The sequence below is a fragment of the Alistipes sp. genome, assembly GCF_020026455.1.
Lineage (GTDB): Bacteria > Bacteroidota > Bacteroidia > Bacteroidales > Rikenellaceae > Alistipes.
Genome location: NZ_JAHHQJ010000015.1, coordinates 1 through 82,917, shown reverse-complemented (window position 1 = coordinate 82,917; position 82,917 = coordinate 1). Strand labels below are relative to the sequence as shown.

At 60.3% G+C, this 82,917-nt stretch carries 50 protein-coding genes and 1 tRNA gene; 17 read left to right on the top strand and 34 right to left on the bottom strand.

Features of this window, described 5'->3' with window-relative positions:
- Positions 1–227 precede the first annotated feature (227 nt).
- The 5 genes from QZ460_RS08850 to QZ460_RS08830 form a co-directional block, all read right to left on the bottom strand.
- Positions 228–2,462, bottom strand: a complete 2,235-nt coding sequence (locus tag QZ460_RS08850) for a glycoside hydrolase family 3 C-terminal domain-containing protein (protein WP_290541213.1) — start codon at positions 2,460–2,462, stop codon at positions 228–230.
- A gap of 78 nt (positions 2,463–2,540) precedes the next feature.
- Entirely contained in the window at positions 2,541–4,571 is a 2,031-nt protein-coding gene (locus tag QZ460_RS08845; RefSeq protein WP_290541212.1) for a DUF5125 domain-containing protein, read from the bottom strand.
- A 19-nt stretch (positions 4,572–4,590) separates the two neighbouring features.
- Positions 4,591–6,105 (bottom strand): glycoside hydrolase family 30 beta sandwich domain-containing protein, encoded by a 1,515-nt coding sequence (locus QZ460_RS08840; protein WP_290541211.1) that lies wholly within the window; start codon positions 6,103–6,105, stop codon positions 4,591–4,593.
- A gap of 21 nt (positions 6,106–6,126) precedes the next feature.
- Positions 6,127–7,674: a RagB/SusD family nutrient uptake outer membrane protein gene (locus tag QZ460_RS08835; protein ID WP_290541210.1), complete on the bottom strand. Its 1,548-nt coding sequence runs from the start codon at positions 7,672–7,674 to the stop codon at positions 6,127–6,129.
- A gap of 21 nt (positions 7,675–7,695) precedes the next feature.
- On the bottom strand, positions 7,696–10,683 hold the full coding sequence (locus tag QZ460_RS08830; RefSeq protein WP_290541216.1) for a TonB-dependent receptor: 2,988 nt from the start codon (positions 10,681–10,683) through the stop codon (positions 7,696–7,698).
- Between the two features lie 765 nt (positions 10,684–11,448).
- Here QZ460_RS08830 and QZ460_RS08825 point away from each other — a divergent pair.
- Together QZ460_RS08825 and QZ460_RS08820 are read left to right on the top strand one after the other, a co-directional pair.
- Positions 11,449–13,644 (top strand): DUF4838 domain-containing protein, encoded by a 2,196-nt coding sequence (locus QZ460_RS08825; protein WP_290541209.1) that lies wholly within the window; start codon positions 11,449–11,451, stop codon positions 13,642–13,644.
- A 111-nt stretch (positions 13,645–13,755) separates the two neighbouring features.
- Positions 13,756–15,417: a DUF6377 domain-containing protein gene (locus QZ460_RS08820; RefSeq protein ID WP_290541208.1), complete on the top strand. Its 1,662-nt coding sequence runs from the start codon at positions 13,756–13,758 to the stop codon at positions 15,415–15,417.
- A gap of 814 nt (positions 15,418–16,231) precedes the next feature.
- Here the strand turns inward: QZ460_RS08820 and secG are convergent.
- Genes secG through QZ460_RS08795 form a run of 5 tightly spaced genes read right to left on the bottom strand, consistent with a single transcriptional unit; the run spans position 16,232 to position 19,561 of the window.
- Positions 16,232–16,612 carry a preprotein translocase subunit SecG gene (gene secG / locus QZ460_RS08815; RefSeq protein WP_290541207.1) on the bottom strand — a complete coding sequence of 127 codons (381 nt, stop codon included), beginning with the start codon at positions 16,610–16,612 and terminating at the stop codon, positions 16,232–16,234.
- Positions 16,613–16,618: 6 nt separating this feature from the next.
- Complete coding sequence (locus QZ460_RS08810; RefSeq protein ID WP_290541206.1) at positions 16,619–17,113, bottom strand: hypothetical protein; 495 nt, start codon at positions 17,111–17,113, stop codon at positions 16,619–16,621.
- Between the two features lie 12 nt (positions 17,114–17,125).
- A complete protein-coding gene (locus QZ460_RS08805; protein ID WP_290541205.1) occupies positions 17,126–17,635 on the bottom strand; it encodes an LptE family protein in 510 nt (169 codons plus the stop codon).
- Between the two features lie 3 nt (positions 17,636–17,638).
- Positions 17,639–18,859, bottom strand: coding sequence for a sigma-54 dependent transcriptional regulator (locus QZ460_RS08800; RefSeq protein WP_290541204.1), 1,221 nt, complete (start codon positions 18,857–18,859; stop codon positions 17,639–17,641).
- Positions 18,860–19,561, bottom strand: coding sequence for a hypothetical protein (locus QZ460_RS08795; RefSeq protein WP_290541203.1), 702 nt, complete (start codon positions 19,559–19,561; stop codon positions 18,860–18,862). It lies immediately after the preceding gene.
- Between the two features lie 218 nt (positions 19,562–19,779).
- On the opposite strand from QZ460_RS08795, the gene QZ460_RS08790 reads away from it, so the two are divergent.
- The 4 genes from QZ460_RS08790 (at position 19,780) to QZ460_RS08775 (ending at position 24,818) form a co-directional block, all read left to right on the top strand.
- A complete protein-coding gene (locus QZ460_RS08790) occupies positions 19,780–21,174 on the top strand; it encodes an arginine decarboxylase (RefSeq protein WP_290541202.1) in 1,395 nt (464 codons plus the stop codon).
- Between the two features lie 157 nt (positions 21,175–21,331).
- Complete coding sequence (locus QZ460_RS08785) at positions 21,332–22,795, top strand: acyloxyacyl hydrolase (protein WP_290541201.1); 1,464 nt, start codon at positions 21,332–21,334, stop codon at positions 22,793–22,795.
- A gap of 322 nt (positions 22,796–23,117) precedes the next feature.
- Positions 23,118–23,714 (top strand): ribosome biogenesis GTP-binding protein YihA/YsxC, encoded by a 597-nt coding sequence (gene yihA, locus QZ460_RS08780; RefSeq protein WP_290541200.1) that lies wholly within the window; start codon positions 23,118–23,120, stop codon positions 23,712–23,714.
- A 162-nt stretch (positions 23,715–23,876) separates the two neighbouring features.
- Entirely contained in the window at positions 23,877–24,818 is a 942-nt protein-coding gene (locus tag QZ460_RS08775; protein WP_290541199.1) for a ribose-phosphate pyrophosphokinase, read from the top strand.
- 213 nt (positions 24,819–25,031) lie between these two features.
- Here the strand turns inward: QZ460_RS08775 and QZ460_RS08770 are convergent, their stop codons facing one another.
- The 6 genes from QZ460_RS08770 to QZ460_RS08745 all read right to left on the bottom strand — a co-directional run bounded on the left by QZ460_RS08770 (position 25,032) and on the right by QZ460_RS08745 (position 37,489).
- Complete coding sequence (locus QZ460_RS08770) at positions 25,032–29,063, bottom strand: hybrid sensor histidine kinase/response regulator transcription factor (protein WP_290541198.1); 4,032 nt, start codon at positions 29,061–29,063, stop codon at positions 25,032–25,034.
- Between the two features lie 166 nt (positions 29,064–29,229).
- Complete coding sequence (locus QZ460_RS08765; protein ID WP_290541197.1) at positions 29,230–31,767, bottom strand: DUF4962 domain-containing protein; 2,538 nt, start codon at positions 31,765–31,767, stop codon at positions 29,230–29,232.
- A 2-nt stretch (positions 31,768–31,769) separates the two neighbouring features.
- Positions 31,770–32,705 (bottom strand): ROK family protein, encoded by a 936-nt coding sequence (locus QZ460_RS08760; protein WP_290541196.1) that lies wholly within the window; start codon positions 32,703–32,705, stop codon positions 31,770–31,772.
- A gap of 3 nt (positions 32,706–32,708) precedes the next feature.
- A complete protein-coding gene (locus tag QZ460_RS08755) occupies positions 32,709–34,352 on the bottom strand; it encodes a Tat pathway signal sequence (RefSeq protein ID WP_290541195.1) in 1,644 nt (547 codons plus the stop codon).
- Between the two features lie 22 nt (positions 34,353–34,374).
- Positions 34,375–36,069: a sulfatase gene (locus QZ460_RS08750; protein ID WP_290541194.1), complete on the bottom strand. Its 1,695-nt coding sequence runs from the start codon at positions 36,067–36,069 to the stop codon at positions 34,375–34,377.
- Positions 36,070–36,085: 16 nt separating this feature from the next.
- On the bottom strand, positions 36,086–37,489 hold the full coding sequence (locus tag QZ460_RS08745) for a sulfatase-like hydrolase/transferase (RefSeq protein ID WP_290541193.1): 1,404 nt from the start codon (positions 37,487–37,489) through the stop codon (positions 36,086–36,088).
- A gap of 273 nt (positions 37,490–37,762) precedes the next feature.
- Here QZ460_RS08745 and hepC (QZ460_RS08740) point away from each other — a divergent pair, with 273 nt between their 5' ends.
- The 3 genes from hepC (QZ460_RS08740) to QZ460_RS08730 are packed head-to-tail and all read left to right on the top strand — an operon-like array spanning position 37,763 to position 42,862.
- Positions 37,763–39,700, top strand: a complete 1,938-nt coding sequence (gene hepC / locus QZ460_RS08740) for a heparin-sulfate lyase HepC (protein WP_290541192.1) — start codon at positions 37,763–37,765, stop codon at positions 39,698–39,700.
- 5 nt (positions 39,701–39,705) lie between these two features.
- Positions 39,706–41,709, top strand: coding sequence for a heparinase II/III family protein (locus QZ460_RS08735; RefSeq protein ID WP_290541191.1), 2,004 nt, complete (start codon positions 39,706–39,708; stop codon positions 41,707–41,709).
- A gap of 16 nt (positions 41,710–41,725) precedes the next feature.
- The gene (locus tag QZ460_RS08730) at positions 41,726–42,862 is read left to right on the top strand and encodes a heparin lyase I family protein (RefSeq protein WP_290541215.1); all 1,137 of its coding nucleotides are present in this window, start codon (positions 41,726–41,728) and stop codon (positions 42,860–42,862) included.
- A 383-nt stretch (positions 42,863–43,245) separates the two neighbouring features.
- Here QZ460_RS08730 and QZ460_RS08725 read toward each other — a convergent pair whose 3' ends face one another.
- The 13 genes from QZ460_RS08725 to QZ460_RS08665 form a co-directional block, all read right to left on the bottom strand.
- On the bottom strand, positions 43,246–44,889 hold the full coding sequence (locus QZ460_RS08725) for a RagB/SusD family nutrient uptake outer membrane protein (RefSeq protein WP_290541190.1): 1,644 nt from the start codon (positions 44,887–44,889) through the stop codon (positions 43,246–43,248).
- A gap of 13 nt (positions 44,890–44,902) precedes the next feature.
- Positions 44,903–48,055, bottom strand: coding sequence for a TonB-dependent receptor (locus QZ460_RS08720; RefSeq protein ID WP_290541214.1), 3,153 nt, complete (start codon positions 48,053–48,055; stop codon positions 44,903–44,905).
- A gap of 21 nt (positions 48,056–48,076) precedes the next feature.
- Entirely contained in the window at positions 48,077–50,191 is a 2,115-nt protein-coding gene (locus tag QZ460_RS08715; RefSeq protein WP_290541189.1) for a surface glycan-binding family protein, read from the bottom strand.
- Between the two features lie 20 nt (positions 50,192–50,211).
- The gene (hepC, locus tag QZ460_RS08710; RefSeq protein ID WP_290541188.1) at positions 50,212–53,121 is read right to left on the bottom strand and encodes a heparin-sulfate lyase HepC; all 2,910 of its coding nucleotides are present in this window, start codon (positions 53,119–53,121) and stop codon (positions 50,212–50,214) included.
- Between the two features lie 35 nt (positions 53,122–53,156).
- The gene (locus tag QZ460_RS08705) at positions 53,157–54,353 is read right to left on the bottom strand and encodes a glycoside hydrolase family 88 protein (protein ID WP_290541187.1); all 1,197 of its coding nucleotides are present in this window, start codon (positions 54,351–54,353) and stop codon (positions 53,157–53,159) included.
- A 284-nt stretch (positions 54,354–54,637) separates the two neighbouring features.
- A complete protein-coding gene (locus QZ460_RS08700; protein WP_290541186.1) occupies positions 54,638–55,453 on the bottom strand; it encodes an SDR family oxidoreductase in 816 nt (271 codons plus the stop codon).
- Position 55,454: 1 nt separating this feature from the next.
- Positions 55,455–56,240, bottom strand: a complete 786-nt coding sequence (locus QZ460_RS08695) for an MBL fold metallo-hydrolase (RefSeq protein ID WP_290541185.1) — start codon at positions 56,238–56,240, stop codon at positions 55,455–55,457.
- A gap of 432 nt (positions 56,241–56,672) precedes the next feature.
- Entirely contained in the window at positions 56,673–56,966 is a 294-nt protein-coding gene (locus QZ460_RS08690; protein ID WP_290541184.1) for a PG0541 family transporter-associated protein, read from the bottom strand.
- Between the two features lie 15 nt (positions 56,967–56,981).
- Complete coding sequence (locus QZ460_RS08685; protein WP_290541183.1) at positions 56,982–60,122, bottom strand: efflux RND transporter permease subunit; 3,141 nt, start codon at positions 60,120–60,122, stop codon at positions 56,982–56,984.
- Between the two features lie 15 nt (positions 60,123–60,137).
- On the bottom strand, positions 60,138–61,151 hold the full coding sequence (locus tag QZ460_RS08680; protein WP_290541182.1) for an efflux RND transporter periplasmic adaptor subunit: 1,014 nt from the start codon (positions 61,149–61,151) through the stop codon (positions 60,138–60,140).
- A 21-nt stretch (positions 61,152–61,172) separates the two neighbouring features.
- Complete coding sequence (locus QZ460_RS08675) at positions 61,173–62,519, bottom strand: TolC family protein (RefSeq protein WP_366935006.1); 1,347 nt, start codon at positions 62,517–62,519, stop codon at positions 61,173–61,175.
- An 83-nt stretch (positions 62,520–62,602) separates the two neighbouring features.
- Complete coding sequence (locus QZ460_RS08670) at positions 62,603–63,238, bottom strand: TetR/AcrR family transcriptional regulator (protein WP_290541180.1); 636 nt, start codon at positions 63,236–63,238, stop codon at positions 62,603–62,605.
- A 398-nt stretch (positions 63,239–63,636) separates the two neighbouring features.
- The gene (locus QZ460_RS08665; RefSeq protein ID WP_290541179.1) at positions 63,637–65,136 is read right to left on the bottom strand and encodes a peptide MFS transporter; all 1,500 of its coding nucleotides are present in this window, start codon (positions 65,134–65,136) and stop codon (positions 63,637–63,639) included.
- A 183-nt stretch (positions 65,137–65,319) separates the two neighbouring features.
- On the opposite strand from QZ460_RS08665, the gene QZ460_RS08660 reads away from it, so the two are divergent.
- The 5 genes from QZ460_RS08660 to QZ460_RS08640 all read left to right on the top strand — a co-directional run bounded on the left by QZ460_RS08660 (position 65,320) and on the right by QZ460_RS08640 (position 69,266).
- Complete coding sequence (locus tag QZ460_RS08660; protein WP_290541178.1) at positions 65,320–67,359, top strand: alpha-amylase family glycosyl hydrolase; 2,040 nt, start codon at positions 65,320–65,322, stop codon at positions 67,357–67,359.
- A 150-nt stretch (positions 67,360–67,509) separates the two neighbouring features.
- The gene (locus QZ460_RS08655; RefSeq protein ID WP_290541177.1) at positions 67,510–68,136 is read left to right on the top strand and encodes an RHS repeat-associated core domain-containing protein; all 627 of its coding nucleotides are present in this window, start codon (positions 67,510–67,512) and stop codon (positions 68,134–68,136) included.
- Between the two features lies 1 nt (position 68,137).
- Positions 68,138–68,383, top strand: coding sequence for an AraC family transcriptional regulator (locus QZ460_RS08650; RefSeq protein ID WP_290541176.1), 246 nt, complete (start codon positions 68,138–68,140; stop codon positions 68,381–68,383).
- Positions 68,384–68,459: 76 nt separating this feature from the next.
- A complete protein-coding gene (locus tag QZ460_RS08645) occupies positions 68,460–68,720 on the top strand; it encodes a hypothetical protein (RefSeq protein ID WP_290541175.1) in 261 nt (86 codons plus the stop codon).
- Positions 68,721–68,732: 12 nt separating this feature from the next.
- On the top strand, positions 68,733–69,266 hold the full coding sequence (locus tag QZ460_RS08640) for a methylated-DNA--[protein]-cysteine S-methyltransferase (RefSeq protein WP_290541174.1): 534 nt from the start codon (positions 68,733–68,735) through the stop codon (positions 69,264–69,266).
- A gap of 337 nt (positions 69,267–69,603) precedes the next feature.
- Here QZ460_RS08640 and QZ460_RS08635 read toward each other — a convergent pair whose 3' ends face one another.
- The 3 genes from QZ460_RS08635 to QZ460_RS08625 form a co-directional block, all read right to left on the bottom strand.
- Complete coding sequence (locus QZ460_RS08635; RefSeq protein ID WP_290541173.1) at positions 69,604–71,091, bottom strand: DEAD/DEAH box helicase; 1,488 nt, start codon at positions 71,089–71,091, stop codon at positions 69,604–69,606.
- Between the two features lie 172 nt (positions 71,092–71,263).
- Positions 71,264–72,613 carry a tRNA (N6-isopentenyl adenosine(37)-C2)-methylthiotransferase MiaB gene (gene miaB / locus QZ460_RS08630; protein ID WP_290541172.1) on the bottom strand — a complete coding sequence of 450 codons (1,350 nt, stop codon included), beginning with the start codon at positions 72,611–72,613 and terminating at the stop codon, positions 71,264–71,266.
- Positions 72,614–73,603, bottom strand: a complete 990-nt coding sequence (locus QZ460_RS08625) for a YitT family protein (RefSeq protein WP_290541171.1) — start codon at positions 73,601–73,603, stop codon at positions 72,614–72,616.
- Positions 73,604–73,736: 133 nt separating this feature from the next.
- Between QZ460_RS08625 and plsY the strand changes: the two genes are divergently transcribed.
- From plsY to QZ460_RS08610, 3 genes are all read left to right on the top strand, one after another.
- Positions 73,737–74,426, top strand: coding sequence for a glycerol-3-phosphate 1-O-acyltransferase PlsY (plsY, locus tag QZ460_RS08620; RefSeq protein ID WP_290541170.1), 690 nt, complete (start codon positions 73,737–73,739; stop codon positions 74,424–74,426).
- A 121-nt stretch (positions 74,427–74,547) separates the two neighbouring features.
- Complete coding sequence (locus QZ460_RS08615) at positions 74,548–76,248, top strand: AMP-binding protein (RefSeq protein ID WP_290541169.1); 1,701 nt, start codon at positions 74,548–74,550, stop codon at positions 76,246–76,248.
- 714 nt (positions 76,249–76,962) lie between these two features.
- A tRNA-Leu gene (locus QZ460_RS08610) sits at positions 76,963–77,044 on the top strand.
- Positions 77,045–77,553: 509 nt separating this feature from the next.
- Here the strand turns inward: QZ460_RS08610 and QZ460_RS08605 are convergent.
- Complete coding sequence (locus tag QZ460_RS08605; protein WP_290541168.1) at positions 77,554–79,326, bottom strand: RagB/SusD family nutrient uptake outer membrane protein; 1,773 nt, start codon at positions 79,324–79,326, stop codon at positions 77,554–77,556.
- A 21-nt stretch (positions 79,327–79,347) separates the two neighbouring features.
- Positions 79,348–82,692 (bottom strand): TonB-dependent receptor, encoded by a 3,345-nt coding sequence (locus QZ460_RS08600; RefSeq protein ID WP_290541167.1) that lies wholly within the window; start codon positions 82,690–82,692, stop codon positions 79,348–79,350.
- Between the last annotated feature and the right edge of the window lie 225 nt (positions 82,693–82,917).

Sequence of the window (82,917 nt, the reverse complement as noted above, 5' to 3'; positions counted from 1 at the left end):
GAAAACCTCCGGAAAACCTCCGGAAAACCTCCGGAAAACCTCCGGAAAACCTCCGGAAAACCTCCGAAAAACCTCCGAAAAACCTCCGAAAAACCTCCGAAAAACCTCCGGAACCCCATCGGAAAACCATCGGAGCGGCCCGGACGCATTCCGATCCGACAGACAGACAAACAAACAGTCCGCAACCCTGACAGGTTGCGGACTGTTTGTTTTCGGCTGTGGAAGAATCATTTCAACTCGAAGGCCACCGTGCCGCGAATATCGTCCGACGCAACGCCTACATTGGCCGTGAACATGCCCGGCTCGGCAACCCAGGCCCCCTGTCTGTCGTCGTAGTACTGCAGCATCTCGGGGGTGATTTCGAACATGACGGTCTGCATCTGCCCGGGCTCCAGGGCTATCTTCCGGAACCCCTTCAGCTCCTTCACGGGACGCGGCAGCGACGACTGCTCGTCGCCGATGTACAGCTGCACGATCTCGGCACCCGCACGGTCGCCCGTGTTGGTCACATCGGCCGAAATACGGATCCGTCCGTCCGAGGCGAGCGACGTGCGGTCGGCCCGAATGTTGCCGACCGCGAAGGTCGTATAGCTCAACCCGTGGCCGAAGGCGAACAGCGGCTTGAGATGCTCCTTGTCGTGCCAGCGGTAACCCACGAAGATGCTCTCGTTATAGCGCACCTTGTCCGTGCCCGGGTATTCGCCCAACGCATGCGCGCTGTTGTCCTCCAGGCGCACGGGGAACGTGAAGGGCAGTTTGCCCGAAGGATTCACCGCGCCGAACACCACGTCGGCAAGCGCATTGCCCGCCTCGGAGCCTGCAAACCACGCCTCCAGCACCGCCGGAACGCGGTCGATCCACGGCATCGCCACGGCATTGCCCGAGACGAGCACCACCGCCAGATTGGGGTTGGCTTCGGCCAGCGCCCCGATCACCTTGTCCTGCGCATACGGCAGGCCGTAGTGCAGGCGGTCGTTGCCTTCGCAGTCCTGGTGGTCGCTCTTGTTCAGACCCCCGACGAAGATCACCGCGTCGGCCTTGCGGGCCGCAGCCACGGCGTCGGCAATCAGCTGCGCCTCGGAGCGGCTCTCGGCCAAATCCTGCCCGGTTTTCACTCCGTTGTAGTTACCCGTCACGTCGCCGACATAGCCCCGTTCGTAGATCACCTCGGCTTTGCCCGATGCGGCCGTGCGAAGGCCCTCGAGCGGCGTACATTCGTGCCGCACCTTGAGCGACGAGGAGCCGCCGCCCACGGTCATCATCTTGATCGCATTCTCACCCACGACGGCGACGGTCTTCACGCGCCCGAGGTCGATGGGCAGTACCCCACCCTCGTTTTTGAGCAGCACCATGCCCTCGCCGGCAATGCGCCGCGCAGCGGCCAGATGCTCGGGCGAATTGAGCGACCCGAACGGTTTGCGGGTGTTCATCGCCGTGCGGAAAATCAGCCGCAGCACCCGGCGCGCCTTGTCGTCGAGCGTGTCCGTGGAAGCCTCGCCCCGGCGGAGCAGATCGAGGTAGGGAGCAGCGAGGTAGTAGTTGTCGTAGGCGTTGCTGGCTCCCCAGCTCAGGCCGTCGGTCCACGAGCCGAACTCCATGTCGAGACCGTTGGCGACAGCCTGCTTCGTGTCGTGCGTGCCGCCCCAGTCGGAGACGACCACGCCGTCGAAGCCCCAGTCGCGTTTGAGAATGTCGTTCAGCAGGTAGCGGTTGTGGCAGCAATGCTCGCCCCTGTATTTATTGTAGGCCCCCATGATGGCCCAAGCTCCGCCCTCCTGCACCGCGGCACGGAACGCCGGGAGGTAGATCTCGTTCAGCGCACGGTCGTCGACCTCGACGTCGATGCCGTGGCGGTAGACCTCCTGGTTATTGAGTGCGAAATGTTTGACACAGGCGGCAACGCCGTTCTTCTGCACCTCCTCGACGTAGGGAACGACCATACGTGCGGAGAGGTAGGGATCCTCGCCCATGTACTCGAAATTGCGGCCGTTGAGCGGCGTGCGGTAGATGTTCACGCCCGGGCCCAGCAGGATGTCCTTCTCGCGGTAGCGCGCCTCCTCGCCGATGGATTTGCCATAGAGCGCCGACATCTCGGGATTCCACGTCGCGGCAAGGCTCGTCAGCGCCGGGAAAGCCGTGCAGGAATCGCTCGTCCAGCCGGCCTGATCCCATTCGTCCCACAGGACCTCGGGACGGATGCCGTGGGGGCCGTCGGTGCACCACACCTCGGGAATGCCCAGGCGCGGAACGCCCGCCGACGAGAATTTCGACTGCGCGTGCAGGATGGCGACCTTCTCTTCGAGTGTCATGCGCGAAAGTGCGTCTTCGACCCGCTTTTCGATCGGCTGCGACTCGTCGAGATAGACGGCAACGCCGCTCTGCATCCCCGGCCCGCCGCCGCAGCCAACCGCCGCTAGGACGCACAGCCCGGCGAGACTCTTCAACAGAATTTGATTTTTCATCTTTGGAATGGATTGGTAGTCATTTACAAACGGAGTGCACAGTCGCGAGGCTGCGCACTCCGGATGCGAATTTAACATTTATTTCCTGATCATGGACAAAACGGGTTTGTCTTTTCCCGCCGTCAGGTCGAGCGTCAGCCGGTAGGTCGCGCCCTCCTCGAGGGTGATTCCCGAAGCCATCTCGATGTTGCCGTCCTTGGCGATCGAGAAGAACGACTCAGTACCCGGAGCCAGCGTGAAGCGGCCCAAATCGCCCCAGGAACGGCTCCGGAAGAACTTGCCGCTCCAGCCGCTCACGCGGAAACGCTGCCCGAGGGTCGCGCTGCCCTCCCGCCCCGCCTGGGCCGTCATCGTGTAGATGCCCGGGGCGGACTCGGGCACGCAGATGCCCCGTTCGGGAGACCAGCCGGGCTCGTTGGCCGCCGCGGGCGAACCGATGCCGTAGCCGATGAAATAGACCGCACCGTGGCCGTCGTCGCCCAGCGTGGCAATGTCCGAGCCGTCTGCGTTGAGCACCAGGGCGTCGATCACCCGGGTCGAAAGGTTGACCGTGACGCGGTATTTGCCCGTGACGGGAACCAGTTTGACACTCGTCGCGGAGGCTACCTCGAAGAAGTCGGGGTTGATCCACGCCGGAGTGAAGGCATCGGCGCCGCCCAGCGTCAGCGTCTGGCCCTGCGTCAGGTCGAGGTCCAGCCAGTAGTTGTCCAGATCGAGCCGGGTCATCGGTGTGCCGTTGACGGTGATGTCGGCCGGCGGAAGCGGCTGCTCGCCCACCTTCTCGACGGTCAGCACGGCAGCCTTTTTGCCGCCCGTGATATCCACCGTAAAGCGGTAGATGCCGCCCTGATCGAGCGTCTTGCCCTTCACCAGGCCCAGGTTGCCCGAATCGTTGATCGCCACGATGTCGCTATCGGTCCGGATGTCCTTGCCGCCGAATTCTCCGCCCCAGGTTTTCTGGTGGAAGAACTTGAAGTCGAACGAAGTGGCATTGATCGAGATGCCCGCAACGAGCGTCAGCTGGTACTTCCTGTCGGCAACGCGCGCCAGGCACATGCCTCCCTCCTCGGGGTTCCAGCTGGCGGCGTTTTTCAGCGTCGGCTTGCCGACCTCCATGCCGCCGATGGCCCAGATGGCCCCCGAACCGTCGTCATTGAGCGTGGCAAGCTCCGTGGCCGACTTCATGGCCTCGATACGCAGGTAGCGGTGTCTGAAATTGGCCGTCACCCTGTACATGCCCGTCATCGGCAGGAAGGTCAGCGTCCCGGGATCGGAAGCATCGCCGCGGGCGAAGAAGTCGCGGTCCACATCCCAGTCGGCGAAGTCGGCAATGCCCGTCAGCGTATAGGTCCGGCCCTTGGTCAGCGTGGTGACCAGGCTGTAATTGTCGTTGTCGACCATCGTCATCTCCGTCTCTCCGAAGAGCAGTTTGACGAAAGGCGATCCCTCGAAGGTCAGCAGGTTGAAGCTGACGGTGAACTCCCCGGCATTCGAATGGGCAAAGGGGATGGGCTCGGTGGAATCGGAGACGATGCTGCCGGTCCCGGAGTCGTAGCCGAAGGTCACGACCGAACCCGCAGCGTCGAGCTCAGGTGTCGCGATATAGCCCTGCGGCTTCTGCGGGAACTTGTCCGTCACGGCGTATTCGAAGTCGTCGCCCGCAGGCTCCATGCGGTACTCCTTGCCGTCGAGGAAAAACGTCAGGTAGGCGGGCTTGGGACGCGACACGGCGAGCGGACGGTCGACGATCGTCGTTCCGAAGCGCACGTTCTGACCCACGAAACGCAACGTGGCCTCGCCGTCGGGAATGTTCCTGTAGAAGGGAAGCGTCACCGTTCCGGCATAGGTGCCTGCGCTTTTGGTGCGGATCACCTCCTCGGCGACGATCTCGTCGTCGAAGAACACCTGCGCCTTGAGCGTCGAGAGCGCATAGCGGTCGGCCATCGCCACCTCGAAGTTGACCTTGCCGCCGTAGACGCCCGACGCATCGACCGAAACGAGGGTCATCTCGGGACCGACGTCGGTGGTGAGCAGTTCGGGATCGTCCTTGCACGCCGTCGTCGAGGCCGCGACGAGCAGCGACAGTGCGATGTATTTCAGCGTTTTCATGTTCTGCGAATTTTAAAGGTTAGTTTTCAGCCCCGGCGCCCCAGCGGAACGAGGCGATCGACTTGGCCGGGATGGTGTATTTGAACGAACGGTCGGCACTTTCATACACGGCGACGGTCCGCTCGTCGGCACTTCGGTTCAGTGCCACGAAGGCTTTCGAGCCGTCGGGATTCCGGAAGGCCAGGTAGGTCAGCCCCGATGCCGTATAGCCCGACGCCCCGATGCGCACGGCCCCCGGACGGATGACTTTGGAACACTGGGCCAGGTTGTAATAGTGGCTGTTGTACTTGAGCGTCCTGTAGTCCGATGAGCTGATCTCGATGGCCCCGTAGCAGGTCGTACAGCCTCCGGGACGGTTCGGGGCGCCCTTGTCGTCGAGCATCAGGTTCCACAGCAGGACCCCTTTGCCGTAGCGGCTCAACGTGCCCAGGAAGATCGACTCGAAGTCGTCGATCACACAACTCGCGAAATTGTAGTTCCACGAGCCGATCGAAGCCTCGGTGAAGTAGATCGTCTTGTCGGGAGCCGAGGCGCGGATGTGGTCCAGTTCTCTCACGCTGCCCCCGTAGTTGTGCCAGGCCGAACCGTCAATCCACTGCGCCGCTTCGGCATCGGCATAGATGTTGAGCGGGTAGTCCTGCTGGCCGGCGATGTCATCGTAGTTGTAGTTGTGGTCGTAGCAGAGGATCCGGGTCCCGATACCCGCGGCCTTGAACGCCGGGCCGAGCTTCTTGACGAAGGCCAGCTGGTCCTCCCACGGCATGTAGAGCGACATCGAATTGCCCCTGTTCAGCGGCTCGTTCTGCATCGTGATGGCGTAGATCGGGAATCCGTTCTCCTCCATTTCGCTCACCCACTGCACGAAATACTCGGCGTAATCGTCGTAATAGGCGGGATTCAGACGCCCCCCGGTCCACGAGTCATGGGGCCGCGAGGGATTGAGGACCGAGCCCTTCATCCATTTGGGGCACGACCAGGGCGAACCCAGGATCTTGATGTCGGGATTGATGGCCAGAATCTCCTTCAGGACGGGAAAGATGCCCTGCTTCTCGACGTCGGGAATGGCGAAGAACTCGATACCCTTCCGGTCGCAGCAGGTGTATTCGCCCATCGAGAAGTCGGAGCCGCCGATGTGCACGCGGATAAAGCTGAAACCGGCTCCGGTCTCGGGATCGAAGCACTTCCGGAGGATCGCCGTGCGGTCGTCCTTCGTCATTTTCAGCAGGTTGTAGCACGTGGAGCCGGTGATGGCCGGACCGAAACCGTCGACTATCTGGTAGGTCGTCGAGGGATCGATCGTAACCCGGTAGGGCGACAGCGAGACCTTCGAGTAGCCGAGTCCCTCCTCGGCGAAGAGCCGGCTGCCGTCGGCCGAGGTGACATAGGCGCGGACATCGCCCGTCACGGGCGGAGGAGTCGGCCCGGGGCCGGGCGTCGGCGTGTCGCCGTTGTTCCCGCTCGAACAGCAGACCGCTCCGGCGAGCAGCAAGGGACAGATCAGCAGGTGAAGGTTGTTATTGATCGTGATTTTCATGACGGAATTGCAAGTTTAAGATTAATAGCCCAGGTTTTGTTCGATATTGGTGTTGTCCTCCAGCACCGAGGTCGGCACCGGCATCAGCACGCGGTTTTCGTTCATCGCACGGCGGGGCTGGAAGTAGGAATCGTAGGAGTCCGAACCCTTGAGATTGACGCCGTCGCAGATTTCGAACAGGGTCGAACAATCGTCGCCATAGCGCATCAGGTCGAACCAGCGGAAGCCCTCCATGGCCAGCTCCAGGCGCCGTTCGTGGAGCACGGCAGCACGCATCAGCTCGTCCGAAGCGCGCTGCTCGCGGGTCAGCGGGCCAATCTTGGCGCGGCGGCGGATCTCATCCACGATGTCGGCCGCACCGCCCGGATCGCCCATGTTGGCCAGCGCTTCGGCATGCAGGAGCCGGATCTCGGCCAGACGCATCAGGTAGACCGGCGTCACGTTGGTCGGGAACTTGTGCATGAAAGCATATTCGTCGCTCGGATAGTGGAACGACCAGCCGCATTCGTCGTAGACGACCGTCGCATTCTTGCGCTCGGTGTCACCCTCGGCATCGTAGGCCTTCGTCAGGTTGCGCGACGGCGTGCACCACTTGGCCCACGAGAAACTGTCGCCCGGAACATAGGCGTTGCGGTGGAACATCATCCACAGCCATGAACCCGACGTCTGGCTGGGCCACTGTACCTCGAAAATCGACTCGCCGGTGTTCTTCGCCGCCGTGCCCGCATCGCCCGTGGTGTATCGCCACAGGTCGCTGTAGCCGGGGCAAAGGCTGTAGCCCATGCCTTCGACCGCTTCGCAGGCCGAGACGACCTTCGACCAGTCGCGGAACTCGCGCATGGAGTAGAAACGGGCCATCAGACCGTAGGCGAAGCCCTTGGTGATGCGGAACTTGTTCGAAGCGTCCATGTCGGGGGCGTATTTGCAGGCATAGCCCTCGATGTCCTTGACGATCTGCTCGCCGACGGTCTGCTGCGACACGCGGGCCGGGAAATAGAGCGGATAGACCTCCTCGACATTCTCGGCGTTGATGGCGGGCGGAATCTCGGTCAGCATCGGGATTTCTCCGAAAAGCTGCATCATGTTCATCCAGATATAGGCGCGCCAGCAGAGCGCTTCGGAAAGCCACTCCCGGTACTCCTTTTCGGTCAGCGACGGATCGTTCTCCTTCACCAGATCGATGTTGCAGATGATCTGGTTGGCATAGTCCACGGCGTTCATCGAGTAGTTCCACAGGTTCGAGGCGAATTCGTTGTCGCTGTCGATGTGGTTCGACTCGACGCTGACGACCTTCGTCTCGGCCATGTTGCCGCCGTAGGCATTGTCGGCTCGCACCTCGGCAAGCGTGATCAGCTGATACCAGTAGGTCTGCAGGTCGCCCTTCATGTAGTTGTACATGGCCGCAAGCTGTCCTTCGAGCAGCTCACGGGTGTTGATGGCCGTCTCGCTTTCGCCCGTGCCGGAGGTGTTGTTCTCGGCATACATCGTATCGGGGTATTTCTCAAGGCTGCACGACGTGGTGGCAACCCCCAGCGAGAGACCCGCGGCAATCAAAAATATCTTTTTCATGATCGGTTCTTTTTTCTGCGGTTAGAAAGTTAGATTCAGACCCACGACGACCGTGCGCACGTTGGGATAGGTGCCCCAGTCGATGCCCATTTGCGTGGCGCTTTCCGACTGGCTCACCTCGGGATCGTAACCCGAATAGTTGGTCCAGGTGATGAAGTTCTGGAGCGAAACGTAAGGCTGGATGCGCGAGATGTTGATGCGCTTGAGCTTGGGCGAGGTGATGTCGTAGGACAGGGTGATGTTCTTCACCTTGAGGTAGGAGCCGTCCTCGACCCAGTAGGACGAGTTCTTCACGTTCCAGGCCGGGTTTCCCGAGCGGAATACGTCGGTCCGCTGTCCCGGAATGCGCCAGCGACGCAGCACCGTGGTGGTCTGGTTGTTGGCCGAGGCCATGCCCTCGGTCTCGATGCGCGAGGCGTTGAAGATGTCGTTGCCGTAGGAGCCCGTGATCAGAATGTTCAGATTGAGACCCTTCCACGAGAAGTTGTTGGTCATGCCGAAGGTGAACTTGGGATTGGCGTTGCCGATCCAGGTCTTGTCCAGAGGCGTGATCTCGCCGTCGCCGTTGCAGTCTTCGTAGATCAGGTCGCCCGTCTCGGGATCGACCCCCTTGGAGACATAGCCCCAGAACATCGACAGCGGGCGGCCCGGGGTCATGCGCACCACCTTGTCGTTGGTCGCGTCGGAGGTCGGAGCGTAGTAGTAGACCTGCTTCAGGTCGAGCTTCTCGACCTTGTTGCGGTTGAGCGAGAAATTCAGGTCAGTCGACCAGTTGAAGTCCTTGCGGGCGATGTTGACCGACGAAAGGGTGATCTCGAAGCCCTGGTTCGACATCTCGCCGTCGTTGCGCGTGATGTTGGGATAGGGCGAAGGCAGGGGAACGCTCATCAGCATGTCCCGGGTGTACTTGTAGTAATAGTCCAGCGAAAGGCTCAGCCGGTTGTTCAGCAGGGCGAAATCGAGTCCGACGTTGGTCTGCGAAGAGGTCTCCCACTTGAGGTCCTCGTTCTTGATGTTACGGCGTCCGCCGACTGTCGGCACGGCCTGCGCATTCTCGGTCTGCGTCCAGTCGTAGTAGTTGGTGTGGTACTGCTGCATCCAGCCATACTCCGCCAGACCCGCCTGGTTACCGGTCTGTCCCCAGCCGGCGCGCAACTTCAGGTCGTTGATCCACGACACGTCGCGCAGGAACTTCTCGCCCGAAAGGCGCCATGCGGCCGAGAACGAGGGGAAGTAACCCCAGCGGTGGCCGGGGGCCAGCTTCGAGGAACCGTCGGCACGGAAATTGGCCGTCACGAGGTATCGGCTGTCGAAATTGTAGGACACGCGCGCCAGATAGGACATGATCGACCACTCCGATCGGCCGTAGCTCTGGCCGCGGACCCCGCCGTTGTTACCGCCGTTCAGGTTGGGAATGGCGTTGTTGTTGGTCGCGGAGAAATAGGAGCGCGAACCGCCCAGCGACTCCCACACGGAGGTCGTGGCCGACGTGCCGGCCATCACTTCGAGGCTGTGGCGGTCGAACGACTTGTTCCAGGTGAGGATGTTGTCGTAGATCATGCGCATGTCGTCGGAACGGGAGTCCGAGGCCGTGCCGTGCTGCGTGCGTCCGTAGGAGGTGCGGATCGGATCGAGGAACGTCGACGAATGGACCCAGCGGCGGTCCATCGAAACCGTCGACTTGAAGGTCAGACCCTTGGCCAGGTAGAACGTCAGCCCGCCCGAGAGCAGCAGACGGTCGGTGACATCCCGGTCGTAATCCGTGCGGGCCATGTTCTCGCGCGGCGAGGTGAGGTTGGCTCCGTAAAAATCATTGTAGAACTGTTGGGGGTTCTCCAGATCCCAGATCGGTGCGTAGGTCGGCGTCGTGATGGCCGAAACCACCACGCCGGCGCGGTTGGCGCCCTGACCCGAGATGATCGTTCCCTTGGTGGTGTAGTGCGAGAAGGTCGTCGAGGCGTTGGCCGAAACCCATTTAAAGATCTTCCTGTCGAAGCTGGCCTTCACGTTGTAACGGTCCGAAGAGGTGGTGTTGATAATACCCTTTTCGCGGGTGTAACCTCCGCCGAGGTAATAGGACGAGTTTTCATCGCCGTTGGAGACCGAGAACTGGTAGTTCTGGTTGACGCCCGTCGAGTAGGTTTCGTCGAACCAGTCGGTACGGTCGGTCAGATCGGCCGGAAGCCCCGACACGGCGCCGCTCTCCTCCATCAGGTCGCGGTACTGCCGGGCGTTGAGCACGTCGTAGCTCTCGGTCACCTTCGAAATGCCCACGAAGGTCGAGAACGAAATCTCGGGCCCCCGCTTCCGGGTGCCCTGCTTGGTGGTGATGAGCACCACGCCGTTGGCGGCGCGCGAACCGTAGATGGCGGCCGACGAGGCGTCTTTCAGCACCTGCAGCGACTCGATGTCGTTGGGCGAGAGGTAGGCAATGGCGTAGTTGCCTTCGCCCACGGGGACTCCGTCGACCACATAGAGTGGGTCGTTGCTCGACGAGATGGACGAGGCGCCGCGGACACGGACCACCATGCCCTGTCCGGGCGAACCGTTGGGCTGGATGACCTGCACACCGGCGGCCTTACCCTGGAGGGCCCCCGAGGCCGAGGTGATCGGACGCCGGGTCAGGTCGTCGGTCCTGACGATCGAAACGGCCGTCGTGAGGTCCTTCTGCTTGACCGTGCCGTAACCGATCGCCACCACGGCGTCAAGCGCCACGGCATCTTCGGCGAGTTTCACGTCGATCTTCGTGCGGCCGTTTACGGCGAGCGTCTGCGATACGAACCCGAGCGACTGGAACATCAGACTGGCTGAAGTCCCCTCCCCCCGGAGTCTGAGGGAATAGGAGCCGTCCACGCCCGTCGTCACGCCGTTCGTCGTTCCCTGCTCGATGATCGTGGCTCCGATAACGGGCTGTCCCGACTGGTCGGTGACCGTTCCCGTCACAGTCCGTGCCGACTGGGCGAAAGCCGCCGGTGCAAGGACGGTCAGCATCGCCGCCAGAGCCAGCATCCACCCTCTCCGGCAGTTCGCTTGCAGTTTCTTGCAAAAATGTGCCATAGGAATTTAAGGTTTTTAAGTTAATAATAAGAAATAGGTAAGGTGCGGTTGTTGGAGAAATCAACCCTTCACCGCCTTTTTTTCGGTTAATTAAAAGTAACCATACTCTGTGACATGAAAAAAATTTAAACGTAAAATTATAAACTCAAAACCCGTCGGCAAAATCGCAATTTCATATTATTCAACACATTAACAATTCGCAGTTTGCCAAAAAAAGTAGATTGATCGGAATGGCCGCAACCGCCTGGGATCCCCGGAAGCAGCAAATCGTAAAATATTTTAAATAAATCCGCCGGCCGTCGCAGCGCCCGGCCAGTCGGGAAAACGGGCCGGCGGACGGGCGAGAACGGGCGGCGGATAAGCGAGGGAGGGGGGGGCAGGCAGCAGGTGGATGAGCGTCCCGGAAAATGGACAGAGGAAAACCGGCAGGCGAAAACGAGTGGACGGAGGCCGGACAGAAACGGGCGGCGGATAAGCGAGGGGAGGGAACGAGTGGACGGAGGGCGGACGGACAGAAACGGACGGGCGAAAACGGGCGGACAGGCGGGAAAACAAGCAGTCGCGATTTTCGCCGGAGGCCCCGATTTTCAAATTCCATGACGGCAATTTGCGGTAATTTGCGGCAATTGGGCAGAAATTTCAGAGATTTTTTGTATTTTGCACGAGAAACGGCCCAACGGCCCATAAACTCACGTTTGAACTTTACAACTACTGATCATGAACTTATTTCGACATCTACTTGCTCTTTTGTTGCTTTTCTCCGTCTGGGGAGCCGGGGCACAGACCCCGCTGACCCGCAACGGAAAACCCGAAGCACGCATCGTCGTGGCACAGCAATCGGCCACCGATCTTGCGGCCGCACAGATCCTGCAGCGATTCGTCCGCGAATCGACCGGTGCGACACTGCCCCTGCTGCATGGGGTCGCACCCCGCAAGGGCGACATCCTGATCGGGGCTTCGGACACCGAGGGACTTACCGAGGACGGCTTCCGCCTGCGCACGCAGGACGGGATTCTGCGCATCAGCAGCGGCGGCGACAAGGGTTCGGTTTACGGCGTGATGACGCTGCTGGAGCGGCACCTGGGGCTGGACTACTTCGCCGCCGGGGTCTATGACCTCGACCGGAATCAGAGCGTCACGCTCCCGGCGATGGATTGCGCCGAAAACCCGGCGTTCCGCTATCGTCAGAGCCAGGGTTACGGCATGGCTCAGGACTCCGTATATCGGCTGGCACTGCGTCTTGAGGAGCCGCGCGACATCTTTGCCGGCGGACTGTGGGTGCATACCTTTAACCGGCTGCTCCCCGCATCGACCTACGGCGCGGAGCATCCCGAATACTACTCGTTCATCAACGGCGAACGCCGTCCGGGCCGCGCCAGCCAGTGGTGTCTGACCAACGACGAACTCTTTGAACTGGCGGCGGCGAAGATCGATTCGATCTTCCGGGCCAATCCCGGCATGAAGATCATCTCCGTCAGCCAGAACGACAGCAATTTCACCTACTGCCGCTGCGAGGAGTGCGAAAAGGTCAATGAATATGAGGGCGCCCCCTCGGGCAACTACATCCGCTTTATGAACAAGTTGGCGGAACGCTTCCCCGACAAGGAGTTCTCGACGCTGGCCTACCTCTTCACGATGCAGCCCCCCAAGCACGTGAAGCCGCTGCCCAACGTCAATATCATGCTGTGCGACATCGACTGCAACCGCGAAGTACCCCTCACGGACAATGAGTCGGGCCGCGAATTCATCGAAGCAATGGAGGGTTGGGCCGCCCTGTCGGAGAATATCTTCGTGTGGGATTACGGCATCAACTTCGACAACATGGTCGCCCCGTTCCCCAACTTCCCGATCCTGAAGCCCAACATCGAACTCTTCCGGCGCAACCACGCCACGATGCACTTCTCGCAGATAGGCGGATCGTACGGCGGCGATTTCTCGGAGATGCGCACCTATGTGGTCGCCAAGCTGATGTGGAACCCGGAGCAGGACACCGACGAACTCGTGAGGCGTTTCATGCGCGGCTATTACGGATCGGCCGCCCCCTATCTTTATCAGTACGAGAAACTGCTCGAAGGCGCCCTGCTGGCCAGCGGCCAGCGGCTGTGGATCTACGACTCTCCCGTCTCGCACAAGGACGGCATGCTCAATGCCGCCTGCCGCAAGCGCTACGGGGCGCTGTTCGACAGCGCCGAACAGGCCGTGGCGGACGATTCCGTCCTGCTGCGCCGCGTACGTCTGGCACGCCTGCCTCTGATGTACTCCAACCTCGAAATCGCCCGCACGACGGCCGACAGGGACCTCGACGCCCTGGTGCATGAGCTGGACACGTTCGAGAAATATGTGACCGAATTCGACGTGAAAACGCTCAACGAGCGCAACAACAGTCCGCAGGAATACTGCCGGCTCTACCGCCAACGCTATCTTCCTGCAGCCAATTCCAACCTGGCGCTGGGCGCACGGATCGTCTGGATCGACGCTCCGGCGGAGAAATACCGGGCAGCGGGCGAGAAGACCCTGACCGACGGTCTGTTCGGCGGCGCTTCGTTCGTCGAGAGCTGGACCGGCTGGGAGGGCAAGGACGGTGCCTTTGTCGTCGATCTGGGCCGCGACGTCTCCTTCACGACGGTCGAGACCGACTTCCTGCACCAATTGGGCCAGTGGATTCTGCTGCCCCGCTCGGTGCGCTACTCCGTCTCGTCCGACAACACGGACTGGACCCCGTTCGGGCAGGTGGAGTTCCCCGAGGATCAGTCGGTACCCGTGAAGTTCGTTCCGGCAACCATCACGGCCGAAAAAAACGTGCAGGCCCGCTATGTCAAAGTCGAAATCGAGGGTGTCAAAATCTGCCCTCCATGGCATTACGGCGTAGGCTGCCCCTGCTGGTTCTTCCTCGACGAGGTGACCGTAAAATAGATTAGAGTACACAGGTGCAAGGTTTCGATCCTTGCACCTGTACTGTTCAGACGTGGAACCGTCTGTCCTGTTCCCGAGTTTCGGCGGGAACAAACAGTGAACCCTCCGCACATGAAAAACCTTCTGCCAACCCTACTGCTGCTCGTCACAACACTCGGCGCATCGGCCCAAAACGACCTGAAAAGCGTGCTTTCGCAGCTCGACGCCGCCCTTTCGCACCGGGATTCCTACATCGCCGGACGCGAACAGCGGATCGCGTCGCTGAAAAACATCCTCCGGAAATCGGATTTCTCAAACGCCCAGCGCTACATCTTCAACCAGCAGCTGATCGACGAATACACCCCCTATCAGGCTGATTCGGCCATCGGGTACCTCTACCGCAACATCGCCCTGGCGACGCGCATGAACGATGCCGGGCACCTCAACGAAAGCCGTATCCGGCTGGCCCACCTCTACAGTTCGTCGGGCATCTACCTCGAAGCGGCGAACATGCTGGACATGGTCGACACCACGACCCTCGACCGCCGGCAGCTGGTCGACTACTACATCGCCCGCCACAAACTCAACGACGAACTCCAGCTCTACTCCCGCGACTCGGCACAGGGAGACGAATCATGGCGGCTTACGGAGATCTACGCCCGGCTGATCGTGAACAACACCGAACCGGAGTCGGTCACCCACCTCAACTTCCGGCTCCGGCAGGCGATCGGCGCCCGCGACTACCCCCAGGCCGTGGAGATCTCCGAACGGCTGTGCAACACCCTGCCACCCCTTTCGCGCGAATATGCCGAGGCCTCCTACATGCGTGCCCTCGTGGCGGAACTGATGGGCGACACACCTCTGGCGCAGCTATGGTTCGCACGCTCGGCGATGGCCGACATCCGGCTGGCCATACGCAACAACGCCGCACTGAAAAGCCTCGCCAACACGCTGCTCGACGACGACAACATACAGCGCGCCATGCGCTACATGCGGGTTGTGATCGACGATGCCCGGTTCTTCAATTCGCGGCTCCGCCCGTGGCAGAATGCTCTGGCGCTGCATGTCATCGAAGAGGCCTATCAGGTCCGGCGGCAGCGGATGGATACCATGTACAACATCTTCATCCTTTCGATCGGCAGCTTCATGCTCCTGGCCCTCGGAGGCGTGGTTTTCGTCCTGCGGCAGAACCGCAAGCTGAACCTCGCACGGCTCGAATTGCAGCAGGCCAACAACCGGCTCAACATCTCGAACAAGGACCTGCAGCTCATCAACAAACGGCTGGCAGGCCTGAACAGCCAGATTTCCGAGGCCAACGAAGTGAAGGAGGAGTATATCGGCATCTTCCTGACGATGTGCTCGGAGTACATCGACAAGATCATCGACTCGCGGCGTCACGTCCGCCGCCTGCTGCGCGACGGCCGCATCGACGAACTGCGGAAGGAGTACTCCCCGACCGACGGCGACAGCCGCGAACTGGAGGAGTTTTACCACAACTTCGACACGACGTTCCTGCAGCTCTACCCCACGTTCATCGAGGATTTCAACTCCCTGCTGGAGAAGGATGCGCACAGCGAGCCGAAGAAGGGCGAACTGCTGACGACCGAGCAGCGCATCTTCGCGCTGATCCGGCTGGGCATCAACGACTCGTCGAAAATCGCCGCGTTGCTGCGTTACTCCGTGAGTACGATCTACAACTACCGGTCGAAAATCAAGAGCCACACGCTCGTCTCGCGCAACGATTTCGAGGAGCGGATCAAGACCATCGGGGCTTTCAGCCCGCAGCATCTCTGACCGGCGGCTGTGACTGGGGCTCTGATTGGCGGGGTTAATTCGTTGCTTCGATCGGCGGCTCTGATTGGCGGCTGTGGTTGGGGGCTGTGATCCGTTGCTCTGATCGGGTACTTTGATCGGCGGCTGTGACTGGGGATCTGATCGGCAGGTTTAATTCGTTGCTTCGATCGGCGGATCTGGTTGTCGGCTCTGATTGGCGGCTCTGGTTGGCGGCTCTGATTGGTTCTGCCGGCAGGACCCTTGCCCCCGGAGCATATTAAAACCATCCCCAAAAAGCCACAGGAAGAACGGGCGGACGGGATTGTCCCGAAGTCGGCCAGAAGAGGCTGCAGGGATCATCGCTTCGTTCTCGATTCGGGAGGCAGGCAGTCCCGGGGGTTTGACGGAGGAACGGATCTTCCGGGACTTTACGGCGGAACGGAGCTTCATCGGGAACTTCGATAGCGGAACGGGGCTTCCGAGGCTTTATGGCAGACCAGATCTTCCGGACCTTTACGGCGGAACGGAGCTCCATCGGGGGCTTCGGTGGCAGGGCGTTCCGTCAGCGGAGAATCGGCTCAGCAAAAGGGCCTTCCTTTCCCAGACAAAAAAAGACTGCGGAAAGCATCCACAGTCTTCTTATAACGATGAGTTCTTCACTCTCCCCCGGCATTCCTGCCCGGGACGCGAACCTTATACACGGCGAGTTCTTCAGCCTATCTCCCTACCCTCCCCCGGATATTCCTGCCCGGGATGCGGAACTTACTCGGCCTGAACTCTTCGCCCTCTCTTCGTTCTCTCTCCCCTCCCCGGCATTCCGGCCCGGGTGCGGAGCTTACTCGGCCTGAGCCTCTCCGGCGGCAGGCTGCTCGGGCTGCTCGGCAGCGGGAATCTCGGCCTGAGGCATCGTAACGGCAGCCTCGGACTCGATGACACGCTCTTGCAATGCCTTGGCGTCCTTCGAAATCTCCGAATTGCTGTCGGCAACCAGACCGCGGTCCATGGCCAGCGTAGCCGCAAGGCTCAAAACCACGATGGCAATAGCCATCGACCAGGTGAATTTCTCCAGAAAGTTCGTGGTCTCGCGCACTCCCATCACCTGGTTCGACGCGCCGAAGTTGGCGGCCATGCCGCTCTTGGGGTTCTGCACCAATACCGCAAGGATCACCAGTACGCTCGCAACGAGTATCAGGGCAATGCAAATCGTGTATAACATATTGTCTTAAATTTTAATATTGTTTTCTATTTTGCCAATAAGTTCGGCAAAGTAAACACTTTTTTCGGGATTTAGCAAACTTAATTTGCGATAAATCGCCACGGCCCGGTCACGAAGACCCTGAGCAAGATAGATTTCGGCCAATTCCTCGCTAACCACCTCATCGTCATCGTCCAGTTCGGGGCGCAGGACGACCTCCTCCTCGGACTCGCCCTCGTCGGCAACGATGCGCAGATCCTCCTCCTGCAGGAAGCGGTCGATGATCTCCTCCGAAGAGAGCCGCGTGAGCGCCGCGACATCGACCGAAGCCCGGCGCAGCGAACTCTCGGCCCGCCACGGGGCCATCAACGCCACCCGCGGATCGGATTCGCCCGCAAGCACCTCACGCAGGATATGCACCGGCAAGAACCACGGGAAGCGCGCCGCAAGTTCCCCGGCGCGGGACGCGGAAGGGGTCTCCGCCCAGCCGGGCATCGCAAAATATGTTTTCAGGTCGGACATCGCGCTTCGGAATTACCAGTTGGAGGCCGCAGCCTGGAAAATGTCGGTCACGATCTTGTCGACGATCTGGGGGATCAGATCGCCTTCGACCTCGGTCAGCAGTTTCGTAGAGTCGTAGTCCTCGTAGGCCTGGAAGGTGCGGTTGAACGACATCTTCTCGTCGAGGGCATTGGTGAAGCGCACCTTGACGGTGATCGTCAGTCGGTTGAGCAGCGCGAAGTCGTCGCTCGAAACCGAAGCCGTCGTCGAGGTATAGTTGATGATCTCGCCCTCGAAGGCAAAATCGCCGCCCTCCTCGACCTGCGCCAGACGCGTGCGGCGCGAGAACATGTCGACCAGCGCCTCGGTAAGCGTGGAACTCAGAATCGGCGACACCATCGTGGCGTTGTTGGGGAAGTAGGCCACCGAAAAGGTCTTGGCATCGGGCGGAATCGAGGCCCCCGACAGCGAGTACTTGATGGACACGCCGCAACCCGTCGCGAGTGCGGCACAAAGGGCCAGTATCGTAAGTCTGATTTTCATAAGCTAATTTTCCTCTATACCCAACTCCTTTATCTTGCGGTAGAGTGTGCGTTCCGACATGAAAAGTTCAGCGGCGGCCTCGCGGCGACGGCCGTTGTTGCGGCGCAGTGCGCGGATGATCTGCTCGCGCTGCATGTCGGCCTTGGTCATCTCGCGCGGCGGCTCGTCGGTCACCTCCTCGCTCTCGGCATAGACCGGAGCCTGCGGGTAGGGAGCCACGGAAGGGACATAGCTGCTCTGCGCCGTGGTCGGCAGCAGGGCCTTGACGTCATGGACCTGACCCGCGCACGGCGCCGTGCCCTTCATCAGTTCGGAGATCATCCGCTTGAGGTCATTGATGTCGGCGCGCATGTCGAACAGCACCTTGTAGAGCAGTTCGCGCTCGGTCGACATGCTGTCGTCCATGCGTATCGGCCCGGTGTGCATCGGCGCACCCCCGCCCTGCGGAGGCAGGTATTTGGCCAGCACCTCGGAGGTGATCACCCGCGTCTGCTCGATGGCCGAAATCTGCTCGGCGACGTTCTTCAGCTGGCGGATGTTGCCCCGCCAGTAGTAGTTCCGCAGCATCTCGCGCGCCGCATCGTCGAGCGTCACGGCCGGCATGCGGTACTGTACGGCCACGTCGGCGGCAAACTTGCGGAACAGAAGCGAAATGTCCTCCGGACGTTCGCGCAGCGAGGGCACCGTGATGGGAACCGTCCCCAGACGGTAGTAAAGGTCCTCGCGGAAACGCCCCTGGGCGATGGCCTCCTGGAGGTTCATGTTCGTGGCGGCGACCACGCGGACGTTGGTCTTCTGCACCTTCGACGAACCGACGCGGATATATTCGCCCGTCTGAAGCACGCGCAGCAGCCGCGCCTGGGTCGGATGCGGCAGTTCGGCCACCTCGTCCAGAAAGATCGTACCGCCGTCGGCCTCCTCGAAATAGCCCTTGCGGGCCTCCACAGCACCGGTGAAAGAGCCCTTTTCGTGGCCGAAGAGTTCGGAGTCGATCGTACCCTCGGGAATCGCCGCGCAGTTGACGGCGATATATTTGCTGTGCTTACGCGCCGAATAGGCGTGGATAACCTGCGGGAAAAACTCCTTGCCCACACCGCTCTCGCCCGTAACGAGCACCGTCAAATCGGTAGGGGCCACACGCAGGGCCACCTCCAGCGCCCTGTCCAGAAGCGGGGAGTTGCCAATGATGCCGAAGCGTTGTTTTACGGTGGTGATCTCTGCCATTTATTCGGGTTGTTCGGGTTGGGTCACGGCGGACGGGAGTTCCTCCGTCCGGGGGAGTTCGATGTATTCGTTTTCAGCCTGCCGCTCCCGGGCATCGCGCCAGAATCCGAAGGCGATGGCCGCCACGGCCAGCAGGGCGGCGATCAGTGCGATCCAGATGAACCGGTCGACGCGGCGGCGCGGCGCGCGGTCAACATAGCGGTAGGCGTCGGTATTCTTCGGCGGCTTGCCGTAGCGCAGCCCCCGCACCGAAGGATCGGGATTCATCTTCGCCGAAGTCGACACGTGCGGCTCGGCGAAAGCCGTCTTGACGGCCTCGGCCACCTTCTCGGGTTGCAGCGGCGGCCGTTTCCCGGCGGGGGATTCCGACACGGGGGATTCCGACACGGGGAGCGGCTCGTAGACGAAGGCGATGGTCGCATTGGGACCGGGTTTCATCACCCCGAAGCCCTCCAGGCGGTACTCCGAGCCGTGTTCCACGGCGTGGCGGATCTCAAAAACAAAGCGGTCGATCTCGCCCGCGGCCTCCAGTTCGCCCATCCCCCCGGTGCGGAGAAGCCCCCGCAGCACGCCGTCGTCGCGCTTGAGCAGTTCCGAAAAGACGATGCTCCGGCCCGGCTCCTTGACGATGAACGCTCCGAGTTGGGGTACAACGAGCCGCTTGTGCGACTCCAGATATTGTGTCAGGGTATGAATCAGCACGATTGAAATTCCTTTAAATCCGGCTCAAAATTACCCTTTTTCAGCGGAAAAAACAATATTCCGAAGGGCTTTTTCAAAATAATCGGCCAAAGTGTTGGTTATCCGAAAAATATTCGCCTATTTTGCATCCCGATTTTTTCAAAAATCCGGGCGAGCTACTTTCGCCCGAAATTTGCAAAGTAACCGAGCCGGATTGTAAAAACCTTACCGAACGAGTCATGAAAGACAAGTACATCGACCTGATCGAACAGACGTTCGATTTCCCGCAGGATGAGTTCTCCGTCGAGGACAACGAGCTGAACTTCCACGACATTCCGCTGATGGAACTGATCAAACAGTACGGAACTCCGCTCAAAATCACCTATTTGCCGAAGATCTCCCAGCAGATCAACCGCGCCAAGCGCATGTTCAACGTGGCAATGGCGAAGGTCGACTACAAGGGTTCGTACAACTATTGCTACTGCACCAAGTCGAGCCACTTCTCGTTTGTGCTGGAGGAGGCCATGAAGAACGACATCCATCTGGAAACCTCGTCGGCCTACGACATCCACATCATCAACGCTCTCTACGACGGAGGCATCATCGACAAGGACCGATACATCATCTGTAACGGATTCAAACGCCCGCAGTACGTCGAGAATATCGCCCAGCTGGTCAACGACGGCTTCGCGAACACGATCCCCGTGCTGGACAACAAGGAGGAGTTGGAGCTCTTCGAGGATGCGTTCACCAAGAAGTGCAAGGTCGGCATCCGCATCGCCTGCGAGGAGGAGCCCAAGTTCGACTTCTACACCTCGCGGCTGGGAATACGCTACAACGACATCGTCGATTTCTACAAGGCGAAACTCCGCAACAGCAAGAAATTCCAGCTCAAGATGCTGCACTTCTTCATCAACACCGGCATCAAGGACACGGCCTACTACTGGAACGAACTGTCGAAGTGTATGAACGTCTACTGCGAGCTGAAGGCCATCTGCCCCGAGCTGGACAGCCTCAACATCGGCGGCGGATTCCCGATCAAGAACTCGCTCAACTTCGAATACGACTACGAATACCTCACCGAGGAGATCGTGGCCCAGATCAAGAGCATCTGCCAGCGCAGCGGCGTCGAGGAGCCCAACATCTTCACCGAATTCGGCTCGTTCACCGTGGGCGAAAGCGGCGCGGTGCTCTACTCGATCGTCAACCAGAAGCAGCAGAACGACCGCGAAAACTGGTACATGATCGACTCGTCGTTCATCACGACCCTGCCCGACACGTGGGGCATCAACCAGCGCTACATCATGCTGGCCGTGAACAACTGGGACAAGGAATACCAGCGTGTGCTGCTCGGAGGACTGACCTGCGACAGCGAGGACTTCTACAACTCGGAGTGCCACACCAGCGCCATCTTCCTGCCCAAACTCGAAGCGGGCAACACGCAGTACATCGGATTTTTCCACACGGGAGCCTACCAGGAGTCGCTGGGCGGATTCGGCGGCATACAGCACTGCCTGATCCCCGCTCCCAAGCATGTGATCATCGACCGCGACAAGTCGGACAACGAATACTACACGCGTCTCTTCGCCAAGGAGCAGTCCTACCGGGCAATGATGCGCATCCTCGGATATTGATCGCGGAGCGCACCCGGGGAAGGGCACGCAAGGTTCCGCACAGACAATCCTCCGCCTCACCGGCGGAGGATTTTTTTTGGGGATCGGCGACTCCGCGGCGGCCCACTTTGCGGAAAAATTCGTAACTTTGATGTCAAAACGAAATTTTCAGCCTCACATGGACTACAAACTACGGATCTGGAAAGCAGCGTTTCTCGCGGGAAGCGTGTTTTTCCTTTCCGCCCAGGCCCGGGCAGGAGGAGCGCAGCCCGAAACCTTCCGTGCGGACGAAACGACCGTCTGTGCTCCGGCTCACGAACCGGACGGCGCAACAGATAGCGGCAAGGACCCGGTCGGCGCAACAGATGGCGGTAAGGGCTCGGACGACGCTTACAGAAGAGGTTACCGGGAGGGTTACCGCGCCGGATTCCGGGACGGACAGCAACGCCGGACCTGCCGTCCCGAGCACCGCCATGCCGACGGATCGGTCGTCCCGGCCCGCGACACGACCGCTTCCGGGCGTCGTTTCATCCACCGCCTCGGCGCGGAGTTCCGACCCGAATACATCTTCCCGACCAACCCCTTCGTCGGCGGCAACAACCGCGCCGGACAACCCATCGACCTCTCCCTCTCGGGACACCTCCGCTACTCATTCCAGCTGCGTCCCGGATCGATCCCCGACCGGATTTACGGCGGCGCCTATCAGGGTATCGGAGCCGCCTACTACGACTTCGGCAACCCCGACGAACTCGGCAATCCGATCGCCGTCTACCTGTTCCAGGGCGCGCGCATCGCCCGGATCAGCCCGCGGCTGTCGTTCAACTACGAATGGAATTTCGGCCTTTCGTTCGGCTGGAAACCCTATGACAACGTCAAAAACGCCGAAAACAAGATGATGGGCTCGAAGATGAACGCCTATCTCAACGCCGATTTCTTCCTCGACTGGCGCGTCACGCGCGAGGTGAACCTCACGGCGGGTCTGAGCCTCACACACTTCTCCAACGGCAACACCAAATTCCCCAACGCGGGGCTCAATGCCGGGGGCATGCACGCGGGCCTGACCTACCATTTCGGGAGGAAGTCGGACGAAGTGGTCCCACGGGCAATCTGCCCCGCATTCCCGCGCCATTTCAGCTACGACCTCACGTTTTTCGGCTCGTGGCGGCGCAAAGGCATCGAAGTGAACGGCAGGCAGTATGCCGCGCCGGATGCCTACACGGTTCTGGGATTCAACTTCGCCACGATGTATAACTTCGGCTACAAGTTCCGGGCGGGCGTGTCGCTCGACGGCGTGTACGACGGCAGCGCCAACGTCACCTTCTCCGACCAGATCGTAGAGATAGGCGGCAGCGCCGACCTCACGGTGGAGAAACCCGGCATCGACCGGCAGATGGCACTCGGCCTCTCGGCCCGGGCCGAGTTCGTGATGCCCTATTTCAACATCGGAATCGGTCTGGGAACCAACGTTCTGCACAAGGGAGGCGACCTGAAGGCCTTCTACCAGATGCTCACCCTGAAGGTGGCCGTAACGCGCAGCTCCTACCTCCACATCGGCTACAGTCTCCGCGATTTCCACATGCCCAACTTCCTGATGCTGGGCGTAGGCTACCGGTTCAACAACAAATACCCGCGGCACCGCTGACACCAAAGCCCCCGCCGGGAATTTTTCGAGAATTTTCAGGGATTTGTTCGGGTTCATCAAGAGGTTTCCGGGGTCTTTTTCGGGGCCTCTATCGATCTCTTTCGGGGTCTCTTCCAACCCCTCAAAGCTCTTCGGAATGTTTCGGGGTTTGTCCGGGGATCCTCGATGGTCTTCAGCGCTCCTCAAAGCCCTTCAAAACACCGCGGGGCCGTGCGGCTGCCATTCTGTTCCGGACGGCAACCGGAAGATTTTACGGCCCCGCATGCAATCCGGGTTTGCAACCATCGGGCTTTTTCGTACCTTTGCACAAAACCTGAGACCGATGCAGATCACCAAAGCCGAATTCAAATGCTCGTCCGAGCGCATTTCGCAGGTCCCGAAGGACGACCTGAAAGACATCGCCTTCATCGGGCGCAGCAACGTCGGGAAGTCGTCGCTCATCAACATGCTCACCGCCCGCACCGGGCTGGCCAAGGTGTCGGGGACTCCCGGAAAGACACGCCTGATCAACCACTTCCGCATCAACGATGCCTGGTATCTGGTCGATCTGCCCGGATACGGATATGCCCGCACCTCGAAAATCCAGCGCAGCGAGTTTTCGAAACTGATCACCGACTATGTCATCAAGTGCGAGAAGATGCACTTCCTGTTCGTGCTGGTGGACATCCGACTCGAACCCCAGAAGATCGACCTGCGTTTCATCGAGATGCTGGGCGAAAACGGCATTCCCTTCGGCATCATCTTCACCAAGGCCGACAAGCTCTCGAAGACCCAGCGCGAAAAGAGCGTGGAGCGGTTTCGGACCACACTCGCCGAACAATGGGAGGAACTGCCGCCGATGTTCGTCTCCTCGTCGGAAAGAGGCGCGGGACGCGAGGAGATCCTCGACTTCATCGGCCAATGTCTGCGGCAAAACTGACCCCTAAGGCTGCGCAACACGGCAAGGCGCCCCGGTTCTGCGGAATGAAAACCGGGCCGCAAACGAAAAGGTTAACCGAATGTTGAAAAAACACCCCTCCGCGGGCGTGTTTTTTCACCGTATTGTTCTATCTTTGCAACGTCAAAAAAATCCTCGAAATCTATGGCTATCCACAAAATCAAAATTTTTACCGGTCGCGATTCGGAATATCTGGCCAAAAAGATCGCCGCAAGCTTCGGCACGACGCTCGGACAGTCGGAAGTCCTGCGCTTCAGCGACGGCGAATTCCAGCCCTGCTACAACGAATCGATCCGCGGATGTACGGTATTCATCATCCAATCGACCTTCCCGCCCTCAGACAATCTGATGGAACTGCTGATGATGATCGACGCCGCACGCCGCGCCTCGGCCCATCAGGTCGTGGCCGTAGTGCCCTACTTCGGCTGGGCGCGTCAGGACCGCAAGGACCGTCCCCGGGTGCCGATCGGCGCCAAGCTGGTAGCCAACATGCTGATGGCCGCAGGTGTCGACCGTGTGATGACCATGGACCTGCACGCCGACCAGATCCAGGGATTTTTCGACGTCCCGGTCGATGCCCTCTACGCCAGCGGCATCTTCGTGCCCTACATCAAGAGCCTCAACATCGAGGACCTCTCGATCGCAGCCCCCGACATGGGCGGTGCCAAACGCGCCAACACCTACTCCAAGCTGCTGGGCACGCCGATCATCATTTCGCACAAGGAGCGCGCCAAGGCCAACGTTGTGGGCAAGATGACGGCCATCGGCGATGTCGAAGGCCGCAACGTGCTGATCGTCGATGACATGATCGACACCGCCGGTACGATCTGCATGGCCGCCGACATGCTCATGTCCCGCGGCGCAAAGAGCGTCCGCGCAGCCATCACCCACCCGGTACTCTCCGGTCCGGCCTACGAGCGCATCAACGATAGCGCCCTGGAGGAGGTCATCGTGACGGATACCATTCCGCTCAATCCCAACAAGGACCTGCACAAATTCACGGTGCTGTCCGTGGCTGACCTCTTTGCCGACGTGATCGAACGCGTACACAACTACAAGGAGATCTCCTCGATCTTCTCGAAATAGAAGTTCTCCGACTCCCATCCGAAACCCCCGGGATCTTTTCGCAAGATCCCGGGGGGTTTCCTGTTCGTCTGGGCGGGTCGAGAGAGAGGGGAGGCTGAAGGAGCGGCCGAGAGAGCCACCGAGAACAGCCGAGAACGCGGCTGAAGAAGTAGCTGAAAGCTCAGTTGAGAGCAGCCGAGAACAGCCGAGGTAGCAGCCGAGAGGGAGGGGCTGCTACCCCACCTTCTCGCTGCCCTTGGTGCGGCTGCGGACATACTCCGTGGGCAGGCAGCCGACATGCTTCTTGAAACTCGTGGCGAAATACGACGGGGAGTTGAAACCCACCATCGAACTGATCTCCGAAATCGAGTATTTGCGGTCCAGAAGCAGTTTGCAGGCATAGTTGAAGCGGATCTTGCGGATGAACTTCGTGGCCGACTCGCCCGTGATGGACTTCATCTTCAGGTGGAGGTTCGAACGGCTCATGCAGAGTGCCTTGCTGAAATCGTTCGACGAAAACTCCTCGTTGTCCATGTTCTCCTCGACGATGCGGATGGCCTTCTTGAGGAACTCCCCGTCCATCGAGTTGGAGGTGATCTTGTCGGGGTCGATCTCCGCGTCGTCCGAATAGTAGTGGCGCATCCGGTAGCGGGCTTTCAGCAGGTTCTGGACATTGGCCGCGAGCAGCGAAATCGACAACGGCAGCGGCAGATAGCTGTCAGCCCCGGCCTCGATGCCCGTGATCTGCTCCTCGACACTGCCTTCGGAGGCCAGAATCACCACCGGAATATGGCAGGTGCGGATGTTTTGCTTCACCGCCTGGCAGAGTTTCAGCCCATCGATTCCCGGCAACACGCGGTCGGCGATGATGATGTCGGGTTCCAGCGTCTTGAGCCGTTCGAGGGCGTCGTTGCCATCGGCCGCCACCTCGACGCTGTAAAGGCTCTTGAAATGGTCGGCCACATAGCGTGCCATCTCGGCATTGGACTCGGCCAGGAGAATCGTCCCGCGCGTCTGCTCCGGGGTCTCCCCGGCAGGGGCGAAATCGCCACCCTCGCCCGACCACTCCTCGGGCAGGAATTTCTCGGCATCGCGAATGAACGAACCCCGCACGTCGTGCTCCCCGGCGCGCTTCCCGGCCGGATAGACCTCGATGTCGTCGGGCAGCGTGACGGTGAACTCCGAAAATGCCCCCGGTTCGCTCCGCAGCGTGATCGAGCCCTGGTGCTGCTCGACAATGCGGCGGACGATCGACAGCCCGATGCCCGAACCGGCGTGCGACTCATTGACCTGATAGAACCGTTCGAAGATATGCTCCTGCTGATCCTGCGGAATGCCGATGCCCGTATCGCGGACCGAGAGGCGGAAGCAGCCCTCACCGCGCTGCAGGGCGACGCGGATGACACCGCCGTCGGGCGTGAACTTGAAGGCGTTCGACAGCAGGTTCGTGAGCATCATCTCGAGGAACATCCGGTCGACGGGCAGCGCCATGCCGCGCAGCTCGGAGCTGAGGATATAGTCCATGTCGCGGTTCTGGGCCACCTCCTCGAACATCGAGAAGACCTCGGCGACGATGGCGTCGACATCCTGCACGGCGACCTTCATCTTGAACATCTCCAGCTCGGCCTTGCGGTAGTCCAGCAGCTGGTTGATGATGTGCAGGAGCTTGAGGCTGTTGCGGTAGATGTAGTTCAGGCGCGAGGAGACGTATTTGTCGGCCGTGCCGTGCTCGCGGATCTCCTGCAGGGGCGAGAGGATCAGCGTCAGCGGCGTGCGCAGTTCGTGCGAGAGGTTGATGTAGAAACGTATTTTCTCCTGGCTGAGCCGCCCGATCGACTCCTTCTCCATGCGCTCCAGCCGCAGTTGCATCTTCATCTTCATGCGGCCCAGCAGCGCCGCCACGACGCCCCCGACGCATCCCAGCGCCAGCAACACCCACAGAATCTTCGCCGCAAGGGTCTGCCACCACATCGGCAGCACGCGGATTTCGACCGTCGCAGGCTCGTCGTTCCAGCGTCCGTCGTTGTTCGCCGCGCGGACCTTGAAGAGATAGCGCCCGGGCTTGAGGTTCGAGTAGTTGACCTCGAGGTGCGAGGTCTCGTACCAGCGGGTGTTGAAGCCTTCGAGCTTGTAGGCGAAGGTGTTGCGGCCGCCGGAGAGCGGATTGACCGCCACGAAGCGCACCGTGAAGATGTTGCGCACGGAAGGGAAGGCCGCCGTCGTGACCCGCCCCGCCGAATCGCGTTCGATGCGCACGCGGGAGTCGCCGCCGGCATCGACCACATCCACGCCCGTGATCTGCGGCTCGGGCGCAAAGGGATTGTCCACCAGATCGTGGGGCCGGAACCACGTGATGCCGCCGATGCCGCCGAACCAGAAGATCCCGTCGCGGCTCCGGCAGTAGGAGTAGATGTTGAACTGGTTGTTGGCGATTCCGTCGCGCAGGGTATAGCGGCGGAAGGAGTTTTTCTGCGGATCGAAGCACGCCAGGCCGTCATTGGTCGAGATCCACAGCCGCGCCAGGTCGTCCTCGAGGATTCCGTAGACGAAATCGTTGGGCAGGCCGTCGGCCACGAAGAAACGCGTGAACGAATTGTCCGAGGCGTTGTAGCGGAACAGTCCGTGGCGGGTTCCGACCCAGATATTGCGGTGTGCATCCTCGGTGACACACATCACCGTGACATCCCGGCGGGAGGGGGCGGTTTCGTCCTGCAGCGGCATCAACTCGCAGCTCTTCACCTGCCGCACGTCGGGCTGCCAGAGATAGAGCCCGGCCCCGGTGCCGATCCACACCCGGTTTTTCGAATCGCGGAAGAGCGAGGTGATCTGCAGCGATCCCAGACGGGGCTCATAATCGGCGCAGAGGTGGCGCGAGAAACGCCCCGTGGCGCGATCAAACGACAGCAGTCCGTTGAGCGTGCCGACCCACAGCGAGCCGTCGCCGCCGTCGAGCAGGGCGTAGCAGCTGTTGTTGATCGGGATCGAGGCGTTGACCGAATAGTGGCGCACGCGCCGCGTGGCGACCTCCATGCAGCTCAAGCCCCCGGCATGGGTGCCGATCCACACGCGGCCGCGGCCGTCGGGAAGCACACATTTGACGTTGTTCGACAGCAGGAAACCGCCGGCGGTGTTGAACTCCGAGAAACGGCCCGTGCGGCGGTCATAGAGATTCACGCCATCGTCGTTGGTGCCGATCCAGAGGCTCTCCGAGGCGGGGTCTTCGACGATACAGCTCACCGTATTGTCGCCCAGCGAGTTGCGCGTCGGATCGTGGCGCAATACCCCGAAGCGGCGGGCCAGCGGATGGTAGTAACTCACCCCGCCGTAGTAGGTTCCGAGCCAGACGCCGTGCTGGGCATCGATGAAGATGGAGCGGATCGAGTTGTGGCTCAGCGACCCCGGCTCGGGGGAGTGCACATGGCGTTCGAAGCGGCCGCTCCGGGGATCGCGGATCGAGAGTCCGTCGAAGGTGCCGATCCAGAGACGCCCCTCGGCATCGGTTTTCAGCACCCGGATGTAGTCCGAGACCAGCCCGGGATTCGACGCGGCGTCGTAGCGGGCCGTGACCTGCAGCGCCCCGTCGAGACGGTAGAGGCCGTTGCCGTGGGTGGCGACCCAGTATCCGTCGCCGTCGGCAACGATGCTGGCGATGTCGTAGCGGGCCATCTGCGGCAGGATGCGCACGGCGTTGCCGTAGGTGGACGAGTAGGTGTAGATGCCGTTGGAGGTCCCGACCAGGAATCCGTCGCGCGAGGGGCAGACGGCATGTATGCTGAGGCCCGTGAGATAGGTCCGGATTTCGAGCTCGCGGCTGGCACGGTCGAAGAGCACGATGCCCAGGTCGGTGGCGAGGATCAGGTCGCCGCCGGCCGTGGCGGCAATGTCGGCGACCTGCATGGTGCGCCCCTCGAGGCGGAAGTTTTCGAACGTCTGCGTCGCGGCGTCGTAGCACGACAGGCCCGATGCGGTGCCGATCCAAAGCAGGCCCCCGTCGGCAAAGAGCGCATTGACCGAATTGTCGCCCAGGCTCTGTGCATCGCCCTCGATGTGGCGGAACACCGTGAACGAATAGCCGTCGTAGCAGTTCAACCCGTCCTGCGTACCCATCCAGATACGCCCCATCCCGTCCTGCGCAATGGCCATCACGGTGCTTTGCGACAGACCCTCATTGACCGACAGTGTGCGGAACTCGATGGCGGCGGAGAGCCGGCCGGAAGACAGAAAAAGGAGCGAGGAAAGAAGAAACGTAAGTTTGAGTTTCAGCATAGTACAACAACTTAGCGCATAAAGATACGTCATTATTTTCGGAAAAACCGCAATTCAGGCCGTTTTTCGGGGCCGGAAGCGGGCCTGCAGCGAGTCGGCGGCGGGTCGACAGCGGGTCAGTGGCGGGTCGGCAGCGGCGTCAGCGGCGTCAGCGGCATCAGCGGCATCAGCGCACCGAGGCGGGCACCGTGTCGACCAGTTCGCGGGTCGGTTCGCCCTTGCGCCGCACGACGGTGCTGCCCCCGATCTCCGATGCCGGGGTGTTGTAGAGCACGGCGTTGCCGCGGCGGTCCGTGACGGAGAGCGACGCGGGTTTCGAGGCGTCGAGCTCCGCCGAGACGCTCCATCCGCCGACCGTCACGCGGCCCTTCGCATCGCATTTCAGCGCCAGCGGCTTCCGCCCTTCGGGGGTGATTCGGAAGAAGGCCAGGAAACGCTGCGCACGGCTCTTCGTCGGGGTTGTGAACGAGGCATGCCACTGGTTCACATACTCCAGCACCTTGCCGTCGGCTCCCGTGCGTTTCTTCCAGTTGATTGCCGGGGAGAAGAAGCGATCGGTCAGATTCAGCTCCAAATCACTTGAGGTGAAGAGGTCCATCCGCCCCTCGGCCAGGGTGTTGGAGGCCGCGACGGCATTTTCACCGACCGCCACCATGCGGTTGTGGCTGTGCAGCAGCCATGTCCACGAGACCGGATGGCGGGCTTCGAGTTCATCGTAAACGACGATCACGTCGGGTTTCAGAAAGAGGAAATGACGGCGGAAGCGCGAGACTCCCGGATCGCCGAGGCCGTTTTCGGGCGTGTAGGCCACCTCCGATTTTTCCATGCGGTCGATCCAGAACGGGGTGCGGATGGAGTCGTAGGCATGCGAAGCATCGCCCAGCGTGTAGGTCAGCGCCTCATTGTCGGCGAAACGCGCCAGCCAGCCGTAGCCGTTCTCGCCGATGACCTGCGCCAGTCCATCGGCGAGGATCGTGTTGTGGCCCCGCGAACGGTAGTGCAACAGCGTGTGTTTGTCGTTGAAATTCGAATAGTAACCCGTGCCGCCGAACAACTGGCGCCCGCCGTAGTTGATCGTGAAGCCGTTGTGCGCGGCATGGGCATGTCCCGTCGAGCCGAACGGCAGGGCGAAGAAGGCCGCCATCAGGTCGTCCGAAGCATCGGCCGGATCGGTATGCATCAGCGAGAAGCCCGCATCGGGATAGAAGCGCGAGGTGTTGCGGGCGGGGGCTTTCGCCTCCACGTTGTCCTGCGGCTTGTCGGTCAGGATGCGGTAGAGCGCAAAACCGTGCGAACGGTAGAGGTTCATCGGATCGCTGCCGATGAGCCGGTCGGCATACCACCGCGCCTCGGGGCTCGGAAGCTCACGGGCCAGCGCATCGGCAAAGCCCATGTAGAGTTGCGACGGGGAGGTCATCTTCTCGTAGTCGTCGCCGAAGCCCGTGGCGTAGGAGCCCTTCGGGAAGGAGTAGACCAGAAACGAGGGCAGGTTGCGGTACCACGGCAGGTCGAAGAAATCGGTGCCTGTCAGGCGCGAAAGGACGAACGGCACATAGACGAATGTCACCAGATTGGCCTGCATGTAGCTGCTTCCGTCGTGCCAGCCGCCGTCGTCGCCGCCCAGAATCGGGAAGCGGGCGCACCAGACTTCATAGCAGTAACGGAACCATTTCGCGGCTTCGGGCAGGTCGCCCAGCGTGGCGATCGAAGTGAAGAGAAAGTTGCGGAAGGTGTGCTGCCAGACGTGGTTGTCCATCGAGTGGGTCTCGAAATCCTTGACGTAGTGGTTGTAGAAGTGCTCCCCGCGGACACGGATGGCTTCGAGCACGGCGGTCCGCTCGGAAGGGCTCATTCGCTCGCAGGCCGTGTCGTAGCCCACGGCCAGACCGTACATGATGGCCGAGCGGTTGAAATCCTCCGACGTGGCATCGCTGTCAACGGGCAACGACGCCACGTGAAGGGCATGGCGCACCGCAGCGTCGCGGAACGGCTCCTCGCCCGTGAGCAGGTAGGCGACCGAAAAGTCAACGACGGGCTGCGTAACCACCTCGCCGAATTTGTGGTACATGAAATTGATGAGCGTCTTTTTCCGGAAAGGCGTCATCCCCGTGGTGTCCCGGGGGCGCGTGGGCGCGACGGGCACGAGGTCCATATTCAGATTCCGGCGGGCCCTGAGCACCAGTTCCCGGGCTTCGGGATTGTGCTGGGCCCGGGTGCGGAAGGCATCGACCCCGTCGCGGGAAACATAGAGCCGGTGGTGCGGCATGGCGGAGACCCTGCGCACCAGCTCCTCGCCCGCAGGGGTGGCGAAGCGTCGGCTCGAAGCATCGACCGTGAAGGCATGGACCGCCGACCAGCGCTCCTCACCGCCGGGTTCCGCAACCGACCACTGCCAGTACCAGCGGCCTGCGGCCAGCGGCTCGTGGCAGGCGTAGGCCGCCCATTCGAAAGGCTCCGAGGGACTGACTCCGGCGAAGGTGCTGTCCTGCGACAGCCGCACACGGTAGACCCCGCGTTTCGAATCGCCCGAGGCAGGCCAGAGCAGCGCGGGCGGGTTTTGTGTCACGACACTGCCGTCCGCAGGCTGGGCCCATTCGCGGTAGCGGGGCCGCAGCGACTGTTTGTCGAGCCGGATTTCGGCCGGAAGCTGCGCCGCAGCGTCGAGGAGCGCGAAAAGCATCGCAAAAAGCAGGATTCGCCTCATCGTCACCGCGTTTTATCCAGTGCCAGTCCCGCGGCGCCCATGCATCCGGCACGGTTGCCCAGCGTGGCACCCACCAGTTCGGTATCCCCGCCGCAGACATCCATCGCCTGACGCCGGACCCCTTCGCGCAATTTTTCGAGGTAGAAATCCCCGGCTTCGGAGATGCCGCCCCCGATCACCACGCGCTGCGGGGCAAAGAGGTTGACCATCGAGGCAATGCCGTGTGCGAGGTAGTTCCAGTGCTCCTCCATGGCCTGCACGGCTGCCGGAAGGCCCTCCCGGTAGCAGGAAACCACCTCCCGGCCGTCCACTTCGGCATCGCGGCCGCGGCCGCTCAGGTCGCGGAACCGCCGGACGAGGGCTGAGGTCGAGGCGTAGTGTTCCAGGCACCCCGCCCCACCGCAGGCGCACGCCTCGCCGTCGCATTTGACGCTGATGTGGCCCATCTCCATGCCGCGGTTGCGGTAGCCCCGGTAGAGGCGTCCGTCGATCAGCACGCCGCAGCCGATACCGGTGCCGACGGTGACGAAAACCACATCCGTGGCTCCCTTGGCGGCGCCGAAGAGCGTTTCACCCAGCGCCATCATGTTGGCATCGTTGCTGACGAAGGTCTTCAGCCCCGTGGCGTCCTCAATGCGGTCGGCCAGGGGGATGTTCTCCCATCCGGCGATGTTCTCCGCACCGCCCAGCACCGTGCGTCCGTCGGCCGAGATCACCCCGGGGGTGCCGATGCCGACGCCCTCGATTGTCAGTCCCCGTTCCGAGGCATAGTCCCGACAGGCCCCGATGCCGCTCAGCACCTGGCGCAGTACGACTTCAGGCCCCTCCTGTGCAAAGGCCGGGAGCTGATCGCAGAAGGGCATATCGCCCGAAGAGGCGACCACGGCGTACTTCACCGAAGTGCCGCCGAGGTCTATTCCGATTGCATAACGTTCCATATACTAAGCCCTTTCCACCCAGATCGGCGAGCTCCAGCCCCACTGGCCGTCGCGCTGGCGCACGCGCACATAGTAATAGTCCGTATCGCGCTGGGGCGTGTCGTCGACCATGCTGTGTCCGACGCAGAAGGCCGCCTCGGGCTGTGCGCGTTCGAACTGCACGGCCTCCGAGAGCCAGCCCCGCAGGAAATGGGCCCGGGCACCCTCCAGCAGTTCGGCGATCGAATGTTCGTAGGAATGGCCGTTGAACTCGGCGACGAGCTTCGCCGTGCGGGGCGCCGTCACGTCGAGGATGACGCCCTGCATGGCCGGGGTCATCACGTTGGGATTCTTCGACGAGTACATGTCGAGCACCACGTGCCGGTCGTCGCGCTCGACGACACGGTTGACGCGCGTATGGAATTCGGTCTCACCCGGCTGCGGCGAGGTGAAGGCCGCACCGCGGAAGCAGGTTTGCAGATCGTCGATCGTCCCGCCGGTCAGCCGCAGCTGACCCTGCCAGTGGACATACTCCTCCTCGCGGTTCCAACCGAAATTGACCTTGATTTTCGTGCGGATCACCTCGTTGGAAGGCGCCGCGGCACGGTGCGGGCCGTTCAGCCGCGCAATGCACTGCCCGTTCTTGATCAGGTCCACGTAGTCGATGGCGTTCTGGCCCTCGACATTGAGGTAGATCTCGCGACGGCCGGCACGGATCACATCGCCCGAGACTCCGCCGTTGATCCGGAAATCGATCTTGATCTTGTCGCCCGTGACACCGCAGACATGGCGGCGGCCCATGTGCTCCCAAAGGGCGTCGCGGTCCAGAGCCGGGGCGTAAACCCCGATGCGGCCGTCGCCGTAACTGCCCGGATAGCCGGCATGCTGGTCGGTGGAGCACATCAGGCCGAATTTATGGCCCTGCTCCAGTCCGTACAGGATCGAGCCTTCCCAGATGCGCGGCCCCATGTCGTGCAGGTAGTCGTAGTCGCCCGTGTCGCTCTCGGCCAGCCCGTGGCGCGAGAACATCTCGACAAACGGCGTCTGCCGGTCCTGATTGAAGGCCGCCCAGTTGTAACCGCGGAATCCGGTCATATAGCCCATGTGGTGGGGCGTGATGTAGCAGTCGTAGGACCTGAGTTTCTCCTTGAGGTCGGGAACCGAGGTGCACTCGACCAGCGGTGCGTTGAAGTCGCGGAACAGCGCCACGTGGTCGCCGTGTTCCATGCTGTGGCATTCGTAGGAGGCGAAGGTCAGAAATTCGCCCGGACGGTTGGCGGCCTGGATGGCTGCCAGGTATTTGTCATAGCCCCCGGCGCGCAGGCGATTGAACGCCTCGGTGTGGTAGCCGATGACCCAGTTCAGACGCGGGTCGTTCTCGCCCGGGATGTCGGGCCACAGGGCGTGGGGCGTCACCGAGACGAAATCCAGCTGCTGGCCGGCAGCAGCCAGGGCGTCCGAAAGTTCGCCGTGGCCATAGGTCACGTTGCAGTGGTTGTGCACGTCGCCCCAGAAGACCTTGAACTCCTTGAGCGAGGGGAATCCCTTTTTCAGATCGTCGGGTAACGAATCCCGGTCGCCCGGACGTGCGTATCCGGGGATCGTCCCCGCGGCCGCCAGGCCGAGCAGGCTCCAGCCCGAAGCCTTCAGAAAGTCTCTTCTATCCATCGTAAGGTGTGTTTTGCGTGTTTTACAGTTGGTCCGCACCGCGGAAAAATTCGTACTCCCGTTCGCAGGGGTCCGTGTCGCCGCACTCCTGCTGGAGCGCTTCGAGACGCGCGTGCATGTCGTCGCGCACGGCTGCGTATGCGGGATCGTTATAGACGTTGCACATCTCGTGGGGATCCTTTTTCAGGTCGTACAACTCCCACTCGTCCACATCCTTGTAGAAATGGATGAGTTTGTGGGACTCGGTCCGGACGCCGTAATGGCGCTTCACGGAGTGCCACGAGGGGTATTCGTAATAGTGGTAGTAGACCCCCGTGCGCCACGCCTCGGGAGTCTTGCCGCCCGAGGTGAGCACGCCCTTCAGCGAACGGCCCTGCATGTCGGCCGGGACCTCCAGACCCGCCATATCGACAAACGTCGGGGCCAGGTCGATGTTCATGGCCAGCGCCTTCGTGCGGACTCCGGCAGCAACGGCCTTCGGATAGCGCACCAGCAGCGGCGTGCGCTGGCACTCCTCGTACATGAAGCGCTTGTCGAACCAGCCGTGCTCGCCCAGGAAGAAACCCTGGTCGGAGGTGTAGACGATGATCGTGTTGTCCAGCTCGCCGATCTCATCGAGATAGTCCAGCAAGCGGCCGACATTCTCGTCGACACCCTTGACCACGGCGCAGTAGTCCTTCATATACTGCTGGTATTTCCAGCGCGTCAGCTCCTCCGGCGACACGCGGCCCTTCATGCGCTCGTATTCGGCGATGCGCGGGGCATAGGCCCGGTCCCAGTTGGCACGCTCCTCGGGAGTCATGCGGTTATAGGCCGCCTGGAACTGTCTGGCACTGGTCCGCCAGTCGTTGGCACGCGACACGTCGTCGCGGTTGGCATCGCTATTGGCGGCGGCCGTGGGTTCGGCCGTGGGTTCGGCTTCGTAAGACTGCGCCAGCTGCTCGGGGCTCATCAGCTTGAGGTCCCACTCGGGCCACATGTCGCGGCCGATCTCCATGGCCTGCTCGCGGGCGGCGGTGCCGCGCCCCGAATAGTCGTCCAGCAGGTTGAAGGGCTCGGGGAAGACCCGTCCGTCGTTGATGCCCAGATGGCGCTGCGCCGGCATCCAGTTGCGGTGCGGAGCCTTGTGGTAGTAGAGCATGGCAAACGGACGCGACTTGTCGCGCCGGGAGAGAAAGCCGATGGCCTTGTCCGTAATGACATCCGTGACGTAACCCGGCTCGACACGCTCCTCGCCGTTTTCGATGAACAGCGGCGAATAGTAATCGCCCTGTCCCCTGAGGATGCTCCAGAAATCGAATCCCTGAGGCGCGGAATTGAGGTGCCATTTGCCGATCATCGCCGTCTGATAACCGGCCTCGTGCAACAATTTCGGGAAGGTCTGCTGGTCGCCGTCGAAGGTCTGAGAATTGTCCGTGAAGCCGTTCGCGTGGCTGTACTTGCCCGTGAGGATGCAGGCCCGCGAGGGGCCCGAGATGGCGTTGGAGACGTAACAGCTCTCGAAGAGCATGCCCTCATGCGCCAGGCGGTCGAGGTTGGGGGTTTCGACCAGCAGGCTGCCGTAACAGCTCATGGCCTGCGTGGTGTGGTCGTCGGTCATGATGACGATGATGTTGGGCCGTTTGGAACGACCCTCGCTGCACCCGGCAAGGGCGGCCAGCGTCAGCGGAACGGCGGCATAACGCACGCCGCAACGCATGGATTCGAGGTTCTTCATATATTCGGATCGATTTTCAGTTTCGGGATTGGACAAAGGGGCGCAGGTTGCGCACGAGCTTCGGATCGCCGATGCGCACACCCCAGTCGTACAGCGCACGGCGCAGGCGGCTTAGTTCGGCCTCGTAACGGCGGTCTACGGCCAGATTGACCATCTCGCCGGGATCGTCCTGCAGGTCGTACAACGCCTCGCGGTTGCGCCCCCACTGGTAGAGGACGTATTTGTAACGCGGTCCGACGATGCTCCAGCCGCGCATGCCGGGGCCCGGGAGAAGCGTCTCGACGAACACCTCGTCGTGGAGCGTCGTCCGGCGCCCTTCGGCCACGGGGCGCAGGCTCCGACCCCGGTAGCGCTCGGGATCGGGCGTCACACCCGCATAGTCGCAGAGCGTGGCGTAGAGGTCCAGACCCACATTCGACAGCGCCTCGTCGTTGGTCACACCCCGCAGGCCCGTGCCCTTGGGAGGCTTGACGATCAGCGGCACGTTGATGACCTCCTCCTGCAGGTTCCACTTCTGATTCCAGCCGTGGGCGGCCACGCCGTCGCCGTGGTCCGAGAGGAAGACGATCGCCGCATCGTCGTAGAGCCCGTGAGCCTTCAGCACCCCGACGATGCGCCCCACCTCCCGGTCGGCACGCTCGACCAGCCGGTAGTAGGCATAAAGATAGTGCCGCCAGTCGTCCTGCGTGTAGGTGTAGGTGTCGTGGTAGCGGGGCGAGGAGGCATGTTCGAGCGTCAGGGCCTCGGCCGCATAGGTCGAAGGCATGAAATTGGACGGGAGATTGGGACACGCCTCGGTGGAGAAGGGAGCCAGCTCGCCGTATTGGAGCGTCTCATGACGCCCGTATTCGCAGATTTCGTGGGGATTGAGCAGCGAAGCAACCAGAAAAAGCGGCTTCGAACCGTCGTACTCCTTCAGCGCCGCGTCGCAGGCGTCGGCCAGCGCCGGGTCGTTCATCTTCGAGATGCGGCGAAACCCTGTGCCCGAATCGGGCAGATTGACCTCCGGGATATGCCATTTGCCCGCGTAGAGGCACTCGTAACCCGCCTCGGAAAGGCGGTGGCCGATGCCGGCCTGCATGTCGGCGTCGGCGGGGCGTATGCCGTTGTCGAAGGCCCCGATCTCGAAGGGCATGCGCCCCGTGATGAGCGCCGCACGGCAGGGACCGCTCAGCGGATAGGGGCAGTAGGCCCGCGTGAAGCGCACGCCGTCGGCGGCCAGTGCATCCATCGCAGGGGTTTGGACCCACGGATTACCGGCGCACGACAGGGCTCCGGCGGTCTGCTGGTCTGTCATGATGACGATGACGGCGGGACGTTTCCCGGAAGGGGTTTTGGGTGTCGACGCGGCGGCGGCATCGGCGGCCACGCTCAGAGCGGCGAGCGACGCAAGAAAAGGGGTTTGATTGGGACTGGTCATAGGTATGGTTTTTCGGTCATACAAAAATACACAAACCTGCAACGAAAATCCCGAAGATTGTCCCCAAAATCGCAAATCGTGTGCAAAAGCCTTTCGATTTTGTAGAATCGAGTTTTAAATTTGTCCCAAAACCCCGCCGAAAAGCCTCTCTCGGGCCGTTATTCGACAAATACGGCATCGGACTGCACAAAACTGAAACCGCTTTGCAGAAATTCCGGAAAGGATTGGCCATTATTAATAAAAGGTCGCCGCGCTTTATCCTATCTTTGTGCTATGAAACCTGCAAAACTACTTATCGCACTGCTGCTGGCCTTCGGGCCCTCGCTGCTGCGGGCGCAGACCGACACCACGGTCTTCGCCCTGCTGGACCTCTCCCGCCCCGGACTGGAGCGCGTCGCCGCGCTGCACGCCGCGGGCGACGACTCGGCCGCCGCCGAAGCCCTGCTCGACTACTACCGCCACCGCACGGGCGTCGTCTGCCCCGAGGTAGACCTCGCCCACATCACGATCACCCCCGACGAACAGCGTTGGGCCGACGAGGCGATGGACCACCGCTTCTTCGTCCACAAGGGATATCAGCCCTCCTATTTCTATGGCGACGACATCGACTGGGAGTACTGGCCCGTGAAGGACAACGAACTGCGCTGGCAGCTGCACCGCATGAAATGGTGGGTGCCGATGGGCAAAGCCTACCGTCTCTCGGGCGACGAACGTTACGCCGCGGAGTGGTGTGCCGAATACCTCGACTGGATGCGCAAGAACCCCCTCACGGCGTATGACGAGGGGAAGGCCCGGAACTGGTCGCAGGCCGAAAACGTCTATTTCGCGTGGAGACCGCTGGAGGTGAGCGACCGGCTGGAGTTTCAGATCCACCAGTTTCTCTACTTCCTGCCTGCCGAGGCGTTCAGCGGGGATTTCCTGCTGCAGTTCCTGGACAACTACCACCGTCACGCGGAGCACATCACGCATCATTTCTCGGCCAAGGGCAACCACCTGCTGTTCCAGGCCCAGCGGCTCATCTTCGCGGGGGTCTTCTTCCCCGAATTCCGCGACGCGGCACGCTGGCGCGCAACGGGCGTCGGGATCCTCAACCGCCAGATCGGCGAACAGGTCTACGACGACGGCATGCAGTATGAACTGGACCTGCACTACCACCACGAATCCATCGACATCTTCTTCAAGGCCCTGCGGATGATGGATGCCAACGGACACCGGGGCGAATTCCCGGCCGCATACCTCGCCACGGTCGAACGGATGATCGACGCCTATATCGACTGCTCGTTCCCCGACTACACAACGCCGCTGTTCAGCGACAACCGGTTCCGGGAAAAGGAGGAGCTGATGCCCTGCTACCGCGCATGGGCCGAGGTGTTCCCGGCCAATGCCGCGATCCGCTGGATAGCGACCGAAGGCCGCCAGGGCGCAGCCCCCGGGCATCTCTCGCAGGCGCTGCGCACCTCGGGATTCTACGTCCTGCGCAACGGCTGGGAGCCCGACGCCACGGTGATGGTCCTCAAGGCCGGACCGCAGGGATTCTGGCACTGCCAGCCCGACAACGGCACGTTCGAACTCTGGCACCGGGGACGCAATTTCTTCCCCGACTCGGGCTGCTACGTCTATGCCGGCGACAAGGAGGTGACCGACCTGCGCAACTGGTTTCGCCAGACGCAGGTCCACAACACCGTGACGCTCGACGGCCGCAATCTCGAACACACCGATTCGAAATGCCTGCGCTGGGAGACGGGCACGGGGACGGACTGCGTGACGGTAGAGAACCCCTCCTACGAGGGCCTCACCCACCGCCGCACGGTGTGGTTCGTCGACCGGAGGTTCTTCGTCATCGCCGACGAGGCGTCGGGAGCGGCCGAAGGGACGGTTTGTCTGCACTACAACCTTCCGGAAGGCGATCCGGCGGAAGATACGGCGGCCTGCAGCGCGGCGACCCGCTTCGACGACGGCAACAACCTGTTGTTGCAGGTTTTCGGCGCGGAGCGCATGGAACGCCGCGAAGGCTGGGTGTCGCGGACCTACCGGCAGCGCACGGAACGGCCCGCCTATGCCTTCACCGTGCGGAAGCAGGCCGGGAAGCCCGTGCGGCTGGTGACGGTACTGCTCCCGGCGGAGGATGCCGCGGCGCAGCGCGTCGAGGCCCTCTGGCGCGGGGACCGGCTGCAAGTCAAAATCAACGGAGCGAAATACAACCTAAAATAACTGTCATGAAACGAATTCTGATGACCCTTTGCGCCGTGCTGACGATCGGTGCGGCGGCCGCCGCCGGGACCTCTCCGGCCCTCGGCGACGAAAAATCGCTTTACGAACTGCTGGACCTCGACCGACCGGGGATGGAGGCGGTGAAGAAAGCCGTCGCCAAAGGCAACATCGCCGCCGCGGACAAGGAGCTACTGCGCTATTTCCGCACCCGCAAACCAGTGGAACTCTTCGGTCTCGACCTGGAAAACGTCAAAGTGAGCAAACTCGAACAGAAGCAGGCCGACGAAGCCCTGGAGCACAAATTCTACGCACACAAGGGCTATCAGCCCTCGTATTTCTACGGCGACGATATCGACTGGCGCTACTGGCCCGTGAAGGACAACGAACTGCGCTGGCAGCTGCACCGACACTACTGGTTCATACCGCTGGCCAAGTGCTACTACACCACGGGCGAGGCCAAATACATCGACGCGTGGATGGACCAATACACCGACTGGGTGCGGAAAAACCCGCTGGACGGCGTCGAACGCCTGAAGGCCGCCGGAGCTTCGGAGGCCGAGATCGCCGCCGAACGGGAGAATTGCCGCTTCGCATGGCGCCCGATGGAGGCCGGGCGGCGGCTTCAGGACCTGCTGACCGAATTCGCGCTGACGATCCGTTCGCCACGCTTCACGCCCCGGTTCCTCAACCTCTATCTGCGGACCTACCGGCAGCATGCCGACCACATCCTGAACAACTACTCCAAGCAGGGCAACCACCTGCTGTTCGAGGCCCAGCGAATGCTCTTCGCGGGCATCTATTTCCCCGAGTTCCGCGAGGCGCCGCAGTGGCGCTGCAGCGGCATCGAGATCCTCAACCGCGAGATCGGCGTGCAGGTATATCCCGACGGAATGCAGTTCGAGCTGGACTTCGGCTACCACATCGCCGCCATCGACATCTTCCTCAAGGCTCTCGGCATGGCCCGCGCCAACGGCTATGAGGACGAATTCCCCCAAAGCTACATCGAAACGGTCGGAAAGATGACCACCGTCACCTGGAATCTGCTCTTCCCCGACTATTCCAACCCGATGTTCGGAGACACCAAGAGCCACGACAAGATTTCGCTCCTGCGGCAGTTCCGCAGCTGGAGCAAGGTCTTCCCCGACGACAAACAGCTGCAGTGGTTCGCCTCGGAGGGCCGCAAGGGTGCACTCCCCAACTACTCCTCGCAGCAGTTCCCGGCATCGGGATTCTACGTCCTGCGCACGGGATGGGACAAGGAGGCCACCGTCACGGTTGTGAAGGCCGGTCCCCCGGCATTCTGGCACAACCAGCCCGACAACGGAACGTTCGACTACTGGCGTCGGGGACGCAACTTCTTCCCCGATTCGGGCAGCTACGTCTACGGTGGCGACAGCGCCGTGCTGGCCCAGCGCAACTGGTTCCGCCAGACCCGCGTGCACAACACCGTGACCCTCGACGACCGCGACCTCGAAAAAACCGAATCAAAACTCCTGCTGTGGGACACGACGCCCGAGCTGACAAGGCTGGTGACCGAGAATCACTCCTACGAGGGGCTCACCCACCGCCGGGCGATGTTCTTCACCGGGGAGGGGCTGCTGGTGATCGCCGACCGGGTGTCGGGTCCGGCCGCCGGGAATGTCGGCGTGCATTTCAACCTCTGCCCGGGACGGATCGAATACTCCCGGGACGGCACCGTGCGCACGCTGTTCGCCGACGGAAACAACATCCGCATCAAGACCTCGGCGACGGTCCCCGTGCAGATCCGCGAGGAGGAGGGTTGGGTGTCGACCGCCTACCGCAAGAAGGAGGAGCGCCCGGCCTATGCTGTCGAGGCGCAGAAGAGCGCCGGCGATGAACTGCTGTTCGTCACGGTGATCGCCCCCGACGAGATGCCCTTTCAGGGATCGATCGCCATCGTGCCGCAGAAGGCACCCGCGGACGACACGCTCCGATTTGCAGTGCGCGTGGGCACCAAAACCTACGACTTAGGCTATGAACTCAAATAAGACTACGATGAGAATCATGTATCCCGTCCTGCTGCTGCTGGCCTGCACGCCGGACATCGCACAGGGAAAAGAACTCCCGAACGGATTTACGCCGCTGCCCGAGCGGGTGAACATTCAGGCTGACTCGGCCCGGATGAGTCAGGTGATCGACAACGAGTGGGTCGCCGTGGGGATCGGCAAGGAGGAGGCGCTGGGGCACGACCACAGCCGCATGTATGCCGGGAAACCCTCCTACCGCTTCACCCTCGGCCGCAACGACAACACGCTCGCAGGCTACGCCCCGGGCGAGACCAAGGGGCGTTCGGAACTCTCCTGGTGTTATGCCACGGCGGCCGATTTCGCAGCTCTTCCGGACAAGGCCTACGCCGATGCCCGGCGGATGAAGACCGTCTACCACCACGGCAAGGGGATCTGTCCGCAGGCTACGTCGTGGAGCTACACGTTTGCGGTCTGGATTCCCGCGGAGCTGAGCCCCGAGGTATCGACGATCTTCGCCCAATGGCACGGCATGCCCGACCGGACGCTGGTGACTGCGCCCGACGGCCGTGTGATGAAGCTCCCGGCGGAGGAGTTCCTCGCCATGCAGGACACCGTCATCATCAAAAAGGACAAGGTCTACGAGCGGGTGGAATATGTGAACAGGAAGGGCGAAAAAGCCTGGAAAGCGGGCAAGCCGACGGGATGGAAGGTCGAGCAGGGCGGATATCCCCCGCTGGCGTTCGGATTTGCAAACGGCTATTTCTACATCAAGGCCAACTCCGACCGCCGCTGGTTCACCGACAAGACCGACCGCTGCAACGCCCATGCGGGCCAAGCCGAAGTGATGGTGCCCGTCACCTCGGAGTTCAAGGCCTCGACCATCGCCGCGCGGATGCCCTTCGCCGAGTTCCCGAAGGAGCGTTGGGTGACCTTCACCGTGGAGATCGACTGGACGCAGTATGGCGGCGAGGCCGAGACGATCGTGCGCCCGGGGCGCCTCGACGTATGGATGGCCCACGACAACCGGAAAAACCATCTGGTCGACAACAAGCAGATACTCATAGGCCGCAACGACGAGGACGGCTACTACTTCAAATTCGGCATCTACCGCGTGGGCGACAGCACCGAACCCGTGAGCTACAACCTGGCCGGGTATGCCCAGCGGCAGCGCTAATCCGAAGCGGAACGGACAAAAAGAGGCGGGATTGCGATCCCGCCTTTTTTCGGTTTGTTCCCGAGCGATGTTTTGTTCCTGAGCGATGTCCGCATCGGGCCGCCCTCGATCAGCAAGGATTTTGCAGGAAGTGCGGATTTTGACGGGAGTACGGATTCCGGATGGGGCGAGCATTTCGGATAGACGCACATTCCGGGCGGGCACACATTCGGGGCGGGCACACATTCGGGGCGGGCGCACATTCCGGGTGGGTGCACATTCCGGGCGGGTGCTCCGCGGCATAAGCCAAGATGCCAATGCCCCAACGGCGGCCCGCAAACGATTCGGCGGGAGTTACGCAACCGATCGTAACTCCCGCCGAATTCAGGTTCTCATGCCCCGGATCACTGACCCCAGCCCGGATTCTGCCGGCATTTGGGCATCATGTCGAGGTCGCGCTGCGGAATGGGCAGCAGCTCGTGGCGGCCCTTGATGATGTATCTGGAGACGGCATAGTTGGCGTTGGGATACCAGTCGACCAGCTCCTGGGCGGTCTCCAGAATGCGGTCGTAGTAGATTCCCCAGCGGATCAGGTCCTGCTTGCGGTGGCCCTCGAAACAGAGTTCGTAGGCACGTTCCTTACGGATCGCCTCGCGCAGGGCATCGCGCGAAAGACCGTAGGAGAGATCGTGTTTCTGATCGCCGAAACCGCGGCGCCGCACGGCATTCACGGCATCGACAGCGTCGACGACCGAACCGCCCGACTCGTTGAGCGCCTCGGCGAAGAGCAGCAGCACATCCGAATAGCGCAGAATGTACCAGTTGACGTTCGACTTGTCGTTGTTGACGATGTAGTTCGCCGACTCGACATACTTCTCGGTGTCCCATTTGCCCGGCGTGAACAGCTGGCGGCGGCGGTTCTTGTCCTCCTCGGAGAGCGTCGCTCCCGAAGAGGTCGCCAAATAAGGAATCGGGCCGCTGCCCTGCGTGTGATCGTACTTGTAGTCGGCGATCGAAAGCGCCATGCGGGGGTCGTTCAGCTTCTCCCACTCGCGGGTAAAGTTATAGGTCACTTTCCAGTTGGCGGCATTGCGGCCACGCTCGCCCTCGACCGTGGTGGCCAACACGCCGTTCCATTTGCCGATACGTCCGGCCGTGTTGTCGCTGTCGAGGCCCGTCGGCGAGAAGAACGACACTTCGATCAGGCTCTCGCCCGCGTCCCAGATCCCGTTGCAGGTGTTCTTCCAGACGGTTGCGTAGTCGCTGATCAGGCGATGTTTGCCCGACTCCACGACGCGGCGGGCGACCTTCGCGGCCTCGGCCCATTTCGACTCGTCGCGCACGGGATAGCCGGCCCACGTACAGTAGACCTTGGCCTGCAGGCCCAGCGCGGCGCCCTTCGAGAAACGATAGGCGTTGGACGTGCGCCGGGTGTCGTCGACGGCCCACGGGAGCACCTCGGCGGCATAGTTCAGGTCCTGCTCGATATAGGCGTAGACGTCCTTGGGGGCGGCCTGCTCGAAGGTCTCGTCCTTCCTGCGCGAATCGGCTGTCGAGGTCATCAGCACCACGTTGCCATACCAGCGCACCAGTTCGAAATAGAACAGCGCACGCAGCGCACGGGCCTCGCCCAGGTAGATCGTCGCCAGTTCGCGGTCCGAAGAGCTCCAGCCGTCCATACGCTCCGAAACGGTCTCGATGAAGTCATTGGCATCGTAGATGGCCGAATAGAGCTTCTCCCACGTGCGGGCGATCTGCGAGGTCGAGGCATTGTGGGAATTGGTCGGGATCTCCCGGAACGAGGAGGTCGAGTTACCCTCGCACTGGGCAATGTCGGTCGAGATTGTGAACAGCAACGACAGGTGGTAGGAATAGGTATGCTCGTCCGCCAGGTTCTTGTAGACGCCCAGGAGGACGGTCTCGGCCTCCTTGGCATTGTTCAGGTAGTTGCCCTTGCCGGTCTCCGAATAGGATTCCTCTTCGAGCAGATCGGAGCACGAGGCGAACAGCAGGCAGAACGGCAGACAGTATAATAATATCTTTTTCATGGTTTTTATCGTATTAGAAGGTCAGATCAATACCAAACGTATAGACTTTGCTCTTCGGATAGGCGCCCCAGTCGAGCGAAGGGGTCATCGGATTCGACGCACGCATGTTCACCTCGGGGTCATAGCCCGAATAGCCCGTCACCACGAAGAGATTCTGGGCCGTGAAATACAGGCGCAGCTTCGAAACGTAGAACTTGCGCGTCCACGGCTGCGGGAAGGTATAGCCCACGGTCAGGTTCTTCAGTCGAAGAAACGATCCGTCCTCGATGAAGCGCGAGTAGATCTCGTTCTTGACATAGCCGTCCCAGGCCGGCACACGGTTCGAAGCGTGGCTCTGCGTCCAGCGGTCGGCAACCTCGGCCATCAGGTTGGAACGCTGGTCCTGTGTCTGCGATGCGTAGAGGCGCGTGGCGTTGTAGACGTCGTTGCCGTAGTTGAACTGGAACATGAAGCTCAGGTCAACGCCCTTGTAAGACAGCGTATTGGTGATACCGCCATACCATTTGGGCGTGCCGTTGCCGATCACCGTACGGTCGGTCGTCGTGATCACGCCGTCGCCATCGACATCCCGATACTTGACCATACCCGGCTTCACGGCCACTCCGGCGTGGGCGGTGATGTCGGCGATGCCCTCCTTGAGGACATACTCTCCCGTGGCGGCGTTGACGTTGAAATCCGAAGTCTGGTAAACGCCGTCGAAAACATAGCCGTAGATCAGACCCAGCGACTGACCGACACGGGCCGCATAGTCGTAACCCGAGTAGTCGCGGTTCCAGTTCGCCGTGGTCATCATCTCCCGGGCTCCGCCGGCCAGCGCCCGCAGTTCGTTGCGGACGAACGAGATATTGAAATCGGTCGTCCAGCGGAAACCGCTCTTCGAACTGATGTTCGTCGAGTTGATCGCCAGCTCAATACCCTTGTTGCGGATCTTGCCCACATTCATCCATTGCGACGCAAAGCCCGAGACATAGGCGCGATTGGCTGCCATCAGCAGGTCCTTCGTGTCCTTGAGGAAGAAATCGGCCGTGACATTCAGGCGGTTGCGGAACAGACCCAGATCGATACCGACGTTGGTGCTCTGCGAGGCCTCCCACTTGATGTTCTCCGGCAGCTGCTTGGGCGACAGGACCGTGATGACGTTGTTGCCATAGCCGTATTTGCCCTGCGCATAGAGCTCCAGCGAGAGGTAGTTGGTGATGCGGTCGTTACCCACGACACCCCAGCCGGCACGCAGCTTCAGGTTGGAGATGACATCCTGCTTCTTCATGAACTTCTCCTCCGAGATGCGCCATGCAGCCGAAAACGACGGGAAATAACCCCACTTATTGTTCTGGCTGAAGACCGTCGATCCGTCGGCACGGATCGTAGCCGTAAAGAGGTAGCGATCGCGGTAATTGTAGTTCGCACGGGCGAAGAACGAGATGAGCAGCTTGTCCGAACGGCTCGAATTCGCCGTGGTCGGCGTAGCGCCCAGCCCGAGGTTGTCGTTGGCGATGTTGTCGAACGGGAAATCGGTGGCTCCGGCCAGCAGGTATTCCGATCCCTGGAAGGCTGTCTCCTGTCCGAGCATCACGTCGAAGGCATGGCCACGATTACGCTTGTACTTATAGGTCAGGTAGTTGAAATTCGTCCAGCGGACATTGCGCGTCATGCGGGTCGAACCGTAGGGAGTCTGGCCGTTGCGGTAGGCCTCCTTCGAACCGTCCTGATAGAAGATGTAGTTGCGGGCATTGGAGGTGCTGTACGTTCCGGCCGTGCGGAAGGTCCAGCCCTTGGCGAAATCGACGGTCAGCGCCAGGTTGCCCGACCACATCTCGGTCTTGGTGGTGTTGATCACCGACTCGGCCTGCTTGATGGGATTCACCTGAGAGAGCGACTCCGAGGTCTCGAGCTCCAGCGGGTCGATCGACGAGGCCAGCAGCTCCTCGTCGGTCATCCTGAGGCCGCCCGTGGGACGTGCACGCAAAATCTGCGCCAGCATGTTGAAACGCCCGTTGTCACCCGAGGTGCCCACACCGCGCTTGTCCGTATTGGCGTAGTTGACCGAGGCGTCGATCGACACGGCTTTCGAAATCTTATGGTTCACGCGCATCTTGCCCGTGATCTTGTTGAAGGCGCTGTTCCGGAAGATACCGTTCTCGAGGAAGTCGGCAAACGAAAAGGCGTATTTGGTCTTGTTGTTGCCACCCGAAACCGAGACGTTGTGGTCCTGCGACCAGGTGGGACGGAACGTTTCGTTCTGCCAGTCAATACCTCCCAGGCCGATATAGTCGTCGATCGACTGATAACGGTGGGGAACGCCCTTGTCATCGTTTCCCGCCTTGTAGTAGGTCTCGCCGAACTTGTCGGGCCAGGCCTCGGTTTGCAGCTTCACAAATTCGTAGGGCGAAAGCAGGTCGAGGGTTTGGGAGATCTGGCGGTAGCTGGCCGAGCCGTTGTAGGTCACGACGGGACGCCCCACCTTGCCGGATTTGGTCGTCACCATCACCACACCGTTGGCCGCACGCGATCCGTAGATGGCCGACGAGGAGGCATCCTTGAGCACCTCGATCGACTCGATGTCCGAATTGGACAGGTAGTCGATGTTCTCCACCTGGAAGCCGTCGACGATGTAGAGCGGCGACGTGTCGCCGTTGACCGAACCCACTCCGCGCACCTTGATGTCGAAACCGGCTCCCGGGGTACCGTCCGTAGCGGTGATCTGCACACCGGCGATCTGGCCGCCGAGGGCCTCCATCACCGAACCCGTCTTGAAGCCTTCCACATCCTTTGCGGAGACCGAAGCAACCGATCCGGTCAGGTCGCCGCGCTTCACGGCGCCGTAGCCCACGACCACCACCTCGTCCATGACGTTCGCTTCGGGAACAAGCTTGATATCCAGCCGGGTCTGCGAGGCGACAGTCACCTCCTGGGGCTTATAGCCCAGGTAGGAGAAGACCAGCACGCTGCCCTTGCGGACCGGAATGGTGAACGTTCCGTTCAGGTCGGTCGAGACTCCCTGCGTCGTGCCCTTGACCACGACATTGGCTCCGATTGCCGGCTGGCCGTTCTCATCGACCACCTTACCCGTTATCTTGTTCTGGGCCGACACCGCGAAGGCCAGCATCAGGGCCAGAAGGGTCAGCACCCCTTTCAGCCCGAAAGCCCGGTTTATCATGTATTTCATAGGTTTCATGTTCAGTTAGGTTTAAAATTTCTCATCGAACCAGATCCAGATGGGGAAGATCTGCGAACCGGAGTTGATCTTACCCGAATTGCCGTTCGTGACGAAGGTCATCTGCGCGAAGAACGCTCCGTTGGCTGCAACGTTGTTCGCGTCGATCCACTTGTTGGCATTCACGACGACCGTCTTGTCGGCAGGTTCCACATAGGCCAGCGCCGAGCCCAGACGCGACGCGTTCACGTAGTAGGAAATCGGGTCTTTCGATCCGGTGCCCACCGTCGCCGAGCCGATGCTGTTATAGTAGGACTTCCACATCTGATACAGGAAAGTGTCGGTACCCGAGGCCGGTGTGCCGTCCTTGTGCGAGGCCGGACCGCCGATATTGTAGTAGTTGAACGTGCGGCGGTAATCCATCAGGAACAACGAAAGACTGGGCGCACCGCTGATTTCCGGAACAACCGAAACCCCTCCCCGCCGCGGGTTGACCTGCATGACGAACGGTTTGTAACGAACCGTCACTCCGGACTCGGCGACGTGGAACGAGAAGAACACGGGAACCGTGACCGACGTCTCGCCGACCTCACCCTTGCCGGCCGTAGCCGTCACCAGAACCAGACCGCCGTTGCCGGTCTTGAAGCCACTCGGTGTGATGGCCCCCGTCTCCGAATCGATCTGCGTGCCCGAACACTGGTGCTTGATGCGGATCGACCACGAAAGTTTCGTGCCCGGTTTGGCATCGGTTGTCGGCGTCAGCGGCGTGAAATCCTTGCCCGACGCGAAATGGAACTGGCTGGCGTAACGTTCGGCCGGAGCAAGGCCGAGGTTGTTGCCGTAGGAGATCGTCGTGAAATAGTAGGGATTCTCGTTGACGGTCAGCGTGAGGGTGGTCTCCGCCTCGCCCTTCAGGTTGGACGCCTTGACGCGGATGGCATACACGCCCTTCGGGATCGAGTGTCCCTTGGCGGCCGAAACCTCGCCCGTCACCCGATCGACCGAGATCTGCCCCCGGACCTCGGCGGGCACCTCGCCCAGCGAGAAAGTCACCTCGTCGCCGACGAACCCGGCCTTCCGGGGAGCTTTGAACGCTCCGCCCTGAATAGCCGAAACGGGCTCGTAGCCGAACGAATCGGATTCGATCGGAGCGATGAACTTGATCACGTTCAGCGTATAGGCTCCTTCGAAATCGGTCGTACCGAAGCTGTTTTGGACCGTCAGATCGAGCGTATAGGAGGCATCTATGGGCAGCCCGCTGTCGGCATCGACCGAAACGACGCCCGTAGCCGGATCGATCTTGATTTTATCGGTTGGGGCCGTACCCTCGGCCGGGTTCACCTGCTTGATCGCCCACACGACCTCGTCGGGCGAGCCCTTCAGCACGGGGGTCGAACCCTGGAAAGCCTTGTTGTACTCCATGCGGCCCGAAGAAGAGGGATAGCGCACCTCCAGCGGCTCGCTGGTGATGCTTGCCGTCAGCAGGTTATCGTAGGTCGCCGAACCCGCATAGGTTTCGATCTTGACAGGCAGCGGATAGTGGCCCGGCATCACTTCGCCCTTGAAAGCGGCGTTGAAGGTCACGACTCCGCTTTTGGAGATGGTGAAATATTCGACCCCCTTCGCCTGGACGAGCGAATAGTTGAGAATCGACACCGACTCGCCCACGGGAGCCACCCGGACCGAAGCCTTGGAGCTCTTCAGCTCGGCATAGGGGATCACCAGCGTCGGGGTGTTCACCTCGACCGCCTCGGGAGTGGCCGGGACCATCCGCACCACGAAGATATCCTTGAAGCGGAAGACACCGCCGCCGGCCTGGCACGCGATGGTCAATTTGTAGGTGCCGGGGACAAGGGATTCGGTATTCGAGATGGTGACCATGCCGGTATCGGCACCGATCGAGAAGCACTCGGTGGCGAAGGCCTGGTCGTCGAGCGTGACGCCCGCAATCGAGAAGTCGGACGGCGCAGGACCGTAGTAGGTCGGGGTGCCCGACACGAAGTTCATGGAAGGACCGATGTCCACGACCGTCGGGTAGAAAAGCTGCAGGTCGCCGCTTTTGGTATCGTCGTCTTCGCAGGCCGCGAGAACAACCGCGCAAAGGGCGGTCAGCGCTGCGAAACACAGGTTTCGAAACAGGTATTTCATAGGTTATTGCGGTTTTGAGGTTACAGGGTATAGGACAACTCGGGATAGGAAACATCCCCGATCTGCACGCGGACCGAACCGCCGCTCACCGACCAGTCGCCCAGTGTGATGGTGATCGTCTCGGCCGTGGCGTCGGAGGTCGGCAGCAGCACCGTGGCGTAACGCACGACCGGTTCGTCGGCCCTCTTGTCGAGGTTCAGCTGGTAGGCCTTGCGCGCCGAAGTCTGGTTGATGTTGTAGGAGACGAAGCCTTGTCCGGGGACGAACTGCCCCGCCTTGCTCGCCTTGGTGCGGACCAGCAGGTTGTTGCCGTCGGCAAATGCCGTATGAAAACCGGACTCCGCGGCATCGTAGACAACCTGGGATTCGGTCCCTTCGGTGATGTTGAAATTCAGGTTGACGGTGCCCCCGGCCGAACCGTAGGCCTCGTCGAGAAGCACGTAGAACTTGTCGTCGACCAGGAAGATCGTGCGGCGGTGCGTCAGCCCCGCGTAGGAGGGGTTCTCCAGCACCAGGGCCTGGTACGAATGGCCCGAACCCGACTTGTAGAACTGCTTGAGCATCTTGCCGTCGCTCGAAACGTTCTTGTTGTCGAGCGTAAGGGTGTTGTGGGCCGTCGAAGCCGCGTACTTGCGCCGGTCGGCATTGGACGTCGAGGAGCCTCCGTAGGAGAAGCAACCCGAATCGGGGAAGAAATTGCGGCCCCTAATCCACAGTTCGAACGTATTGTTGTCGTACTGGCGGTGCCACTGCGCCCCGTTGTGGCCGCCGCTGGGGTTGTCCGGCGTGTTCTGCAGCACCATCATCATGTCGTCCATCGTCCAGCCCGTGCGCAGCACGTAGTAACCGCCGTCGGGGAAGGTCTTGATCTTCGTGTCGGGCATCGTGCCCTCGGCTCCGGCAGTCGCCATCCAGAGCATCCGATCGTTGTCGGGGAAGAGCTTGTAGTAGTTGGACAGGTTGCGCTGAAGCACCCGTGCGGTCCACGTGGCACGCCGCGTGTCGGCCATATTCGGCACCGTGTAATCGGGATAGATCATGTTCATCACCACGTCGGTCATCTTGCGCATCGAAGCCACGTAATCCGACGAAAAACGACTCTCCTCGCCGTTGCGCTGCGCCACGTCCAGCGACACCCGGAAATCCTCGATCCCCGAGATGTGGTAGTGCAGGTCGCCGTCCTTCAGCCAGCCGTCGGGAAAATACTCCGAGGTCACCGCGCCGCCGAGGACACCCGTGCCGCTCGTCTTCCACGCCGCGGCATCCTTCAGCTCGGGGAAGAGCATGCCGGCGAAGGTCACGGCCTGAGCCTGGGTAATGCGGTGGTTGGAGTCCTCCGAATAGTTGTTCATGATGTGGTTGGCATGCTCGTCGAGGTGTTTCAGCACCTCGCTCAGCCATGCGACCGTGACGGACTCCGACTGCTGGTAGTACTCCAGCAGGGCACACTGGTCGATCAGGCGCGCCGCCACGTCGAGCGGACGCCACGAAGCGTGGTTGGTCACGTCGGTGCCCTGCTCGGGCTTGGGATTCTGGCGGATCCAGTCGCCGTAGACCTCGATCCAGTTCTGCACATATTTCTCGTCCTGCGTCGAACAGTAGGTCTTGGCCTGCGGAACCATCCACTGGTGGCGGTGCAGCTGGTAGCGCTGCTCCTGCTCGCCCGTCGGCCAGAAGGTCCAGTCGATGCCCTCGCCGCTCTTGCTCTTATACGAATAAGGGACATTTTCGCCGGCCGCGGAATCGAAATAGTTGTTCACATAGAAACGATAGCCGTTCTCGCGAAGCGCATAATCGGCCCAGCGCTGCTCGTTGGCCGTGGGCGTCACGCTCGAAAGGTCGACATGGGGATTCAGTCCGTGGGTGCGCGAACGGTAGTAGTTCATCAACTCCTCCAACGCCATATAGTAGTCGCCGGAATCGTAGGCACGCTTCACCTTCGTCAGGCCGCCGTAATCGAGGTTCAGCACCTCGAATACACTGGCGTCGACGCCCTCGTTCATCGACCCCGAGCCGCTCTCGACCCATGCTTCGGCATCCTTCATCTCGGGGAAGATCGTTCCCGCACGGAACACGGCATGGGCCTCGGCGGCCTTCGTTGCGCTATCCTTGGAATAGTGCGCCCTGACATGCTCGGCCTGCTCGGCCAGATTGGCCAGGAATTTCGAAAGCAGCTGCGGCGTGAAAGAGGTCGACTGCATGAAATAATAGAGCAGGTCGCACTGGTCCTCGACGCGGCAGGCCACGTCGGCCGGGCGCCAGGCGTAGAGCGCCTCGCGCAACTCCTCGGGCTGCGTGGCCGGATCGGCCTCGTAGTCCACCTCGCCCGTCGGACGGGGGAAGTGCTTCAGCCAGTCCTCGTAGACCGCCGCCCATTCGGTGATGTAGGTCTCGTCGAGCGACGTACGGTAGGCCTTGCCCTGCGGAACCATCCACTGAAGGCGGTGCAGGCCGCTGCGCTCGTCCCAAGTGCCCGAAGCACGCTTCGACCAGTCGATCTTGCCGGACGTCAGGTAGGAATAGGGCTTGTCGCCGTCCGTGTAGGTGCCATTATGGAAACGGTATTCGTTCCTGGAAAGGGCATAGTCGGCCCACGCCTGCTCCTGTGCCGAAATCGAAGGGGCTATCAGGTTGACATTGCCGTTGACCACGTCGGTCCGCCCGCGGTAATACTCCAGCAGAGCCTGGGCCGCCAGGTAATACTGACCCGAATCGTAGTGGGATTTCACGGCGGCAAGACCGGGGTAATCGAGATTCAGGGCGCTGAACACATCCGCGTCGATCACACTGTTGTCGGGAATCGTCGGCTCCGTGGAACCGGATTCGTGACCCTTGTCGCTTCGTTCCAGATCATCCGACAGGCAGCCCGCCGAGAAGAGGACCGCCACGATGAAACAGAACGCCGTAATTTTGGTAAAATTGCGTTTCATAGGTTATAGGTTATGTTGGATTTTCGGTATCGGAATCAGATACGCCGCGCATCGAGGCCTCGCAGCGCCAGGTAGCGCCCGATGGCCTCGAGGTAGTAGTAGTCCGCATAGTTGAGCGGGGTGTCGATCTCGCTCTCGGCAGGCAGATGGCCGACGCTGTGCATCAGGATGAAACCGCCGTTGGTCCCCGGCTCGGCCAGATACGACTCCGACGAGAGGGTCATCAGCAGCATCTCGGCATAGTCGAAATACTTCTTGCCGTCGCCTTCGGGAACCAGCGTCGAAAGTTCGAACAGCGCCGACGAGACGACAGCCGCAGCCGAAGCGTCGCGCGGAGCATCGGGGATGTTCGGAGCGTTGTAGTCCCAGTAGGGAATGCGGTCGACGGGGGTGTTGGGATGGTGCATGATGAAGTCGGCGATCCGTTCAGCGTGCTTCAGGTATTTCGCATCGCCCGTCTCACGGTAGCACATCGTGTAGCCGTAGAGCCCCCACGCCTGGCCGCGGGCCCATGCCGAAGAGTCGGAATAGCCCTGGAACGTACCACGGCTCTCGATCGTGCCGTCGTCGTTGTAGCTCACGACATGGAACGAACTGGCGTCGTCGCGGAAATGGTTCTTCAGCGTGATGTCGGCATGGCGGACCGCCACGTCGCGGTAGACCGGGTCACCCGTGTGTTTCGAGGCCCAAAAGAGCATCTCGAGGTTCATCATGTTGTCGATGATCACCGGGTAGTTCCACGCGCCGAAATCCCACGAACGAATCACGCCGATGCGGGGGTCGCAGCGCGAGATGAGGCTCTTGGCCGCCTCGACGATCACCTCTTCCGAGTGTCGGTCATGCAAGGTCTGCATCTGCTGGCCGTAGCTGCAGAAGACCATGAAGCCCAGGTCGTGCGTCCCTTTATAATATTGTATACCCTCCAGCCGGTCGGTGTATTTCTTCGCTTCGGCAAGGAGTTTTTCGTTGCCCGTGAGGCGGTAGCACTGCCAGAGCGATCCGGGGAAGAATCCGCTCGTCCAGTCCTTGGCATCGACGGCCCGGAATTTGGGCATCAGCGAACGGGGAAAGCAGTTCGTCGTGTCGAGTTCGGCGGCCGCGTCCAGCAGTTGGCTGTCGGCGACTCCGACGGCATGTTTCAGCGATGCGATTTCGGGGGAGCGGTCCGCAGCACACGAACCCAGCACAAGCAGCGAAAGGAGACCCAGAATGGGGCGAAAATTTCTTCTCATGAGCGAGTCAGGTTTTTTGGTTGAGGTTTTACTTTTTTCCGAAAGTAAAATTACCGATAAGCCCCCGCACACACCCTGAAAATTGAAGAATTGATCTTCAAAACCGCTCCAATTACCTTTGATTTTGTGCAATCGGATGCGGAATTTGTCCAAAATCGGCCCCAGAGGGCGTTTTCAAGGCACTCGGCAGCGGCATCAAGCCGCCCGAAAAAGCGCCTGAGGAACGGGCTCAAAAAAGGCGGGAACCTGTCGAAAGTTCCCGCTCCCCGTCATCCGATTTCCGGCTATTTGAAAGGCGAGTCCGGCTCGCGGGACATCACCAGATAGAACATCCGGTCGAGGAACGCCGGGGCGAACTTCTTGACGAAGTGCGTCGCACGCCCCTCACTCTCCATCAGGCAGAGGCGCCGGCGCTTCAGGATGCCCTTCGCCACGATGCGGGCCACCTCCTCGGGGGTCATCATCTTCGCCTCGTCGCGCGGGGTTTCGCCCTGCTGTTTCCCGTCGGCCGTGAGGGCCGAAAAACGGACGTTCGAGGCCGTGAAGCCCGGGCAGGCGATCATCACATGGAGTCCCTTTTTGAGGTTCTCGATGCGCAGCGTTTCGAGGAATCCCGTCATGGCGTATTTCGAAGCCGAATAGCCCGTGCGGCCCGGCAGTCCGTGCAGCCCGGCGACGGAGGAGATGCCCACGACGGAGCCTTTCGACGCCTGCAGGTAGGGCAATGCGAACTTGCAACAATAGACCGTACCCCAGAAGTTGACATCCATCAGCCGGTGCAGCACATCGAGGTCCACGTCGTCGAAGATGGCGCGCATCGAAATGCCCGCATTGCAGATCAGCACATCCAGACCGCCGAACTCCCGAACGGCGGTTTCGATCAGCTCCCGGCACTCCCCGGGCTGCGTCACGTCCACCCCGCAATAGGCCGCCTGCCCGCCCCGGGCACGGATCTCTCCCGCAAGAAGCTGCAATTTCTGCACGTTGCGCGCCCCGAGCACCACTTTTGCGCCCTGGCCGGCATATACCTTCGCCATCGCCTCGCCGATACCCGACGAAGCGCCCGTAATGACGATTACCCGATCCTTGAGTGTTTTCATATCAGTCGTTTATTTCGATTTCCAACATGTCGTAAGCCAGATGCACGCCCGGAGGAAGCAGCGCATCCGTCGCGGCGTGGAGGCCGAGTTCGTGGGACATATGCGTGATATACGCCTCGCGCGGACCGATGCGGCGGATCAACGACAGCGCCTCCGCAAGGTTGAAGTGCGAAGGATGCGGCGCAAAACGCAACGCATTGACCACCAGAGTCTGCGTCCCGATCAGTTTTTCGACCTCGGACTCCTCGATGGTCTTGAAGTCCGTCAGGTAGGCCAGCGGTCCGAAGCGGAAGCCCGTGACCTCGAAGCGCTCGGAATGGTGGCCCGACACGGGCACGATCTCCACCTCCCCGATCCGGAACGGACGCGAAGTGTCGATTTCGTGCAGTTCGATTTCCGGCACTCCGCGGTATTTGTCCTGCGCAAAGGCATAGTCGAAATCCTTGCGCACGGCCTTCAGGGCCCGCGGGGCTGCCCAGATATGGACCTTGTGGACGGTCGGCGGATAGTCGACGAAATTGAAGGCCCGCACATCGTCGAGACCGCCGATATGGTCCTTGTGCTCGTGGGTCAGCAGAATGGCATCGAGATGCCGCACGCCCGTGCGAAGCATCTGATAACGGAAATCGGGCCCGGCGTCGATGACGATGCGCACGCCGCGCGTCTCGACCAGCGCCGAGGTGCGCAGGCGCCTGTCGCGCCAGTCCTCCGACGTGCAGACCTCGCAGCGGCAGCCGATGACGGGTACGCCCTGCGAAGTACCAGTTCCCAGAAAGGTGAGTTTCATGGATGCAAATGTAGAAAAAATCGCGCAATTCCCGGCACGTTGCGGCGCATTGCTTCACTTTTCGCCCCGCCCGGAGCCGCATCCGGATCCCATCCGGCTCCGGGCGGAGCCTTCGGGACTGCGGATCAGGACGGAAATTCGGGAGGGACGAGCATGTCGGGAGGGAGCGGGCAGAGAGGGACGAGAAGCCGGAAGGGATTGGGGAGGCCGGGATCGGGTAGGAGCAAGGGGCGGGAATATCAGGTCAGGTCTGGTCGGGGCAAGGCAGGTCAGGTCAGAACAGAGCAGGTCAGGTCAGGTCAGAACAGAGCAGGTCGAAGCCAGGGAGCAGGCCGGGGGGGGCAGAAAAACGGGGCGGACGGATCGTACCCGAGTACATTCCGTTCGCCCCGCAGAAGGGATATGCGGCAAGGAAAGCCGCATGCTGCGGAATCAGAATCCGCTTTCGATATTCCAGACAAACGCCCGGGACCCCTGCATCCGGGTCGCTGCGTCCATCTGGCGGAAGGCTTCCATCAGCGGAGCAACCTTCTCATCGTCGACGATGGCCAGAATCGAGGCGTTCATCGAAGGCCACGCATGCGTGCCGTAGTGGGGTTCGCCGTCGACCGAGCCGCGACCCTCGGTCAGGGCCCATTTGGTGAAGCCGCGGATACCCTGCTCGTCGAGAATGGCGTTCACCCGGTCGGTCAGCGCCTGGTTGTATGACAAAAATACTGCTTTCATAGTCGTTTCCCTTTATTAATGTACACTTGCCTGATGTTCGGCCGCGAGGCGCGCCAGTTTCTCGCGCTCCTTGCGCTGCGAGCGGTTCACGAGGATCGAGTAGAGCACCGGAACGATGAACAGCGTGAGGATGGTCGAGAAGGTCAGACCGCCGATCACGGCAATACCCATCGGCTGCCACGTCTCGGAACCGGCTCCCGTGCCGATCGCCAGCGGCAGCATGCCCAGAATGGTCGTGAACGAGGTCATCAGCACCGGGCGCAGACGGCTCTTGCCGCCGGCGATCACCGCGTCGAAGACTCCCGAACCGCGCTCGATCAGCAGGTTCATGTAGTCCACCATCACGATACCGTTCTTCGTCACGATACCCACCAGCATGATGGCTCCGATCAGAGCGATCAGCGACAGCGGCGTGGAGGTCATCCACAGCGCGAGGAACACGCCCGTGAAGGCAAACGGAATGGTGAACATGATGATGAACGGGAACTTGAGCGACTCGAACTGCGTGGCCATCACGATATAGACCAGAATGACGATCAGGATGAGTAGCGTCCCCAGGTCGCTGAAGGCGTCGCCCTGGTCCTCGACCGTACCGCCCACCTCGAGGTCCACGCCGTCGGGCACAGGATAGCCGGCGATGAGTTTCTCGACCTCGGCAACCACTTCGCCCAGGGCAACGCCGGCCCCGAGGGTCGACTGGACCGAAATGACACGCTGGCGGTTCTCGCGCTCGATCATCGGCGCAGCGTACTCCTCCGTGACGGTTCCCACCTCCTTGAGTTTCACGGGGCGGCCCTGCGCGTTGTAGAGCGTGATGTTGCCGACATCCTCGATGCGGTTGCGGAACGGCTCGGCATAACGCACGATGATGTCGTACTCGTCGCCGTCCTCGCGATATTTCGAGGCCACGAGACCGTCGATGCGGTTACGCACGGCCTGCGACGCCTCGGCGCTGCTGATGCCGTAGTACGACAGCCGGTCGCGGTCGAAGACCACGTTGTACTCGGGGCGCAGATCGTCGCGCGAAAGTTTCACGTCGCGGACGCCCGCCAGATGGCGCATCTTCTCCTTCAGGTCGTTGGCTACGGCGTTCGTCACATCCATGTCATAACCGAAGACCTTGACGTTCACCGTTGCCGAACCGCTCATGCTGCCCGACTGTCCGCCGGGAGTGACCGTATACTGGCGGATTTCGGGAATCCGGGACAGATCGCCGCGCAGCAGGTCGGAGATGACGTAGATCGACCGTTCGCGCTCCGCCACGTCGCTCAGGCGCACGTTGTAGTTGATGATGTGCGAACCGGTGGTCTGCATCGCCGCAAAGGCGTTGTCCGACGAGTTGGCGCCGGCCGACGCCGAGACGAGCACGATCTCGGGATATTTCGCATAGATGATGCTGTCGATCTGCCGGGCGATGCGCGCCGTGTAGTCGACACCGACGTTCTGCTCCAGTTCGACCATGGCCGAAATGCGGCCGTTGTCCGAGGGCGGGAAAAACTCGGAGGGAACACGCGTCAGCAGTCCCAGCGACACGACGAAGATCGACATCATCGAGAAGAAGGTGATCCGGCGGTGGCGTACGACCCAGTCGAGCGAACGGGCATAGGCGCTGTCGAGCCATTCGAGCGCCCGGTCGATCGGCTTGTAGACCACGCCGAAGCCCTTGTAGTCGTGTTCACCGCCGTCGAGTTTGAGCAGGTAGGCCGACATCATCGGGGTCAGCGAAATGGCCGCCATGGTCGAAACACAGACCACGATCGTCACGATCCAGCCCAGTTCGCGGAACAGGATACCCGCCATGCCCGGAACCATCGTCAGCGGCAGGAACACCGCAACAACCACCAGTGTCGTAGCGATGACCGACAGCCACACCTCGTTGGTGGCATAGATGGCCGCCTCCTTCGGGTTCGAACCCCGCTCGATGTGCGAGGTGATGTTCTCCAGCACCACGATGGCGTCGTCGACCACCATACCGATGGCGATGGAGAGCGACGAGAGCGAGATGATGTTCAGCGTGGAGCCCGTGGCGAAGAGGTAGATGAACGAACAGATCAGCGACACGGGGATCGTCATGCATATGATCAGCGTCGCACGCCAGCGCCCGAGGAAGGCCATCACCACCAGCACGACGAAGACGAAGGCGTAGAGAATGGTCTCCGAGAGCGACCCGATGGCGTCGGTGATCTCCTGCGAACCTTCGAAAATCAGCTCCATCCGGACATCCTTCGGGAGGGTTTTCTGGATCTCGGGCAGACGCGACTGGATTTCATGGACGATATTCACGGTGTTGGCTCCCGACTGTTTCTGGAACATCACGCGCACGCCGCGCTGGCCGTTGACGCGCTCGTCCATCGTGGCCTTTTCGAGCGTATCGCGGATCTGGGCCACATCCGAAAGTTTCACCGTGCGGCCCCCGGCGTTCGACACCACGACCTTGCGCAGTTCGTCCGAGAGATGGAACTCACCGTCGGCCTTGATGTTGAAGGTGTTGTTGCCCACATCGATCGTACCGCTGGGGATGTTGACATTCTCGGCGGCGATGATCTGCCCCAGCTGCTCGACGGTCAGGTTGTAGGCCTCCAGCCGGGCCGGGTCGACGTTGACCTGCACCTCGCGTTCGGGGGCGCCGACGATCGACACGGCACCCACGCCGTCGACGCGGTTGAGCACGTTGACCAGCTTGTCGTCGAGGATCTTGTTCAGCGCCGGGTAGCTCTCCTCGGCCGTGACGGCGATCATCATCACGGGGATCATCGAGGTCGAGAACTTGAAAATCGTCGGGTAGTCGATGCCTTCGGGCAGCATCGACTGCACGCGCGAGACCACGTCGCGGATTTCATTGGCCCCTTCGTTCAGGTCGGAGCCGTATTCGAACTCGATGGTGATCATCGAGACGTTATCCTGCGACTTGGAGGTCAGTTTCCTGAGGTTGCTCACCGTGTTGAGGTTGTCCTCCAGCACACGGGTGATGTTGGTCTCGATGTCGGCGGCATTGGCGCCCGGATACATCGTGATCACCGAAATCTGGGGTATCTCGATCTCGGGATACTGGTCCACGGCCAGGTGTGTCAGCGAGAAGAGTCCGAAGACCATCACGCCGACAAACAGCAGGATCGTGGAGATCGGTTTGCGGACCGCGCTTTCGTAAATTTTCATCGGAAAGGGGCTGTTTTAGTCTTTTTTAATTTCCACTTTGGCGCCGTCGAAAAGTTTCGACAAGGCCGTAACGGCTACCGGCTCACCCGCTTCGACACCCGAGAGGATGTCCACGCGGTCGCCGATCTGGCGTCCCACCTTGACCGAACGGCGCTCGGCAACCGAGTCACCGACGATGACATAGAGGTAGCGCTCCGACGAACCGATCTGCTTCTGCACGGCTACGTCGGGGACCAGCACACCCTCCTTGCTGCCCATGTCGAAGGTCGCACGCGCATACATGCCCGGACGCAGCCGGCGCCGGGCGTTGGGGACCTTGACCTCGACCTTGAAGGTGCGGGTCGTGGGGTCGAGTGCCGGGTAGATCAGCGACACCGTGCCCGTAAACTCCTCGTCGGGGAAGATGTCGACGGCCAGCTGCACCGGCATACCCTCCTTCACGTTGGGGAAATACTGCTCCGAAATGTTGGCGATGACCTTCAGCGGATCGATCTGCATGATGTGCAGGATCGGCTGCTGGGCGAACAGGTCGCCGGACTCATAGTTGCGCGCCGTGACGACGCCCGAAATGGGCGAACGCACCTCGATGTTCTTCCTGAGGTTGGCGACCACCTCGCGCTGCACGTCCAGCTGGGCCTTGGCCTGCTCGATCTGCTGGGCCGAGATGCCTCCGGCCTCGTAGACCGGCAGCAGGCGGTTGTAGTCGTCCTCGACGGTCTTCAGCTGCACCAGCTGCTGGGTATACTGCGTGGGGTCGAGCGTCACAAGGAGCTGGCCCTCGCGCACCGGATCGCCCACCTCGACGTTGATCTTGTCGATGTGCACACCCGAAGCCGCCGGGGTGATGTCGTTCTCCCGGTAAGGCTCGATCTCGGAGGTGAAGACCTCCGTGAGCCGCACGGAAGCCTCTTCGGCAACGGCGCTTTTGGTCAGCACGCCTTTGTCTTCCGCAACGGCGGTCACGCCTTTCTTACCCGTGCAGCCGGCGAAAGAGAGAGCGGCGATGCACAAAATCACGATTCGTTTCATAACGTTCCTTATCCTGGTTTTTTATTTATTTTCGTGTTCGCCGCCGGTTTCGTGTTCGCGGCCGATGATGCGGTCGTACTCGGCCTTGGCCGAAAGGTAGTCGAAGATCGCCTGCGAGAAGTTCAGCTGCGCCTGCGTCTGCGCGAGTTGTGCGCTGTTGAGCTCGAGGATCGTCCCCGCGCCCGCCCGGTAACGGGTGTCGGAGATCTGGTAGGCCTTGCGAGCCTGCTCGACGGTCAGCTCCTGGGTGTACATCGTCTCGCGGGCGGTCAGCAGGTCATTCAGCGCCGAGCGCACCTGCACCTCGATCTGCTGCCGGGCATAATCGCGCTGAAGCGTCAGCTGCGCAATCTGGTTTTTCAGCTCGCGCGACCGGTTCATCTTCGTCAGACCCGAGAAGATGGGGACCGAGAGTTGCAGACCGACCGAGATCGGATGGGTCCAGAAATATTTGGAATCGTCCGTCGCGGTGGAGGCACCGCCGAATTTGAAGGGCTCCATGTCGTTACCCGTATAGGAGACCGACCCGAAGGCCGCGAGCGTCGGCAGGCGCCCCGCATTGGCCGCCTTGAGCGAACGGCGGAGGACCTCCTCCTGCAGGTCGAGCGAGCGCAGGTCGGAGTTCTCCGCCACGTCGGTGGTCAGCCCGTCCGTCCCGGCCAGCACTTCGTCGCGCAGGGCGTCCAGCTCGCCCACCACCTCGATCTCCACCTCCTCGGGAATCGAAAGGTACATCTTGAGCATCAGCTTGGCCAGCTTGATCGAATTTTCGGTCTGGAGAATCGTGGGCTTGAGGTTGCTCAGCTGCACCTGCGCCGTCAGCAGGTCGTATTCCGAGGCCAGCCCGTGGTTGTACTGCACCTGTGTATCGTCGACCGTATGCCGCACCGTGGTCTCCGACTCGCGGAGCACGGCAAGCGACTGCTCGGCGAGCAGGATGTTGTAAAAGGCCTTCTTCACCTCGGCCGCCAGGTCGATGCGCGAGGCGCGTGCGGCCTCCACGGCCGTGGCCATCTGCGCGTCGTTCATCTTCAGCGTGCGGTAGACCGACGGCGCGAAGAGCGGCAGCGACAGATCGCCCTGCACGGCGAAGGTGTTATCGGCGCCGAACGAAATGCCGCCGCGCATCTCGGACTTCACGATCGAACGGGTGTAGTTGCCCGACACCGAAAGCTGCGGCAGCAGGTTGCCCCACGCCTGGCGCTTCACGTAGTCGTAGCGCTGCACCTCCATCTCCGCGACCTTGACGGTCGGATTTTCGCTCAAGGCGAGATCCAGCGCCTGGGGAAGCGTCAGCCGCATCTGCGCCGAAGCTCCGGCGAGGCCTGCCGCACAGAAGGCAAGGATCAAAAAAAGTCGTTTCATCATTATCCGGTAAAAATATGTGTCATTATCCCGTATGCCGACGAGCGGGACGACCGAGGCCCTCCCCTCCCGGTGCCGTGCGTCGGCTACTGCATCCGGCGGCCGGTTTTGGCCGGCTCGTAGCGTTTCAGGTAGTCGTCGACGAGCAGCAGCCCCTTGGTCGTGGAGATGCCGCGGAAAAAGTTGCTGATGATCTGCACGAACGCTTCACGCTCGGTCATGCCCGCAGGCAGGATGAGGTCCTTGCGCACGGTGATGGCCGAAGCCGTGTAGTAAAGCACCGAAATGGCCAGCTCGATATTGATCGTACCGACGAACAGCCCGTCGGCGATACCCGTTTCCAGCATCACCCGCAGGTCGCGGCGGCTCTTGGCGCTGCCTTCGCGCGTCATCTTCTCGTGCACCGCCGGGTAAAACTTGCGCAGGCTGTTCAGCAGCCGCTGGATGACCTCGGCGCTGTCCATCACACTGCCCAGCACCATGAACATCGCTTCGAGCACGTTGCGCGCATCGGCACATGCCGCGGCGCGTTCGACGCGTTTCTTTTCGAAATAGCAATCCATCGCCAGGTAGAGCAGCCCCTCCTTGTCGCCGAACAGTTCGTAAAGCGTGCGTTTCGAAACGCCCAACTGCTGCGCAATGTCGTCCATGCGCACCGACTTGATGCCCTGCGAGACGAACATGTGCATCGCCTGTTCAATGATTCGTTCCCTCTGATCCATGATCCAATCCTATTGATACGGGTACAAATATATGCACGAAAACCCGTAAAACAAAAAAAGTTTTCTGTTTTTCCCGGTTTTTTGACAAAAACGACAAAAAAGGAGACTTTACGAGTCTCTTTGGCGCAAAATCGGATGCGGGAACCGCCCCCGGCAGTCGGATTGCAGGCGTTGTCGAGGGGGGGGGCTGTCCGCAGATCGGGAAAATCGTCGCAGGGCCGCACGGGGCGGGCTCCACGGGGCGGGCTCCACAGGGCGGGCTCCACAGTAGATCGGGCTTCACAGCAGGTCGGGCTTCACAGCAGGTCGGGCTTCACAGCAGGTCGGGCTTCACGGGGCGACAAACAAAGCCGCCGCAGGAGTTCTGCGGCGGCTTTGTCCAAAACGGGGATCCCCGTCTATTTCGTGACCCGTTCGAGCCATTTGACCATGGCCAGCATGGCGAACATCGAGATGGCGCAGACGATTACGAAGATGCTCCACGTCAAGGAGATCGAAATGCGCTTGTAGAGGATCGGGCCGATGAACAGCAGGCCGTTGCCCAGCGCCGTGGCGCCCAGCCAGCAGCCCTGCATCAGACCCTGGAGTTTCTGCGGGGCGACCTTCGACACGAACGACAGGCCCAGCGGCGAGATGAACAGTTCGGCGATGGTCAGGATCAGGTAGGTAGCCACCAGCAGCCACGGCGAGACGCGCTCGGCGAACGAAAGACCGCCCTGCGCCTGGACTTCAGCCAGTTTGGGAAGGCTCAGCGAGCCGAAGACCATCAGCACGTAGGCAAATGCGGCGATGCCCATTCCGATTGCGATCTTCATCGGGGTCGAAGGCTCCTTGCCGCGGTTGCGCAGCCAGGCAAACACGGCGATGACGACCGGAGTGAGGAGCACCACGCAGAAGGGGTTGGCCGACTGGAAAATCTCGGCCGTGATGGGCACGCCTAAAATTTCGAGACGGGTGTAGTCCTGGGCGAAGAGCGTCAGCGTCAGTCCGTTCTGGTGGAACGAGAACCAGAAGAAGATCACGATGGCGAAGACGGCGAACAGGGCATAGAGGCGCTGTTTGATCTCACGCGCATCCTGCTGGATTTCGGCCTTTGAAGGCGTCACCTTGGCAGCGGCGGCACCCGAGGGATCGGGCAGCTTCTTCTTGTTGGCGAGGAAAACGATCAGCGAGAAGGCCAGCGCAACGATAGCCACGCCGAACGCATAGTGGAATCCGGTGTTGAAGGCGTTGAGATAGCTCTGGGCGAAAACACCCATGTCCGCCGGGGCACCGCCCAGGCTCACCTGGGCAGCCAGCTCGCTGAAGCGACCCTGGGCAACGTCGGGGCTCATCGTGCCGCCGATATACTGGTGGCAGAGGGCCGAGAGGTCGGAGTTATAGAGGAATCCCTGCGTGCGGAGCCACCAGTTGCGCACACCCACGGCGGCAAACGGTGCGAACACCGCGCCGATGTTGATGAACATGTAGAAGATCTGAAAACCCGTGTCGCGCAGTTTGGCATACTGCTCGTTGTCGTAAAGCTGCCCCACGAGAGCCTGGAGGTTGCCCTTGAACAGACCGTTGCCGAAGGCGATCACCACCAGTGCGCCGATCACCACGGCCTTCGACTCAATGGTGGGAATCATCAGCACGGCATATCCCGCCGTCATCACCAGAATACCCGCGGTGATCGTCCCCTTATAGTTGCGCAGCCAGTCGGCAATCAGACCGCCGGCAAGCGCCAGGAGGTAGATCAAGGTATAGAACAACGAATAGATTTTCCCGGCCTGCTCGCCGTCGATACCGAATTTCGACATCAGAAACAGCGTCAGAATGGCCATCATGGTGTAGAAACCGAAACGTTCGCCCGTATTGGCGAGAGCTGCGGCAATCAAACCTTTAGGATGCTTGAACATAGTAGAATTAGGTATTAATAATGGATACGTTTTTTTGTTTGTGGACAAAGATAGAAAAATTTTTCATATATTTAGTGTCGCAACGGCACCTTTTATCAATCGGAAAGCAGAACCGGCACCGGATGCAATTCGGTTTTGCTCCCGGACGACTTTTTACTACCTTTGTAGAAAACAGACACTCCCATGGAAAAATCGCCCCGAAGACTCCCGATCGTCGAACACGACGAATGGCTCCAACCCGTCGAGACGCAGATGAACCTGCGCCACGAGCGGTATGAACGGAAAATGGCCGACATCGAACTCGCGGCCGGATCGATCGTCGACTACGCCAACGGCTACCGCTATTTCGGCTGGCAGTGGGACGAGGTGCTGGACGGATGGTGGCTGCGCGAGTGGCTGCCCGGGGCCCACGACGTCTATGTCTTCGGCGACTTCAACAACTGGCAGCGCACCGAAATCCGCATGCACAAAGACGAAGCAGGGGTCTGGAGCGCCTTTTTCCCCGCGGCGATGTATCGCGACCGGCTGCGCCATGGATCGCTCTACAAGATCCACGTCCACGGCGACAACGGCTGGCTGGACCGCATCCCGTCCTATGCCACGCGTGTGGTGCAGGACGAAGGGACCAAGAATTACACGGCGCAGTTCTGGAACCCCGCGGAACCCTTCGACTGGAGGGGCGATGCGTTCGACGCCTCGACGATCGGCAGTCTGCTGATCTACGAAGCCCATGTAGGCATGGCGCAGGAGCGCGAGGGCGTGGGAACCTACCGCGAATTCACGGAAAAGATACTCCCGATCATCCAAAAGGACGGATACAACACCGTGCAGCTGATGGCCGTGGCCGAGCATCCCTACTACGGTTCGTTCGGCTACCACGTGTCGAGTTTCTTCGCCCCCACGTCGCGCTGCGGCACCCCCGAGGAGCTGAAGGAGCTGATCCGACGCGCCCATGAGCTGGGGCTGGCCGTGATCATGGACCTCGTGCATGCCCACTACGTCAAGAACCTCAACGAAGGGATCAACGAACTCGACGGCACCGACCATCTCTACTCGCTGCCCGGCGAGGCGGGGTATCAGCGCTACTGGGATTCGAAGCTCTTCGACTACGGCAAGGAGGAGGTGCGGCATTTCCTGCTGTCGAACGTTAAATACTGGCTCGACGAATTCCACTTCGACGGCTTCCGCTTCGACGGCGTGACGTCGATGATCTACCACCACCACGGCTACGTCACGTTCAATTCGCGCGACCGGTTCTTCGACGAAGGGGTCAACACCGACGCCCTCACCTACCTCACCCTGGCCAACCGCCTCGTGCACGATTTCCGGCCTGCGGCCGTGACCATCGCCGAAGACGTGAGCGGCATGCCGGGGATGTGCATCCCGATTGCCGACGGAGGCATCGGCTTCGACTACCGTCTGGGCATGGCCATCCCCGACTTCTGGATCAAGCAGCTGAAGGAGGTGCCCGACGAGCAGTGGAACATCTGGGAGATGTGGTCGGTGATGACCAACCGGCTGCCCGAAGTCAAGACCGTGGCCTATGCCGAGTCGCACGACCAGGCGCTCGTCGGCGACAAGACCATCGCCTTCCGGCTGATGGACAAGGAGATGTATTTCCACATGGACCGCGCCTCGGAGAACATCGTCATCGACCGCGGCATGGCCCTGCACAAGATGATCCGCCTGATGACCCTCGCCACCGGCGGACAGGCCTATCTCAACTTCATGGGCAACGAGTTCGGGCATCCCGAGTGGATCGACTTCCCGCGCGAGGGCAACGGCTGGAGCTATGCTCACGCCCGGAGGCAGTGGTCGCTGGCCCGGAACGGATTCCTGCGCTACGCATGGCTGGGGGATTTCGACAAGGCGATGATCGGGCTGGCGAAGAAATACGGGATCCTCGCCGACGGCTATGCCTTCAACCTGCTGATGGACGAGCAAAACAAGACGATGGCCTTCTCGCACGGCGATCTGCTGTTCGTCTTCAACTGGCATCCTTCGGCCTCGATTCCCGACTACGAACTTCCGGTGCAGGCTCCGGGCAAGTATGTCCCGGTGCTCTCGACCGACGAGGGCCGTTTCGGCGGACAGGAGCGGCAGTCGATGACGGCCGAGCACTTCTCGTTCGACACCGGGAAGGGCGACGGACACCAGCCCCACATCCGCATCTACAACACCTCGCGCACGGCGACGGTCTACCTGCTCGTGCAGGAAGAATAGTCGCTCGCCCGCAGGGGCGACCGGCGCAGAAGCCGGACGGCGGAGAGGCTGACAGCATGGAGTTGGGCATCAGTCGCACGGACACGGGAGAGGCTGACAGCAGGGGCACGGGCGCAGGCATACGACAGCAGGGGAAACCTTGTATGGGAGATGCTGCTGGATGTGTACGGCAAGGTGGCGGAATGCCATGGGGACCGAACGCTCGTGCCGTTCCGCTATCAGGGACAGTATGAGGATGAAGATACGGAGCTGTACTACAATCGGTTCAGGTACTATGATCCAAAGACTGGAAACTACATCAGCCGAGACCCCATAGGTTTGGCAGGTGGTAATCCCACTTTGTATGGGTATGTTTTCGACCCCAATACACAGATTGACCCGTTGGGATTGGATTGTAAAATAGTAGATAAAGCATCCCGTTGGCAAGGGAAAGGCGATTATCCGGGAATTGATGATTGGGAAATGGGAAAATTGAAAAAAGGTGACGTTATTTACGGTGGCATACCTGGACAATCAGAATTTTATTTATCAAAAGCAAGTATTGATGCAGCAGGAGGTTCAAAAGAAAAATTGTGGCGAAGTGCTCAAGTAAAAAAACATGACATTTTTGGTTATAGAGATAAAGTTCAAGCTTATGAAGTTTTGGAAGATATTGATGTAGCCACGTCTATCGTTAAAGCAAATCCACACTTAGGAGAAGGAGGAGCTACTCAAATATTTGTCGATGATTTTAAATCAGTGTTAAAACCTATTGGTTATCCAATAAATATGAATTAAGATGGAAATAGATGGAATAGAGGTTTGTAAACCTATAGAATTATTGGTCAAATTATTACTGAAAAAAAAATTTATCATCGTAAAAAAGATAGTCAGTGATTATCATTTTCATGAAGTGTCAATAATTATGAAAGGCAAGTTTTTTAAAGAATTGGATAATATACATATAGACAAGATTAAAAGAGTAAATACGGATGTATTTATCTGTGAATGTAATTGGTCTACTGTCAAACTTGAATATGAATAATTTTTGATAGAATAACATTTGAAATTTATGCTACTTGCGGACAGTCATATCACTATGGTAGTCGGGGTTGATGTCCATGCGACGACAGCTCCCCCCCTTCAACCCCATCCATCCCTACATGGATATGGTGATGGACCCCGCCGACTACATACCATTCCTTGGCACGAACGTAAGCGTGAACGGACTGAAGCGCGGCGTCTCGGACACCGGCGGCATGATTATCCCCCTGGCGCACATTCCGCTTGCCGGGCCTTTCGCCCCAAAGCAGCAAATCCGCGACAAAACCGCGTCTCCGAATCCGTTTTTATGCCACGGATTTCCTATCTTTACAAGCTAAAGCGTGATTGACATGGCTCCGAGCGATTCAAAAATCAGGATACAGCGATACGCCACACCGTGCGGCGATGTGGTTCTCGGATCGCACGGCGACAGTCTCTGTCTGTGCGACTGGGTGAACGCACGGCATCGGGAGCGCATCGACAAGCGGCTGTGCAGGATGCTTCATGCCGATTTTACAACACAAACAACCCCTGTCATAAGGCAGGCCGAAGAGGAGTTGGAGGCTTATTTCGCTGGGCAACGCCAATGTTTCGATGTGCCGCTACGCTGTGTCGGGACCGATTTTCAGATCGAAGTATGGCAGAAGTTGCTGCAAATCCCCTGCGGAGAGGTGATCTCCTATGCGGAGCTGGCCCGTCGCCTCCACCGGGAGGGCGCCATAAGAGCCGTTGCCAATGCCGTGGGAGCCAATCCGATCTCGCTGTTCGTCCCCTGTCACCGGATCATCGGATCAAATCACACCCTGACCGGATATGCCGGAGGATTGGCCGCGAAAAGGCAGCTGCTGGAAATGGAACACATCATGTGCGCTGCAAGGGAATAAATTCCCCGCCCCATGCCACACAAAGCAGGCCCCACTCCTTACAAAACGGTTTCGGTTTCACACAGAACACCCGTGCTGCTCACAGAGCGGTCCCGGTTCTCACCAAACAGGCCCCGGCCCTTACAAAACGGTCCGCCGCGCAGTCTGAAGCCGCCCGGAAGACGGAGTGCCGGGCCACCGACTCCCCCACAGCCGAAACACAACATCGGGGGACGGATCGCAACATCAGGAGACAGATCGCAACGTCCCTTCCCTGGCGGAACGGTCGGACGCCGCGAGAGGGACCGGTTCCATGCTCCGGGAGTTCCCAACTCGCGAAAGAAACAGAGCGCCGTTTTTACGGCTGCGGGGTTGCCCCTCCGTCCTGCGGCTTGCTGTTGCCGCGACGGCGGCGGCGCCCCCCGCGATGGCGGCGGTCGCGGGTCGCGCGGCTACCCTCGTCGCGGCCCGAAGCGCTGCCCGAAGTGAGGTCGCTATCCGGCGAAGCGGGTTGTGGCGCGGCAGATTCCGCAGTCGCAGCCGCTGCTACCGGGCGTTCGCTGCGGCGGTCCCGGTCGTTGCGCCCCGAACGGTCGCCCCGTCCGCCGCGTCCGCGACCCGAGCCGGAACGGACCCCGTTGCCCCCACCGTTACGGCCCCCGCGTCCCCGGCCGGAACGGCCGCGGTTCTCGTCGGGAGCATATTTCGGGCCTTCGCCCACGCTTGCCGGCAGTTCGGCCTTGCGGATGTCGCGCTCGATGAATTTCTCGATCTGGTGGAACTTGCCCTGCTCCTCCTCGCTGACGAAGGTCACGGCACTGCCCGTAGCCGCCGCGCGGGCCGTGCGGCCGATGCGGTGGATGTAGTCCTCGGGATCGTGCGGCACGTCGTAGTTGAGCACCAGACCGATGTCCTCGATGTCGATACCCCGGGCGACGATGTCCGTGGCGACGAGGATTTTCACCTTGTTGTTCTTGAAGTTGAGCATCACCTCTTCGCGCTGCGCCTGCTCCAGGTCGGAGTGCATGGCCGCAACGTCGAGTTTCATGCGTTTGAGCGTGTGGGCCAGCTCCTTGACCTTGAGTTTCGACGACGAGAAGATGATCGTCTTCGAATCGGCCGGCTCGGCAAACAGTTCGCGGATAATACCCAGCTTCTGGCTCTCATAGCAGATATAGGCCGACTGGTCGATGGCCTCGTTGGGTTTCGAGATGGCGATACTGACCTCCGCGGGATTGCGCAGGATGGTCTTGGCCAGCTCGCGGATCTTCGGAGGCAGCGTCGCCGAAAACATGATCGTCTGCCGCTCGGAGGGCATGTAGGAGATGATCTTCATGATGTCGTCCGAAAAACCCATGTCGAGCATGCGGTCGGCCTCGTCGAGAATCAGGTATTCGACGTGCGAAAGATCGACACCGCTGTTCTGCAGGTGGGCGATCATGCGGCCCGGAGTGGCGATCACCACGTCGGCACCGTTCAACATGCCGTTTTTCTGGATGTCCCAGCCCTTGCCGTCGCCGCCGCCGTAGACCACCGTCGTCGAAATGGGCGCATAATAGGAGAAACCCTGGAACTGCTGGTCGATCTGCTGCGCCAGCTCGCGCGTCGGCACGATGATCAGCGACTTCACCACATTGTCGGGGTTGCCCTCGATGAGCAGTTTGTTCAGCAGCGGCAGCGTATAGGCCGCAGTCTTGCCCGTACCGGTCTGGGCACAGCCGATGATGTCGCGCCCCTCCAGGATCACCGGAATCGTGTGCTCCTGTACGGGGGTCATCTCGTGAAAATTCATATCTTCGAGACCGTCGAGAATTTCATCCTCCAAGTCAAGTTCGTCGAAACGCATGTCTGTTCTATTTAATTTATAAGCTTTTTCTTTTCAGGGGCGGAGGCACATCGCAACCGAAAACGCACGAAGCCGCCTCCTACACCGCATTTACAGCCCGGAGCCGCCTCCCTCGTCGTATTTGCAGACCAGGCCCTCGCATTTATGGCCCCCCGGCCCAGCCCCGCCGCATTTACAGCACGGAGCCGAAAAGTGTCGCAGGCGTACAGCCCGTGATGCGCACCCGCACGTAGTCGCCAACCTTGTGGTCGCCGCGATCGAAAACCACCACCTTGTTCTGCGATGTGCGCCCCGAGAGCTGGTTCCTGTCGCGCCGCGACTCTCCCTCGACCAGCACTTCGAACTCGCGGCCCACGTCGCGCAGGTTGCTCGCGTGGCCCAGTTCGTTCTGCAAGGCGATGATTTCGGACAGCCGGCGTGACTTCACCTCCTCGGGGACGTCGTCCCCCAGATGCTTCGCGGCAAAGGTGCCCGGGCGCTCCGAATACTTGAACATGTAGGCGAAATCATAGCCCACCTCGCGCATCAGCGACAGCGTTTGCCGGTGCTCCTCCTCCGTCTCGCCCGAGAAGCCCGCGATCAGGTCGGTGGTAATGGCGCAGTCGGGCAGATAGCGGCGGATGGCGGCGATGCGGTCGAGATACCATTCGCGCGTATATTTACGGTTCATGCGGCCGAGCATCGACGTGGCACCCGACTGCGCCGGCAGGTGGATCGCCCGGCAGACGTTGGGCATCGAGGCCATGACCTCCAGCAGCCGGTCGCTCATATCCTTGGGATGCGAGGTGGCAAACCGCACGCGCAGCAGCGGCGAGATCGACGCCACACGGCGCACCAACTCCGGGAAATCGACCTCTCCCGTCCGGTAGGAATTGACGTTCTGCCCCAGCAGCGTCACTTCGCGGTAGCCGTTTTCGAACAGGCTCCGCGCCTCGGCGAGGATGGTCTCCGCGTCGCGGCTTCGCTCGCGGCCCCGGGTGTAGGGAACCACGCAGTAGGAGCAGAAATTGTCGCATCCCCGCATGATCGCCACGAAAGCGCTCACGCCGTTGCGGTCGAGGCGCACGGGGGCGATTTCGGCATAGGTTTCCTCGGTCGAAAGCAGCACGTTGACCCCCTTGCCGCCCGCCTCGGCCTCGCGCACCAGGCGCGGCAGGTCGCGGTAGGCATCCGGCCCGGCCACGACATCGACACCCGCAGGCCCCTCGACCAACTTCTCGCGCAGGCGCTCGGCCATGCAGCCGATGACGCCCACCACCAGCCCCGGACGCTGGCGCCGGTAGCGTTTCATCTCGGCCAGACGGCCCCAGATGCGCTGCTCGGCGTTGTCGCGGATCGAGCAGGTGTTGATCAGAATGATATCGGCCTCGTCGATGCGGTCCGTATAGCCGTAGCCTTCGCGCTGCATGAGCGAAACGACGATCTCCGTGTCGCCGACGTTCATCTGACAGCCGTAGGTCTCGACGAAAAGTTTGCGCCCCGAGCCCTGGAGCGGGCGCAACGTATTGATTTTCAAATCCATTTATTCCGCTTGTATCTCGTTTTTCTCGGGGAACTGCTTGAAGCCCTCCCCGAAGGTTTCGTAGGCATCCGTCACCACGACGAATGCCCTGGGATCAATCTCCCGGATCTTGTGCTGCACCAGGCGCACCTCCTTGCGGCTCACCACCAGGAAGATCATGTCGCGCAGCGAATCGGTGTACATGCCCTTCGCCTTGATGTAGGTGGCACTGCGGTCGAGGTCGTCGATGATGAACCGCTTCAGCTCCTCGTGGTGGTCGCTGATGATGAACAGCAGCTTGTCGTATGACGCGCCGTCGAGCAGATAGGCGATCACCCGCGACGTGATGTAGATCGTGAGGAGCGAATAGAGCGTCAGCATCCATCCGTTCGAGGCAGCCTCGCCCGTACCGATTCCGAAGCCGATCACGGCCAGTCCCGACAGCACGACGAACCCGTCGGCCAGCAGGATGCCCGTCGAAAACTTGATCCCGGCGAACTTCTGCAGCAGCATGCCCACGATATCCGTGCCCCCGGTGGTCGCCTGCTGCCGCACGACGATACCCTGACCGACGCCGATCACCACGGCTCCGATGACACACGTCAGCAGCAGGTCGTTCGAGAGATCCAGCCGCCCGCCCAGCAGCAGCGACGGATCCAGCGACTCGACCGCTTCGGAATTCGGGTAGACCAGCCGCGTGAGCACGTTCATGAAGCCCGGCGTATAGAGCGCCGCCAGCACCGTGCGGGTGCCGAATCCGCCGCCGAAGACCAGCATGGCGGTCAGCATCAGCGGAATGTCGAACATGTAACCGAACGTACCGACCTGAATCGAGGGAAAGATGTTGTGCAGGACTATGCCCATGCCATAGACCCCTCCCGGCACAAACTTGTAGGGATTGACAAAAAGTACGAATCCCGCGCCCATGATCGAGCAGCCGAGGAAAATCAGAAACCACGAGCGCCACCACGCCCACGAGCCCATCGGTTCGAGCAAAGCCTTTGTGTTCATACACAACTCTATTTAGGATGCAAAGATAGGAAATTCTTCGGAAAAACGGGACACAAAAACAGTTTTTTCAACCCCGGCTTCCACATCCGGATTTTTTGACTATCTTTGCGTGAACAAGTTAACACACGAAAAAATGATTCTGACGATATACACGGCTACTACCATGATTATCATTGCCTATCTGCTCGGCTCGATCCCGAGTGCCGTATGGATTGGCAAGAAATATTACGGGATCGACATCCGCGAGCACGGCTCGAAGAACGCCGGGACCACCAACATGCTCCGCGTGCTGGGCCGACGGGCCGCCCTGCCGGTATTCGCGCTCGATTTCCTGAAAGGGTTCGTGGCCGTGACGATCATCGAACTGATGCAGTACGACGCCCTGATCGGGCAGAACGATCTGATAAACCTCAAGATCGGCGCCGTGTTCGCCGCCGTGCTGGGCCACATCTTCCCGATCTTCGCCGGATTCCGCGGCGGCAAGGGCGTGGCGACGCTCGTGGGTGCCGTGACGGGCATCTATCCCCCCGTGGCGCTGCTCTGCTTCGGCGTGTGGCTGGTGATCCTGATGGTCTCGCACTACGTGTCGCTAGCCTCGATGATCGCCGGATGCTGCTTCCCGATATTCACCCTCATATCGCCCAAAGTCAACGAATCGAAGGCCTTTGTGGTGTTTTCGTTCGTGATCGCCATCCTGCTGATCTACACCCACCGCAAGAACATCGAACGACTGAAGACGGGAACCGAATCCAAGACCTTCATCTGGAAGCCGCGGCACGTGAAAATCAACGACGAAGAGCAGAAAGAGTCCGGGACGAAATAGCCTTTATCCAGACTTTTTGACGAAATTATCCGCACAAAAGGATAAATCTCCATCCTAACATGAGGCAAAATAAAATTTTCCATTATCTTTGCGCCGCAATTATAGACCAAAACCAAGCGTCATGTTACAGGAAAACCTGCTGAAAATATACGAAACGAGCTTTCGTGAAAATCGGGAAATGTCGGCTCTGACCGATTATTTCAAGGGCGAGACTTTTTCGTATTATGAGATGGCCAAGGAAATTGCCAAACTCCACCTGCTCTTCAAGAAGGCCGGAATCAAGCAAGGCGACAAAATCGCACTCATAGGCCGCAACAACCTCCGCTGGTGCATCACCTATCTGGGAACCATCACCTACGGCGCCGTGATCGTGCCGATTCTCCAGGATTTCACCCCTGCGGACGTCATCCACATCATCAACCACTCGGAAAGCCGCCTGCTGTTCCTGGGCGACAACTTCTGGGACGTGATCGAGGAGGACCAGATCAGGCAGATCGAAGCCGTATTTTCGCTCACGGACTTCCACGCGATCTACGAGCGCGACGGCAAGTCGCTCACCAAGTTCCAGCGCGACATCGTGAAGAACTACCGCTCCAAGTATCCGCGCGGATTCAGCGTCAACGACATCAAATATCCCGACATCCCCAACGACCAGGTCATCCTGCTCAACTACACCTCGGGGACAACCGGATACTCGAAGGGAGTGATGCTCACGGTGAACAACCTCACGGGCAACGTCGTCTTCGCAATGGAGATGATCAACACCCAGACCAGACAGCACTACTTCCAGAAAGGCGGACGCACGCTGTCGTTCCTGCCGTTGGCCCATGCCTACGGCTGCGCCTTCGATTTCCTCGCTCCGCTGGCCGTCGGCGGGCACATCACCCTGCTGGGCAAGATCCCGGCGGCGAAAATCCTGCTGGAAGCAATGGCTGTCGTGCGCCCCACGGTCATCTGCTGCGTGCCGATGATCCTCGAAAAGATCTACCGCAAGCAGGTGCTCCCGATGCTGGAGAAGGGCTCCATGTCGATCGCCATGAAGATTCCGCTGCTCAATTCGGCCATCTACTCGGTGATCCGCAAGAAGCTGATGGACGCCTTCGGCGGCAATGTCGGGATCTTCATCGTCGGCGGCGCGCCGATGAACCAGGAGACCGAGGCCTTCCTGATGAAGATCAAATTCCCGATCACGATCGGCTACGGCATGACCGAATGTGCCCCGCTGATCAGCTTCACCCCCGACAACGAATTCAAGGCCGGGTCGTGCGGCCGCTATCTGAAAGGGCTGCTCGAGGTGAAAATCGACTCGGAAAACCCGCAGCACGTGGCCGGCGAGATCCTCGTCCGCGGCGAGCACGTCATGAAGGGATACTACAAAAACGAGAAGGACACCCGCAAGGTCCTCGACGAGGAGGGGTGGCTCCATACAGGCGACATGGCCACGATAGATCCCGACGGCACGCTCTACATCCGCGGCCGTTCGAAAACCATGATCCTCTCGGGCAACGGACAGAACATCTTCCCCGAGGAGATCGAGGACAAGCTCAACAATATGTACCTCGTGCTCGAATCGCTGGTGCTCGATGCCGGAAACGGACGGCTCAAGGCACTCGTGGTCCCCGACTACGAACAGGCCGATGCCGAAGGTGTGGACAAGGCCGATCTGCCGCAGATCATGCAGGAGAACCTCCAGGAGCTCAACAAGCAGCTGGCCGTCTACGAACGGGTAGCGGGCATTGCGCTCTACCCTACCGAGTTTGAAAAAACCCCGAAACGGAGCATCAAACGCTATCTGTACGAACCGTCCCTGTTGAACAAATAGGCTCCAGGCAGGTAACCAATTGGATTCCCTATCCCACATTCTTCATAGTCACTGAATCCATTCTAACAAAGAAAGCGTCACTAAGTAGTAGGGTTGCCTGCTTTCTTGCAAACCCGGCTCTTCGGAGCCGGGTATTTTTTGCTTCATTCCTTTTTTTTGGGAGGGGGCGCGACATGGCCCGAAAAGGAGCCATGCATCCCGGCAAGGGACGAGCAAGAGCCCGGCAAGGGTTCGGGAAGGATTCGGGAAGGGACCCACGCGGCCGGGAAGGGGCGGAAAGGATCGACGCGGCCCGGAAAGGATCCACACAACCCGGAAAAGGATCCACACAACCTGGAAAAGGATCCACACAACCCGGAAAAGGATCCACGCGGCCGGAAAAGGGTCCACACATCCCGGCAAGGAGCTGAGAAAAGTCCGGGAAGGGGCGGAACAAGGCCCCTAAAAGCGATTGGGCACAAGGTAAAACAAACGGGGGCACAGATTCTTTCCCGGTAGAAAACACATCGGTCGGGGAAGGGTCGGCGTCAAGGGTCGTGTAAAATAAACGGTGTCACGCATTATTTCACAGTAAAAACTCATCGGTCGGGGAAGGGCCAGCGCCAAGGGGCGGGGCGATTGCCAGAGCAAACGCTCCTATTTTTCGCCGCAATCCTCGCGCAAGTATCGTAATTTCCATTTTTTTGATTATCTTTGCACTCGCAATTCCGAAATGCCCAGGTGGCGGAATAGGTAGACGCGCACGTTTCAGGTGCGTGTGCCGCAAGGCGTGCAGGTTCGATTCCTGTCCTGGGCACTGGAAAAAAGCTGTCAATCATTGCGATTGGCAGCTTTTTCTGTTGTGGAGGTTGAGCACAACCTCCACAACTGCCTCGCACACAACCATCTCAAACACCCGACAGTTCCCGCACACCAACGGTCTCCCCCAACGCCAACACCCTCGCTGCCGCGACAATCCACCTGCCGGCTCCTCCCGCCGGCCGCTCTCCTCCTGCCGTCTATCGTCCTCCAGCCACCCTATGGCCGCTCACCCTCTCCTGCCGGCATCGTCCGCCTCTGCAACACTCTCCGGCCCCCGCCAACAACCCTCCGCTCACCTGTCGTCCGCCGGCTACGGTCCCCCCAAACAACCAACAGCTCGCCGCCGGCACCCTCCGCAACTCGCCTGCCGCCCGCCAACTGCCGCCAAACCTTCGCCCCGGAAAAAATTAGACCCGAAAAGATTAGACCCGAAAAACGGAAAAAGATTAGGCCGGAACCTCGAAAAGTTCCGGCCTAATCATCCATTCAATTCATTCGGTTATTCTACCAACCGGGGTTCTGATTCAGCGGCTTGTTGTTCTGCTCGTAAAGCGTGATCTGATCCTCGGGGATGGGATAGAGGTAGTCCTTCTCGGAGAAAGTCCTCATCTTAGCCTCCTCCTGGATGGGCATGATGTAACCCGCATTGCCCGAACGGTCCAAAGTAACACTCTTGAGGTGCTCCATGGTGATGGGCGACTCGGGATGCTTTTTATTATACCATGCGATGTACTTGTCCTTGTCCAACCATGCTCCGAGGTTCAGCTTCTTGTTGAGCTTCATGTCGGCATAGTTGAGTTTGCTCCAACGGCGCAGGTCGTTGAAACGAATACCCTCGTAAACCAACTCGGTGCGGCGCTCGCGGCGAATCTCCCAAATCAGCGAAGGAACATCTTTATCGCGCTCGGGGTCGTTAATCGCCGTGCCGTTAACCGAAAAACCGGTGCCCGACAGGGTCAGATGAGGCATGTGGGTGCTCTCGCGGTCACGAATGGCGTTGATCGTCATATCGACATCGCCCTGGGTGAGGGTGTACTGGCCCAGTTCCTGCAACTCGGCAGCAGCCTCGATGTAGTTCATAATCACCTCATTGAGCTTCATCACGGGAGCGTCGGTGGTGTTGGTGCTGCTCGTACCGGCAGGCAACGTCTTGATGTCCTCGTTCACGAAACGGTTCGCAAAGTAACCCGAAACGGCATAAGGTGCCTTCACGCCCTCAAGATAGAGGTCGTCGGTGTAGATGATCTGGGACAGACGGGGGTCACGGTCCGCAAACTCGGTCTCGAACCATTTCTCCTTCTCCTCGCTGTAGAGCGTGTTGCCCGACTGGTAGATGGGCAGTCCGTTCGACGAGAGATAAGACTCGATGAGCGAACGCGAAGGCGAGCTGTTCTCGTGCTCAGTGTTCTGGAAGCTCATCAAAGAGTGGGTCAGCTCACCCTCGACATAAGAGCGGTACAGGATGATCTCCTTGTTGCCGGCCAGATCCAGCGAAGTCGTCAGTTCCTTGTAGTTGGGGTGCAGCGAGTAGTTCCCGGACTTGATGATCTTCTCGGCAGCATCCTTGGCCGCCTTCAGATACTCGGCAGCCTTCTGGGCGTCCTTCTCGCGGTATTTCTGCCACGTGCCTTCGAAGAGCATGGCCCGCGACATATAGGCCAGGACCACATCGTTGTTCACCGAGAGACCCGGCTCGCCGTCCTGTGCACGAACGTGTTCGCAAGCAAACTTGAAGTCCGCCAGCACACGATCCATCACCTCGCTACGCTTCATGCGCGGAGCATAGAGCTTCTCGTAATCGGTGCTCGAAAGCACGGTATCGTAATAAGGGACATCGCCGAACTTCGACACCAGCTTGCAGTACTCCAAGGCACGGAAAAAACGGCCGACACCCAACCAGTGGTTCTTGACCTCCTCTTCCATCGAGTTGGTCGTCACACGGTCGATGATGACGTTGATACGGCGCAGGGTGGTGAAATCCCAACCGCCGCCGGTAGCGGGGGCTACCTTGGTGAAGAACGTAGCCGCACGCTGCGCATTGTCGTCCACCCAGTCGGCGATATCGGTCTCTGCAAACCAGGTGGAACGCGACCAGCCGGTCTTGTAGCCGTCAAAATAGTGATCATAGAGTCCGATGGCTTCGGAACGCACGTTTTTCTCGTTGTTCCAAAAGTCCGGAGTATCCGTCACCGTATCCTGGGGCAAACGGGTCAGGTAATCTTCACACGAGCAGAGCATCAGTGACAGTGCCAGTGCAGTCAATATTTTTCTTTTCATACGTCGATTCAAGTTAAAAGTTTAGAATTGGAGTTGCAGACCGACAGAGATGGTTCTGGTGTAGGGATAGCTGCGACCGAACGACCATGTGGAGTCACCGCTGCCCTCCTTGAATGCCGTTGATTCGGGATCGACGGGAAGGTGCATGTCGTCAAACTCAAATACGTTCTCCGCGCTGAGGTAGATACGCGCACTCTGGAAGTGAATCTTCTTCATCCACTTTTCGGGCAGGGTGTAACCTACCGTGATGTTCTTGCAACGCAGGTAGGACATATCGCTCAGGAAACGGGTCTGCTTGAGGAAGTTCTTACCGTCGGAGTTCCAGCCGTTGTCGTCGGGGCGGGGATAGAACGCATTCTGACGCTCGGGAGTCCAGTAGTCCATCTGGTGAGCGAAGGCGGCATCGCCGAAGCTCGAACCTCCGGCGGGGATGGCCACAGCTCCGTAGGCCCAGTAGTCGCGCTTGCCAACGCCTTGGAACAGGGTGCTGAAGTCGAAACCCTTGTAGTTGAAACCGATGCTGAAGCTGTACTCATAGTCGGGCAGCGTATTACCGATGACCTTCAAGTCGCCGTGGTCCTCCAGCGTCTTCTTCCCGTAGTTGATGACACCGTCGCCGTTCAGGTCGCGGTACTTCACGTCACCGGGGCCGAATGTGAAGGCTCCCGACTCGTAGAGTGCCTGCGAGGGAATGCCATCCTTGAGGGTATAGACCTTGTTGCCGAACTGATCGGTGCTTTCGTTGAAATCGTCGAAGTTGAACAGACGGTCGGTCTCATAACCCCAGATTTCGCCGATACGCTTTCCCTTGTAGTTTCCGTAGATGTCATTTATCGAGTTGTTGTACTTGGTGATTTCCTCCCTCACGTGGGAAATCGATGCGGTCAACGACAGACCCAAACCACACTCGAAACGCTTGTTGTAGTCCAAAGCCAGCTCCCAACCCTTACCGGTCAGTTCACCGTAGTTAATCTTGGGGACCTTGGCTCCGAAGGTATTGGGCAGGGTTTCGCCCATACAGTGCATATCGGAAGTCACACGTCGGTACCAGTCGAAGCTGACACCCAGCTCGTTGTTGAAGAAACGGGCGTCCAGACCGAGGTCGAGGGTCGTAACACGCTCCCAGGTCAGCGAGGGCGAGATGACCGAAGGTGCTCCTACATAAACCTGCTCCTTGCCGTTTACAACCCAACCCGACTCGTTGGAGGCCTTCATGGTCGAAAGGAAGGAGTTGGCCGCAACATCCTGGTTGCCGATGGTACCCCACGATGCGCGGAGCTTCAGGTCGGAGAGTGCGGGCTTCGACCAGTTCATGAACTTCTCCTCCGACATGCGCCAACCGGCCGAGAACGAGGGGAAGAGGGCGAACTTGTCCCCTTCGGGGAACTTCGAGGAACCGTCATAACGGGCGTTCACCTCGACGAGGTATTTGCCCATATAGTCGTAGTTGACACGCGCAAAGAAGCCGACGGCCGCAAAATCGTTGTGGTAGCTGTAGTCTCCGTCCGACGAGTACTGCTCACCTGTGGCGAGGATGATCTCGGGGAGTGTGGGGCTGATCAGCCCGCGGCGCTCCGAGTAGTGGCCCAGTCTTTCGCGGGCCTCGGCATCCATACCGGCCATCACCTTCAGGTTGTGCTTCCCGTTGAAGGTCTTGTTGTAGGTGGCGTATGCCTTGAAGATGTTCGACATGGTGTACTGGCTGGTCTGAACGACGCGGTCGTGGGTCGAACCGTAGATGTCCTTATAGGACGAGAAAGGCGCACTGCTGAACATATCGTAGGCCATCACGGTGCCTCCGTTGCGCTTCTGCTCGTAGTTCAACAGCGAAAAGGTGTAGTCGAAGTTGATGGTCAGGTCCTTGATCGGAGTGATTTCCGTACCGATGTTGGCACGCAGATAGTTCTCGTTCAAAGTCTCGCGGTTGCCGGCCTTGATGTCGGTCACGGACGAGCGGAACTCCTTGCCCTGATAGGTGGCATAGGGATACCAACGCGGCCAGCGCATCAGGTAGTTCCACGCGTCGTACTGACCCGACGTGTAGCGGTAGGGCTGCTCGTGGCTCGAACGGGTGAACAGCACGTTGGTCTTGAGTTTCCACCAGTCGCGGATTTCGGTGGTGATGTTGCTGTTCAGCGTGAAACGGTCGTAGTTATCGGTATTGAACTTCATGATACCCTTCTGGTTGAGATAACCCATACCCACGTTGAAGGTGCTCTTCTCACTACCGCCCGTGACCGAGATGTTGTGCTGCTGCTGGGGAGTCCACTTCTTGGTAAACATGTCGAGGGGATCGAACGAACGGTAGAAGTAGGTCTTGCCGCCGATGATCTCGAAGTCGCGCCCTTCCTTCATTTCACCGAGCTGGGCATTCGACATCCCGCCGTACTGCTGCTCCCAGTTGCGGATTTTCTCGACGGTGCCGGCGTCGATGTTGTAACCGATGTTGGAGATCGAGCTCTTGCCCAGACGGTTGGCCACGGCCAGCATGAACTCGGCATTGGCTGAAGCCGAAGCGATGGTAGGCATCACCGTGGGGGTGCTCCATGCAAAGTTGTTCGAGTAGGAGACGGTAACGCGGTCGTTCTTCTTGCCCTGCTTGGTGGTAATAAGGATCACACCCCATGCGGCACGCGTACCGTAGATCGACGCCGAAGCGGCATCCTTCAGGACGGTGATGGTCGCGATATCGTCGGGGTTGACCAGATTCAGACTGGGGACCTCCACGTTATCGACCAGGATAAGGGGCGAGGTACCACTCGAAGCACTCAGCGAACCGACCGAACCACGAAGTTTGATGGTAGACTTGGTACCCACACCTCCAATTTTATTGGTAATCGAAAGACCGGGAGTAACACCCTGCAATGCTTTGGCCACGTCGGTGATAGGACGGCTGGCGACCGTCTTGGAGACATCGACGTTCGAAACGGCGCCCGTCAGATTGACTTTTTTCTGGACACCGTAACCGACGACCACAACATCCTCAAGCATGGCAGCGTCCTGCTGCAACACGACATTGAGTATAGCCGACGTAGCTGCAATTTCCTGAGTTTTGTAACCCACAAAGGAGACCTGGATCACGGCACCCTCCGGAATGCTCAATCTCACGGTACCGTCCACACCGGTAACATTACCGTTTGCGGTACCTTTCTGCATCACACTGGCTCCGACAACAGGACCCGTGGCGTCGCTCACGGTGATCAACGCCTCGATGGTCTTGGCCTGCTGTTGCTCATCGGCCACGAATACGGAAACTTCGGGCACCGGATTCGCCATTGCATATCCGCTGCATAAGAGCAGCGAAACACAAGCCGCCGACGCCAGAAACTTCCTGTTCAGTCCCTGTCTTTTGCGATTTTTGTTCATAGAAGTTAGTTTAAGTTAGTAATTGAGTATAGTAAGTCGGATGTTACACGGGAGGGTATTTCTTAATTTTTTAACAAAATCAAAAGACTTTCACTTGCTTTCACAAATATAAGATTATTTTTCTCATTTGTTATTCCCTAAAAGGATATTATTTTTCTACTTTTCCCATCTATTAATAGTCCGTTAAAAATTCAACATATTGGCTAAGCGGCTTCTGCCACTATG

Coding starts and splice junctions, on each gene's coding strand:
- QZ460_RS08850 (WP_290541213.1), bottom strand. CDS start 2,462: ATGAAAAATCAAATTCTGTTGAAGAGTCTCGCCGGGCTGTGCGTCCTA.
- QZ460_RS08845 (WP_290541212.1), bottom strand. CDS start 4,571: ATGAAAACGCTGAAATACATCGCACTGTCGCTGCTCGTCGCGGCCTCG.
- QZ460_RS08840 (WP_290541211.1), bottom strand. CDS start 6,105: ATGAAAATCACGATCAATAACAACCTTCACCTGCTGATCTGTCCCTTG.
- QZ460_RS08835 (WP_290541210.1), bottom strand. CDS start 7,674: ATGAAAAAGATATTTTTGATTGCCGCGGGTCTCTCGCTGGGGGTTGCC.
- QZ460_RS08830 (WP_290541216.1), bottom strand. CDS start 10,683: ATGCTGGCTCTGGCGGCGATGCTGACCGTCCTTGCACCGGCGGCTTTC.
- QZ460_RS08825 (WP_290541209.1), top strand. CDS start 11,449: ATGAACTTATTTCGACATCTACTTGCTCTTTTGTTGCTTTTCTCCGTC.
- QZ460_RS08820 (WP_290541208.1), top strand. CDS start 13,756: ATGAAAAACCTTCTGCCAACCCTACTGCTGCTCGTCACAACACTCGGC.
- secG (WP_290541207.1), bottom strand. CDS start 16,612: ATGTTATACACGATTTGCATTGCCCTGATACTCGTTGCGAGCGTACTG.
- QZ460_RS08810 (WP_290541206.1), bottom strand. CDS start 17,113: ATGTCCGACCTGAAAACATATTTTGCGATGCCCGGCTGGGCGGAGACC.
- QZ460_RS08805 (WP_290541205.1), bottom strand. CDS start 17,635: ATGAAAATCAGACTTACGATACTGGCCCTTTGTGCCGCACTCGCGACG.
- QZ460_RS08800 (WP_290541204.1), bottom strand. CDS start 18,859: ATGGCAGAGATCACCACCGTAAAACAACGCTTCGGCATCATTGGCAAC.
- QZ460_RS08790 (WP_290541202.1), top strand. CDS start 19,780: ATGAAAGACAAGTACATCGACCTGATCGAACAGACGTTCGATTTCCCG.
- QZ460_RS08785 (WP_290541201.1), top strand. CDS start 21,332: ATGGACTACAAACTACGGATCTGGAAAGCAGCGTTTCTCGCGGGAAGC.
- yihA (WP_290541200.1), top strand. CDS start 23,118: ATGCAGATCACCAAAGCCGAATTCAAATGCTCGTCCGAGCGCATTTCG.
- QZ460_RS08775 (WP_290541199.1), top strand. CDS start 23,877: ATGGCTATCCACAAAATCAAAATTTTTACCGGTCGCGATTCGGAATAT.
- QZ460_RS08770 (WP_290541198.1), bottom strand. CDS start 29,063: ATGCTGAAACTCAAACTTACGTTTCTTCTTTCCTCGCTCCTTTTTCTG.
- QZ460_RS08765 (WP_290541197.1), bottom strand. CDS start 31,767: ATGAGGCGAATCCTGCTTTTTGCGATGCTTTTCGCGCTCCTCGACGCT.
- QZ460_RS08760 (WP_290541196.1), bottom strand. CDS start 32,705: ATGGAACGTTATGCAATCGGAATAGACCTCGGCGGCACTTCGGTGAAG.
- QZ460_RS08755 (WP_290541195.1), bottom strand. CDS start 34,352: ATGGATAGAAGAGACTTTCTGAAGGCTTCGGGCTGGAGCCTGCTCGGC.
- QZ460_RS08750 (WP_290541194.1), bottom strand. CDS start 36,069: ATGAAGAACCTCGAATCCATGCGTTGCGGCGTGCGTTATGCCGCCGTT.
- QZ460_RS08745 (WP_290541193.1), bottom strand. CDS start 37,489: ATGACCAGTCCCAATCAAACCCCTTTTCTTGCGTCGCTCGCCGCTCTG.
- hepC (WP_290541192.1), top strand. CDS start 37,763: ATGAAACCTGCAAAACTACTTATCGCACTGCTGCTGGCCTTCGGGCCC.
- QZ460_RS08735 (WP_290541191.1), top strand. CDS start 39,706: ATGAAACGAATTCTGATGACCCTTTGCGCCGTGCTGACGATCGGTGCG.
- QZ460_RS08730 (WP_290541215.1), top strand. CDS start 41,726: ATGTATCCCGTCCTGCTGCTGCTGGCCTGCACGCCGGACATCGCACAG.
- QZ460_RS08725 (WP_290541190.1), bottom strand. CDS start 44,889: ATGAAAAAGATATTATTATACTGTCTGCCGTTCTGCCTGCTGTTCGCC.
- QZ460_RS08720 (WP_290541214.1), bottom strand. CDS start 48,055: ATGAAATACATGATAAACCGGGCTTTCGGGCTGAAAGGGGTGCTGACC.
- QZ460_RS08715 (WP_290541189.1), bottom strand. CDS start 50,191: ATGAAATACCTGTTTCGAAACCTGTGTTTCGCAGCGCTGACCGCCCTT.
- hepC (WP_290541188.1), bottom strand. CDS start 53,121: ATGAAACGCAATTTTACCAAAATTACGGCGTTCTGTTTCATCGTGGCG.
- QZ460_RS08705 (WP_290541187.1), bottom strand. CDS start 54,353: ATGAGAAGAAATTTTCGCCCCATTCTGGGTCTCCTTTCGCTGCTTGTG.
- QZ460_RS08700 (WP_290541186.1), bottom strand. CDS start 55,453: ATGAAAACACTCAAGGATCGGGTAATCGTCATTACGGGCGCTTCGTCG.
- QZ460_RS08695 (WP_290541185.1), bottom strand. CDS start 56,240: ATGAAACTCACCTTTCTGGGAACTGGTACTTCGCAGGGCGTACCCGTC.
- QZ460_RS08690 (WP_290541184.1), bottom strand. CDS start 56,966: ATGAAAGCAGTATTTTTGTCATACAACCAGGCGCTGACCGACCGGGTG.
- QZ460_RS08685 (WP_290541183.1), bottom strand. CDS start 60,122: ATGAAAATTTACGAAAGCGCGGTCCGCAAACCGATCTCCACGATCCTG.
- QZ460_RS08680 (WP_290541182.1), bottom strand. CDS start 61,151: ATGAAACGAATCGTGATTTTGTGCATCGCCGCTCTCTCTTTCGCCGGC.
- QZ460_RS08675 (WP_366935006.1), bottom strand. CDS start 62,519: ATGATGAAACGACTTTTTTTGATCCTTGCCTTCTGTGCGGCAGGCCTC.
- QZ460_RS08670 (WP_290541180.1), bottom strand. CDS start 63,238: ATGGATCAGAGGGAACGAATCATTGAACAGGCGATGCACATGTTCGTC.
- QZ460_RS08665 (WP_290541179.1), bottom strand. CDS start 65,136: ATGTTCAAGCATCCTAAAGGTTTGATTGCCGCAGCTCTCGCCAATACG.
- QZ460_RS08660 (WP_290541178.1), top strand. CDS start 65,320: ATGGAAAAATCGCCCCGAAGACTCCCGATCGTCGAACACGACGAATGG.
- QZ460_RS08655 (WP_290541177.1), top strand. CDS start 67,510: ATGCTGCTGGATGTGTACGGCAAGGTGGCGGAATGCCATGGGGACCGA.
- QZ460_RS08650 (WP_290541176.1), top strand. CDS start 68,138: ATGGAAATAGATGGAATAGAGGTTTGTAAACCTATAGAATTATTGGTC.
- QZ460_RS08645 (WP_290541175.1), top strand. CDS start 68,460: ATGCGACGACAGCTCCCCCCCTTCAACCCCATCCATCCCTACATGGAT.
- QZ460_RS08640 (WP_290541174.1), top strand. CDS start 68,733: ATGGCTCCGAGCGATTCAAAAATCAGGATACAGCGATACGCCACACCG.
- QZ460_RS08635 (WP_290541173.1), bottom strand. CDS start 71,091: ATGCGTTTCGACGAACTTGACTTGGAGGATGAAATTCTCGACGGTCTC.
- miaB (WP_290541172.1), bottom strand. CDS start 72,613: ATGGATTTGAAAATCAATACGTTGCGCCCGCTCCAGGGCTCGGGGCGC.
- QZ460_RS08625 (WP_290541171.1), bottom strand. CDS start 73,603: ATGAACACAAAGGCTTTGCTCGAACCGATGGGCTCGTGGGCGTGGTGG.
- plsY (WP_290541170.1), top strand. CDS start 73,737: ATGATTCTGACGATATACACGGCTACTACCATGATTATCATTGCCTAT.
- QZ460_RS08615 (WP_290541169.1), top strand. CDS start 74,548: ATGTTACAGGAAAACCTGCTGAAAATATACGAAACGAGCTTTCGTGAA.
- QZ460_RS08605 (WP_290541168.1), bottom strand. CDS start 79,326: ATGAAAAGAAAAATATTGACTGCACTGGCACTGTCACTGATGCTCTGC.
- QZ460_RS08600 (WP_290541167.1), bottom strand. CDS start 82,692: ATGAACAAAAATCGCAAAAGACAGGGACTGAACAGGAAGTTTCTGGCG.